Annotated in this window: 110 protein-coding genes, 1 tRNA gene and 2 pseudogenes (1 of these 113 only partly in view); 50 read left to right on the plus strand and 63 right to left on the minus strand. The window is 59.9% G+C overall.

Annotated features, from left to right (window positions below; translation table 11 throughout):
- A protein-coding gene (locus AB4P90_RS22320) for a LysR family transcriptional regulator (RefSeq protein ID WP_019819309.1) crosses the window boundary here: on the plus strand, positions 1-144 show its 3' end. It extends 711 nt beyond the left edge of the window; the window shows 144 of its 855 coding nt (coding positions 712-855); its start codon lies off the left edge, out of view; it ends in the stop codon at positions 142-144.
- Positions 145-253: 109 nt separating this feature from the next.
- Here AB4P90_RS22320 and AB4P90_RS22325 read toward each other — a convergent pair whose 3' ends face one another.
- Genes AB4P90_RS22325 through AB4P90_RS22340 form a run of 4 tightly spaced genes read right to left on the minus strand, consistent with a single transcriptional unit; the run spans position 254 to position 2779 of the window.
- A complete protein-coding gene (locus tag AB4P90_RS22325) occupies positions 254-1465 on the minus strand; it encodes an RNA polymerase sigma factor (RefSeq protein ID WP_014719633.1) in 1212 nt (403 codons plus the stop codon).
- The gene (locus AB4P90_RS22330; RefSeq protein WP_019819312.1) at positions 1462-1938 is read right to left on the minus strand and encodes an SRPBCC family protein; all 477 of its coding nucleotides are present in this window, start codon (positions 1936-1938) and stop codon (positions 1462-1464) included. The genes AB4P90_RS22325 and AB4P90_RS22330 overlap by 4 nt, the downstream gene beginning before the upstream one ends.
- 25 nt (positions 1939-1963) lie before the next feature.
- A complete protein-coding gene (locus AB4P90_RS22335; protein ID WP_014719635.1) occupies positions 1964-2317 on the minus strand; it encodes a YciI family protein in 354 nt (117 codons plus the stop codon).
- 42 nt (positions 2318-2359) lie between these two features.
- Entirely contained in the window at positions 2360-2779 is a 420-nt protein-coding gene (locus AB4P90_RS22340; RefSeq protein ID WP_395605381.1) for a YybH family protein, read from the minus strand.
- Positions 2780-2924: 145 nt separating this feature from the next.
- Here AB4P90_RS22340 and AB4P90_RS22345 point away from each other — a divergent pair, with 145 nt between their 5' ends.
- Positions 2925-3416: an N-acetyltransferase gene (locus tag AB4P90_RS22345; RefSeq protein ID WP_014719637.1), complete on the plus strand. Its 492-nt coding sequence runs from the start codon at positions 2925-2927 to the stop codon at positions 3414-3416.
- A 66-nt stretch (positions 3417-3482) separates the two neighbouring features.
- Here AB4P90_RS22345 and AB4P90_RS22350 read toward each other — a convergent pair whose 3' ends face one another.
- Entirely contained in the window at positions 3483-3965 is a 483-nt protein-coding gene (locus AB4P90_RS22350) for a GyrI-like domain-containing protein (RefSeq protein WP_122300716.1), read from the minus strand.
- A 195-nt stretch (positions 3966-4160) separates the two neighbouring features.
- Here AB4P90_RS22350 and alaC point away from each other — a divergent pair, with 195 nt between their 5' ends.
- Entirely contained in the window at positions 4161-5372 is a 1212-nt protein-coding gene (gene alaC, locus AB4P90_RS22355) for an alanine transaminase (protein WP_032895593.1), read from the plus strand.
- A gap of 153 nt (positions 5373-5525) precedes the next feature.
- Here the strand turns inward: alaC and AB4P90_RS22360 are convergent, their stop codons facing one another.
- Entirely contained in the window at positions 5526-6878 is a 1353-nt protein-coding gene (locus AB4P90_RS22360) for a GntP family permease (RefSeq protein WP_014719640.1), read from the minus strand.
- 84 nt (positions 6879-6962) lie between these two features.
- Positions 6963-7496: a gluconokinase gene (locus AB4P90_RS22365; RefSeq protein ID WP_014719641.1), complete on the minus strand. Its 534-nt coding sequence runs from the start codon at positions 7494-7496 to the stop codon at positions 6963-6965.
- A gap of 225 nt (positions 7497-7721) precedes the next feature.
- Between AB4P90_RS22365 and AB4P90_RS22370 the strand changes: the two genes are divergently transcribed.
- The 6 genes from AB4P90_RS22370 to AB4P90_RS22395 all read left to right on the plus strand — a co-directional run bounded on the left by AB4P90_RS22370 (position 7722) and on the right by AB4P90_RS22395 (position 12961).
- Positions 7722-8753, plus strand: coding sequence for a LacI family DNA-binding transcriptional regulator (locus AB4P90_RS22370; protein WP_161793224.1), 1032 nt, complete (start codon positions 7722-7724; stop codon positions 8751-8753).
- A 391-nt stretch (positions 8754-9144) separates the two neighbouring features.
- The gene (locus AB4P90_RS22375; RefSeq protein WP_014719643.1) at positions 9145-9384 is read left to right on the plus strand and encodes a DUF6124 family protein; all 240 of its coding nucleotides are present in this window, start codon (positions 9145-9147) and stop codon (positions 9382-9384) included.
- A gap of 190 nt (positions 9385-9574) precedes the next feature.
- Complete coding sequence (locus AB4P90_RS22380; RefSeq protein WP_191948889.1) at positions 9575-10207, plus strand: glutathione S-transferase; 633 nt, start codon at positions 9575-9577, stop codon at positions 10205-10207.
- A gap of 155 nt (positions 10208-10362) precedes the next feature.
- Positions 10363-10782 carry a hypothetical protein gene (locus AB4P90_RS22385; protein ID WP_102666861.1) on the plus strand — a complete coding sequence of 140 codons (420 nt, stop codon included), beginning with the start codon at positions 10363-10365 and terminating at the stop codon, positions 10780-10782.
- Between the two features lie 198 nt (positions 10783-10980).
- The gene (locus tag AB4P90_RS22390; protein ID WP_032902779.1) at positions 10981-12396 is read left to right on the plus strand and encodes an MFS transporter; all 1416 of its coding nucleotides are present in this window, start codon (positions 10981-10983) and stop codon (positions 12394-12396) included.
- A 142-nt stretch (positions 12397-12538) separates the two neighbouring features.
- Positions 12539-12961, plus strand: coding sequence for a hypothetical protein (locus tag AB4P90_RS22395; protein WP_019819324.1), 423 nt, complete (start codon positions 12539-12541; stop codon positions 12959-12961).
- Positions 12962-13238: 277 nt separating this feature from the next.
- Here the strand turns inward: AB4P90_RS22395 and AB4P90_RS22400 are convergent, their stop codons facing one another.
- The 6 genes and pseudogenes from AB4P90_RS22400 to AB4P90_RS22425 form a co-directional block, all read right to left on the minus strand.
- The gene (locus AB4P90_RS22400) at positions 13239-13811 is read right to left on the minus strand and encodes a methyl-accepting chemotaxis protein (protein ID WP_370694805.1); all 573 of its coding nucleotides are present in this window, start codon (positions 13809-13811) and stop codon (positions 13239-13241) included.
- Between the two features lie 18 nt (positions 13812-13829).
- A pseudogene (locus AB4P90_RS22405) lies at positions 13830-14603 on the minus strand (PAS domain-containing protein); the annotation flags it as partial.
- A 143-nt stretch (positions 14604-14746) separates the two neighbouring features.
- A complete protein-coding gene (locus tag AB4P90_RS22410) occupies positions 14747-15697 on the minus strand; it encodes an aliphatic sulfonate ABC transporter substrate-binding protein (RefSeq protein WP_019819326.1) in 951 nt (316 codons plus the stop codon).
- Positions 15698-15807: 110 nt separating this feature from the next.
- Positions 15808-16329 (minus strand): sigma-70 family RNA polymerase sigma factor, encoded by a 522-nt coding sequence (locus AB4P90_RS22415; RefSeq protein WP_395605382.1) that lies wholly within the window; start codon positions 16327-16329, stop codon positions 15808-15810.
- 108 nt (positions 16330-16437) lie between these two features.
- Positions 16438-17229 carry a phosphate/phosphite/phosphonate ABC transporter substrate-binding protein gene (locus tag AB4P90_RS22420; protein WP_014719651.1) on the minus strand — a complete coding sequence of 264 codons (792 nt, stop codon included), beginning with the start codon at positions 17227-17229 and terminating at the stop codon, positions 16438-16440.
- Positions 17230-17238: 9 nt separating this feature from the next.
- On the minus strand, positions 17239-18168 hold the full coding sequence (locus AB4P90_RS22425; protein ID WP_014719652.1) for a fatty acid desaturase: 930 nt from the start codon (positions 18166-18168) through the stop codon (positions 17239-17241).
- A gap of 302 nt (positions 18169-18470) precedes the next feature.
- Between AB4P90_RS22425 and AB4P90_RS22430 the strand changes: the two genes are divergently transcribed.
- Positions 18471-18899, plus strand: a complete 429-nt coding sequence (locus AB4P90_RS22430; RefSeq protein WP_019819336.1) for a GNAT family N-acetyltransferase — start codon at positions 18471-18473, stop codon at positions 18897-18899.
- Between the two features lie 20 nt (positions 18900-18919).
- On the opposite strand, the gene def is transcribed toward AB4P90_RS22430, so the two are convergent.
- The 3 genes from def to AB4P90_RS22445 form a co-directional block, all read right to left on the minus strand.
- The gene (def, locus tag AB4P90_RS22435) at positions 18920-19459 is read right to left on the minus strand and encodes a peptide deformylase (protein ID WP_395605383.1); all 540 of its coding nucleotides are present in this window, start codon (positions 19457-19459) and stop codon (positions 18920-18922) included.
- Complete coding sequence (locus tag AB4P90_RS22440; protein WP_014719655.1) at positions 19456-20406, minus strand: YihY/virulence factor BrkB family protein; 951 nt, start codon at positions 20404-20406, stop codon at positions 19456-19458. The genes def and AB4P90_RS22440 overlap by 4 nt, the downstream gene beginning before the upstream one ends.
- Positions 20407-20586: 180 nt before the next feature.
- Positions 20587-20772 carry a CsbD family protein gene (locus AB4P90_RS22445; protein ID WP_003193737.1) on the minus strand — a complete coding sequence of 62 codons (186 nt, stop codon included), beginning with the start codon at positions 20770-20772 and terminating at the stop codon, positions 20587-20589.
- Between the two features lie 201 nt (positions 20773-20973).
- On the opposite strand from AB4P90_RS22445, the gene AB4P90_RS22450 reads away from it, so the two are divergent.
- Positions 20974-21351, plus strand: coding sequence for a hypothetical protein (locus AB4P90_RS22450; protein WP_003193739.1), 378 nt, complete (start codon positions 20974-20976; stop codon positions 21349-21351).
- A gap of 163 nt (positions 21352-21514) precedes the next feature.
- Here AB4P90_RS22450 and fadD1 read toward each other — a convergent pair whose 3' ends face one another.
- Positions 21515-23206, minus strand: a complete 1692-nt coding sequence (gene fadD1 / locus AB4P90_RS22455; RefSeq protein ID WP_014719656.1) for a long-chain-fatty-acid--CoA ligase FadD1 — start codon at positions 23204-23206, stop codon at positions 21515-21517.
- A 382-nt stretch (positions 23207-23588) separates the two neighbouring features.
- Positions 23589-25277: a long-chain-fatty-acid--CoA ligase FadD2 gene (gene fadD2 / locus AB4P90_RS22460; protein WP_395605384.1), complete on the minus strand. Its 1689-nt coding sequence runs from the start codon at positions 25275-25277 to the stop codon at positions 23589-23591.
- A gap of 211 nt (positions 25278-25488) precedes the next feature.
- On the opposite strand from fadD2, the gene AB4P90_RS22465 reads away from it, so the two are divergent.
- Both AB4P90_RS22465 and AB4P90_RS22470 read left to right on the plus strand, forming a co-directional pair.
- Positions 25489-26433, plus strand: a complete 945-nt coding sequence (locus AB4P90_RS22465) for a lysophospholipase (protein WP_395605385.1) — start codon at positions 25489-25491, stop codon at positions 26431-26433.
- Between the two features lie 56 nt (positions 26434-26489).
- Positions 26490-26960 carry a MaoC family dehydratase gene (locus AB4P90_RS22470; protein ID WP_003193747.1) on the plus strand — a complete coding sequence of 157 codons (471 nt, stop codon included), beginning with the start codon at positions 26490-26492 and terminating at the stop codon, positions 26958-26960.
- A gap of 136 nt (positions 26961-27096) precedes the next feature.
- Here the strand turns inward: AB4P90_RS22470 and AB4P90_RS22475 are convergent, their stop codons facing one another.
- Complete coding sequence (locus AB4P90_RS22475) at positions 27097-27564, minus strand: PA2169 family four-helix-bundle protein (protein ID WP_014719659.1); 468 nt, start codon at positions 27562-27564, stop codon at positions 27097-27099.
- Positions 27565-27768: 204 nt separating this feature from the next.
- Here AB4P90_RS22475 and AB4P90_RS22480 point away from each other — a divergent pair, with 204 nt between their 5' ends.
- Positions 27769-28005: a DUF3820 family protein gene (locus AB4P90_RS22480; RefSeq protein ID WP_003193750.1), complete on the plus strand. Its 237-nt coding sequence runs from the start codon at positions 27769-27771 to the stop codon at positions 28003-28005.
- A 10-nt stretch (positions 28006-28015) separates the two neighbouring features.
- Positions 28016-29191: an aminotransferase class V-fold PLP-dependent enzyme gene (locus AB4P90_RS22485; RefSeq protein ID WP_191948886.1), complete on the plus strand. Its 1176-nt coding sequence runs from the start codon at positions 28016-28018 to the stop codon at positions 29189-29191.
- Between the two features lie 205 nt (positions 29192-29396).
- On the opposite strand, the gene AB4P90_RS22490 is transcribed toward AB4P90_RS22485, so the two are convergent.
- From AB4P90_RS22490 to zwf, 3 genes are read right to left on the minus strand one after another with little or no spacing between them, the layout of a single operon-like run.
- On the minus strand, positions 29397-30062 hold the full coding sequence (locus AB4P90_RS22490) for a bifunctional 4-hydroxy-2-oxoglutarate aldolase/2-dehydro-3-deoxy-phosphogluconate aldolase (protein WP_019819350.1): 666 nt from the start codon (positions 30060-30062) through the stop codon (positions 29397-29399).
- 17 nt (positions 30063-30079) lie between these two features.
- Positions 30080-30793 (minus strand): 6-phosphogluconolactonase, encoded by a 714-nt coding sequence (pgl, locus tag AB4P90_RS22495; protein ID WP_019819352.1) that lies wholly within the window; start codon positions 30791-30793, stop codon positions 30080-30082.
- Positions 30780-32246, minus strand: a complete 1467-nt coding sequence (gene zwf, locus AB4P90_RS22500; protein WP_014719663.1) for a glucose-6-phosphate dehydrogenase — start codon at positions 32244-32246, stop codon at positions 30780-30782. Before zwf ends, pgl begins: the two co-directional genes overlap by 14 nt.
- A gap of 220 nt (positions 32247-32466) precedes the next feature.
- On the opposite strand from zwf, the gene AB4P90_RS22505 reads away from it, so the two are divergent.
- Complete coding sequence (locus AB4P90_RS22505; RefSeq protein ID WP_169856377.1) at positions 32467-33327, plus strand: MurR/RpiR family transcriptional regulator; 861 nt, start codon at positions 32467-32469, stop codon at positions 33325-33327.
- A gap of 113 nt (positions 33328-33440) precedes the next feature.
- Here the strand turns inward: AB4P90_RS22505 and AB4P90_RS22510 are convergent, their stop codons facing one another.
- The 10 genes from AB4P90_RS22510 to AB4P90_RS22555 form a co-directional block, all read right to left on the minus strand.
- A complete protein-coding gene (locus AB4P90_RS22510) occupies positions 33441-34286 on the minus strand; it encodes a D-hexose-6-phosphate mutarotase (RefSeq protein ID WP_014719664.1) in 846 nt (281 codons plus the stop codon).
- Between the two features lie 97 nt (positions 34287-34383).
- On the minus strand, positions 34384-35730 hold the full coding sequence (locus tag AB4P90_RS22515) for a carbohydrate porin (RefSeq protein WP_003193760.1): 1347 nt from the start codon (positions 35728-35730) through the stop codon (positions 34384-34386).
- An 85-nt stretch (positions 35731-35815) separates the two neighbouring features.
- Complete coding sequence (locus AB4P90_RS22520; RefSeq protein WP_072435172.1) at positions 35816-36976, minus strand: ABC transporter ATP-binding protein; 1161 nt, start codon at positions 36974-36976, stop codon at positions 35816-35818.
- A 2-nt stretch (positions 36977-36978) separates the two neighbouring features.
- Positions 36979-37824, minus strand: coding sequence for a carbohydrate ABC transporter permease (locus AB4P90_RS22525; protein WP_003193763.1), 846 nt, complete (start codon positions 37822-37824; stop codon positions 36979-36981).
- A complete protein-coding gene (locus tag AB4P90_RS22530; RefSeq protein WP_003193765.1) occupies positions 37817-38725 on the minus strand; it encodes a carbohydrate ABC transporter permease in 909 nt (302 codons plus the stop codon). The genes AB4P90_RS22525 and AB4P90_RS22530 overlap by 8 nt, the downstream gene beginning before the upstream one ends.
- A gap of 181 nt (positions 38726-38906) precedes the next feature.
- Positions 38907-40193: an ABC transporter substrate-binding protein gene (locus AB4P90_RS22535; protein ID WP_003193767.1), complete on the minus strand. Its 1287-nt coding sequence runs from the start codon at positions 40191-40193 to the stop codon at positions 38907-38909.
- Between the two features lie 104 nt (positions 40194-40297).
- Positions 40298-41557 carry an AGE family epimerase/isomerase gene (locus AB4P90_RS22540; RefSeq protein WP_014719667.1) on the minus strand — a complete coding sequence of 420 codons (1260 nt, stop codon included), beginning with the start codon at positions 41555-41557 and terminating at the stop codon, positions 40298-40300.
- Positions 41558-41705: 148 nt separating this feature from the next.
- Positions 41706-42530 carry a hypothetical protein gene (locus AB4P90_RS22545; protein WP_020303134.1) on the minus strand — a complete coding sequence of 275 codons (825 nt, stop codon included), beginning with the start codon at positions 42528-42530 and terminating at the stop codon, positions 41706-41708.
- Positions 42531-42657: 127 nt separating this feature from the next.
- A complete protein-coding gene (locus AB4P90_RS22550; RefSeq protein ID WP_014719669.1) occupies positions 42658-43656 on the minus strand; it encodes an NAD(P)-dependent oxidoreductase in 999 nt (332 codons plus the stop codon).
- Positions 43657-43708: 52 nt separating this feature from the next.
- Positions 43709-44602 (minus strand): LysR family transcriptional regulator ArgP, encoded by an 894-nt coding sequence (locus tag AB4P90_RS22555; RefSeq protein ID WP_003193773.1) that lies wholly within the window; start codon positions 44600-44602, stop codon positions 43709-43711.
- A 97-nt stretch (positions 44603-44699) separates the two neighbouring features.
- Here AB4P90_RS22555 and AB4P90_RS22560 point away from each other — a divergent pair, with 97 nt between their 5' ends.
- From AB4P90_RS22560 to AB4P90_RS22590, 7 genes are all read left to right on the plus strand, one after another.
- Positions 44700-45101: an ACT domain-containing protein gene (locus AB4P90_RS22560; protein ID WP_014719670.1), complete on the plus strand. Its 402-nt coding sequence runs from the start codon at positions 44700-44702 to the stop codon at positions 45099-45101.
- A gap of 5 nt (positions 45102-45106) precedes the next feature.
- A complete protein-coding gene (locus AB4P90_RS22565; RefSeq protein ID WP_014719671.1) occupies positions 45107-45706 on the plus strand; it encodes a LysE/ArgO family amino acid transporter in 600 nt (199 codons plus the stop codon).
- A 178-nt stretch (positions 45707-45884) separates the two neighbouring features.
- Complete coding sequence (locus AB4P90_RS22570) at positions 45885-46481, plus strand: superoxide dismutase (RefSeq protein WP_014719672.1); 597 nt, start codon at positions 45885-45887, stop codon at positions 46479-46481.
- A gap of 152 nt (positions 46482-46633) precedes the next feature.
- Positions 46634-46822 carry a hypothetical protein gene (locus tag AB4P90_RS22575; protein ID WP_020303136.1) on the plus strand — a complete coding sequence of 63 codons (189 nt, stop codon included), beginning with the start codon at positions 46634-46636 and terminating at the stop codon, positions 46820-46822.
- Between the two features lie 185 nt (positions 46823-47007).
- Positions 47008-49059, plus strand: coding sequence for a bifunctional diguanylate cyclase/phosphodiesterase (locus AB4P90_RS22580; RefSeq protein ID WP_014719673.1), 2052 nt, complete (start codon positions 47008-47010; stop codon positions 49057-49059).
- Between the two features lie 126 nt (positions 49060-49185).
- Positions 49186-50523: an imelysin family protein gene (locus tag AB4P90_RS22585; protein WP_395605386.1), complete on the plus strand. Its 1338-nt coding sequence runs from the start codon at positions 49186-49188 to the stop codon at positions 50521-50523.
- A gap of 303 nt (positions 50524-50826) precedes the next feature.
- Positions 50827-52281, plus strand: coding sequence for a TrkH family potassium uptake protein (locus AB4P90_RS22590; protein WP_003193780.1), 1455 nt, complete (start codon positions 50827-50829; stop codon positions 52279-52281).
- On the opposite strand, the gene AB4P90_RS22595 is transcribed toward AB4P90_RS22590, so the two are convergent.
- Complete coding sequence (locus tag AB4P90_RS22595; protein WP_395605387.1) at positions 52238-53296, minus strand: AraC family transcriptional regulator; 1059 nt, start codon at positions 53294-53296, stop codon at positions 52238-52240. The two genes, AB4P90_RS22590 and AB4P90_RS22595, sit on opposite strands and share 44 nt — an antisense overlap.
- 160 nt (positions 53297-53456) lie before the next feature.
- Here AB4P90_RS22595 and AB4P90_RS22600 point away from each other — a divergent pair, with 160 nt between their 5' ends.
- Complete coding sequence (locus tag AB4P90_RS22600) at positions 53457-53768, plus strand: DUF962 domain-containing protein (RefSeq protein WP_014719676.1); 312 nt, start codon at positions 53457-53459, stop codon at positions 53766-53768.
- A 10-nt stretch (positions 53769-53778) separates the two neighbouring features.
- Here the strand turns inward: AB4P90_RS22600 and AB4P90_RS22605 are convergent, their stop codons facing one another.
- Entirely contained in the window at positions 53779-54117 is a 339-nt protein-coding gene (locus tag AB4P90_RS22605; RefSeq protein WP_019819373.1) for a hypothetical protein, read from the minus strand.
- Between the two features lie 14 nt (positions 54118-54131).
- Between AB4P90_RS22605 and AB4P90_RS22610 the strand changes: the two genes are divergently transcribed.
- Together AB4P90_RS22610 and AB4P90_RS22615 are read left to right on the plus strand one after the other, a co-directional pair.
- Positions 54132-54314, plus strand: a complete 183-nt coding sequence (locus AB4P90_RS22610; RefSeq protein WP_014719677.1) for a hypothetical protein — start codon at positions 54132-54134, stop codon at positions 54312-54314.
- 103 nt (positions 54315-54417) lie between these two features.
- Positions 54418-55614 carry an MFS transporter gene (locus tag AB4P90_RS22615; protein WP_014719678.1) on the plus strand — a complete coding sequence of 399 codons (1197 nt, stop codon included), beginning with the start codon at positions 54418-54420 and terminating at the stop codon, positions 55612-55614.
- Here the strand turns inward: AB4P90_RS22615 and arfB are convergent.
- The gene (gene arfB / locus AB4P90_RS22620) at positions 55611-56024 is read right to left on the minus strand and encodes an alternative ribosome rescue aminoacyl-tRNA hydrolase ArfB (RefSeq protein WP_003193787.1); all 414 of its coding nucleotides are present in this window, start codon (positions 56022-56024) and stop codon (positions 55611-55613) included. The two genes, AB4P90_RS22615 and arfB, sit on opposite strands and share 4 nt — an antisense overlap.
- 107 nt (positions 56025-56131) lie before the next feature.
- The gene (locus AB4P90_RS22625) at positions 56132-57550 is read right to left on the minus strand and encodes an amino acid permease (RefSeq protein WP_014719679.1); all 1419 of its coding nucleotides are present in this window, start codon (positions 57548-57550) and stop codon (positions 56132-56134) included.
- Positions 57551-58197: 647 nt separating this feature from the next.
- Between AB4P90_RS22625 and AB4P90_RS22630 the strand changes: the two genes are divergently transcribed.
- Positions 58198-58335, plus strand: coding sequence for a hypothetical protein (locus tag AB4P90_RS22630; protein ID WP_003175756.1), 138 nt, complete (start codon positions 58198-58200; stop codon positions 58333-58335).
- Between the two features lie 73 nt (positions 58336-58408).
- Positions 58409-59368, plus strand: a complete 960-nt coding sequence (locus AB4P90_RS22635) for a hypothetical protein (RefSeq protein ID WP_014719680.1) — start codon at positions 58409-58411, stop codon at positions 59366-59368.
- Between the two features lie 192 nt (positions 59369-59560).
- On the opposite strand, the gene rluB is transcribed toward AB4P90_RS22635, so the two are convergent.
- The 6 genes from rluB to AB4P90_RS22665 form a co-directional block, all read right to left on the minus strand.
- On the minus strand, positions 59561-60769 hold the full coding sequence (rluB, locus tag AB4P90_RS22640; RefSeq protein WP_014719681.1) for a 23S rRNA pseudouridine(2605) synthase RluB: 1209 nt from the start codon (positions 60767-60769) through the stop codon (positions 59561-59563).
- A gap of 144 nt (positions 60770-60913) precedes the next feature.
- The gene (locus AB4P90_RS22645) at positions 60914-61105 is read right to left on the minus strand and encodes a DUF1289 domain-containing protein (protein WP_014719682.1); all 192 of its coding nucleotides are present in this window, start codon (positions 61103-61105) and stop codon (positions 60914-60916) included.
- Positions 61106-61231: 126 nt separating this feature from the next.
- On the minus strand, positions 61232-62152 hold the full coding sequence (gene scpB, locus AB4P90_RS22650) for an SMC-Scp complex subunit ScpB (protein ID WP_014719683.1): 921 nt from the start codon (positions 62150-62152) through the stop codon (positions 61232-61234).
- 12 nt (positions 62153-62164) lie between these two features.
- Positions 62165-62863: a segregation and condensation protein A gene (locus AB4P90_RS22655; RefSeq protein ID WP_395606109.1), complete on the minus strand. Its 699-nt coding sequence runs from the start codon at positions 62861-62863 to the stop codon at positions 62165-62167.
- Positions 62864-62983: 120 nt separating this feature from the next.
- The gene (locus tag AB4P90_RS22660; RefSeq protein ID WP_003193796.1) at positions 62984-63613 is read right to left on the minus strand and encodes an L-threonylcarbamoyladenylate synthase; all 630 of its coding nucleotides are present in this window, start codon (positions 63611-63613) and stop codon (positions 62984-62986) included.
- Between the two features lie 13 nt (positions 63614-63626).
- Positions 63627-64490, minus strand: a complete 864-nt coding sequence (locus AB4P90_RS22665; protein WP_003193798.1) for a PHP domain-containing protein — start codon at positions 64488-64490, stop codon at positions 63627-63629.
- A gap of 87 nt (positions 64491-64577) precedes the next feature.
- Between AB4P90_RS22665 and AB4P90_RS22670 the strand changes: the two genes are divergently transcribed.
- The 6 genes from AB4P90_RS22670 (at position 64578) to AB4P90_RS22695 (ending at position 69761) form a co-directional block, all read left to right on the plus strand.
- Complete coding sequence (locus AB4P90_RS22670; RefSeq protein ID WP_014719685.1) at positions 64578-65174, plus strand: septation protein A; 597 nt, start codon at positions 64578-64580, stop codon at positions 65172-65174.
- Between the two features lies 1 nt (position 65175).
- Entirely contained in the window at positions 65176-65475 is a 300-nt protein-coding gene (locus tag AB4P90_RS22675) for a YciI family protein (protein WP_014719686.1), read from the plus strand.
- Between the two features lie 100 nt (positions 65476-65575).
- Positions 65576-66253, plus strand: coding sequence for a response regulator transcription factor (locus AB4P90_RS22680; protein ID WP_014719687.1), 678 nt, complete (start codon positions 65576-65578; stop codon positions 66251-66253).
- A gap of 251 nt (positions 66254-66504) precedes the next feature.
- Complete coding sequence (locus AB4P90_RS22685; RefSeq protein WP_014719688.1) at positions 66505-66963, plus strand: LTXXQ domain protein; 459 nt, start codon at positions 66505-66507, stop codon at positions 66961-66963.
- 64 nt (positions 66964-67027) lie between these two features.
- A complete protein-coding gene (locus tag AB4P90_RS22690; protein WP_014719689.1) occupies positions 67028-68374 on the plus strand; it encodes a HAMP domain-containing sensor histidine kinase in 1347 nt (448 codons plus the stop codon).
- Between the two features lie 37 nt (positions 68375-68411).
- The gene (locus AB4P90_RS22695) at positions 68412-69761 is read left to right on the plus strand and encodes a CoA transferase (protein WP_073452662.1); all 1350 of its coding nucleotides are present in this window, start codon (positions 68412-68414) and stop codon (positions 69759-69761) included.
- 115 nt (positions 69762-69876) lie between these two features.
- Here the strand turns inward: AB4P90_RS22695 and AB4P90_RS22700 are convergent, their stop codons facing one another.
- Both AB4P90_RS22700 and arcD (AB4P90_RS22705) read right to left on the minus strand, forming a co-directional pair.
- Entirely contained in the window at positions 69877-70740 is an 864-nt protein-coding gene (locus AB4P90_RS22700) for a DNA-3-methyladenine glycosylase (protein ID WP_014719691.1), read from the minus strand.
- Entirely contained in the window at positions 70737-72164 is a 1428-nt protein-coding gene (gene arcD, locus AB4P90_RS22705; RefSeq protein WP_395605388.1) for an arginine-ornithine antiporter, read from the minus strand. Before arcD (AB4P90_RS22705) ends, AB4P90_RS22700 begins: the two co-directional genes overlap by 4 nt.
- A 397-nt stretch (positions 72165-72561) precedes the next feature.
- Between arcD (AB4P90_RS22705) and arcD (AB4P90_RS22710) the strand changes: the two genes are divergently transcribed.
- The 12 genes from arcD (AB4P90_RS22710) to AB4P90_RS22765 all read left to right on the plus strand — a co-directional run bounded on the left by arcD (AB4P90_RS22710) (position 72562) and on the right by AB4P90_RS22765 (position 86959).
- The gene (arcD, locus tag AB4P90_RS22710) at positions 72562-73989 is read left to right on the plus strand and encodes an arginine-ornithine antiporter (protein WP_014719693.1); all 1428 of its coding nucleotides are present in this window, start codon (positions 72562-72564) and stop codon (positions 73987-73989) included.
- Between the two features lie 24 nt (positions 73990-74013).
- Positions 74014-75270 carry an arginine deiminase gene (gene arcA / locus AB4P90_RS22715; RefSeq protein ID WP_014719694.1) on the plus strand — a complete coding sequence of 419 codons (1257 nt, stop codon included), beginning with the start codon at positions 74014-74016 and terminating at the stop codon, positions 75268-75270.
- A gap of 12 nt (positions 75271-75282) precedes the next feature.
- Positions 75283-76293 carry an ornithine carbamoyltransferase gene (locus tag AB4P90_RS22720; protein ID WP_014719695.1) on the plus strand — a complete coding sequence of 337 codons (1011 nt, stop codon included), beginning with the start codon at positions 75283-75285 and terminating at the stop codon, positions 76291-76293.
- 136 nt (positions 76294-76429) lie between these two features.
- Positions 76430-77359 carry a carbamate kinase gene (arcC, locus tag AB4P90_RS22725; RefSeq protein WP_014719696.1) on the plus strand — a complete coding sequence of 310 codons (930 nt, stop codon included), beginning with the start codon at positions 76430-76432 and terminating at the stop codon, positions 77357-77359.
- 18 nt (positions 77360-77377) lie between these two features.
- A complete protein-coding gene (locus AB4P90_RS22730; RefSeq protein ID WP_057710468.1) occupies positions 77378-77740 on the plus strand; it encodes a DUF5064 family protein in 363 nt (120 codons plus the stop codon).
- Positions 77741-77914: 174 nt separating this feature from the next.
- Positions 77915-79423, plus strand: coding sequence for a sigma-54-dependent transcriptional regulator (locus AB4P90_RS22735; protein ID WP_133634417.1), 1509 nt, complete (start codon positions 77915-77917; stop codon positions 79421-79423).
- 406 nt (positions 79424-79829) lie between these two features.
- Complete coding sequence (gene gcvH, locus AB4P90_RS22740) at positions 79830-80213, plus strand: glycine cleavage system protein GcvH (protein WP_014719698.1); 384 nt, start codon at positions 79830-79832, stop codon at positions 80211-80213.
- 10 nt (positions 80214-80223) lie between these two features.
- Positions 80224-83061, plus strand: coding sequence for an aminomethyl-transferring glycine dehydrogenase (gene gcvP, locus AB4P90_RS22745; RefSeq protein WP_060766531.1), 2838 nt, complete (start codon positions 80224-80226; stop codon positions 83059-83061).
- Positions 83062-83221: 160 nt separating this feature from the next.
- Positions 83222-84598, plus strand: a complete 1377-nt coding sequence (locus tag AB4P90_RS22750; RefSeq protein WP_014719700.1) for an L-serine ammonia-lyase — start codon at positions 83222-83224, stop codon at positions 84596-84598.
- A gap of 39 nt (positions 84599-84637) precedes the next feature.
- Positions 84638-85762 (plus strand): glycine cleavage system aminomethyltransferase GcvT, encoded by a 1125-nt coding sequence (gene gcvT, locus AB4P90_RS22755; RefSeq protein ID WP_038451322.1) that lies wholly within the window; start codon positions 84638-84640, stop codon positions 85760-85762.
- 392 nt (positions 85763-86154) lie between these two features.
- Complete coding sequence (locus AB4P90_RS22760) at positions 86155-86376, plus strand: cold-shock protein (RefSeq protein WP_014719702.1); 222 nt, start codon at positions 86155-86157, stop codon at positions 86374-86376.
- Between the two features lie 94 nt (positions 86377-86470).
- Positions 86471-86959: an RDD family protein gene (locus AB4P90_RS22765; protein ID WP_032902749.1), complete on the plus strand. Its 489-nt coding sequence runs from the start codon at positions 86471-86473 to the stop codon at positions 86957-86959.
- A 66-nt stretch (positions 86960-87025) separates the two neighbouring features.
- Here the strand turns inward: AB4P90_RS22765 and nadA are convergent, their stop codons facing one another.
- The gene (gene nadA / locus AB4P90_RS22770; RefSeq protein WP_003193840.1) at positions 87026-88084 is read right to left on the minus strand and encodes a quinolinate synthase NadA; all 1059 of its coding nucleotides are present in this window, start codon (positions 88082-88084) and stop codon (positions 87026-87028) included.
- Positions 88085-88601: 517 nt separating this feature from the next.
- Here nadA and AB4P90_RS22775 point away from each other — a divergent pair.
- The 4 genes and pseudogenes from AB4P90_RS22775 to AB4P90_RS22790 form a co-directional block, all read left to right on the plus strand.
- Positions 88602-90272 (plus strand): ShlB/FhaC/HecB family hemolysin secretion/activation protein, encoded by a 1671-nt coding sequence (locus AB4P90_RS22775; protein ID WP_395606110.1) that lies wholly within the window; start codon positions 88602-88604, stop codon positions 90270-90272.
- Between the two features lie 106 nt (positions 90273-90378).
- The gene (locus AB4P90_RS22780) at positions 90379-95334 is read left to right on the plus strand and encodes a hemagglutinin repeat-containing protein (RefSeq protein WP_395605389.1); all 4956 of its coding nucleotides are present in this window, start codon (positions 90379-90381) and stop codon (positions 95332-95334) included.
- 482 nt (positions 95335-95816) lie between these two features.
- Complete coding sequence (locus AB4P90_RS22785) at positions 95817-98240, plus strand: hypothetical protein (RefSeq protein ID WP_122301450.1); 2424 nt, start codon at positions 95817-95819, stop codon at positions 98238-98240.
- 46 nt (positions 98241-98286) lie between these two features.
- A pseudogene (locus AB4P90_RS22790) lies at positions 98287-98373 on the plus strand (outer membrane lipoprotein carrier protein LolA); the annotation flags it as partial.
- 36 nt (positions 98374-98409) lie between these two features.
- Here the strand turns inward: AB4P90_RS22790 and AB4P90_RS22795 are convergent.
- The 18 genes from AB4P90_RS22795 to ruvC all read right to left on the minus strand — a co-directional run bounded on the left by AB4P90_RS22795 (position 98410) and on the right by ruvC (position 115208).
- Entirely contained in the window at positions 98410-98871 is a 462-nt protein-coding gene (locus tag AB4P90_RS22795; protein WP_038451330.1) for an SRPBCC family protein, read from the minus strand.
- A gap of 86 nt (positions 98872-98957) precedes the next feature.
- Positions 98958-100505 carry an MDR family MFS transporter gene (locus AB4P90_RS22800; RefSeq protein WP_395605390.1) on the minus strand — a complete coding sequence of 516 codons (1548 nt, stop codon included), beginning with the start codon at positions 100503-100505 and terminating at the stop codon, positions 98958-98960.
- Positions 100498-101670: an HlyD family secretion protein gene (locus tag AB4P90_RS22805; protein WP_395605391.1), complete on the minus strand. Its 1173-nt coding sequence runs from the start codon at positions 101668-101670 to the stop codon at positions 100498-100500. The genes AB4P90_RS22800 and AB4P90_RS22805 overlap by 8 nt, the downstream gene beginning before the upstream one ends.
- On the minus strand, positions 101667-103169 hold the full coding sequence (locus AB4P90_RS22810; protein WP_395605392.1) for an efflux transporter outer membrane subunit: 1503 nt from the start codon (positions 103167-103169) through the stop codon (positions 101667-101669). The genes AB4P90_RS22805 and AB4P90_RS22810 overlap by 4 nt, the downstream gene beginning before the upstream one ends.
- A 210-nt stretch (positions 103170-103379) precedes the next feature.
- Positions 103380-104120 (minus strand): helix-turn-helix domain-containing protein, encoded by a 741-nt coding sequence (locus AB4P90_RS22815; protein WP_014719710.1) that lies wholly within the window; start codon positions 104118-104120, stop codon positions 103380-103382.
- A 1-nt stretch (position 104121) separates the two neighbouring features.
- Positions 104122-105816 carry a 2-isopropylmalate synthase gene (gene leuA, locus AB4P90_RS22820; protein WP_038451337.1) on the minus strand — a complete coding sequence of 565 codons (1695 nt, stop codon included), beginning with the start codon at positions 105814-105816 and terminating at the stop codon, positions 104122-104124.
- A 583-nt stretch (positions 105817-106399) separates the two neighbouring features.
- A tRNA-Lys gene (locus tag AB4P90_RS22825) sits at positions 106400-106475 on the minus strand.
- Between the two features lie 123 nt (positions 106476-106598).
- Positions 106599-107246 carry a 7-carboxy-7-deazaguanine synthase QueE gene (queE, locus tag AB4P90_RS22830; protein WP_014719712.1) on the minus strand — a complete coding sequence of 216 codons (648 nt, stop codon included), beginning with the start codon at positions 107244-107246 and terminating at the stop codon, positions 106599-106601.
- A 164-nt stretch (positions 107247-107410) separates the two neighbouring features.
- Positions 107411-108241, minus strand: coding sequence for a tol-pal system protein YbgF (gene ybgF, locus AB4P90_RS22835; RefSeq protein ID WP_014719713.1), 831 nt, complete (start codon positions 108239-108241; stop codon positions 107411-107413).
- A 6-nt stretch (positions 108242-108247) separates the two neighbouring features.
- On the minus strand, positions 108248-108748 hold the full coding sequence (gene pal / locus AB4P90_RS22840) for a peptidoglycan-associated lipoprotein Pal (RefSeq protein ID WP_003193861.1): 501 nt from the start codon (positions 108746-108748) through the stop codon (positions 108248-108250).
- Between the two features lie 55 nt (positions 108749-108803).
- Complete coding sequence (gene tolB / locus AB4P90_RS22845; protein ID WP_032874245.1) at positions 108804-110084, minus strand: Tol-Pal system beta propeller repeat protein TolB; 1281 nt, start codon at positions 110082-110084, stop codon at positions 108804-108806.
- 17 nt (positions 110085-110101) lie between these two features.
- Positions 110102-111175, minus strand: a complete 1074-nt coding sequence (gene tolA, locus AB4P90_RS22850; protein WP_003193863.1) for a cell envelope integrity protein TolA — start codon at positions 111173-111175, stop codon at positions 110102-110104.
- Complete coding sequence (gene tolR, locus AB4P90_RS22855) at positions 111175-111627, minus strand: protein TolR (RefSeq protein ID WP_161793227.1); 453 nt, start codon at positions 111625-111627, stop codon at positions 111175-111177. The genes tolA and tolR overlap by 1 nt, the downstream gene beginning before the upstream one ends.
- 23 nt (positions 111628-111650) lie before the next feature.
- Entirely contained in the window at positions 111651-112346 is a 696-nt protein-coding gene (tolQ, locus tag AB4P90_RS22860) for a protein TolQ (protein WP_003193865.1), read from the minus strand.
- A gap of 1 nt (position 112347) precedes the next feature.
- The gene (gene ybgC / locus AB4P90_RS22865) at positions 112348-112803 is read right to left on the minus strand and encodes a tol-pal system-associated acyl-CoA thioesterase (RefSeq protein ID WP_395605393.1); all 456 of its coding nucleotides are present in this window, start codon (positions 112801-112803) and stop codon (positions 112348-112350) included.
- A 139-nt stretch (positions 112804-112942) separates the two neighbouring features.
- Positions 112943-114001, minus strand: a complete 1059-nt coding sequence (gene ruvB, locus AB4P90_RS22870; RefSeq protein WP_003193867.1) for a Holliday junction branch migration DNA helicase RuvB — start codon at positions 113999-114001, stop codon at positions 112943-112945.
- Positions 114002-114613: a Holliday junction branch migration protein RuvA gene (gene ruvA / locus AB4P90_RS22875; RefSeq protein WP_003193868.1), complete on the minus strand. Its 612-nt coding sequence runs from the start codon at positions 114611-114613 to the stop codon at positions 114002-114004.
- 70 nt (positions 114614-114683) lie between these two features.
- Positions 114684-115208 (minus strand): crossover junction endodeoxyribonuclease RuvC, encoded by a 525-nt coding sequence (gene ruvC, locus AB4P90_RS22880; RefSeq protein ID WP_019821257.1) that lies wholly within the window; start codon positions 115206-115208, stop codon positions 114684-114686.
- Between the last annotated feature and the right edge of the window lie 135 nt (positions 115209-115343).

Raw genomic sequence — 115343 nt, forward strand, 5'->3', positions numbered from 1 at the left:
CTGGTGGAGCGTTTTGGCGGCAACCAGTTGGTTGAACTCAAGGTGCGCAGTTGGCCGCGTTCGGTGGCGGTGGATGCGCTGTGGTCCCGGCACCAGCCGCCGGGGCCTGCGGGGAGCTGGTTGCTGGGCAAGATGCTGGAGTGAACGCAGTGCAATGTAGAGGGGGCCGTTAGAGAGACGTTGGCTGTCAGGCCGTCATCGCAGGCAAGCCAGCGCCCACATTGGATCGCGGGGCGTCATAACATCGTGTTGGCTATTTGAGTTCGGCGAGGCGTCGCGTGATGAAGCGTTTTTCTGGCGCCTGTTGCGTCAGCGACAGCGCTTTTTCGTACGCGCTGCGAGCTTCGTCAAACCGCCCCAACTGCCGGCAAAATTCCCCACGCGCCGAATGCGCCAAGTGATAGTCCTGCAACTCACCGCGCTGCAAAAGGTTGTCTACCAGCGCCAGCCCCGCCAAAGGCCCCTGCTCCATCGCCACCGCTACCGCACGGTTCAACTCGATCACCGGCGACGGCACAGACCTGAGCAATACATCATAGAGCCCGACAATCTGCCGCCAATCGGTTTCCCCTGCGCTGGGCGCCTCGGCGTGCACGGCGGCAATCGCAGCCTGCAAGCAATACGGCCCGAAGCGTGGCGTCATCAGCGCCTGCTCCACCAATGCGCAGCCTTCAGCGATCAAGGCCCTGTCCCAAAGCGTACGATCCTGAGCGTCCAACAGCACCAGTTCGCCGCTGGCAGAAGTGCGGGCAGGCCGACGCGACTCGTGCAGCAACATTAACGCCAGCAAGCCCATGACTTCCGGCTCGGGCAGCAACTCCAGCAGCAAACGCCCCAGGCGAATGGCCTCCAAGGTCAGGTCCTCGCGGGTGAGGTCGGCACCCGCTGAGGCCGAATAGCCCTCGTTGAACACCAGGTAAATCACCCGCAGCACACTGTCCAATCGTTCGGGCAATTCGGCGCGGGACGGCACTTGATAGGGAATTCTCGCCTCACGGATCTTGCCCTTGGCGCGCACGATGCGTTGGGCAATGGTGGTGGGCGTGGCTAGAAAAGCGTGAGCGATGGCCTCGGTGCTCAGGTCGCAGATCTCGCGCAAGGTCAGCGCAACCTGGGCATCGGCTGCCAACGCTGGGTGGCAGCAAGTGAACATCAGGCGCAGGCGGTCGTCTTCCACGTCTTCATCACTCCAAGGCGCGGCCTCCAACGCCTCGGCCTGCTCTTCCAATAACGGGGTAAAACGCGACTGCCGACGCAGGCGGTCGATGGCTTTGAAGCGACCGGTGGACACCAGCCACGCCCGTGGATTATCCGGCACGCCATCCTCGGGCCAGCGCTGCAGGGCGACGAAAAATGCTTCGTGCAGCGCCTCCTCGGCCAAGTCGAAATCCCCCAGCACACGAATCAACGTCGCGAGCACGCGGCGTGATTCGCGGCGGTAAATAGCGTCGATCTGCTGGGTCAATCGACCATGTCCTCGGTCACCAACTTCACCAGGCGGTCCAGGCTCTGGCCCCAGCCGTCATGAAAGCCCATGGCTTCGTGGGCCTGCTTGTCCTCGGCACTCCAGTGCATGGCGCGGGCGGTATAGAGGGTCTTTTCGCCGACCTCCTCAAAGGTGACTTCGGCGCTCATGAACGGCTTGCCCGAAGGCACCCAACCCGGCATGAACGCGTCGGTAAACACCAGGCGGTTGGGCGCGTCGATCTCCAGGAACACGCCTTGGGTCGGGTACTCGCTGCCATCCGGGGCGCGCATCAAGGTGCGGAACAAGCCGCCGACCCACAGGTTCATCTCGCATTCAGGGGTGGTCATGCCGTGGGGGCCCCACCATTGTTGCAGCAGGGTTGGCTCGGTCCAGGCGCGAAACACCCGGCGGCGCGGCGCATCGATCAAGCGGCTGATGGACAGTTCAAATTCGGCGGGTTGAATGTTCACGGGGCAACCTCCTCAAGTCTTTTGATTATTGTGTTGAGAGATTCAGTTGGCGCACGGGGCGCACTTCCACACTGCCGACCCGGGCTGCCGGAATGCCGCCAGCCACCTGGAGCGCTTCATTGAGGTCCTTGGCGTCGATCAGGTAGAACCCGGCGAGCTGCTCCTTGGTTTCGGCAAACGGCCCGTCGGTGATCGACAGCTTGCCGTTGCGCATGCGCACGGTGGTGGCGGTGGTCACTGACTCCAGCGGCTCGGCGGCCAGCATGCGCCCGCTGGCCTGGATGGACTCGGCGTAGGCCAGACATTCCGAGTCGTGGGGGCTGTCGGGCGAGGTGTGCAACGCCTGTTCGTCGCTGTAGATCAAGCACAGGTATTTCATGGCGTTCTCCGTTTTCGGACTACTGACTATAGTTCGCAGTGCTCAAGGTTTCAGGTCGAACAACGCCGTGCCGCTTTGCATATCAAACGGTGCCGACCAGTGCTCGTGCACCACCTTCCATTGGCCATCGATACGCTGGTAGCCGGCAGTCACGCGCATCCAGCAGGCCTTTACCTCGCCGTCCGGCCCGGCGCCGCCGCAGTGGGCCAGCCAGTGGGCAAACGCACTGTCTGGCGCATCGACGACATGCAATTCATGAAACTCGAAGATGCCGGGGCCGGGGCAGTGCTCCATGCACGCCTCCCAATGCGCGCGGTAGGCCGCCTTGCCCTTGATTTGCAGAGCGGTTACGGCGTCGAACGAGACGATATCGTCGGCGTAAAAGCTGACAATTTTGTCGATATCGCGACTGACGACGGCGTCTTTCCATTGCTCGATCAGGCGCTTGATTGCAGTGCTCATGGCGATGACTCCTTGGGGTGGAAAATCACGGAAGACACCCTTAGTCGAATGGCCCGAAGGGAAATCGACATCCCCCTGAAAAATAATTTCCCGTAGCCCAAACCCGATAAACTGCCACTTCTCTTGCAGCCGTTCGGACAGCCCCATGCCAACCCGCCTCGTTGCCTACGAGGCGCTGAATGCTGTGCAACAACAGCAAGTCGGCGCCATCGAAGTTCACCCTGAACAACTGCCGTTTTGCGGTGATATGTATTGCGCCCTCAATACCCTGCTCGCCAACCCGAGCCCTGGGGTCAAGGGCTTTGCGCTGTTGGTCGACGACCTTCCTGTGGCGTTCTTGCTGCTCAAGCGACCACCGTGCCTGCCTCATTGGGCCGATGAACACAGCGCCACACTCCACGCGCTACAGGTAGACCGGCATCAACAGGGGCGTGGATACGGCAAGATGTGTTTGCAGGCGTTGCCCGCCGTGGCGCGCGAGGCCTGGCCGCAGATCAAGGGGTTGGAGTTGTCGGTGGATGCCCACAACCTGGCGGCAATGGGGTTGTATCTGGGGGCAGGATGGGTGGATCGCGGTGAGGCGTACAAGGGTCGCGTAGGGTATGAGCGCCGGTTGAGCTTCAGGTTTAATCCATAGCGGCAATGTCACGTAAACATGACTTCTAAGCGTGCATGTCGTGTTTACGTGACATCGGGTGCAGTGTCAGCCCCGCTCCCCGATCGGCAGCCAGATTTCCACCGTCCCCGTGCCCTTCCTGGCATCGAAGTCCGCGCTATAGCGCTCGAAATCCGCGCCCATGACTTTGTAGCCCGAGTGCGGCAGCCATTCGAACATGATGCGCTCGTAGGTTTGCTCAAGCGCCTGCACCGGCCCGTAGTGGGGGAACACGGCATAGTTGAGTGGCGGAATTTCGATCACCTCGAAATTGCTTGGCACGTCTTTCTTGGCCGGGACTTCAACACCTGCCAGGTAATCGAATTCGCCGTGATGCGGGTTATGGCACACCCCGTAGGTCACACCGCCGACGCGCTTCTTGATGTCCTTGATGCAGGTATCGAACAACTCCCACAGCCGTGGGATATCGCCCACGGTGGCCTTCGAATATCGCCCTTGTACCCCGGCGATCACCAGGGCCTTACCGGCTTCCAGGCGTGACTCCAACGGTTGTTTTGTCTGCTGATCCATACGAACAGTCTCCTTCTTATGAGGGAACAAACCCGCATCGAGTATAGGGGCATATCCGCGTTGTACTCCATGTAGAAAAATTTCCTACGCATCTGGACAACTGGCCATCATCGCCCTTATTGTCTGCCCCGCAGGCCACCGCAGTGGCCGACGTCGCTCGGACGGTTCCGGGCGCTTACGTACCTCGAGGCAACAATGGCAGACCAAGGTTCGCCGCGCCGCTTTGCGCGCATAGATCGACTCCCCCCTTACGTTTTCAATATCACTGCCGAGCTGAAGATGGCTGCGCGTCGGCGCGGCGAAGACATCATCGACTTGAGCATGGGTAACCCTGACGGCGCCACGCCTCCTCATATCGTGGAGAAAATGGTCACCGTCGCCCAGCGTGAAGACACCCACGGCTACTCCACCTCCAAAGGCATTCCGCGCCTGCGCCGGGCGATTTCGCGCTGGTACAAGGACCGTTACGCGGTGGATATCGACCCTGAGTCCGAAGCCATCGTGACCATCGGTTCCAAGGAAGGCCTGGCGCACTTGATGCTGGCCACCCTGGACCAGGGCGATACCGTGCTGGTGCCCAACCCCAGCTACCCGATTCATATCTACGGCGCAGTGATTGCAGGTGCCCAGGTACGTTCGGTGCCGCTGATACCGGGCGTGGATTTCTTCGCTGAGCTGGAGCGCGCGATTCGCGGCTCGATCCCCAAGCCGAAGATGATGATCCTCGGCTTCCCGTCCAACCCGACCGCGCAGTGTGTGGAACTGGACTTCTTCGAACGGGTGATCGCCCTGGCCAAGCAGTACGACGTGCTGGTGGTGCACGACCTGGCCTACGCCGACATCGTCTACGACGGCTGGAAAGCCCCCTCGATCATGCAAGTGCCCGGCGCCAAGGACATTGCGGTGGAGTTTTTCACCCTGTCCAAGAGCTACAACATGGCCGGCTGGCGCATCGGCTTCATGGTAGGCAACCCGGAACTGGTCAACGCCCTGGCACGCATCAAGAGCTACCACGACTACGGCACCTTCACCCCGCTGCAAGTGGCGGCGATTGCAGCGCTGGAAGGCGACCAACAGTGCGTGAAGGACATCGCTGAACAGTACCGCCAGCGTCGCAATGTGCTGGTCAAAGGCCTGCATGAGCTGGGCTGGATGGTGGAGAACCCGAAGGCGTCGATGTACGTCTGGGCCAAGATTCCCGAGCAGTATGCCGCCATGGGCTCGCTGGAGTTTGCCAAGAAACTGTTATTGGAAGCGAAGGTGTGTGTGTCGCCGGGGATCGGTTTTGGTGAGTATGGCGATGATCATGTGCGCTTTGCGCTGATCGAAAACCAGGACCGGATTCGCCAGGCGGTGCGAGGCATTCGGGGGATGTTCAGGGCGGATGGGTTGGTCAGCAAAGCCTGACCTGATTTACCTGAAGAAACCCAATTAATGTGGGAGCTGGCTTGCCTGCGATGCAGACACCTCGGTGTTTCAGATGTACCGAGGTGATGCTATCGCAGGCAAGCCAGCTCCCACATTTTGATCGAGTTGCCGCCACTGCTTTTGTGGTGTGGCTTACACCACCAACGACAGCAACATGATGAAGATCAGCGCCACGATCGACAGAATGGTCTCCATCGCCGTCCAGGTCTTGAACGTCTCGGCCACGGTCATGTTGAAGTACTGCTTGACCAGCCAGAACCCCGCATCGTTGACGTGAGACAGGATCAACGAACCCGCGCCCGTCGCCAGTACCAGCAACTCGCGGTTAACCCCTGGGATCATGCCCACCACCGGCACCACAATGCCCGCGCCGGTAATGGTCGCAACCGTCGCCGAACCGGTGGCAATCCGAATCACCGCCGCCACCAGCCACGCCAGCAGGATCGGGTTGATCTGCGCGTTCACCGCCATATGGCCGATCACGTCGCCCACGCCGCTGGTCACCAGCATCTGCTTGAAGCCACCACCGGCACCGATGATCAGGATGATCGCGGCGGTCGGCGCAAGGCTGGCGTCGAGCAGCTTGAGGATCTGCTTGGAGTGGATGCCCTGACGATGGCCAAAGGTGTACAGCGACAACAGCAACGCCAGCAACAGTGCGGTGATCGGGTGGCCGATCATGTCCATCCAGTTACGCACCACGTTGCCTTCAGCGAACGCGATGTCGGCAAAGGTTTTGAGTAGCATCAGGAACACCGGCAGCAGCACGGTGACCAGGGTGATGCTGAAGCTGGGCAGCGACTTGTTATCGGTCTCGCGGGCCAGTTGGTCCACCAGTTCCTGGGACGGGTTGCCCGGGATGTACTTGGCGATGAACGTACCGAAAATCGGGCCGGCGATGATGGCGGTCGGCAGCGCAACGATCAGACCGTACAGGATGGTCTTGCCGATATCGGCACCGAACACGCCGATGGCCAGCAGCGGGCCCGGGTGCGGTGGCACCAGGCCGTGCACCGCCGACAAACCGGCCAGCAGCGGGATACCGATCTTGATCAGCGACACGCCGGTACGCCGGGCGACAATAAACACCAGCGGGATCAGCAATACAAAGCCGATCTCGAAGAACAGCGGGATGCCCACCAGGAACGCGGCGAACATCATGGCCCACTGGACCTTCTCTTTGCCGAAGGCGCGGATCAAGGTCTGGGCGATCTGATCGGCACCGCCGGACTCGGCCATCATCTTGCCGAGCATCGTGCCCAGCGCGAGGATGATGCCGACAAAGCCGAGCACCCCGCCGAAGCCGTCCTGGAACGCCTTGATGATCTTGTCCACGGGCATACCCGAGGTCAGGCCGAGGAAACCGGCCGCGATGATCAGTGCGATGAACGGGTGCACCTTGAACTTGGTGATCAGTACGATCAACCCGATGATAGTGACTACTGCATCTAGCAGCAGGTAAGACTCGTGGGACATGCCAAACATGGGGGGTCTCTCCTGTTTGTTGTTGTTATTAAAGCGGGTGTTGAACTTCCTGCCGGGGATAGCGCTATCTTTTCCGGCAAAAAATTAATGAGTAGGTTCAAAGCCGTGCTTGCGCCACCAGGTATTGGTCTGCTCGGCCAGCTCCTCGACGCTGTCTTCACTGGCGTTCAAGGCCAGGGTCAGCGGCTCGCCCTTGGGCGATTCAAGGGTGGCGAACTGGCTGTCGATCAGGCTTGCCGGCATGAAATGGCCGGGGCGGTGAGACACGCGGTCGGCGGCGACTTCGCGGGTCAGTTCCAGGAAGACAAAACCCAGGCCCGGCGCGGCTTCGCGCAAGTGGTCACGGTATTTTTTCTTCAGGGCCGAACAGGTCAGTACAGGATGCTCGCCCGCTTTCAACGCGCGGCGCAGTTCATCGCACAGGATGTCGAGCCAGCCGGCGCGGTCGTCGTCGTTGAGGGGGTGGCCGGCGCTCATCTTTTCGATGTTCGCGGCGGGGTGAAAGCTGTCGCCTTCAATGGCAGTGGCGCCGTTAAGGGCGCACAGGGCTTGGCTGACGCTGGACTTGCCACAGCCGGAAACACCCATGATGACCAGGGCGGTAACAGGTTGACTCATGAAACACCTCAGGACGCAGATAGCGCTACCTTTGCATAGCGTAAGGCTAGTGCAAAAACAGGCTTTTCCCGCGCCGACTTGTCATTTTTATGGAGTGACGCGTGCATCCGTTCCAACAGATTGACTTCAAGAGCTGGACAGGATCAGGCAACCCTTTATCCAAGAATTTGCAGCCCTTTGGAGACAGCGCTACCTTAGTGCCTCGATTTTTGTTTGGCAAGCTGCCTGATGACCTCTAAGAACGATAAAAATACCCGCACGACGGGTCGCCCCACCTTGAACGAAGTCGCCCGCCTGGCTGGCGTCAGTCCGATTACCGCCTCCCGTGCTTTGCGCGGTATCAGCACGGTCGCCACGGAGCTGGTAGAAAAGGTGCAACAGGCCGCCGCCGAACTGAGCTACGTGGTCAACCCCGCCGCCCGCGCTCTGGCCTCGGCGCAGAGCCATTCGGTGGTGGTGCTGGTGCCGTCACTGTCCAACCTGCTGTTTATCGAAACCCTGGAAGCTATTCATCAGGTACTGCGGCCCAAGGGCTTTGAAGTACTGATCGGCAACTCCCATTATTCGCGCGATGAAGAAGAAGACCTGCTGCGCAACTACATGGCCTATCAGCCGCGGGGATTGCTGCTGACCGGGTTTGACCGCACCGAAAGCGCGCGACGAATGGTCGAGGCCAGCAATGTGCCCTGTGTGTACATGATGGATCTGGACCCTAATGCCGGGGTGAACTGCGTGGGCTTCTCGCAACTGGCCGCTGGCGAGACCGCGGCGGCGCACTTGCTGTCCCGGGGGCGCAAGCGCCTGGCCTATATCGGCGCGCAGTTGGATCAGCGCACGTTGTTGCGCGGCGAAGGTTTCCGCCGCGCCTTGCAGCAGGCGGGCATGTACGACCCGGCGCTGGAGCTTTTGACACCACGTCCCTCCTCCGTGGGCCTGGGCGGCGAACTGTTCCTGCAATTGCTGGCAGCGCATCCGGATGTGGATGCGATCTTCTTCGGCAACGACGACCTGGCCCAGGGCGCCCTGCTCGAAGCCCTGCGCCATGGCATCAAGGTGCCTGAACGTGTGGCGGTGCTGGGCTTCAACGACCTACCCGCTTCCTCATTCATGGTGCCGCGCCTGAGTAGCATCAGCACGCCACGGGAAGCCATCGGGCGTCGGGCGGCGGAGCATTTGCTGACGATCATGGCGGGCAACAAGGTGGCCAAGCCAGTGGTGGATATGGGGTTTGAGTTGCAGGTGCGCGAGAGCACCTGAACGTCGAGCTGAACGCACACAATGTGGGAGCAGGCAAGCCAGCTCCCACCTTTTTCTACCGTGCCCACTTGATAGGTAGGACAGCCGTAGGAAGCGGCTTACATTGCAGTAAGCGCCTTGCTCCGCTGCCTACGCTTACGTCAGAATCCGCCGGCTTGTGCGCCTCGGTGACGGTCTCTAAGGTTTGCCGGTCGCTGAATTTCTCGGTGATCGGGTTTAGTAGCCCGAGTTTGGTCACTCTAAGTGCATAAGCCTGCCCGCGTTAATGGCGGCTGTGCGTAGGGCACTTTCGGGTGCGCCGGCTTTGAGTGTCCACCGGTCTACTAACCTGCGTACAGCTGCCACCCTCGTTTAGTAGCGATACGGCGGCAGCCCATTCCAGGATGCTCTGATGATCAAAAAAATCGATCCGCCGCTAACCACCCTCTTCACGCTCATCCCAGATGTTTCCACTGAAACCCTGCTGGCCAACAGCTACGAAACCGTCTGCTCCGTCAGCACCTTACTGCTCGACCTGTCCGATGACCTCACCGGCAAACACCGTGATGTGGCCCTGGCCATTCATCAATTGAGCGAGCTGAGCGTATTGCTGGTGGGCAAGGCCATGGACCAGCACACACCACGCTGCTGAGGCAATCCACGATCCCTGTGGGAGCTGGCTTGCCTGCGATAGCGGCGTATCAGGCAGTACCTTCATTGACTGACACAGCGCTATCGCAGGCAAGCCAGCTCCCACATTTTCGACCGTGCCCGCTTCACACCCTCGCCGCTGTGCCCGGCGCCTGCTAGATTGGTCATTCTCCAAATGCCAGGGAAGCACCATGGGCCATTCACTGAAAATTTTGGGTCGCACCTCCTCCATCAACGTGCGCAAAGTACTCTGGACCTGCCAGGAACTGGGCATTGACTACGTGCGTGAGGACTGGGGCATCGGCTTCAAGCCCACCCAGTCCCCCGAGTTCCTCGCTTTGAACCCCAACGCGCAGGTGCCGGTGCTGATCGACGACCATGGCGTGCTGTGGGAGTCCAATACCATCTGTCGCTACCTTGTCGGCCTTTATCAGCGCCATGACTTGCTACCCGTTGAGCCTGCCTTGCGTGCACGGGTTGAACAGTGGATGGACTGGCAGGCCACCGAACTCAATCCTTCATGGGGCTATGCGTTCCACGCACTGGTGCGTAAGAACCCGGACTATCAGGACCCGCAACGCATCCAGGCGGGCGTGCAGGCCTGGAATGACAAGATGGCCTTGCTGGAACAACAGTTGACCAAGACCGGCGCCTACGTCGCGGGCGAAGAGTTCACCCTCGCTGACATCTTGATAGGCCTTTCGGTGCATCGGTGGCAGATGACACCCATTGAGCGGCCACCCTACCCCGCCATCGCGGCGTATTACCAACGCCTCAGCCAGCATGCCGGCTTCAAGACCTTCGCCCTCGACGGCCATGACTAAGCGAGCTATTAGGCCTCAGGCCGATGGTCATCACCATTGGTCTGAAAACCACTACCACCTGTCATATTTGACAGTAGACCTGTTTTTCATCTTCACCTATTCATAAGCCAGAGCAAGGCAACGCCTCGCTCATTCCTGGATATGGAGAAGCGGCCATGAGCAAGAAGATCGGTGAGAACGACAAAATTTTCGGCGTAATCGATGGGTGGAACTTCCCATTTGAAACGTCTTACGTCGCCCATTTGAACGGAGAGTCAAATTTCAATTCGACCGTTGGAATCATGTCCGAATCTGGCTTGATAAAAATAAGCATCGACCAAAATATCAAGGCAGGTGAGACCTACGACATCGATGCAACGGGGAGTGATAAAAAAGTAAGGCTTGAGTTTGACGACACGCGACAAGGCGAGTCCGGCAACTATATGGCAACCAGTGGCAAATTCACCGTATTGAAACTGCAAGGCAATATGCTGTCAGCGTCCCTCCACTTTGAGGCGCAAACCGCGCAAGCCCCTCAAAAGAAGATGAGCTTCACCCAAGGCGCTTATAAGGTTGAGGACTTCAAGCACGTCTAGAACATCCACGCACCAGAAGCTGCCTGCCGATAGCAACCTTCGGCAGGACAGCCTTCGCGCCCTCGCGCGATAAACCTCTGAAACAGAGGCGCCGCGCGCAATTAATCGGCGAATGTACGGGCTACCGTCCGCAACTTAACAAACACCGCTTTCCGTTAGCCAGTTAAGATTCCAGGTGACCGACTATGGAATTTATTCATGTCCACACTCCCCGTCTCAGCTACGGACACCCTCGCCCCCCACCGAGCCGCCCACATCAGCGCCCGCATCGACCGCCTGCCCGCCGTCGCCACTATTTGGCGCCTGGTGGCGTTGCTCTCCATCGGCGGCTTTTTCGAGCTGTATGACTTGTTCCAAACCGCCTATATCAGCCCTGGCCTGATCAGCGACGGGATTTTTCATACCGGCAGCGAAGGTGTTTTCGGCTTCTCGGACCAGGCCGCTTTCGCCTCGGCCACATTCCTGGGCCTGTTCCTCGGCGCCAGCCTGCTCAGCCCCATCGCCGACCGCTTCGGGCGACGCGCGATCTTCACCTTTGCGCTGGTCTGGTACACGGTGGCAACGGTGCTGATGGGCATTCAGACCTCGGCCGTGGGCATTATCTGCATGCGCTTTCTGGTGGGCATTGGCCTTGGCATCGAACTGGTGACCATCGATGCCTATCTCTCGGAACTGGTACCTAAGCGCATGCGCAGTTCGGCGTTTGCCTTTGCATTTTTTATCCAGTTTCTGTCGGTACCGGCTGTGGCCTTGATGTCGTGGTGGCTGGTGCCACAGGCGCCGTTCGGTATCGCGGGCTGGCGCTGGGTGGTGCTCTCAAGTGCAGTGTTTGCGCTGTTTATCTGGCAACTGCGCAAGCGCCTGCCGGAGTCACCGCGCTGGCTTGCACAAAAGGGACGCTTCGAAGAGGCCGACACGATCCTGAACAACCTGGAGGCACGCTGCCAAAAGGATCATGGCAAGCCGCTGGACGAACCGGACCCCGAAGCCATCAGCGTGCAGGGCAATGGCCGTTTCGCCGATATCTGGCAGCCGCCCTACCGGCGACGCGCCTTGATGCTGATCGTGTTCCATGTATTCCAAGCCATCGGCTTCTTCGGCTTTGGCAACTGGCTGCCGGCCTTGCTCTCGGGCCAGGGTGTCAGCGTGACCCACAGCCTGCTCTACGCCTTTATCATCACCCTCGCCTACCCGCTCGGCCCGCTGCTGTTCGTCAAGGTGGCCAACCGCTTTGAGAACAAATGGCAAATTGTCGGCTCGGCCATGGGTGCAGTGATCTTCGGCAGCCTGTTTGCCCTGCAAACCACAGCGTTAGGGCTGATTTTCTGCGGGGTGATGATCACCTTCTGCAATGCCTGGCTGAGCTTCAGTTATCACTCCTATCAGAGCGAATTGTTCCCCACCAATATCCGTGCGCGAGCGGTCGGGTTCTGTTATTCGTTCAGCCGTTTGTCCACGGTGTTCAGTAGCCTGTTGATCGGCTTTATCCTAGAGCACCTTGGCACGCCGGGGGTGTTGGCGTTTATCGCCAGCAGCATGTTGATCGTGATGATTACCATCAGTTGGTTCGGGCCGCGTACGCGTAATCTGGCATTGGAAAATATCGCCCATTGACCACCGTCGGCGCTCGATACCGTCCGTCAGCGGAGTGACTCTACTGTCAACTTTGACAGTAGATCGCAACGCCTCAGGCGGTTCTACTGATAATCAGGCGTTCCCGTGGTGGGCCGCCATTGGAAGGTAACTCGGATTGAACATGGAACAGAGCGAACACGCCTCGGCAGGATGGCTTAAATCCACAGGCTTCGAAGGTGAAATAGATACCAGCAACGTCGTATATCGCGAATCCAGTCCCGGACGCTGGATCACTCTGGATGGACGCCAGCCCAGCCAGGGTGGCGACTTTATCGGCATTCAAATCGACTTTCCCAAGGATCAGCCCCCAGGTCCGATCACCGTGCCTCAACCTTGGCCAAAAGACGTTAACGTCAGCTATTTCCGACAAACAGTCTTCGGCCATCGCACCTCCTACCGTGCAAAAAGCGGCACGCTTGACTTGCGCACCTATGACGGGAATACAGGCTCTGCAGCCGGCACTTTCGAAATCACTGCTGAGGTCGAAGGCACGGACCGTTCGTTCAAAGGCTCGTTTGATATTCGCACCGTAAAAAACAGCTAGCCAGCGGCAACGATTGGTCTCTATACGGTCATCGCTTGCCGCCTGAAGCGCCCGCCTACCCGCCGCTACATTGACGAGGCCTTTGCCAAGGAAGTATCCGAGCGCCTCCAGCAGCAGCAACAGCAGCAGGTAGCGGCGAAGACGGCTGACCCACAGGCGCAGGCCGTGAAAGAAACCCTGGCTGCGATCTAGTCGCGCAGGGAATCCAAATGTGGGAGGGGGCAAGCCCCCTCCCACATTTGAATATTCTTTCGCAGGGTATCAGCGCAGGTTTCAATTACTGCAGTTGCAGCGTGGAATTGAACTGACTGATCGCATCCACCACATGCCGCGAGCCTTCCTGGATCTCCAGGATCACCTGCCCCGCTTCATTCGCCAGTTCCACCCCGAGCCCCGTACGGCTCAGGCTCGACTGCATGCTCGACACCGCGCACAGCGACAGGTCGTGATTCTTGCGCACCACATCCACGATCTCCACCGTGGCCTGGCTGGTGCGTGCCGCGAGACTGCGCACTTCATCGGCCACCACCGCGAACCCACGTCCATGCTCACCGGCCCGCGCCGCCTCAATCGCCGCATTGAGTGCCAGCATATTGGTTTGCTCGGCGATGCTGCGGATGGTCTGCACAATGGCGCCGATGATGTCCGATTGCTTGTTCACCGCATCGATACTCTCGGCAGCCTGGTTGAGGTCACTGGAGATCGCCTCGATGATCTCTACCGTTTGCTGCACCACCTGCGAGCCCTTGCGTGCGCAGGCGTCATTTTGCACCGAGGTGGCGTGGGCCGAATCGGCGGCAGTACGCAGGGTAGTGACCTGGCTGGTAATGTCGCTGGCGAACTTCACCACTTTGTACAGGCGCCTATTCGTGTCGAAGATCGGGTTGTAGGACGCCTCCAGAAACAAGGTCTTACCGTATTTGTTTTTACGCTCGAAGCGATGGGAGTGATATTCGCCGCGATTGAGTGAGGCCCAGAATGCCTTGTAGGCCGGCGACTCCACTTCACTGCGATGACAGAACATGCTGTGGTGCTGGCCGATGATTTCCTCCCGCGTGTACTGCACGGTGCGCAGGAAATTGTCGTTGGCATTCAGGATTTGGCCCTGGGGCGTGAACTCGATTACCGCCATGGAACGGCCAATGGCGTCGATGAGGCTCTGGTTTTCGTGTTCATGGTGCACCCGTGCAGAAATATCCGACGCTACTTTGATCACACTGCGTACCTGGTTGTCGCTGTCCAGCACCGGCATGTAACTGGCTTCGAGCCACACCTCCTCGCCATGCTTGTTCAAGCGCATAAAGGTGCCACTGAGCGCCTCGCCTCGCGCCAGATCGCGCCACAACTGGTGGTAGGCATCGGTGTGGGTATACGCCTCCTCGCAAAACAGGCGGTGATGTTTGCCACGGATCTGCTCGATGCTGTAGCCCATGGTTTGGCAAAAACGCTCGTTGGCATTCAGGATCACTCCCGTGCGGTCGAACTCGATCATCGCCATGGAGCGGCTGATGGCGGCAAGCTTGGCGTTGGCTTCGGTAAGGGCACAGGAAAAACGCTGGATCTCTTGCAGGTCGGATTTGTGCTGGCGGTTGAACATGGTCAGATCACCCTGGATTCCCGGCGCCTGGAGGGCGCATTCCATTCATACGTTGGATATTTCTGGTACACCTGCATGGGGAAATAACCATTGGAAACGCTTTATCGGCCAAGCGTCGTTAACGGTTCTGGGTGAGCATAGACAGGCCTTGGCACTCTGCAAGGCCACTAATCCGCCAGCATCACTACTCAGGGATGATCAAGGGGCTTGAAGACAGCCTGCTGCACGTCGACTTTTTTCGGGATCAGGCCGTTGGCAAAAAACAGGTCGGCGGTGCGTTGCTGGTTGGCAATGTCGATGGCCGCCAAGGGGCGGATCGGCTCAGGCGAGCGATGTTCGAAGTAGCTTTTGACCACCGCCGGTTGCAGGCCCAGGGTACCGGCCATCAGCGTGATGCTCGCGGCAGGCTCATCAAGCGACAGGCGCTGCGCCTTGCCAAGCGTCTGGATAATCGTGGCGATGGCCTCTGGGTGCTGCTTGGCAAACGGGTGGTTGACCACGAAGAAACTGCCCGCAGGGTTCAACCCTTGCCCGTCCCGCAGCACACGTGCCGAGCCGTCGATCACGGCGGCCGAGTAGTACGGGTCCCACACCACCCATGCGTCCACCTTGCCTTGTTCGAACGCGGCGCGGCCGTCGGAAGGCGACAGGTACACCACATTCACATCCTTCCACTGCAACCCGGCGTGCAGCAGGCTTTTGAGGAACAGGTTGTGTGCACTGGAGCCCTTGAGCAATGCCACGCGCTTGCCCTTGAGTTCGGCCACGTTCTGCACGGTGCTGGCCTTGGGCACCAGCACTGCTTCGGCCTTGCCCTCGTTGGGCTCGACGGCAAAATACTGCAAGTCGATCCCGGCCGCCTGGGCAAAGATCGGCGGGATATCACCAATATTGCCGATGTCCAGGCTGCCTGCGTTGAGCGCTTCGATCAGCGGCGGGCCACCGAGGAATTCGGTCCACTGCACCTGTGTACCGGGCAGTGCGGCTTCGAAGAGCTTGTGCTCACGGGCGAGCACCATGCTGACCGAGCTTTTCTGGTAGCCGATGCGCAGCGTGGAAGGTTCGGCCGCCGAGGTGGGTTGCGCCAGTACCGCCAATGCCAGCAGCGAACTGCCCAGCAGGTGTTTGATTGCTTTCATAAGTTGCCTCTTGGTGGTTCGATCAGATTCAAAGTGAGCACAGGAAGTGTGGGAGCTGGCTTGCCTGCGATGGCGGCCTGTCATGGCCAGAGGTGTTGGCTGGCTCACCGCTATCGCAGGCAAGCCAGCTCCCACATTTGATCGGGGCGGGATTCAAGTCCGGTAACAGCGCGGGCCATGTAGTCACTGACCGAGCGCTGGGAAATCCCCAATTCGGCGGCGATCTGGGGGTACGTCAGGCCGTTGACGCGGGACAGCAGGAACGTCGCCTTGACCTTGGCCGGCAAGCGGTCGAGCGTCTGCTCGACGGCCTGCAGCGCTTCGAGCACTCGGGCCCTGCCCTCCGCGCAGGCCGCATCGTTATCCAGCGCAGCGAGGTAGGCACGCTCCAGGTCACGTCGACGCCACACCTGGTACACCAGGCGCTGGGCAATGGTGGTAAGCAATGCGCGGGGCTGTCGTATCGGCGCTACCTGAGGTGCACTCAAGAGCTGGACAAACGCGTCGACGGCGATGTCTTCGGCGTGGGCACGGGAGTTGAGGTAGCGGTGCAAACGGCTGCACAGCCAAGGGTAATGAATGCGAAACAGGGAGCCCACATAGTCGCTGTGAGCACGATCGGCGCCGGACATAGGGGCTCCTTCTGAGTAGGTTGCGCGGTATGTCCGGTGTTCCGGTGAAGCAATCCTAGCAAGGCTCCTTATGCTTTAATAATACTTAAAACGCATTCTTATATAACCTTATTGAAGTACCGAATAGCCGATGCTGGCGGCTTTGCGCTGGTAATCCAACACCACCTGATAGTCATCTTCGCTGGCAGGAAGCACAGCTCGCACACCGAGGGTTTGCGCCACCTGCGGCAGGTCCTGCAACGCCAGGTTCATCGCCTCACGAATCTGCGCCACCTGCCCATCGCTCAAGCCCAGCGCGCCTATGTAAGGCAAAGTCGGGCTCGGCGCGCTGCGGGTGATAACGCGCAGGCCCGCGACCTCTTCGGGGGCGAATCGGGCGAGGTAGTCGTAGGTGACGCTATCGATGGCGGCGAGGTCGGCGCGGCCTTCACGCAGCCAGCGCAAGCTCTCGCGGTGGGCGCCGCTGATGCCGACGCTGGCGAAGAACCGCCCGTCGCGCTGCAACGGCGCCAGACAGTGACGCAGCAGGTTCATGCCGCTGTTGGAGTCGTGGCCGTTGATCACGCCGCGGCTCTGGTAGAACTGCGTCAGGCGGGTACGCGGGTTGTCCGCGCGGGTCAACAGCAGGCTGCAATGTTCGCCGTGGCTGCTGTGGGCCAACTCGTAACGGGGGCGCCCAATGATGCGCACCTGGCCGCGCAGTTGGGTCATCAGCGGGTAGCCGCAGGTTTGGCTGACGAGCAATTGTGGCGCCAGCCACAGGCCGCGCAAGTCGAGGTGGTCGGCGTTAAGACGATGCAGCTTCAAGCGCTCAAGGATGCGCGCCAGCCAGTGTTGATTGGCCTGCTGGATGGGTTCGGGCGCAACGTACATGCGCAGGTCGGCGTAGTACTCACTCATGGTCGCCTCTCAGGCAAACGGGTGCCGGGGACTGTCGATGGCCTTGAGGCCGTGACGGCTGATCAACTGGCCGTAGCCTTGCACCAGGAAGCCACCGCTGCGCACCAGCCACTGCTCGCGCCGGGCACGGTACACCCTGGGCAGCAGGTACCACGGCAACTTTGGCAGATCGTGGTGCACCAGGTGCAGATTGTTGTTGAGAAACAGCCAGGCCCAGGGCCAGGACGCTTCGTTGAGCACTGTGCGGTGTTCCGGCCGGAGATGGGGGCGGTGCTCATAGTAGGAACGGATCGAAGCCAGGGACAACGCTGGCACGCTGACCAGCAGCAGGTAATGCCACACCGCAAGCGCGCTGTAGGAGGCAATGAAACTCAGCATCAGCACAGTAACGGCGCCGTGAGCCAGCCACATCGGCCATACCTGGGGCAGGCGTTGAAACTCGTGACGGGCCAACCGGCCAATGGCCAACGGCGCAGCCAGCAGGAAGCGGCCAAGCACGGTCTTGGTCAGCCAATGCACGCCACGTTCGAACAGCGAGCTGTCGTCCCATTGCTGCTGATTGAGGTAGCGGCTTTCCGGGTCGATGCCCGGTAGGGTCAGGTTGTCGTCGTTGTGGTGCAACAGGTGGCTGTCGCGGTACAGCGTATAGGGATACCACACCGCGAAAGGCGCATAGCCGAGGAGTTTATTGAGCAACAACGAACGGGTCGGGTGGCCGTGGAGCAATTCGTGCTGCACCGATAGCCACAGGGTCACCAGCGGAATCAGCAGCAACATGCTCAGCCACAGGCCCAGCCACCGGCTGCCAAGGATCACCGCGAACCAGCCGGCATATACGCCGATCAACAGTAGCCAGGTCGGCCATTCGGTTCTTGCCACGAAGGTTGTCGCCAGGGCTTCGATTTCCCGGCGTTGGGTCGGATCAAGGTAATTGGCCATCGGCAGCTCAGAGCAGGTGTTTCCTGCTCTGTGCAATGAGGCGGGAAAATCTTGCAGATCGTTTGGTTCTAAGCGTGTAACTCAGTGACCGAACAGGCCTGCTTCGGATTTTTTGGTCTTCTTGTCCGCGCGTTTTTCATCGGCGGTCTTTGCCGGTTTTTTCTTGGCGGCTTTCTTTGAATCCATACCTTTGGCCATGATGCATGCTCCACTAACAGGGGATGTAGCACTGGGTATACCACCTATTGCCCGGCAGAAGGCGCTTATAATCCCCGGCCCTGGATAATGCTTGTCTGAACCCCATGCCCCCATTGCACATCGAACCGCTGGCAGAGCCTCTGTGGCCACTGCTGAACAAGTTTTATCGCAACCACAATTCGTCGATGAAGGCACTCAAGGGCGGCCGCTTGTGGGTGGCGCGCGATAGCGACATCGTGGCGGGCTTGTGCTTGAGCCCGGTGGTGGGTGGGCAGTGGCTGACGGGGGTGTTTGTGGCGCCGACTTATCGTGGCCAGGGGCTCGCGGCGCGACTGGTTGAAGAGGCCGTGGCGGGTTGTGAGGGGACGGTCTGGTTGCTGTGCCATCCGGACCTGGAAGGGTTGTATCGGGGCATGGGGTTCAGCCAGGACACGGTTTTGCCGCAATCGCTGAGTGAACGGCTGGTGCGTTACAAGCGCAATAAGCCGATGATTGCGATGGGGCTCAATGCCCCAGTCCTGAATAAACACTGATCCCACAGTTGAACTGTGGGCTATTCGTCAGCCGTTGGGTCCAGCTCCGGGAACATCACTTCAATAAACCCGAATTTGCTGAAATCGGTAATCCGCGATGGGTACAACCGGCCGATCAAATGGTCGCACTCATGCTGCACCACCCGCGCATGGAAGCCGTCGGCAAAACGCACAATCGGCTCCCCCTTGGGGTCGAAACCTTCGTAGCGGATCTGCTGGTAACGGTTCACGCCGCCGCGCAGGCCGGGTACTGACAGGCAACCTTCAAAGCCCTCTTCCAGTACCGGGCTAAGCGGTGTGATCAGCGGGTTGATCAGAATGGTCTGGGGTACCGGCGGCGCCTCCGGGTAGCGTTCGCTGGCCTCGAAACCAAAGATCACCAGTTGCAGGTCGACACCAATCTGCGGTGCAGCCAAGCCAACACCGCCTACGTGTTCCATGGTCTGGAACATATCGTCGATCAGTTGCCACAACTCGGGGCTGTCGAACATCTCCGGCGGTACCGGCGGGGCGATACGCAGCAGGCGCTCGTCGCCCATTTTCAGGATTTCACGGATCATTGTTCAGGCTCGGTAATGGGCTTGGAGTGGTCCCGGCCTAAGCCAGAGACGTGCTGTTTTTCAGTCGGGGCCGGTTCGCCGATTTCCTTCTGCCCGGGGTCCTTGCCTTCGGCAGACATGTGTTCGATCACGGCATTCATCTCCGCGCCGAGCAACAGCACGGCAGCGGAGATATAGAAATACAGGAGCAGGACAATAATCGCACCGATACTGCCATACATGGCGTTGTAGTCGGCGAAGGTTTTGACGTAGTAGCCAAAGCCGAGGGAGGCGACGATCCACACCACCACCGCCAATACCGAACCTGGGGTGATAAAGCGAAACTCCTGCTCGACATCCGGCATCACGTAATACATGAGTGCCACGGCGAACATCAGCAGGATCACGATCAATGGCCAGCGCAGGATAGTCCACAGGGTGACGACGAATTCCTGCATGCCGATCTGCCCGGCCAGCCACTCCATGACCTGCGGGCCGAGCACCATCAGCGCGGCAGCAGCCAGCAGCATGCCGGCGATGCCGACGGTGTAGAAAATCGACAGTGGAAAACGCTTCCAGATCGGCCGGCCCTCAACCACGTCGTAGGCGGCGTTCATGGCGCTCATCATAAGGCGCACGCCCGCGGAGGCCGTCCACAAGGCAATCACGATACCGACCGAGAGCAGCCCCCCCTTGGACTGCTGCAGTTGGTCGATCACCGGGTTGACTTGCTCTAGCGCCTGGGGCGGCAACACCAGTTCCGACTGCAGGCGCAGCCAGGTGAAGAAGTCAGGCAGGTGCAGGAAACCGATCAGGGCGATCAGGAAGAGCAGAAAGGGGAACAACGAGAACAGCATCTGGTAGGCCAGTGCCGAGGCGTAAGTCGGCATCTCGTCATCGAGAAATTCAGTGACGGTGCGCATCAGCACCTTGTGCAGCTTGAGACCATCGAGTACCGGAAAAATCATAGCGTCTCCTTTCGCCGCAAAGAGATTGAGTTCATGGGCGACTCAGGGGCCGTTTTCTACATCAAAGTAGCCCATTTGGCGACTTTGAAACAATTTCGAAAGTTTAGTTGCAACACCGGATACAAAAACGGCCATCCGTGGATGGCCGTCGGGCTGCTGGGGGCTGCCCGCCAGGACGTGTTACTCAGTGGCTTTTTTCACTGCGTCCTTGGTCTTGCCCACTGCTTGCTGAGCTTCGCCTTTTTTCTCTTGGATCACGCCTTCAGCACGCAGTTTGTCATTGTCTGTGACTTTACCGACGCCTTGCTTGATGTTACCGACAGCTTCGTTCGCCAAGCCCTTTACCTTATCGGAAGTGCTGCTCATGGTATTACTCCTGATAACAATCAAATGGTTTTTGGTCACTACGTAGCGGTTGACCTGAAGCGCAACGGCAGAGTTTCAATTATTTTTGTACGAGCATTTCATCGAAAGCGGCAGGTTTGGCTTTATGTTTTATGTCCAACCCACGAGAATGCCCGGCACATTCAGGCTGCAACGCTGAATAACAGATCCCGTAGGAAGGTTATGAAACTCAATAAAGCACAGGCCATTGCCCGCAGAAACCAGGAACTGGGCGGTGCCGTACTCGGCGTCAACAACTGCCACTTCACCGACCTGGACCGCAAACGCAACATCTGGTGGTTCGACCTGCCGGTGGGGCGTATTGCCGTGGGCCAGTACGAGTGGATCCATCTGTTGATGCACAACGCCGACACCGACCAGTTGCTGCACCTTAAGGTGCCGACCGTGTTCCTGCGTGAAAAACTCGAGGGGCTGGTGGTGCGCAATGCGGGCAAGCGCAAGCCGGAGATTACCCTGGAGCTAAGCGCGGATAAGGACTCGTTCTTGAAGGACGTACGCCCCGCCGGTGCGGGTGTGAGCTTCGCGCAGTTCGCGCTGTAAGCCCGGTAACCCTGTGGGAGCGGGCTTGCCCGCGATGGCAGTGAGTCAGGCGATACAGCAGTGGCTGGTGTAGCGCTGTCGCAGGCAAGCCCGCTCCCACAGGAGGTAAGTGTTTGGCCAGCGCCCTCATAAAAAACCCCGCATCAGCGGGGTTTTTTATGGGTTACTTTTTAAGACCGAGTTTCTTCAGTTCTTCATCACGCAATTCACGCCGCAGGATCTTGCCCACGTTGGTGGTCGGCAACGCATCACGGAACTCCACGGCCTTGGGCACCTTGTAGCCGGTGACGTTGGCGCGCATGTGTTCCATCACCTGGTCCTTGGTCAGGGTGGCCCCTGGCTTGACCACGATGAACAACTTGATGTGCTCGCCGGATTTTTCATCCGGTACGCCGATGGCCGCACACTGCAGCACGCCCGGCAGGCCCGCCAGCACGTCTTCGAGCTCGTTGGGGTAGACGTTGAAGCCGGAGACCAGAATCATGTCCTTCTTGCGGTCGACGATACGCATGTAGCCGTCTGGCTGGATGATCGCGATGTCGCCGGTCTTCAGCCAGCCCTCGCTGTCGAGCATCTCGTCGGTGGCATCCTGGCGCTGCCAGTAGCCCTTCATCACTTGCGGACCTTTTACACACAGCTCGCCGGTTTCGCCCAGCGCCAGCTCGGTACCGTCGTCGGCGATGACTTTACACGCGGTGGAAGGCACCGGAATGCCAATGGTGCCGATCTGGATGTTCTGGATCGGGTTGACCGTGGCCACCGGGCTGGTTTCAGTCATGCCGTAGCCTTCGCAGATCGCGCAGCCGGTCACGGCCTTCCAACGCTCCGCCGCAGCCAGTTGCAACGCCATGCCGCCCGATAGGGTGACCTTCAGCGCAGAGAAGTCCAGCTTGCGGAAACCTTCGTTGTTGCACAGTGCCACGAACAGGGTGTTGAGGCCGACGAAGCCGCTGAACTTCCACTTCGACAGTTCCTTGACCATCGCCGGCAGGTCGCGCGGGTTGCTGATCAGGATGTTGTGGTTGCCGATCAGCATCATCGCCATGCAATGAAAGGTGAAGGCATAGATGTGGTAGAGCGGCAGCGGTGTGATCAGGATCTCGCAGCCTTCATTGAGGTTGGAGCCCATCAGCGCCTTGCATTGCAACATGTTGGCGACGAGGTTGCGGTGGGTCAGCATCGCGCCCTTGGCCACGCCGGTGGTACCGCCGGTGTATTGCAACACGGCCACATCGCCGCTGGCCGGGCTGGCATCGTTGACCGGCTGGCCATGGCCCTTGGCGAGTACGTCGTTGAACTTGATGGCCTGGGGCAGATGATAGGCCGGGACCATTTTCTTCACGTACTTGATCACGCTGTTGATCAGCACGCGCTTGAACGGCGAGAGCAGGTCGGCAACTTCGGTGACGATCACGTGCTTGACGGCGGTCTTGGGCACGACTTTTTCAGCCAGGTGCGCCATGTTGGCCAGGCAAACCAGGGCCTTGGCCCCCGAATCATTGAATTGGTGTTCCATCTCCCGCGCGGTGTACAGCGGGTTGGTGTTGACCACGATCAGGCCGGCGCGGATGGCACCGAATACAGCGACGGGGTATTGCAGAACGTTGGGCAGTTGCACAGCGATTCGATCGCCAGGCTTCAAGTCGGTATGCTGTTGCAGATACGCGGCGAATGCGCCGGACAATTCGTACAGTTCACCGTAGGTGATTGTCTTGCCCAGGTTGCTGAAAGCCGGTTTGTTGGCGAAGCGCTGGCAGGACTGCTTCAGTACCGCCTGAATATTCGGATACTCGTCTGGATTGATCTGTGCAGCAATCCCGGCGGGGTACTTATCCTTCCAAAAGTCTTCATTCATGGAAGCCCACTCCTCAGCGACGCGAATTCATCATCGCATTTGATGCGATTATTATTGGTGTATGTTTTTAGGTGAGTCTGGCGCTTTCAAGCAGGCCTAGAAGTCACAAAGCGCGCCGAGAGTAGCAGCTTTGCCAAGGGCCGCCTAGAGCCAAAAGAGGGCCCTACAGTCATAAACATGACTCAAGAATATCCAATGGTCACTTTTAGAGCAAAAATTCTATAACGCCAAAAATGGCTCTAGAACAGGCTTTCAAGGGCGAAAAATACAGTGTGGGAGCTGGCTTGCTTGCGATAGCGGTGGATCAGTCAGTTCAACAGGTGACTGAAACACTGCTATCGCAGGCAAGCCCGCTCCCACATTTTTTGTACTCTATTTCAATTCAAGCGATGTCGCGCAGCTCCCGGCGCAAGATCTTGCCCACCGGTGTCATCGGCAACGACTCTCTCAGCACAATATGCTTAGGCACCTTGTACCCCGTGAAGTTGGCCTTGCAGTACGTCTTCAGTTCCTCGAGGCTCACCCCCTGGGCCCGTGCCACCACGAACAGCTTCACCGCCTCCCCCGTGCGCTCGTCCGGTACGCCGATCACGGCGCAGTTGGCCACGGCCGGATGGGCCATGATCACGTCTTCGATTTCGTTGGGATAGACATTGAAGCCGGAGACGATAATCAGGTCTTTCTTGCGATCAACAATACTGATATAGCCGTCGGTATCGATCACAGCAATGTCACCGGTTTTGAGCCAGCCTTCAGCGTCCAGCGTATCGGCAGTGGCCTGCGGGTGCTGCCAGTAGCCTTTCATTACCTGCGGACCCTGGATGCACAACTCGCCGCGCTCGCCCAACGGCAGTTCGTGCCCTTGATCATCAATCACTTTCATGGCTGTGCCCGGCACCGGGATGCCCACGGTACCCAGGCGCGACAGACCGCCGTATGGGTTGGTGCTGGCCACCGGCGAGGTTTCGGTGAGGCCGTAGCCTTCGCCGATGGCGCAACCGGTCAGCGCCTTCCAGCGTTCCGCCGTGGCCTTGACCAGAGCGGTGCCACCGGAGTTGGTGATCTTGAGGTGGGAGAAGTCCAGGCTCTTGAAATCCGGGTGGTCCAGCAGCGCCACAAACAGGGTGTTGAGCCCCAGCAGCGCAGTGAAGCGCCACTGTTTCAATTCCTTGATAAACCCGCCGATGTCGCGTGGATTGGTGATCAATACGTTGTGGTTGCCGGACACCATCATGCACATGCAGTTGGCCGTGAATGCATAGATATGGTACAGCGGCAACGGCGCGATCATGACCTCCTGCCCTTCCTTGATCAGCGGGTGGCCGTCTTCACCCAGTTGCGACATGCACGCCCGCACCTGCTGCATGTTCGCTACCAGATTGCCATGGGTGAGCATCGCGCCCTTGGCCAGGCCGGTGGTGCCGCCGGTGTATTGCAGCACGGCGATGTCGTCCAGGGTTACCGGATGGCGCGTCACCCCAAGGCCCGCGCCCATGCGCAGGGCGCGCTTGAACGATACCGCCCGCGGCAGGTGATAGGCGGGGACCATCTTCTTCACCTTGTCGACCACGGTGTTGACCAGCCAGCCTTTGGCGGCGGGCATGAAGTCGCCCATCCTGGCTTCGATCAAGTAGTCGATCTCGGTGTCGGTGCACACCTCCTGCACCCGCGAACCGAACAGGTTGAGGTACACCAGCGCCCGCACGCCTGCGTCCTTGAACTGGTGGCGCATCTCGCGAGGGGTGTACAGCGGGTTGGTATTGACCACGATCAGCCCGGCGCGCAGTGCGCCGAATACGGCAACTGGATAATGCAGCACATTAGGCATTTGCACCGCAATGCGCTCACCGGGCTTGAGGTCGGTGTGCTGTTGCAGGTAACCGGCGAACGCCGCACTCTGGCGTTCCAGCTCGGCGTAGGTCAGGGTAATGCCCATGTTGCTGAACGCCGGACGGTCAGCGAAGGTCTTGCAGGAACGCTCGAAGACCTCGATCACTGACTTATAGGTCGTGAGGTCGATGGCATTGGGGACGCCCGCCGCCCGTTTGTCATTCCAGAAATCAGGTTGCATTATTCTTGCCCTCTTACCTGAGTGTGTCCGGCCGCTTTAAGCATTGATAAAAAGCGGAGATTTGAGGGACGTTAGCAGCTATGACCAAACAGGCAAATAAGATAAATCCTGTCATTGATTGCGTGAATCTTGCGTCTAACGTGCAGGTAGATGCCGCGCAATTCTGGCGATGAGCTATACACTGCAACGACCCTGAGCAAAGGAAGCCGCCATGAACCACAGCACCTTCTGGCTGACCGCGAACGACCACAGCCGCCTGTCTGTCAACCAATGGCTGCCAGACAGCCCGCCGAGGGCGGTGGTCATGCTCTCCCATGGCATGGCCGAGCACAGTGGTCGTTATGCTCGCCTGGCCGACGCCTTGTGCCGCGCCGGCTACGGCGTGTATGCCTTGGACCAGCGCGGCCATGGCCGTACCGCCGACGAGGGCATCCTGGGGCTGTACGCTGAAAAGGATGGCTGGAACAAAGTAGTCGGCGACCTGGCCAGCCTCAACCAGCATATTGGCCAGCAGCAACCGGACCTGCCGATTATTTTGCTCGGCCATAGCATGGGCAGCTACATCGCCCAGGGCTATTTGCTGCACCACAGCGCCAGCCTGCATGGCGCGATTCTCAGCGGTTCGAATTTCCAGCCGGTGGTGTTATATAGCGCGGCCCGGCTGATCGCACGTATCGAACGCTTGCGCCAAGGGTTGCGCGGCCGTAGTGCGTTGATCGAGTTCCTCTCATTTGGCTCGTTCAACAAAGCGTTCAAGCCCAACCGCACCGCCTTCGACTGGCTGAGCCGCGACCCGGACGAAGTCGACAAGTACATCAATGACCCGCTCTGCGGTTTTCGTTGCACCAACCAGTTGTGGATCGACCTGCTGGGCGGCTTGCAGCAAATCAGCAAAGCGTCCAATCTCGCGCAGATCGACCCGGGCTTGCCGATCCTGGTGATGGGCGGCGAATGTGATCCGGTGAGCGAAGGCAAGCGTCTCAAGGACCTGGCCCACGCACTGCGTGAGGCCGGCTGCCAGAACGTGCAATTGAACCTCTACCCGCAGGCGCGGCATGAAGTGTTCAACGAAACCAACCGTGATGAAGTCACCGCCGACCTGCTGAGCTGGCTGGAACAGGCGCTGGCGTTGCGCAGGCCCACCCGCTGCGAATAGTTTTTGCTTTAAAATCAGCCGATTAATTATCGATAAGCCACAGGATGCACCTTTAGATGACCCAGGTAACCAACACCCCGTACGAAGCGCTCGAAGTAGGCCAGACCGCCAGCTTCAGCAAAACCGTCGAAGAGCGTGATATCCAGTTGTTCGCCGCCATGTCCGGCGACCACAACCCGGTGCACCTGGATGCTGAATACGCCAAGGCAACCATGTTCAAGGAGCGGATTGCCCACGGCATGTTCAGCGGTGCGCTGATCAGCGCGGCGGTGGCTTGTGAGTTGCCTGGGCCGGGCACGATTTACATCGGCCAGCAGATGACCTTCCAGAAGCCGGTAAAGATCGGCGACACATTGACCGTGCGCTTGGAAATCCTCGAGAAACTGCCGAAGTTTCGCGTGCGCATTGCCACTCGGGTGTTCAACCAGCGTGATGAGTTGGTCGTCGATGGCGAGGCGGAAATTCTGGCGCCACGTAAGCAGCAAGTGGTGACCTTGACCGAGCTACCGCCGATCAGTATTGGCTGATCTACATTCCAGCCTTTGCGTAAAACAAATGTGGGAGCGGGCTTGCCCGCGAATGCGGTGTGTCAGTCAATACAACCGTGACTGATCCACCGCTTTCGCGGGCAAGCCCGCTCCCACACTAAGCCCAGCGTAGGTCTTACGACTGAGCGCGGGCCTGGTTACGCAGGGCTTTTACCTGGTCGTGATTGCGCTGTACACCGTGGTACTGACGCTCAACCAAGTCACGAATGCCCACCAGGTTGTGTTTGTTGATCTTCTCGATCGCTTCACGGTAAGCCTTCAATGCGTGGTCTTCACCGCGCTCGGCTTCGTTCAATACGGCCTCTTCGTCCTTGCCAGTGACCATCGACTTCACGTCGACCCAGCCACGGTGCAGGGCGCCGGCCATGCTGCCGGAATCTTCAGGATCGCCACCCAAGGCACGCACAGCAGTTTTCAGTTCAGCAGCGGCTGTCGCGCAATCAGCGGAGCGTTTGGCAAACAGGGCCTTGAGTTCTGGATGCTTGATGTCTTCAGCGCATTCCTTGAAACCCTTTTGGCCGTCGATGCTGGTCTCGATCAGGTCGTTCAGTACGGAGATCGATTCTTTGTTGATATCAGTCATTTTTCAATTCCTTGTACGGGTTAGAAGGTTGCCTTGGTTATTGCAGCGCCCGTGCCAGGTTTTCAAAAATTATTTTTATGTTTGATTTCAATAAGTTACGAATTATTGAACCATCTGTATCTTGGTTATTTGCATGATCTGTCATTTGGCCTTCATGCAGAATGCCTGTATTTTCGAAAGCCTGGCCTGAACCCTGCGACGCTCATGAATCCCGAAAAACTCGAACTGCTCATCACCCGCCAAATGCCCTTCGGCAAATACAAAGGCCGGATCATTGCCGACTTGCCTGGGCCCTACCTGAATTGGTTCGCCCGCGAAGGTTTCCCCCACGGGGAGCTGGGCGGTTTGCTGGCCTTGATGCAGGAAATCGACCACAACGGTCTGTCCGAATTGCTTGAGCCACTGCGCGCCAAACACGGCAGACCCGCCCCCCGCCACTAGGAGACCCACCATGCCAAGGAATGCCGATAACGAAGCGCACTGGCAGGCCATCGCTCAGCGTTACGAGTGCGAGCCCGGCCCGATCAACCTGGAAAACGGCTACTTCGGGCGCATGAGCCGGGCGGTGCAGGCCCAATACCTTGAGCACATCAGCTTTATCAACCGCAGCAACGCTGTGCATGTGCGCCAGCGTTTTGAACAGGGTGAAAACAACGAGATACGCCGCCAGTTGGCCGGGTTGATTGCTGTCGACCCCGAGTCGGTCGCTTTCACCCGTAACGCCACCGAAGCCTTGCAGTCGCTGATCCGCAACTACAACCGCCTGCAACCGGGCGACCAGGTGCTGATCACTGATCTGGAATACGACACAGTCAAAGGCGCCATGCGCTGGCTGGCAGCGACTCGCGGCGTGGAAGTCATAGAGGTGGCCCACACCCACCCGGCCCGTTTCGACAGCTTGGTGCAGACTTATCACGATGCGTTTGTGCAGTACCCGCGCCTGAAATTAATGGCCTTGACCCATGTGACCCACCGTACGGGCCTGGTCATGCCGGTTGCGGCCATTGCCAAGGCAGCGCGCGAACGAGGAATCGACGTGATCCTCGACGGCGCCCACGCCTTGGGCCAGATCGAATTCAACCTGGCCGAACTGGGCATTCAGTTCGCAGGCTTCAACCTGCACAAGTGGATCGGCGCGCCGTTGACCCTGGGCTTTTTGTACATCGCACCGGAGCGCCTGGCCGATATCGACCCGGATATGGGCGAGTTCCATTACCCAGCCACCGATGTGCGAGCGCGTACGTCCTACAGCACACCGAACTTTCCGGCGCTGATGACCTTGCCTCTGGTGTTTGAAGAGCATCGACAATTGGGGGGCGCTGCAGCCAAGGGCGCACGCGTCAATTACCTGCGCAACCTGTGGGTGAACCAGGTGCGGCCGTTGGCGGGGATCGAAGTGCTGACTTCGGATGACCCGCGACTGTATTGCGGGATCACCGCCTTCAAGTTCATCGGGCGCGATCAGCAGGCGATGGTGGACAGGTTGCTCAAGGAGCACGGCCTGTTCACCACTACGCGCACGGGGGCAGCGTTTGGCACCTGTATCCGGGTGACGCCGGGGCTGGTGACGTCGGCGGCGGACATCAATGCGCTAGTCCACGCGATCACCAAACTAAACACCGATTAAAATTGTGGGAGCGGGCTTGCCTGCGATAACGGTGTATCAGCCAAAGATGGGCTAACTGATAAATGGCTATCGCAGGCAAGCCAGCTCCCACCTTCAGAGCGGCGATGTGCTTGAGGTTTTTCTACAGGCAAAAAAAAGCGGCACACCGACCAAGTGCGCCGCAAAAATGCCGTTAAGCACAGCAACAACGATTCGATAAATCCGTTCAGTCCAGCAGCGCCAGCGCCTGGGCAGTGACTTCCTGGATACGCGCCCAGTCGCCGTTCTTGACCCACTCCGGATCCAGCATCCAGCTGCCCCCCACGCACATCACGTTTTTCAACGCCATGTAGCTCTTGATGTTGGCTGGGCCAACACCGCCAGTCGGGCAGAATTTGACTTCGCCGAACGGGCCGCCGAGCGCCTTGATGGCAGCAACACCACCGCTGACTTCAGCCGGGAACAGTTTGAAGCGGCGATAACCCAGGCCGTAGCCTTCCATGATGCCGGAGGCGTTGCTGATGCCCGGCAGCAGCGGGATCGGGCTGTGCACCGAGGCTTCCAGCAGGTCGCGGGTGATGCCAGGGGTGACGATAAATTGCGAGCCCGCCACTTCGGCCGCTTCGAGCATGTGACGATCGAGCACGGTACCGGCACCGGTGCACAGCTCAGGACGTTGCTCGCGCAAGACCTGAATGGCCTTGAGGCCGAACTCGGAACGCAGGGTCACTTCCAGCGCGGTCAAACCGCCAGCGGCCAGGGCGTCGGCCAACGGCAGGATGTCCTGTTCGCGGGCGATGGTGATCACCGGCAGGATCCGCGCCTTGGCGCAGAGGCTGTCGATCAAGGCAACTTTATCCGCCATGGACACGGTCGATTGGGGGCTTTTCATAGCGGCTGATCCTTGGCTCATGGGCACCAGTAAATCTCTAGAGTAGGTTGCAAAAACGCGCGAATCGGCATGGCAGCAACATCGTTGCTGGCCAGGGCGGCGCTCAAGGTGGTCAATTTCGAACTGCCGGAAATCGACAGCACGGTGTAGTTGGCCGTCGCCAACAGCGCGCGACTCATGGTCAGGCGCTGGTGCGGCACGGTCGGTGCCAGCATCGGCCAGCAACGGCGGGTACCGTCGGGCTTCAGGGCTTCAGCCAGGTTGGGACTGTTGGGGAACAGCGAGGCAGTGTGACCGTCATCGCCCATGCCCAGCACCAGCACATCAATGGCAGGCAGCTCGGCCAGCAGGCGATCGGCCTGCTCGGCAGCGTCTTCAAGGTTGGCGGCAGGGCTGTACAGGCTCAAGAACTTCGCCTTGGCCGCCGGGCCTTGCAGCAAGTGTTGCTTCAACAGGCCGGCATTGCTGTCGGCGTGTTCGACCGGCACCCAGCGCTCATCGGCCAGGGTGATGGTGACCTTGGACCAGTCCAGGCCCTGCTTGGCCAGGTTCTGGAAAAACGCCACGGGGCTGCGGCCACCGGACACCACCAACGTCGCCTCGCCACGGGCACTGATGGCCGCGCGCAGTTGTTCGGCCACGTCATTGGCCAGGCCATCGGCCAGCAGCGCAGGCGTACGGTACTCATGGGCAGTGACGCCCTGAGGCAGTTTCAATTCAGATATCGCCATACCACGACCTCCCATCTCGCGTAATCAGTGCAATGGAGCTCATCGGCCCCCAGGACCCCGCCGCATACGGCTTGGGCGCATCACCGGATTTTTTCCACCCGGCGATCAACTGGTCACACCACTTCCACGCGGCTTCGATTTCATCTTTGCGAACAAACAGGTTCTGATTGCCGCGCATCACTTCCAGCAACAATCGCTCGTAGGCATCGGGGATGCGTGCGCTGCGATAGGTGTCGGAAAAATTCAATTGCAGTGGCCCGCTGCGCAGTTGCATGCCTTTGTCCAGGCCCTGTTCCTTGGTCATCACACGCAAGGAAATACCTTCGTCCGGCTGCAGGCGGATGATCAGCTTGTTGCTGATCTGCAAGCGCTGCTCGGGGGCGAAGATATAGTGGGACGGTTCCTTGAAATGGATGACGATCTGCGACAGCTTTTGCGGCATGCGCTTGCCGGTACGCAGGTAGAACGGCACCCCGGCCCAACGCCAGTTGCGGATATCGGCACGCAGGGCGACGAAGGTTTCGGTGTCGCTCTGGGTGTTGGAATTGTCTTCTTCCAGGTAACCCGGCACGGCTTTACCAGCGCTGTAGCCGGCGATGTACTGGCCACGGACTACTTGGGTGGTCAGGCCTTCGGGGCTGATCGGCGCCAGGGCCTTGAGCACCTTGACCTTCTCGTCACGGATGCTGTCGGCGGACAGGTCGGCCGGCGGGTCCATGGCAATCAGGCACAGCAGCTGCAACAGGTGGTTCTGGATCATGTCGCGCAGCTGGCCGGCCTTGTCGAAGTAACCCCAACGGCCTTCGATGCCGACCTGCTCGGCCACGGTGATTTCCACGTGGGAGATGTAGTTCTGGTTCCACTGGGTTTCGAACAGGCTGTTGGCGAAACGCAGGGCAATCAGGTTCTGCACCGTCTCTTTGCCCAGGTAGTGGTCGATGCGGTAGGTGCGGTTTTCCGGGAAAAACTGCGCCACGGCGTCGTTGACCTTGCGCGATGACTCCAGGTCCGAACCGATGGGTTTTTCCAGCACTACGCGGGTATTTTCCGCCAGGCCAACCTTGGACAGGTTTTCGCAGATCGCGCCGTACACCGCCGCCGGGGTGGCGAAGTAGGCAATCAGGCGTTGATCGCTGCCGGCTTTTTCGGCCAGGGCAACGTAGTCGTCAGCCTTCATGAAGTCGACATGCACATACGAAAGGCGCGCGAGGAAACGCTGGGCCACGGCCTCGTCGAGTTCCTTGCCGACGTATTTACGCAATTCTTTTTCGATATGGGCCAGGTGTTGCTGCTCGGAGCCGGCTTCACGGGCCAGGGCCAGGATGCGTGTGTCGTCGTGCAGCAACCCGGCGCCATCGAGTTGATAAAGGGCAGGAAATAACTTGCGCAGCGCCAGATCACCCAAGGCGCCAAACAGGGCAAAGGTGCAGGGTTCCACGGTTATCGAAGGCATGATGTTTGTTCTTTTATCAAGTTAAGCTACAAATACCTTTTTTCAAGGCATCACTCAAGGAAAAATGTAGTAATAACCACAACATTTTCCCGAAATACGCATTGCGAGTGGTGGTGTTCAGCTACCCTCAGTAGGATAGGCCACCGCGAAAAGCCACTCATCGATTGGTTGCCGCCTTTTTATTTGCATCGTCGCCCGAAGGAAAGACTGAATGGACCGCGTGCGAAATCTTCTGGAACAGATCCGGAACCGCCTCGAAGAATTGAACAAGGCCGAGCGCAAAGTCGCTGAAGTGATCCTGCTCAACCCGCAGCAGGCCACACGCTTCTCGATCGCCGCCCTCGCCCAGGCCGCCTCGGTCAGTGAACCGACGGTCAACCGCTTCTGCCGTTCGTTCGGTGTCAGCGGTTACCCTGAACTCAAATTGCAGTTGGCGCAAAGCCTGGCCAGTGGCGCCGCGTATGTCAGCCGCGCCGTGGAGGCCGATGATAACCCCGAGGCCTACACCCAGAAGATCTTTGGCAGCGCCATTGCCTCCTTGGACAGTGCCTGCCAGGCCCTGGACCCGGCGCTGATCAGCAAGGCCGTGGACTTGTTGATCCAGGCACGGCAGATCCACTTCTTTGGCCTCGGCGCTTCAGCCCCGGTGGCCATGGATGCGTTGCACAAGTTCTTCCGCTTCAACCTGGCAGTGACCGCCCACGCCGACGTGCTGATGCAACGCATGATCGCCTCGGTGGCGCACACCGGTGAGTTGTTCGTGATCATTTCCTACACCGGCCGTACCCGCGAACTGGTGGAAGTGGCGCGTATCGCTCGGGAAAACGGTGCGTCGGTGCTGGGCGTGACCGCCGAAAACTCGCCGCTGGCCAAAGCCAGTACGGTGAGCCTGAACATCCCGCTGCCGGAAGACACGGATATCTACATGCCGATGACTTCTCGGATTATCCAATTGACGGTATTGGACGTGTTGGCAACGGGTATGACCCTGCGTCGCGGAGTGGATTTCCAGCCGCATTTGCGCAAGATCAAAGAGAGCTTGAATGACAGCCGGTATCCGGTGGGGGATGAGTTCAACTAGCAGGCAGCTCTACCAGCAGTACCGGCGCTATCGCAGGCAAGCCAGCTCCCACATTTGGAATGCATTCCCCTGTGGGAGCTGGCTTGCCTGCGATAGCGCCATCAGCCACACCGCTAAACCCCTGCCCTGGCCTGCAAACTCAAATGCGCCCTCTCCCCCGGCGCCAGGCTCGCCGCCGCCATCGCCGCCTCCACACACACAAACCCCGACGCTTCGTTAAAGCTCACGCCCAACAGCGGCCGGCTGCCCGGGTGCCACACCACCGTGTCGGCGCTGTCGCCGGTGTCGATGCACAGTTCACGCTGCCAGGCGTGGTCCTTGAGCTGCAATTCGCCCTCATGCTGGAACACCCGCTGGCATCCGCCATCGACCCGCAATTCACCTTCCTGCTGGCAAACCTGGCGATTGAGCTGGTCATAACCCTGCGCCCCTTCGAGCCCAGACAGCGCTACCTCGTCAACGTGACCAATACGCCAGTAAGCGTGCAATGCATGGCTCAACTGGCACGGCAGCTCGTCGTGATGCTCGGTGCTCAGGCGCAGTTCCAGGGTTTCGCCCAAGTGTGCGTGCAAGTCCACCTGCCAGTCGCACAGTTGCAATTGCCAGTGCAGGCGCACGCCGTCATCGTCAGTGCTGCTGTCGAGCAGTTTCCAGTCGATCAAGCGGGCCCAACCGTGGGAAGGCCAGGCATTTTCGCTGGGGTGACGGCCATACCACGGCCAGCACACCGGTACGCCACCACGGATAGCCCCGACTTGCGGCCATTTGGCGGCACACCACAGCCACGGCTTTTGGCCGGTGGGTTGAAAGTGCAGCAATTGCGCACCCTGGCGACTGAACACCGCCTGGCACAGCGGATGGTCGATCACCAACACATCGCGCATCTGAAAGCGCTCCCAGGCGAACACCGGACGCTCGCGCAGGGATTTAAAAAAGCGTTGCAGCGGTTGCTCGTGCATGTGCCAGGTCCCGAATATCACAGTGCCACGCAAAAAAAAGCGGATAGCCATGGCTACCCGCAAATGCGCACAGAGAGAGGAGCTTATCGCAACAGCGTTAGAACGTAGACTGAATTTTCAGGCCCGCTACCAGCGCGTTGTCGACTTTATCCACGCCGCCAGGCTGGACAACGTACTGCAGGTTCGGACGCACAGTCAGCCAGTTGGTGACGTGGAAACCGTAGTTGAGTTCGACGTTGTACTCAGTCTCACGAATCGGCGTGTACAGCGGATTGTCGTAGTCGCTCACGCCCCTGGCGTCGTTGAGCAGCTCCGAGTTTTTCTTCACATCATTGTTGACATGCAGGCGAGCGACGCCAATGCCGACGTCATCTTTTGGACGCGCGTCGAATGGGCCTTTGTACACGAGCATCAACGACTGGTAGTTGTCGACCAGGTTGGTTTCCTTGTCATGGAAGGTCGCGTTGGCGGCAATGTTCAAACCACGGGAAGCGTCGCCGTTATGGGTGGTGAGTTGCTGTTGCGCAACGAACCAGTAGCCTTTCTTGCTGCTGCGGGTACGGAAGTCGGCGCCGCTGAGGACCGCATCGTTACCGTTGACGTCTTCACGTACATCCGGAGCATCGGCCGCACTTTTATAGAAACCCACACGGTATTCGCCCGGCAGGTTATTAACCTTCGGCGACCAGACCAATTCCACCGGAATCACGGTGCCCTTGGTACCACTGCCGCTGAGTTTGAAGCCGTTGCCGTGCTCCAGCTGCGACGGGTTCTGGTTGTAGGCACCGATTTGCGCATACAGCTCAGGCGTGATGTTGTATTTCACGCGGATAGCGGCCTGGGCGACCGGCCAGTTGTACCAGGTATTGACGTAGTTACCGACCTGGGAGCCGCAGAACGACAGGTTCTGGAAGTCGCAAGGGAAGGTGTTGAAGTCTTCGCCTTCGCCGAAGTAACCGAGCTTCACGTCCAGCTTGTTGTCGAACATCTGGTGCTGAATCCAGAACTGGGTCAAACGCACCATGTGGCCACGGCCATACACTTCTTGCGAGGAACTCAAGGTGCCGGCACGCGGGTCGCCAATGCGGTCATTGGAGATGTTCTGGCCATTACGGTTGGTCAACTGGATCTTGGCCTGGGTGTTATCCCAGCCCCACAGTTTTTGCAGGTCCAGTGCCACGCCCAGACCGAACTGGTCGGAGTAACGACCGGTCTTGTCGTCGTTGTAGCCGCCGTGGGCGTTGTAGCCCATCTCGCCCACGTAGTCGGCCTTGATGTCGATACCTTGCTCGATCAGCTTGGTACGCTCGCCGCCCCAATCGCCGGTCATCCACTTGGAATCAGCGCTGAATGCATCGGCCGCCATCGCATTGGCGGACAATACAAGGGCTGCTGCCGCTGACAGTTGGCAGATCAGCCGGGTGTTGTTGTGTTGCTTTTTCATCCCTACATCCTCGTCTTTATTGTTATTAAACTGTTTTTATCTAACGCGGGTTACATTTTTTAATTAAAACAATCACTTATCTTGCTTAACGGCCCTTGAACTGGGTCACATTGTCGGCATGCCCCTGTGCCGGCAATGAAGCCACTGTGCCCAACCGCTCACCGGTCTTGGCGTCAAACAGCAATACCTTGGCCGGGTCGAACTGCAAGGTCAGGGTCTCGCCCACTTGCGGTGCCACGTCCGGCGCCAAACGGCAGCAGACCTTGGTGTCGTTGAGCTGCACAAACACCAGGGTGTCCGGGCCGGTCGGCTCGGTGACCTGGACTTCGGCACGAATGCTCGACGAGCCATTACCCTCGCCCGCTGCCAGCACGATCTGCTCCGGGCGCAGGCCCAGGATCACATCGCGGTCTTCCAGCCCGGCGTCATTCATGCCCAACGCCAACTCGCAACGGGCCTGGCCGCTGTCGAGCACCGCCACCAGATCACCGTTCTGGCGTTTTAGGCGCATGGGAACGAAGTTCATCGGTGGTGAACCGATAAAGCTTGCCACAAACAGGTTGGCAGGGTCGTTGTAAATTTCTTTTGGCGTGCCGAATTGCTGGATGATCCCGTCCTTCATCACCGCCACTTTGTCGCCCAGGGTCATCGCTTCGATCTGGTCGTGGGTCACGTAGACGGTGGTGGTTTTCAGACGCTGGTGCATCAGCTTCATTTCGGTACGCATCTCGACGCGCAGCTTGGCGTCGAGGTTGGACAGCGGTTCGTCGAACAGGTAGATCTTCGGCCGGCGCGCCAGGGCACGGCCCATGGCCACGCGCTGTTGCTGGCCACCGGACAACTGGCCCGGCTTGCGGTTGAGCAGGTGTTCGATCTGCAGCAACTTGGCCACGCGCGCCACTTCGGCGTCGATGTCGGCTTGCGGCATCTTGCGGATCTTGAGGCCGAACTCGATGTTCTCGCGCACGCTCATGGTCGGGTACAGCGCGTAGGACTGGAACACCATGGCGATGTCACGGTCCTTGGGGCTCATGCCGCTCACGTCTTGATCACCGATCATGATCGCGCCGCCGGTGATGGTCTCAAGGCCAGCGATGCAGTTCATCAGCGTGGATTTACCACAGCCCGACGGGCCGACCAGGATGAGGAACTCGCCTTCCTTGATCGACAGTTCGATGTTCTTCAAGGTGTCGGGCAGGCCGGCGCCATAAGTCTTGTTTACATTGCGAAGTTCAAGCGTAGCCATGATTACCCCTTGACCGCGCCAGCCGTAAGGCCGCGCACGAAATACTTGCCTGCGATCACATAGACCAGCAGGGTCGGCAGCCCGGCGATCATCGCCGCCGCCATATCCACGTTATATTCCTTGGCCCCGGTACTGGTGTTGACCAGGTTGTTCAGCGCCACCGTGATGGGCTGGGAGTCGCCACTGGAGAACACCACGCCGAACAGGAAGTCGTTCCAGATCTGGGTGAACTGCCAGATCAGGCAGACCATGATGATCGGCGTCGACATCGGCAGGATGATCCGGCGGAAGATGGTGAAGAACCCCGCTCCGTCCAGGCGTGCTGCCTTGATCAGCGCATCCGGGATGCTCACGTAGTAGTTACGGAAGAACAGCGTGGTGAACGCCAGGCCGTAGACCACGTGGATAAACACCAGGCCGGTGGTGGTGCTGGCCAGGCCCATCTTGCCGAGGGTGAACGACGCGGGCAGCAACACGGTCTGGAACGGCAGGAAGCAGCCGAACAGCAACAGGCCAAAGAACAGCTGCGAACCGCGGAAGCGCCAGAACGACAGCACGTAGCCGTTCAAGGCGCCGATAGCGGTAGAGATCAGCACAGCAGGAACGGTGATCTTGATCGAGTTCCAGAAGTAGCCATCCACGGTGGCCCAGGCTTTCACCCAGCCGATGCCGCTGACCACGGTGGGCCAGCTCAGCAGGTTACCGGTGCTGATGTCTTCCGGGGTCTTGAAGCTGGTGAGCAGCATCACCACCAGCGGCACCAGGTACAGCAGCACCGCCAGGATCAGCACCGCGTAGATCGCGATGCGGCTCAGGCTGATGGCAGGTTTGGCGGCGAGACTAGTCATTACGCTTGGTCCTCAGCTCGGAATACAGGTACGGCACGATGATCGCGAGGATCGCACCGAGCATCAGGATTGCACTGGCCGAGCCCATGCCCATCTGGCCGCGACTGAAGGTGAACGAGTACATGAACATCGCCGGCAGGTCGGACGAGTAGCCCGGGCCGCCTGCGGTCATTGCCGCCACCAGGTCGAAGCTCTTGATCGCAATGTGCGCCAGGATCATCACCGCACTGAAGAACACCGGACGCAGGCTGGGCAGCACCACGCTCCAGTAGATACGCGGCAGGCTCGCGCCGTCGATCTGCGCAGCGCGGATGATCGACTGATCAACACCGCGCAGGCCAGCGAGGAACATCGCCATGATAAAGCCGGAGGCTTGCCACACAGCGGCAATCACCAGGCAGTAGACCACGCGGTCCGGGTCGATCAGCCAATCGAGACGGAAGCCTTCCCAGCCCCAGTCCCGCAGGAGTTTGTCCAGGCCCATGCCCGGGTTGAGCAACCATTTCCAGGCGGTACCGGTGACGATCATGGAGAGCGCCATCGGGTACAGGTAAATGGTGCGGATAAAGCCTTCGCGGCGGATTTTCTGGTCGAGGAAAATCGCCAGCAGCACGCCGATCACCAGGGTGATACCGATGAACATGCCACCGAACACGGCCAGGTTCTTGCTCGCCACCCACCAGCGGTCGTTGTCGAACAGCCGCTGATACTGCGCCAGGCCCGCCCATTTGTAGCTGGGCAGGAAGGTCGAGGTGGTGAACGACAGCACGAACGTCCACAGGATGTAGCCATAAAAGCCCACCAGCACGATGAACATGCTCGGCGCCAGCACCAGTTTAGGGAGCCAGCGCTGCAGCACATCGAATGGCGAGGCCTTGCTGAACACAGCAACAGAACTCATGGGAAAATCCAGTACAGGGAAAAAGGACTACAAGGTGAGTCTCTTGTCGAACGCGGTTTGTGTGGGAGCTGGCTTGTCGAATCGTCGCACCGCTGCGATGGCATCACCTCGGTGTAACCGGCACACCGAGTTGCCTGCATCACGGGCAAGCCCGGCTCCCACAAAAATCCGCTACCAAGTCTTACTTGGCTGACTTGATCGCAGCACCCAGCTTCTTGGCGGTATCGGCCGGGTCGGCTTTCGGGTCGTTGATGAAGTTGGTCACGACATCAAAGAACGCACCCTGTACCGCCAGGGTCGTGGCCATGTTGTGCGCCATGCTTGGCTGCAGGCCGCCAGTCTTTGCGTCGGCCAGGAAGTCTTTGGCGGCGGTCTGGGCGCAGGAATCAAAGCCGTAGGATTCCATCTTGGTCAGCATGTCGTTACGCACAGGGATCGAGCCCTTGTTGATGCTGAACACCTTCTGGAAGTTTTCACCCAGCACCACTTTGGCGATGTCCTGCTGGCCCGCGGCAGTGCCTTTGTCTTTCTGCTTGAACACCGCCAGGGAGTCGATGTTGTAGGTGAAGGCTTTATCAGTGCCCGGGAACGCTACGCACTCATAATCCTTGCCGGCGACTTTCTTGGCCGCAGTCCATTCGGACTTGGCCCAGTCACCCATGATCTGCATGCCGGCCTTGCCGTTGATGACCTTGCCAGCCTCCAGGTTCCAGTCCTGGCCCTTGCCGTCGACGTCCATGTAGGTCGCGACTTTCTTCAGTTCAGTGAGGGCCTTGACCATTTCCGGGCCGGTCAATGCGCCGTTATCCAGGTCGACCAGGGCTTTCTTGTAGCCATCGGCGCCCATCACCGAGAGCACCACCGCTTCGAACACGGTGCTGTCCTGCCAAGGCTGGCCGCCGTGGGCGAGCGCAATGAAGCCTGCAGCCTTGAGCTTGTCGCCCGCTGCATAGAATTCTTCGAGGGTGGTTGGGTTCTTGGTGATGCCGGCTTTCTTGAAGACTTCCGGGTTGATCCACAGCCAGTTCACGCGGTGGATATTCACCGGCACTGCCACGTAGTCACCGTCGTATTTCACGGTGTCGGAGACTTTCTTGTCGAGCAGCGAATCCCATTTTTCTTCTTTGGCGACGTCTTTGAGTACGTCGGTGTCGAGCAGGCCAGTCGACGCCCATTCCTGGATGTCGGGGCCTTTGATCTGGGCAACGCCTGGCGGGTTACCAGCAACCGCGCGGCTTTTGAGCACGGTCATGGCAGTGGCGCCACCGCCGCCTGCTACAGCACCGTCTTTCCAGGTAAAGCCGTCTTTCTCAACTTGGGCCTTCAGGACATCCACAGCCGCTTTTTCACCGCCGGAGGTCCACCAATGCACCACTTCCACCGTACCTTTGGAGTCGGCGGCAAATGCACTGAGGGGGAACAACGAGGCAATGGAAATAGCGACGGCGAGGCGATTAATCGCGTTCATCTGAGTACCTTTTCTTGTTGTTATGCATGCAAGTCTAGAGCTTGCGCTGCACGGAGTTTAAACATGGATTTTCAGGGCGCAGGTAACAAAGGGACGCACAAATGTCACCACTTGGTGACATAGCATCCGCCGCCCAATGCACTGGCCAAGCTGGGTGCCAAGGGCAGTGCAGGCAGCACTACCGCTTGCCAGGCATGGTACAGGTCAGGTTTACCGCCCCAGATATTACTGCTGGGTTGGTTGTGCGGGCTGAGTTCGTGGTGCCAACTGCCCTGGAGCCGGTCGATGAAGTGGGTTTCGCAAAACTCCCAGAAACGTCGGTACCAGGTTTCGTAATGCAGCTCACCGGTACGTTTGAGCAGCGCCTGAGCAGCGGCGCTGGCTTCGGCATGGGTCCAGTGCAGGCGCTCGCGTACTACCGGGCGTTGGTTCCAATCCAAAGTGTAGACAAGGCCCGGCGCACCATCCACCGCCCAGGCGTACTCGCAGGCACTGGCGAACAGGCCTTTGGCGTCGCTCACCAGCCAGTCCGGCGTGGCCAGCTTGGCCTCAAGGCGCGCAGCTTCCAGGTGCAGCAGCAACCGCGCCCATTCAAAACCATGGCCTGGGGTGATGCCGTAAGGGCGAAAGCCATCGGAAGGGTTGTCTTGGTTGTAACCGAGCAACGGCTTCCAGTGCGTATCGAAATGTTCGATGACCATGAACTGGTTGCCAGCGGCATGAGTATGGATCACCCGTTCAACGATGCGCAGCGCACGGTCCAGCCAACGTGTATCACCACTGACATCGGCCAATGCCAGGAAAGCTTCGGTGGCGTGCATGTTGCTGTTGGCGCCACGGTAGGCTTCGACGCCGCTCCAGTCTCGGGCAAAGGATTCGAGCATGACGCCCTCCTCTTCGCTCCAGAAGAACTGGTCGATGATATGGACGGCGTCGTTCATTAATGTGCGCGCACCCGGCGCGCCGGCCACTACGGCAGAGCTGGCGGCAAGGGCCACGAAGGCGTGCAGGTAGGCGGCCTTGCCGGTGTTGCCATCAGCCGCCTGGGGCGCGGCGAACCAGCCACCGTGCTCACTGTCACGCAGCGGGCCGCTGAGCGCTGCCACACCGTGCGCCACCAGCTCGGCATAACCCGGCAACCCCATGGCATGGGCCATGGCAAAGCTGTGTGTCATGCGCGCGGTGTTCATGGTTTCGGCGCGGGCAGTGGCCGGCAACTGGCCTTTATCGTCGAGGTTGCCGAAACCGTCCGGCAGGCGCGATGCCTTGGCGAACGCCAACAGGCGCTGGCCTTCTGCGGCGAGCCAAGCGTGATGGGCAGGTGCATTCAGCCAACTGCTGGCAGGCAGTGGATGGGTGGTCATGGGTGGCCCTTATTGTTTTTTTGGGATGACCGGAGTCTAAACAAGGGCGCGGGATGGGCAAGTAACGAAGGGGAGAAGAAATGTCACCGAGCGGTGACAATCCATGTAGGAGCGAGCTTGTTCGCTCCTACAGAGGACGATTTCGCGTTCATTGACCCAGTGGTGTGGCCGCAGCAGGCGCATTGAGACGCTGATTCAAGTTCTGCACCTGGCTCTGCAAGGTGGTGATATTGCGCGTGGTCTGGATGCGGAACACGTCGAATTCCTTGTTGGTCGGCGCGTCGATATTGGCCGGCTGGTTTTCCTGAGCGCTCTTGAGCACCAGCAAGTCCTGCTCGAGACGGGCGATGGCCGCGCTAGGGTTGCCTTGTTTCTTCAAGGCCGCCACATCGGTGACCAGACCCTTGGTCTCGGCCTGTGCTGCCGTGAGACTGGCGACAGCGTCAGTAAGGGCCTGCACCTGGCCTTGCAGCTTGGTATTGGCCGCTGTCAGTTCGGCGGTGCTGGCACTCATCTGGGCCAGGCGGCTGTCCAGTTCGGTGGCTTGACCCGCGACGCCCAACTGTTGCTTGCCCTGTTCCTGCAACTGGGCTTCGAGTTGCTTGATCTGCAGCTTCAACGCTTCGCTGCCGTTGTTCACATTGGCTTCGCTGGCCACGACCTTGCCGGAAATCGCCTGCAGGCGCCCCGCCGCTTCCTCGCTGATGCGGGCAAAGCTTTCCTGGGTGGCAACCAACTGCTGGCCCATCAGGGAGATCTGCTGGAAGCTCCACCAGGCCAGGCCTGCAAACGCAATCAACAGCGCGCCGACCAGTGCCCACAACGGGCCAGTGCTGGCGCTCTTGACCTTGACCACAGGCGTCGTTCGCGAACGCACCGACGTCGCAGGGGTCGGCACGAAATCATCGTCATCCCCAAGGTCGGCCCGCAGGCTGGGAACGTTGTCGAAGTCGTCTTTAGCATCGTTACGCATGAATCTACCCTGAATCAATGAGATGGCTGGCTGCAAAGCCGAGCGGCAGGAGTATAAACCGCACTCCCGGCGCATGGATCGACTCGGAACCTGGAATTGGGTTCCCGAAGTGTTGCTGCTTATGAGCTTATTGGCGGCCCGGGTCCTGGGCTTTCCACCAGCTGCAGAACTCGTCGAGCGCGGCCCACAGGCTGATTTTGGGCTCGTAGTCGAGATAATGCCTGGCGCGGCTGATGTCGAGGGTGAAATCTTTGTTCATCACCTGCATGCCCAGGCGCGACAACGCCGGTTCCGGCCGCCCCGGCCACATCGCGCAGAAGGCTTCATTCAGGGCCGCCACGCTGTAGGCCACACCGTAGGAGCGGTAACGGGTCACCTGGGGCAGCTCCATTTGCCGCATCACGTAGTTCACCACATCCCAGATCGGCACCGGTGCGCCGTTGCTGATGTTGTAGGCTTTTCCCAGGGCCGAGCCAGTGGCGAGCAAACTGCTGAGCAGCGCCTCGTTAAGGTTATGCACGCTGGTGAAGTCGACTTTGTTCAAGCCGTCGCCGACGATCGCCAGGCGGTTCTTGCGCTGCATTTTCAGCAGGCGCGGGAAGATGCTCATATCGCCGGCCCCGGTAACAAATCGTGGGCGCAGGGCTATCACTTCCAGGCCGAACTCTTGGGCGCCAAAGACCTTCTGCTCAGCCAGGTATTTGGTGGCGGCATAGGGATGCTTGAAACGCTTGGGCACTTGTTCTTCGGTGAGCCCCAGATGGTCGCGACCGTCAAAGTAGATCGACGGCGACGACAGGTGCACCAGGCGCCCGACGCGCTGTTTCAGGCAGGCCTCGACGACGTTTTCGGTGACCAGCACATTGTTCTGGTGGAAGTCCTGATACTTGCCCCACAGCCCGACGGCGCCGGCGCAATGCACCACGGCTTCAACATCGCGGCACAGGTCGCGCACCAGGTCGGCATCATTCAAGTCACCCTGGATAAACTCGGCACCGCGCCGTACCAGGTGCTCCACACCCTCGGCGCGCCGCCCGTTGACCCGCACGTCCAGGCCTTGTTCAAGGGCGAAGCGCGCAAAGCGCCCGCCAATGAAGCCGCTTGCGCCGGTGACCAGAATTTTCATGTCGTACTCCGTGTTCTTTCGTTTTTCATCGCTCTTGCCTTGACGCGCGCCATCACTCCAACGGCACCAACCAATGACCACACACATCGGCCAGATGGTCGGTCAGCAAGCCCAACAGTTGCCCGCCACTGCGCCAATGATGCCAGTACAGCGGCACATCGATGGGCTTATCTGGCAATAACTCGACCAGCACGCCGGTTTCCAACTGGTCACGCACCTGTAATTCAGGCACCAAGCCCCAGCCCAGGCCGGCTTCTGTCAGGCGGATAAAGCCTTCGGATGACGGGCATAGATGGTGTTCGAAACCACCGTCCACTCCTAGGGACGCCAGGTAGCGGTGCTGCAGGAAATCATCCGGGCCGAACACCAGCGCAGGCGTGCGCGCCAATTGGTCAGCCCGCACGCCCCCAGGAAAATGCCGCGCCAGAAAGGCCGGGCTGGCCAGGGCCCGATAACGCATGGCGCCCAGCAACAGGCTGCGGGCACCGGCCACGGGACGCTCGCTGGCGCAAATGCAGGCCGCCACTTCACCGGCGCGCATGCGCTTGAGGCCCACGGTCTGGTCTTCGACCACCAGGTCCAGCAGCAAATGCTGTTCGGCGCAGAAGTCGCTGACCGCCTCGGCCCACCAAGTGGCGAGGCTGTCGGCATTCAGGGCAATGCGCAGACGCTCGGGCATGCCCTCCTCGTCCAGGGCCGGCACCTGGCTTTGCAGGTCACGCTCCAGCAAGCGCACCTGTTGCACATGGTTGAGCAAGCGCCGGCCGATATCGGTGGGCGTCGGCGGCGAGGCGCGTATCAACACCGGCTGGCCAATACGCGCTTCCAATAGCTTGATGCGTTGAGAGATGGCTGACTGCGACAGCCCCAGCACCTGGGCACCGCGCTCAAAGCCGGCTTGTTCCACCACCGCCGCCAGGGCAGAAAGCAATTTATAGTCGAACATCAGTTTCTCTAATGAGCGATCAGCAATATTGGTTTTTCTTATACAGGCTCTCCCGTGAAAATGACCAGCATTGCTTCCCCACTTAAGGAAACCTCACATGGCTGGCGAAACCGCCCTGACCACTTTATTGCGCAGCATGAGCCCGCAGTTGAATGACGGCGACTATGTGTTCTGCACCCTTCCCGACAACCGTATCCCTGCGGGCTGCGAGGTCATCGGCAGTTTTCGTGAACAGGAAGGGCTGACGGTGATTGTCGAACGACAACAGGCCGAACAGGCTGGGTTGAGCTTCGACTATCTCGCCGCCTGGATCACCCTGAATGTGCATTCCGCCCTTGAAGCCGTGGGCCTGACCGCCGCCTTCGCCAGCGCGCTGGGCCAAGCCGGTATCAGTTGCAACGTGATCGCCGGCTACTACCACGACCACCTGTTCGTCGGCCGCGCCGATGCCCAGCGGGCCATGGACGTATTGCGGCAATTGGCAGCGAACGCGGAGTAAACCCTATGTGGCAAAGCTATGTGAACGGATTGCTGGTCGCTCTCGGCCTGATCATGGCGATCGGCACCCAAAATGCCTTTGTATTGGCACAAAGCCTGCGCCGCGAACATCATTTACCGGTGGCGGCGCTGTGCATCGTGTGCGATGCGATTTTAGTAGCCGCCGGGGTATTCGGGCTGGCCACCGTGCTGGCGCAAAGCCCGATACTGCTGGCGGTGGCACGCTGGGGCGGCGCAGCGTTCTTGCTCTGGTACGGCGCATGCGCGCTACGCAGGGCCTGCTCGAAACAGAGCCTGGACCAAAGCGACAGCCTCAAGACACGCTCAATGCGCGCCGTGCTGCTGAGCGCCTTGGCGGTCACCTTGCTCAACCCCCATGTCTACCTGGACACCGTCCTGCTGATCGGCTCCCTGGGCGCGCAACAAACCGAACCGGGTGCTTATGTAGCCGGAGCAGCCAGTGCCTCGTTCCTGTGGTTCTCCACCCTGGCGCTGGGCGCGGCATGGCTGGCACCCTGGTTGGCACGCCCGGCCACCTGGCGCCTGCTGGACCTGCTGGTCGCGGTAATGATGTTCTGGGTGGCCTATCAACTGATCAGCGCCTGAGCAATATTCCAAAACGCTCTGGAACCTCTATCCCACACAGTTGTTGCGTGGTTATGCCGCACCCCCGGTGCTATGATCGGACCCCTGCGCCGCAAAGAGTACAAACTCCCCGGCGCATGTTTGGCCGCCCGTGATCGGCCTTGCGCTCACCGCAACTGACCTGATTAGGAGAATCATCATGGCTTTCGAATTGCCGCCGCTGCCCTACGCACACGATGCCCTGCAGCCGCACATCTCCAAGGAAACCTTGGAGTACCACCACGACAAGCACCACAACACCTATGTCGTGAACCTGAACAACCTGGTGCCTGGCACCGAGTTCGAAGGCAAGACCCTGGAAGAGATCGTCAAGTCTTCCTCGGGCGGTATCTTCAACAACGCCGCTCAGGTCTGGAACCACACCTTCTACTGGAACTGCCTGGCGCCAAACGCCGGCGGTCAACCAACCGGCGCGCTGGCTGAAGCCATCAACGCTGCGTTCGGTTCGTTCGACAAGTTCAAAGAAGAGTTCACCAAGACTTCGGTTGGCACCTTCGGTTCCGGTTGGGGCTGGCTGGTGAAAAAGGCTGACGGTTCCCTGGCCCTGGCCAGCACCATCGGCGCCGGCAACCCGCTGACCAACGGCGACACCCCGCTGCTGACCTGCGACGTGTGGGAACACGCCTACTACATCGACTACCGCAACGTGCGTCCAAAGTATGTGGAAGCGTTCTGGAACCTGGTCAACTGGAAGTTCGTGGCTGAGCAGTTCGAAGGCAAGGCCTTCACTGCCTAAGCGATGCTTGCAGTAGGAAAAGCCCGGCGATTGCCGGGCTTTTTTTTGGGCGACGAGTGTGGATCGGCCGAAAAAATGGAACTCATTGAGACGAACCGGCCACGTAGTCGAAGAGAGGAATACACCTCTCGTCCAACGCAGGAGAGTCAACTATGGAACCAGTTTCGATGATGGCCGCCGCCGGCGCCGCCGCCTCGGTGGCACTGCCCATTGCAGGAAAAGCGGCCGAGATGGGAATGGATCTACTCAAGGACGTGATTGACCGTGTCACGGACGGAGCCCAAGGCGGCCAACTGGGCGCGGATCCACAGTCATCTGCCCCACCACAGATTAATTTTTAATCAAGCAACCACTTGCCCCCCCGCAAGGCAACATTCACGGCGGATTCCATCCGCCGTTTTCCTGCCCACCGTCGCTGCAAAGCGCCACCCCCCTTCCCACAGTAATGTCCCTTTGACTGCCCTCCCCAGATTGCCAATACTCATGGCATATTGACGGCCACCCGCATGAGACAAGGAATGCCCCTTTGAAGCTGGAACTCAAGAACAGCTTGTCGGTGAAGTTGCTACGGGTTGTGCTGCTGTCGGCCTTGATCGTGGGTGTGGCGCTGAGCGTGGCGCAGATCGTTTTTGATGCCTACAAGACACGCCAGGCCGTGGCGGGCGATGCCCAGCGCATCCTCGACATGTTTCGCGACCCCTCGACCCAGGCCGTGTACAGCCTGGATCGCGAGATGGGCATGCAGGTGATCGAAGGTCTGTTCCAGGACGATGCTGTGCGCATGGCCTCTATCGGCCATCCCAACGAGACCATGTTGGCGGAAAAAAGCCGCCCTTTACAGAGGTCCCCCAGCCGCTGGCTGACCGACCTGATTCTTGGCCAGGAACGATCCTTTACTACCGCGTTAGTCGGCAAGGGCCCCTACAGCGAATATTACGGCGACCTGAGCATCACCCTCGACACCGCCACCTATGGCCGAAGTTTCCTGGTCAGCTCGGTCATCATCTTTATCTCGGGCGTATTGCGCGCCCTGGTCATGGGGCTGGTGCTGTACCTGGTGTATCACTGGATGCTGACCAAACCGCTGTCGCGGATGCTCCAACACCTGACCTCGATCAACCCGGACCGCCCCAGCGAGCACAAGATCCCTCAGCTCAAGGGTCATGAACGCAACGAACTGGGACAGTGGATAAACACCGCCAACCAATTGCTCGAATCCATTGAGCGCAATACCCACCTGCGGCACGAGGCCGAGTCCAGCCTGTTGCGCATGGCCCAGTACGACTTCCTGACCGGCCTGCCGAACCGCCAGAAGTTGCAGGCGCAACTGGACAAGATCCTAACGGACGCTGGACGCCGGCAACGCCGTGTGGCGGTGTTATGCGTGGGGCTGGATGACTTCAAGAGCGTCAACGAGCAATTCACCTACCAGGCCGGCGACAAACTCTTGCTGGCCCTGGCCGACCGCCTGCGCGCCCATAGTGGCCGCCTGGGCACGCTCGCCCGCCTGGGCGGCGACCAGTTCGCCTTGGTGCAAGCCGATATCGACCAGCCCTACGAGGCCGCCGAACTGGCACAAAGCATCCTCGATGACCTGGAGGCTGAATTCGCCCTCGACCACGACCTGATCCGCCTGCGCGCCACCATCGGCATCACGCTGTTTCCGGAAGATGGCGACAGCACCGAGAAGTTGCTGCAAAAAGCCGAGCAGACCATGACCCTGGCCAAGAGCCGCTCGCGCAACCGCTATCAGTTTTATATCGCCAGCGTCGACAGCGAAATGCGCCGGCGCCGTGAACTGGAGAAAGACCTGCGCGATGCCCTGAGCCGCGAGCAGTTCCACCTGGTGTACCAACCGCAAATCAGCTATCGCGACCATCAGGTGGTCGGCGTGGAGGCCCTGCTGCGCTGGCAACACCCGGAACATGGGCTGGTACCGCCGGACTTGTTTATCCCGCTGGCGGAACAGAACGGCACCATCATTCCCATTGGCGAATGGGTGCTGGACCAAGCGTGCCGGCAATTGCGCGAATGGCATGACCAGGGTTTCACGGCGCTGCGCATGGCCGTCAACCTGTCCACGGTGCAACTGCACCACACCGAGTTGCCGAGGGTGGTCAACAACCTGATGCAGATCTATCGCCTACCGCCACGCAGCCTGGAGCTGGAAGTCACCGAGACCGGCCTGATGGAAGACATTAGCACCGCCGCCCAGCATCTGCTGAGCCTGCGTCGCTCCGGGGCGCTGATCGCCATTGATGACTTCGGCACCGGCTATTCCTCCCTGAGTTACCTCAAAAGCCTTCCACTGGACAAGATCAAGATCGACAAGAGCTTCGTCCAGGACCTGCAGGACGACGACGATGACGCAACCATCGTGCGCGCCATTATCCAATTGGGTAAAAGCCTGGGCATGCAGGTGATTGCCGAAGGGGTGGAGACCGCCGAACAGGAGGCCTACATCATCTCCGAGGGGTGCCATGAAGGGCAGGGTTATCACTACAGCAAACCGCTGCAGGCCCGGGAGTTGACGGCTTATCTGAAGCAGTCCGAACGTAATAACGCCGTGAGTCTTTGAATTTACACTTCGATACTCAATATTTCCCGCGTATAAGCCTTTACACAAAATGCAAATCTTTCGCATTATGTCGCAGCGTTTGCGCTCCCCGCGCGCCCTTTCAACAACCGAAGCAGGATGTTCGCCATGATTCGTATGCCCCTGGCCACCGCCAGTCTGCTGGCCATTGCCATTTCTCTCGCCGGTTGCGGCGAAGGTAAAGACAAGGCCGCCGCGCCCCAGGCACCCGCTGCCGCCAGCACTACCGCACCGGCGGCTGCCCCGGCAGGCCAGGTCGACGAAGCAGCCGCCAAGGCCGTGGTCGCGCACTACGCAGACATGGTGTTTGCGGTGTACAGCGATGCCGAATCCACCGCAAAAACCCTGCAGACCGCAATCGATACTTTCCTCGCCAACCCGAACGACGAAACCCTGAAAGCGGCCCGTACCGCCTGGATCGCCGCACGCGTACCCTACCTGCAGAGCGAAGTATTCCGCTTCGGCAACACCATCATCGACGACTGGGAAGGCCAAGTGAACGCCTGGCCCCTGGACGAAGGCCTGATCGACTACGTCGACAAGTCCTACGAGCACGCGCTGGGCAACCCAGGTGCCAACGCCAATATCATCGCCAACAACGAGATTCAGGTGGGCGAAGACAAGGTCGACGTCAAGGAGATCACCCCGGAAAAACTCGCCAGCCTCAATGAGCTGGGCGGTTCCGAAGCGAACGTCGCCACCGGCTACCACGCCATCGAATTCCTGCTGTGGGGCCAGGACCTCAACGGCACCGGCCCAGGCGCGGGCAACCGCCCGGCGTCGGACTACATGACCGGTGACGGTGCAACCGGCGGTCACAACGAGCGTCGCCGCACTTACCTGCGTGCTGTCACCCAACTGCTGGTCAGCGACCTGCAGGAAATGGTCGACAACTGGAAGCCCAACGTCGAAGACAACTACCGCGCCACCCTGGAGTCGGAACCGGGCACCGACGGTTTGCGTAAAATGCTGTTCGGCATGGGCAGCCTGTCCCTGGGCGAACTCGCCGGGGAGCGCATGAAAGTGTCCCTGGAAGCCAACTCGCCGGAAGACGAGCAGGACTGCTTCAGCGACAACACCCATTACTCGCATTTCTACGACGCCAAGGGCATCCGTAACGTCTACCTGGGCGAATACACCCGTGTTGACGGCACCAAGCTGACCGGCGCCAGCCTGTCGTCTCTGGTGGCCAAGGTCGACCCGGCAGCCGACGCAGCCCTCAAGGCTGACCTGGCAGCCACCGAAGCGAAGATCCAGATGATGGTTGACCACGCCAACAACGGCGAGCACTACGACCAGTTGATCGCCGCTGACAATGAAAAGGGCAACCAGATCGTGCGTGACTCGATTGCCGCCCTGGTCAAGCAGACCGGTTCGATCGAAGCCGCTGCTGGCAAGCTGGGTATCAGTGACCTGAACCCGGACAGCGCTGATCACGAGTTCTGATCAAGCACAGTTAAAAGAGGCGACCTGCGGGTCGCCTTTTTCATGCGCGCAATAACTGCCGCGTCTATCCCTGTAGGCGCTGGCTTGCCTGCGATGGCGGTGGTTCAGTCGACTAATCTGTAACTGACACACCGCCATCGCAGGCAAGCCAGCTCCCACATTGGATTGCGGGGCGTCAGGTGAATATACGCCGGCTGGCAGGCCAGCTCCCACAGGGGTTCTCCATCAACCCGCAGCCCTCGGTTTACAAGACCTGCACCGCGGGTAGAATGGCGCCTCTGCCCAATCACCCGAGCGAACTTCATGGCGTTGCCGACCCTGCGCATCATCGGTTTCATCATCGGCATCTTCCTGATCACCCTTGCGGTCGCCATGGTAATCCCGATGGCGACCCTGGTGATCTTCGAACGCACCAGCGACCTGCCCTCGTTCCTGTGGGCCAGCCTGATCACCTTTATCGCCGGGTTGGCGTTGGTCATTCCTGGCCGCCCCGAGCACGTGCACCTGCGCCCCAGGGACATGTACCTGCTGACGGTCAGCAGTTGGGTGGTGGTGTGCATCTTCGCCGCCCTGCCCTTTTTGCTGACCCAGCACATCAGCTACACCGACTCGTTCTTTGAAAGCATGTCCGGCATCACCGCCACCGGCTCCACCGTGTTGAGCGGCCTGGACAGCATGTCGCCGGGCATTTTGATGTGGCGTTCGTTGCTGCACTGGCTTGGCGGTATCGGCTTTATCGGCATGGCGGTGGCGATCCTCCCGCTGCTGCGCATTGGTGGCATGCGCCTGTTCCAGACCGAATCCTCGGATCGCTCGGAAAAGGTCATGCCTCGTTCACACATGGTGGCGCGCCTGATCGTGGCGGCGTATGTGGGCATCACCATCTTCGGCAGCCTGGCCTTCTGGTGGGCCGGAATGGGCGTGTTCGATGCGATCAACCATGCGATGTCGGCGATTTCCACGGGTGGGTTTTCCACCTCGGACGAGTCCCTGGCCCATTGGAAACAACCGGCGGTGCACTGGGTCGCGGTGGTGGTAATGATCCTTGGCAGCTTGCCGTTCGCCCTGTACGTGGCCACTTTGCGCGGTAACCGTCGAGCGCTGATCAAGGACCAGCAGGTGCAAGGCTTGCTCGGCCTGTTGCTGGTGACCTGGCTGGTACTCGGCACCTGGTACTGGTGGACCACCAACCTGCATTGGCTCGATGCCTTGCGCCATGTGGCGCTGAACGTGACGTCTGTGGTGACCACCACCGGCTTTGCACTGGGGGACTACAGCTTGTGGGGCAACTTCTCACTGATGCTGTTCTTCTACCTGGGCTTTATCGGCGGCTGCTCAGGCTCCACCGCAGGCGGTATCAAGATCTTCCGTTTCCAGGTGGCCTACATCCTGCTCAAGGCCAACTTGAACCAGTTGATCCATCCCCGCGCGGTGATCAAGCAGAAGTACAACGGCCATCGCCTCGATGAGGAGATCGTGCGCTCGATTCTGACTTTTTCGTTTTTCTTCGCCATCACCATCTGCATGATCGCCCTGGCGCTGTCACTGCTGGGCGTGGACTGGATGACCGCGTTGACCGGCGCCGCCAGTACCGTTTCCGGCGTCGGCCCCGGCCTGGGCGAAACCATCGGCCCGGCCGGCAACTTCGCCACCCTGCCGGATGCCGCCAAGTGGATCCTGTCCCTGGGCATGTTGCTGGGGCGCCTGGAGATCATCACCGTGTTTGTGTTGTGCATTCCGGCGTTCTGGCGTCACTGACCGACGACATTTGCTGCAAGCGCGCCCGGTATTCGCCGGGCGTGGCATCGAACCAGCGGCGAAACGCGCGGAAAAAGTTGCTCGGGTCGGCAAACCCCAGCAGGTAGGCGATTTCCAGCAAGGTCATATTGGGTTGTGCCAGGTACTGCTCGGCCAGTTCGCGCCGGGTGTCATCAAGCAAGGCCTGGAAACTGGTGCCCTCCTCCTGCAAACGCCGCTGCAAGGTGCGCTGGGACAGGTGCAGCGTCTGGGCCACCGCTTCGCGCTTGGGCTCGCCCTGAGGCAACAGGCGGCACAGCACCTGACGCGCCTTATGGGTCACCCGGCTTTCGGAAAAACGTGCCAGGTATTCACCGGCAAAGCGATCATGCAACAGCGCCATGGCTTCGTTGGCCGTGGGCAGCGGCGCCTCCATGTCAGCCTGCTCGAAAATCAGCGCGTCATAGGGTGCATTGAATTGCAAAGGCGCATGAAAGGCCTGTTGGTAGGGCGCCAGGTCCGCTGGCTGCTCGCCTTGCAGCAGCACTTTGCGGGGCTGCAGGGTGCGCCCGGTGAGCCAGCCACACAGGGCCAGGGCGCTGGCCAGCGAGGCTTCGGCGCTTTGACGGGTGGGCGGCAGGTGATCGCCATGCACCGTCAGAATCAACGCATAGCCTTCGGTTAACAGTCGAAAACTCAAATCAGCGCTTTCGGCGATGATGCGCTGGTAGCGCACCAATCGCGTAAAACCTTCGGCCAGGGTGTTGCTGGACATCAACGCATAACCGGCAACGTGAAACGAGGCCGGGCGCACCAACTTGCCCATGTTCAGGCCAATCGCCGGGTTACCCGACACCTCTACCGCGCGTTGCCACAGGCGGGTCATGGCGTCTTGCGGGAAGCGCGCATCGGGATCACTGAGGGCCGCATAATCCAGGCCCAGTTGCTTGAACAAGGCACGGCAATCCAGGCCATCCATTTCCAGCGCCTTGACGATGCCCATCGCCCAGCTTGCAGAAGTTGTTCGTTCGCTCATGGCGTCTTCTTGTTGAAAGCAGGCTTAAACGGCAGCCAGGAAGCCAAGGATACTAAAGTGGCATCTATTGTCACTGGCTGTTACCACTGATCACTCTAGACTCAAATAAGCTCCCCGCCGCACACCCGTTGGCGGCACAACAACCAGAGGGCCGGTGACCGTGGAAAACATCAAGAAATACAACAGTTTTGCCGAGTTCTACCCGTACTACTTGGCCGAGCATGGCAACAGTACCTGCCGACGCCTGCACTTTATCGGCACCACCCTGGTGATCGGCATTCTTGCGTACGCCATCGGCAGAGGTTCATGGGTCCTGCTGCTGGCCTTGCCGCTCGCGGGCTACAGCTTTGCCTGGATTGGTCACTTCTTCTTCGAAAAGAACCGTCCCGCCACCTTTCAACACCCGTTCTACAGCTTGCTGGGAGATTTTGTGATGTACCGCGACATGATTCTGGGCAAGGTGCCGTTCTAGAGGTGTGACCTCATGTCACTTGCGTCTGAACCATTAAAAATTGTGCATACGTCGAGATAAAAGTCTTTTTGTCATTTACGGTGCTGTATCCTGCCAAGGCTTTTTGAGAGCGCGGAATCACCTGCGATTGAAAAAACAGACCTTGCGAGGAGCGACCACGATGCACGAGATACCTAATCTCCCCTTCCCAAGCCTGCACCCAACTGAGCAGCCAACACCGCAGCAGGCCAGCGACAAGCAGCCTGAGGCCAAAGAAGCAAAACCAGTCGAGCGCGAAAGCCGGGACTGACGCCGTACCAGACCGTGTGGAAAGCGCGCCTTTGAGCGCTTTCCACACTGCCTGAATCATCCGAGACCTTCACTATGACCACCTCCCCTTCCGACACGCCGGACGCCGCTGTACTCGACGCTGCCTTGCAGATGGTCGAAGTCTGGAACCGCCTCAGTGCCGACAAGCAAGCAGCACTGCTCAAGCGCTTTGGCACCCAGGAAAACGCTTTGGCTGCCCTGGTGACCACTCAATTGCTGGCCCCCACCCAAGCTTGATCGGCTTTAGAGCTGACGTTTTACATTTTTGCCGCCCTGCCCGGCCTGCGCGCCGGTATCATTAGCAGCCTATCTTTACCTGCTGCGACAGTGGATCTCTCCCATGCCAGATACCCAGCGCCCCATGGCGGTCACGCTGCAAGTTGTTTCCATCGTGCTGTTTACCTTCATCGGCTATTTGAATATCGGCATCCCCCTGGCCGTATTGCCGGGCTATGTCCATAGCCAGCTGGGCTATGGCGCCGTCATTGCCGGGCTGGTGATCAGCGTGCAATACCTGGCAACCCTGCTGAGCCGCCCCTATGCCGGCAAGATCATCGACAACCTGGGCAGCAAGCGCGCCGTGGTGATCGGCCTGGTGGGCTGCGGCTTGAGTGGCGTGTTCATGTTGTTTGCGGCGTGGTTTTCCAGCCTGCCGGCTCTGAGCCTCGGCTGCCTGCTGGTCGGTCGGCTAGTGCTGGGCAGCGCTGAAAGCCTGGTGGGTTCGGGGGCGATTGGCTGGGGCATTGGCCGTGTCGGCGCCGCGAACACGGCCAAGGTTATTTCCTGGAACGGCATCGCCAGCTACGGCGCGCTGGCGGTCGGCGCGCCGTTGGGGGTGCTGCTGGTCAGCCAGTTGGGGCTGTGGAGCATGGGCGTCAGCATCATTCTGTTGGCCGTACTGGGTGTGGTGTTGGCCTGGAAAAAACAAGCCGCGCCGATTGTGCCCGGCATCCGTTTGCCGTTCATGAATGTACTGGGCCGCGTGCTCCCCCATGGTTGCGCGCTGGCATTGGGCTCTATCGGCTTTGGCACCATCGCCACCTTTATCACGTTGTATTACAGCACCCAGCACTGGGATAACGCGGTGTGGGCCTTGAGCCTGTTCGGTGCCAGTTTTATCGGCGCGCGCTTGCTGTTTGGCAATTTGATCAACCGCATTGGTGGTTTTCGCGTCGCAATCGCCTGCCTGTCGGTGGAAGTACTGGGCCTGCTGTTGCTGTGGCTGGCGCCGGATGCCCAACTGGCGTTGGCGGGTGCGGCGTTGAGCGGTTTCGGTTTTTCCCTGGTGTTCCCGGCGTTGGGAGTGGAGGCCGTCAACCTGGTGCCGGCCTCCAGCCGTGGCTCGGCGGTGGGCGCCTATTCGCTGTTTATCGACTTGTCCCTGGGCATCACCGGGCCGCTGGCGGGCGCCGTGGCGGCCGGGTTTGGCTTTGCCTCGATCTTCCTGTTCGCCGCCCTCGCCGCTTTCGCCGGTTTGCTGCTGAGCGTCTACCTGTACCGCCAGGCGCCCAAGGCCCGCGAAACACGCGACGCCTAGAAGTCGACCTTGCCGCGCCCGGCCTTGATGCTGCCGCGCTTGGTCTTGGACTCCAGGCGGCGTTTCTTCGAGCCCAGGGTAGGCTTGGTCGGACGGCGTTTTTTCTCGACCTTGGTGGCGCTCTGGATCAACTCCACCAGGCGCTCCAGCGCATCGGCGCGGTTCTGCTCCTGGGTGCGATATTGCTGGGCCTTGAGCACCAGCACGCCTTCGCTGGTGATCCGGCTGTCACGCAGTGCCAGCAAGCGTTCCTTGTAGAACTCCGGCAACGAAGACGCCGGAATATCAAACCGCAGGTGCACCGCACTCGACACTTTATTGACGTTCTGCCCACCGGCACCCTGGGCGCGAATGGCGGTCAGCTCAATCTCGGCATCGGGCAGCTGTACGTTGTTGGAAATCACCAGCATGTAACACGGTCCTCCGGAAGAAGCCCTAGGATACGCGAATGCACCTTGGCCATCCCCTCAAACAACAAACCCGGCACAAGGCCGGGTCTGCTTAACAACATTGACGCTTACTTCACCGCGGGGACCGCCATATCCATGGACTGCTGCGCCCGCTTGTTCTTGACCCAGTAACAAACACCCATGAACGCCACCCACACCGGGATCGCGTACACCGAGCGGTCAATGCCCGGAATCATCAGCATGGTGCCCAGAATAAACACCACAAAGGCCACGCAGATGATGTTGCCATACGGGTACCACAACGCCTTGAACAGCGGCACCTGGCCAATGCGGTTCATGTGCTGGCGGAACTTGAAGTGGGAGAAGCTGATCATCGCCCAGTTGATCACCAACGTGGCCACCACCAGCGACATCAGCAGTTCCAGCGCGTCATGGGGCATCAGGTAGTTCATCAGCACCGCCACCAGAGTGATCGCCGCCGAGGCCAGGATCGAACGCACCGGCACGCCGCGCTTGTCGATTTTCGCCAGGGCCTTGGGCGCGTCGCCCTGCTCGGCCATACCCAAGAGCATGCGGCTGTTGCAGTAGGTGCCGCTGTTGTACACCGACAGCGCGGCCGTCAGCACCACAAAGTTGAGGATATGCGCGGCGGTGTTACTGCCCAGCATCGAGAACACCTGCACGAACGGGCTGCCGCTGTAGGCATCGCCGGAGGCGTTGAGGGTCGCCAGCAGGCTGTCCCACGGGGTGAGCGACAGCAGCACCACCAGGGCACCGATGTAGAAAATCAGGATGCGGTAGATCACCTGATTGATCGCCTTGGGGATCACGGTGCGTGGTTGATCGGCTTCAGCGGCGGTAAAACCGAGCATTTCCAAGCCGCCGAAGGAGAACATGATGATCGCCATGGCCATCACCAAACCGCCGACGCCATGGGGGAAGAAACCACCATGCTCCCACAGGTTGCTGACCGAGGCTTGCGGGCCGCCGCTGCCGCTGACCAGCAGGTAGCTGCCCAGGGCAATCATGCCGACGATCGCCACCACCTTGATGATGGCGAACCAGAACTCGGCTTCACCGAAGACTTTGACGTTGGCCAGGTTAATCGCGTTGATCAGCACGAAAAACGCCGCAGCAGAGACCCAGGTCGGGATCTCCGGCCACCAGTAGTGCACGTACTTGCCGACGGCCGTCAACTCCGACATACCCACCAGAATGTACAGAATCCAGCAGTTCCAGCCCGAGAGGAAGCCGGCGAAACCGCCCCAGTACTTGTGGGCAAAGTGGCTGAAGGAGCCGGCGACCGGCTCCTCGACAATCATTTCGCCAAGCTGGCGCATGATCATGAAGGCGATAAAGCCGCAGATGGCATAGCCCAGGATCATCGAAGGGCCGGCGGATTTGAGCACCCCGGCCGAGCCCAGGAACAGGCCGGTGCCGATGGCGCCACCGAGGGCGATCAACTGGATATGCCGGTTTTTCAGGCCGCGTTTCAGCTCGCCTGAAGAAGAATGGGGTCCACTCATGAAAAGGGTCTCACGCAAGGTTTGAAGAGTTGAATGCAGGTTGCTGCCTTGAATTACCGACTCAAGCAGCGCCGCTCAAACCCCAGCGCAGGCACCAGGAGTACAGCGTCTTTCTAATGGTCATGCGTCACCTGTTTGTTTTTATCTGTGACGAAATCGAACCCGTCCGGCTCGTGGCCAGGCGGAGTGATCAGGGGGATCAAACCCTGAGGTCTTGGCCTTTTGCGTGGGTACGCAAGGGGGGTCACAGTAAAACGCGGCGCATTGTACACCGCTCGACAGCTTCGGCACGCACCGGGAAAGTGCACGGGCGATTCTGTCAGCTAATGCTTACATCGGCGCGCCCCCCAACAAAGCCAGGGCAGTTGCGTAAATCTATCGTTACACCCCGGAAAATCCGCGTTACAGCCAGACTTTGGCAACCCTCAACGGAATTCTGTCGGTAAGCAATGCCTGAAGAATCGCTTCAGCCAATTCACTGTTTTGCCTGAATAAAAAAATCTGCTGAAAAACAGAAGAAAAAATCCAAATGAAACCGTGTCAATAAATTTTTTGCATTTCGAAACACTCTCTTCTAGGTTCTTTGCACTTGCCCGCGAAGCCCGTGGGCAAGCCGTTCTCAAACAACGTCCTCTAGGAGATACACCATGCAAGCACTGGAAAACGACCTGGAAACCGAACTGCAACTCGACGATTGGTTTGAAGCGCCGACCCATGAGGCCGCCGTTGAAATGATGCAAGCCGATGCCGTTGTGCCTTTTGGCACCGCGATGTGGCCTTTCTAATACCCGGCAGGCATCCGGCAGGCGCTGTGCACGGCGCCTGCCCCCTTACCCAAGGCACAGAAGGACACCCGTCATGGACAAGGCCCGCGCCGTCGAACATTTTCTCTACTACCTGGCACACCACCCCGCCCTCAACGGCCTGAACCGCCCCACCGTGTTGCTGGGCCACACCGAGCGCTATGACGCCATCGCCCAGGCGATTACCCACGGCAGCGCCGCCCGCTTCAACTTTCAACTGCAACGCCTGGACCTGGCGCCCAGCGACACCCTGTCCCAGGCCATTCAAAGCTGCGACCTGTACCTGTTTCTCTATGATTCCTCCACGCTGCCCAACCCACGCGCCGAAGGCCCGGACTTTATCCGTGCCCTGCAAGGCGTGATGGCCGAGCACTGGAAAAAATCCCTGCTGTTCAAGGATTACGGCGACTATTTCTACGACACCTTCAGCGTCGAGCCCCAACGCATCGCCGACCTCAACGCCACACTGATCCGGCGCATGGCCCAGGCCAACGTGCTGAGCTTTACCGACAAACACGGTTCGCGCCTGGAAGCGCCGATGAGCAGCATCAAGAAGTGGACCAATATCAACGGCGTCGGCAACCACGACCTGGCGCCCGGCGAAATCGCCACCCACAGCGAAGCCATCAACGGCCAGGTGCGGTTTGTCGGCACCTTCCTCAGTACCATCCCCTTTGCACGCAAATACGGCGTGCTGCAATTGCCGCTGGAGCTATGGATCGAGAACTCCACCGTTTGCAGCGTGGCCAGCGAAGTGCCAGGGCTGGCAGATGACTTCAACAAGTACCTGAATGCCAACCCGTCCAACCGTCGTGTGGAGGAGTTGGGGATTGGCACCAATGAAGGGGTCAAGGACCTGTATGCGCGCAATGCCGGGTTTGAAGAGCGTCACTGCGGGTTGCACTTGGGCTTGGGTGGCGGGCAGAAAGGCAGTCATCACCTGGACCTGATCTTTGCCAGTGGGGTGCTGGCGCTGGATGACAAGCCGGTGTTTGATGGCGCCTTTGCCTTTTAAAGATCATAGACGTGTAGAGATCCCGGTGGGAGCTGGCTTGCCTGCGATAGCGGTGTGTCAGTCACCTTTTTACTCACTGACCCACCGCTATCGCGGGCAAGCCCGGCTCCCACAGTTGATTGCATTTCAAATGTAGATCGCAAAAAAAAACGCCAACCCTAGGGTTGGCGTTTTTATGCAGCGCTTAACGCATCACTGCGGCTTCTTGCGACCAAAACCAGGACGCTGGCCGGAACCGGCCGGTGCGCCACGGCGCTTGCCCGAAGGCTCGTCCGCGACCAGTTTCGGGCCAGGGCGCTTGTTCGCCGCTGGCTTGGCTGGACGCTTGGTGCTGGCGTTGTCGGCCGGGCGATCCGCTTCACCACGGTTGCTACGACCACCCGCCGGAGCAGGACGCGGCGTACGTGGCGCACGCTCGCCTTCCTGACGCGATGGCGTGGTGGGGCGGCGTTCACCTTCAATGTGCGGCTGACGCGAGATACGACCGCCGGTGGCCGGTGCATCCAGCGCAGGGCGCAGGGTGCGGGCAACACGTTCGGTACGTGGCACTGGGCGCGACGATTTGCGCTGCATACGCTCAAGCTTGTCTTTGCTCTTGGCGTTCATCTGCGGCATGGCAACCGGCGTCAGGCCCACTTCGGCGCTGAGGATATCGACCTCGTACTGGCTCATTTCGCGCCAGCGGCCCATCGGCAGGTCGGAGTTCAGGAACACCGGACCGAAACGCACACGCTTGAGGCGGCTGACCACCAGGCCCTGGGACTCCCACAGGCGACGCACTTCACGGTTACGGCCTTCCATCACCACGCAGTGGTACCAGTGGTTGAAACCTTCGCCACCCGGCGCCTGCTTGATGTCGGTGAACTTGGCCGGGCCGTCTTCAAGCACCACGCCCGCCTTGAGGCGTTCGATCATCTCGTCATCGACTTCACCACGTACACGCACGGCGTATTCACGGTCCATCTCGTAGGACGGGTGCATCAGGCGGTTGGCCAACTCACCGTCAGTGGTGAACATCAGCAAGCCAGTGGTGTTGATGTCCAGGCGGCCGATGTTGATCCAGCGGCCTTCTTTAGGCTTGGGCATCTTGTCGAACACGGTCGGACGGCCTTCCGGGTCGTCACGGGTGCAGATCTCGCCGTCGGGCTTGTTGTACATGATCACGCGGCGCACCGATTCGGCGGCCTCTTCACGCTTGATGACCTTGCCATCAATGGTGATTGCATCGTGCAGGTCGACGCGCTGGCCGAGGGTAGCCTCGACGCCGTTGACCTTGATGCGCTTCTGGGTGATCCAGGCTTCGACGTCGCGGCGAGAGCCCACGCCGATACGCGCCAGCACTTTTTGCAGCTTTTCGCCTGCTGGGCCGATTTCCTGGTCTTTCTGGTCTTGGTCATTCATCGTAAGCACCTCCCGGTGGGTCGATTCAGGCGTGGCCTGAGGGGTATTGAAAGCGGGGCCTAGGCCGAATAGGTCGGCAAGGGGTCGCGAATCATACGCGCATGGCGCGTGTTGCGCATCACAGACTAGCCGATAACGCCCAAGTCATTTGCTTTTCCGCCGACCGGTGGCGCCCAGGGCCAGCAAACGCAGCTGGGCTTCGGCCAATACCGTGCGCTTGTCGGCTTTATCGAGTTTCTTCCAGGCACGGATTTCACGCTTGCTGCGGCCACAGCCGACGCAGATGTCGTCGCTGAATTTGCAGATGCTGATGCACGGGTCTTTCAGGGCACTCATGGTCGATCCTCTGTGGGAGCTGGCTTGCCTGCGATGGCATCACCTCCTTGCATCTGAGAGACCGAGGCGTCTGCATCGCAGGCAAGCCAGCTCCCACATGGGTTGCACGGTGAGAGTCAGAACGGGTCAGTCTTCGAGTTGGCGGCGCTCGTTTTCGATGGCCTCGGCCAGCGCCCGGGCTTCGTCTTCTTCGTCACTCAGGGGCGGCTGTTCGAGGGCGGCGACGGCGGCCAGGAGCTTTTCCCGGGCCTGGGCCACGCCAAGCACATCGTCTTGGGCTTCGACCTCAGGCTCGGATTCAACGTTCACCTGGGTTTCTGGCTCCGCCGCACCATCACGCAGCAAATCGTCGAAGTCGGTCTTGATCCCCTGCTCCATGTCGTCCAGCTCCAGCAACAACGTATGGAAACTGGTTTCGTCCTTGGGCTCCTCCGGCTCGGCGCTGGCATCGGCCAGTTCCTGCAGGCTTTGCGGCACCGGCGCGTCGTCGAAATCGAGCACTGGCTCGGCCTCCATTTCGCGCAGTTCGGCCAGCGGCGGCAGGTCGTCGAGGTTCTTCAGGTTGAAATGATCGAGGAACACCTTGGTGGTGGCGAACATCGCCGGTTTGCCGGGCACGTCACGGTAGCCAACGATGCGAATCCACTCGCGCTCCAGCAGGGTCTTGACGATATGGCTGTTGACCGCCACACCACGCACGTCTTCGATCTCGCCCCGAGTGATGGGCTGGCGATAGGCGATCAGCGCCATGGTCTCCAGCATCGCCCTCGAGTAGCGCTGCGGGCGCTCTTCCCACAAACGCCCGACCCACGGTGAAAACTTCTCACGGATCTGCAGGCGATAACCCGACGCCACTTCGCGCAACTCAAAGGCACGGCCCTCACAGGACTTGCGCAGGATCTCCAAGGCTTTCTTGAACACCGGCGGCTCCGGGCGTTCGGCTTCTTCAAAGAGTTCGAACAGGCGCTCCAAAGATTGCGGTTTGCCCGAGGCCAGGAGAAAGGCCTCCAGCAAAGGGGCCAGTTCGCGGGGTTCAGTCAGATTCATCGATTCAGCTCGTTATTCGGCTCGCGCCCGCACGTGGATAGCCGCAAAAGGCTCATTCTGCACCAGCTCGACCAAGGATTCCTTGATCAGCTCAAGGATCGCCATAAAGGTCACCACCACGCCCAGTCGGCCCTCTTCGGCGGTGAACAACTCGACAAAGGGCACAAACCCACCGCCCTTGAGACGTTCCAGCACATCGCTCATGCGCTCGCGGGTGGACAGCGCTTCACGGCTGACCTGGTGGCTCTCGAACATATCGCCACGGCGCAGTACTTCGGCCATGGACATCAGCAATTCTTCCAGACTCACGTCCGGCAGCAACTTGCGCGCGCGCGCCTCGGGAGCGTCGAGCTTGGGCACCACCACATCACGGCCCACACGGCTCAGGCCGTCGATGCCTTCGGCGGCGGCCTTGAAGCGTTCGTACTCCTGCAGGCGGCGGATCAGCTCGGCGCGCGGGTCATCCTCTTCGGCTTCTACCGTCTCCGAGCGCGGCAACAGCATGCGCGACTTGATCTCGGCGAGCATGGCGGCCATCACCAGGTACTCGGCGGCCAATTCCAGGCGCACCGACTGCATCAGCTCGACATAGCCCATGTACTGGCGGGTGATTTCTGCCACCGGAATATCGAGGATGTTGATGTTCTGCTTGCGGATCAGGTAAAGCAGCAAGTCCAGGGGGCCTTCGAAGGCTTCAAGGAACACCTCCAGGGCGTCCGGCGGGATGTACAGGTCCAGGGGCATTTCCATGACCGCCTGGCCATACACCATGGCAAACGGCAGTTCTTGCTGGGCGCCAGCCTGGGGATCAGCGGCTTCCACGGCTGACATTCAGGCCTCGACCATGAACGGAGCCGGGTCGCCACAACCCACACGCACCACTTCTGGTTCGCCATCGGCCAGGTTGATCACCGTGGAGGCCTTGTTGCCGCCGTAGCCGCCGTCGATGATCAGGTCGACGTGCTTTTCCAGCAAACGGCGCATTTCGTAAGGGTCGTACAACGGCTCGGTTTCGCCGGGCAGGATCAACGACACGCTCATCAGCGGTTCGCCCAACTCGGCCAGCAGCGCCAGGGCAATCGGGTGTTCCGGCACGCGCAGGCCGATGGTGCGTTTTTTCGGGTGCAATAACAGGCGCGGCACTTCGCGAGTGGCGTTGAGAATGAACGTGTAAGGCCCCGGCGTGTGGGCCTTGAGCAGGCGGAAGGTACCGGTGTCGACCTTGGCGAACAGGCCGAGCTGGGACAAGTCGCTGCAGATCAGCGCAAAGTTGTGCTTGTCGTCCAGCTGGCGCAAGCGTCTTACCCGCTCGACCGCGCCCTTGTCGCCGATCTGGCAGCCAATGGCGTAGGACGAATCAGTCGGGTAGATCACCACGCCACCGGCGCGGATGATCTCTACGGCCTGCTTGATCAGGCGCGCCTGAGGGTTTTCCGGATGAATCTGGAAGAATTGACTCACGTGCTCTACCTGTTCAGACGGTGGCAATAATGGGGTCATGCTTGAATCGCCCCCACAACAGCGGCAGATCTTCCGGGACCTGACGATACTCGCCAATCTCGGACCAGCCGCCTGGGCCATGAAAATCACTGCCGGCACTGACCAGCAGACCAAATTCGCGGGCAAGGATCGCCAGGCTGCCGACCTGTTCTGCCGGTTGATGCCCGTTGACCACCTCGATGGCGTGGCCACCCGCACCAATATAGTCGCTGATCAGCTTGCGGCGCTTGCTGCGGGTGAAATCGTAATGCCAGGGATGCGCCAGGCTGACCCAGGCCCCGGAGGCCCGCAGGGTCTGGACGGTGTCTTCCAGGGTCGGCCAATGCAGCTTCACATCGCCCAACTTGCCGGCGCCCAGCCATTTGCGAAAGGCCTCGGCGCGATCCTTGACATAGCCTTCGCGCACCATCCAGTCGGCAAAATGCGGACGGGCCGGTGCGTTGCCGCTGTCGCCCAGCTCTTGCTGGATGGCGCGGGCGCCGTCGAGGGCGCCAGGCATACCTTTAAGGCTCAGTTTGCGGCTTATTTCTTCGGACCGCAGCCAGCGGCCATCGTGCAATTGGGCAATCGCCGCCACCAAGGGCGGGGCCTTTTGATCAAAACCGTAGCCCAGCACATGGATGGTGGCGCCGCCCCAGGTGCAGGACAATTCCACGCCGTTGACCAGCTGCATGCCCAGGGAATGCGCGGCCTGGCGGGCTTCATCGAGGCCTTCGAGGGTGTCGTGGTCGGTCAATGCCAAAACTCGCACGCCTTTTTCAAACGCACGCGCAACCAATACCGCGGGCGCCAGGGCGCCGTCGGAGGCCGTGCTGTGGCAGTGCAAATCAACATTCACGGGAGTGTGTAACCTCAAGTCAGCTGGCGCTATCGCAACCAAGGATGTTTGTTATTATGCCGTCACATCCAGCTTCTGGCTCTTACTGTGAAACAATTCATCGACTTCATCCCGCTGTTGCTGTTTTTCATCGTTACCAAACTCGACCCCAGGGTCATCGAAATCGCCGGCCACGAGCTATCGTTCGGAGGCATCTACAGTGCCACTGCCGTACTGATCATCAGCTCCATCGTAGTGTACGGCGCCATCTTCATCTCCCAGCGCAAGTTGGAAAAAAGCCAATGGCTGACCCTTATCGCCTGCCTGGTATTCGGTGGCCTGACCCTGGCCTTCCACAGCGAAACCTTCCTTAAATGGAAAGCCCCTGTGGTGAACTGGCTGTTCGCCCTGGTGTTCATCGGCAGCCACTTCATTGGTGACCGCCTGCTGATCAAGCGAATCATGGGCCATGCGCTGACCTTGCCGGAGCCGGTGTGGGTGCGCCTGAACGTGGCCTGGATCGTGTTTTTCCTGTTCTGCGGTGCCGCCAACCTGTTCGTGGCCTTCACGTTCCAGGACTACTGGGTCGACTTCAAAGTGTTCGGCAGCCTGGGCATGACCGTATTGTTCCTGATCGGCCAGGGCATCTACCTGTCGCGCCACCTGCATGACACCGCGTCTACCACGCCGAAAACCGAGGACTGACATGCTCTACGCCATCATTGCCACCGATATTGCCAACTCCCTGGAAAAACGCTTGAGCGTACGCCCGGCCCACGTCGAGCGCCTTAAACAGCTGCAAGCCGAAGGCCGCATCGTACTGGCCGGCCCGCACCCGGCGGTCGACAGCAATGACCCGGGCGACGCCGGCTTCACCGGCAGCCTGATCGTGGCCGAGTTTGCCTCCCTGGCCGACGCCGAGGCCTGGGCCAAGGCAGACCCTTACGTTGCAGCAGGCGTCTATGCCGATGTGGTGATCAAGCCGTTCAAGCAAGTCCTGCCTTGAACCCGGCTGCGTCGAACCTAATCGTTTCGGCGCACTCCTAATGGCTCACGGCGTCACCGGTGGGGTCGTCGCCGTCGACAATGGCTAAATCGAGTGAGTCATGAGCGAGCTGTTACTGATAGATGATGACCAGGAGCTCTGTGAGCTGCTGACCAGTTGGTTGAGCCAGGAAGGCTTCCAGGTGCGCGCCTGCCACAACGGCCTGAGCGCCCGCAAAGCCTTGGCCGAAGCCGCCCCGGCGGCGGTGGTGCTCGATGTGATGCTGCCCGACGGCAGCGGCCTGGAGTTGCTCAAGCAACTGCGCAACGACCACCCGGAGTTGCCGGTGCTGATGCTCTCGGCGCGGGGCGAGCCTCTGGACCGCATCCTCGGCCTGGAACTGGGCGCCGACGACTACCTGGCCAAACCTTGCGATCCGCGCGAACTGACGGCGCGCCTGCGCGCCGTGTTACGACGCAGCCACCCGGCCGCGGTATCGACCCAGCTGGAACTGGGCGACTTGTGCTTCAGCCCGGTGCGCGGGGTGGTCAGCATTGATGAGCAGGAATTCACCCTGACCGTCTCCGAAAGCCGCCTGCTTGAAGCCTTGCTGCGTCAACCCGGCGAGCCCCTGGACAAACAGGAACTGGCGCAGATCGCCCTGGGCCGCAAGTTGACCCTCTACGATCGCAGCCTGGACATGCACGTCAGCAACCTGCGCAAGAAGATCGGCCCACACCCGGATGGCCGGCCACGCATCGTGGCGCTGCGTAGTCGTGGCTACTACTACAGCCTCTAAACATCCCGCTTAACCCTGTGGGAGCTGGCTTGCCTGCGATAGCGGTGTGTCAGTCCACCGTTATGCTAACTGGCCCACCGCTATCGCAGGCAAGCCAGCTCCCACCATTGATTTCATCACCTTCAAGGGTTTTGTCAGCTCCTGTCAAACCTGTCTTTACCGAAGCTTTACCCTCCCCTGACCGCCGCTGACCTTGCGCTGCGTAACCTACTCACATCCGGACTCACCGGAATAGAGACAGGAGAATCACCATGCGCAAGACCCTTATCGCTTTGATGCTCGCCGCTGCACTGCCTACCGTCGCCATGGCCATGCCTGAAGGCCCGGGCCCGATGGGCGGCCACGAAGGCCACATGATGGGTGGCCCAGGCCACGGTGAACACGGTCCGCGTGGTAAAGGTGGCCCGTTCAGCCAGTTGGACTTGAGCAAGGAACAGCGTGAGCAGATCCGCAAGCTGATGGGTGAGCAATGGCACGCTCGCAAAGACCTGACCCAAAAGTACCTGGACAAACTGCCGGCCGCTGACCAGAAGGCGATGCAGGACGAAATCGCCGCCGGCAAGCAGAAAACCCAGGCCGATATCCGCGCCGTGCTCAAGCCCGACCAACAGAAGAAGTACGACGAGATCGTCAAGAAGCAAGCCGAGCGCCGCGCCGAATGGAAAGAGTTCCAGGCCTGGAAAGCCCAGCAAGCGCAAAAAGCGCAATAATGGCCTAGCTTCACCCCAGCCCAGTGGTTCGCGCCGCTGGGCTTTTCCTGTTTGAGGGTTTCCTGTGCGTTCATTGTTCTGGCGTATCCTGGCGAGTTTCTGGCTGGCCATCGCCCTGGTAGGCGGGTTGTCGATTTTGCTTGGGCATATGCTCAACCAGGACGCCTGGATTCTGAGCCGCCACCCTGGCCTCAACAACCTGGCCCAAGAGTGGACGCAACTCTATGAAGCCCAGGGCGAAGACGCCGCCCAGGACTTGCTGCAACAGCGCAAACGCCAGTACCACATTGATGTGCAAGTGCTGAACGAGAGTGGCGAGCCGGTGGTGCGGGGCACCTTCCCGCGCCGCGCCGCCGCCTTCGAAGCCCGGCAGAACGACAGCCAGGACGGCCACCTGCCGTGGCGACGCCTGACCGCCGAGTACACCAGCGACAAAACCGGCGACACCTACCTGCTGATCTACCGCATTCCCCACCCGGAGCTGGAGGCCTGGCACCGCAGCAGCCTGCTGTGGCCGCTCAGTGCCCTGGCGATTACCCTGGTGGTGCTGACCCTGTTCAGCCTTCTGGTGACGTTGTCCATTACTCGCCCGCTCAGTCGTTTGCGCGGCGCGGTGCATGATCTGGGGCAAACCACCTATCAACAAAACAGCCTGGCGCAACTGGCCAACCGGCGCGACGAATTCGGTGTCTTGGCTAACGACTTCAACCGCATGGGCGCGCGCCTGCAAAGCCTGATCGGCAGCCAGCGCCAGTTGCTGCGCGACGTCTCCCACGAACTGCGCTCGCCGTTGGCGCGCTTGCGTATCGCCCTGGCCCTGGCCGAACGCGCCAGCCCCGAAGAGCGGGAAAAACTCTGGCCGCGCCTGACCCGCGAATGCGATCGCCTGGAAGCCTTGATCAGCGAGATCCTGGTGTTGGCACGGGTCGACGCCGACAACGCCAGCGCCGAAGACATCGACCTCACCCCGTTGCTTAAAACCCTGCAAAAGGACGCCCAACTCAGTGCCCCCGAGCAAGTGGTGCAACTGACGACTGCCAATGATTTGCAGCTTAAAGGCTGGCCGACCATGATCGAACGCGCCGTGGACAACCTGCTGCGCAATGCCCAGCGCTTCAACCCGGTGGGCGAACCGATTGAATTGCAGGCCCAGCATCAAGGCGGGCGCATTCTGATCAGCGTACGCGACCACGGCCCCGGCGTTGAAGCCGAGCACCTGAGCCAATTGGGCGAGCCGTTCTATCGGGCGCCGGGCCAGACCGCCCAAGGTCATGGCCTGGGCCTGGCCATCGCCCGTCGCGCCGCCGAGCGCCATGGCGGCAACCTGATCCTGGCCAACCATCCCGATGGCGGCTTTATCGCCAGCATCGAACTGCCCTTGATCCCTGGGGTTGCCACACCAGTGGGATGATCTTCTATAGTGGCCCTTCTCTTACGGAGGGCCTTTGATGACTGACCTGCTGACTCCCATCCAAGCCGCACTCGCGTTACCGCACGCCCCACTGCCCCAGACCCAGGCCGGTGCCTTGCCCTCGACCTTTGCCGTGACTGACCTGGCGGCCGCCAGCATCGGCGCCGCGGGCCAGGCTATCGCCCAGTTGATTGAGCAACAAACCGGGCGTCTGCCCAGCGTCAGCGTGGATCGGCGCCTGGCCTCGTTGTGGTTCTCTTCGTCGATTCGCCCCGTGGGGTGGCAAGTGCCGCCTTTGTGGGACCCGGTAGCGGGTGATTACGCCAGCGTCGATGGCTGGATCCGCCTGCACACCAACGCGCCCCATCATCGTGCGGCGGCCGAGCGGGTATTGGGGCCTGCCGCTGATTGCGCCGCCATGGCGAGTAGAGTCGCGACCTGGAAAGCCGCCGAACTGGAACAGGCGGTTGTCGATGCGGGCGGTTGTGCCGCGCAAATGCGTAGCTGGCAAGCCTGGCAGCAGCATCCCCAAGGCTTGGCGGTAAACGCCGAAGCGTTGATCCAGCGCCAGGTCTTCGAACCCGGCATCGACAAACCCTGGCTAGGCTCAGCCGCTCGCCCACTGGCCGGCATCAAGGTGCTGGATTTGACCCGGGTGCTGGCCGGCCCGGTGGCCAGTCGTTTCCTCGCAGGCTTAGGCGCCGACGTACTGCGCATCGACTCGCCCACCTGGAACGAACCTGGCGTCGTCCCGGAAATGACCCTGGGTAAACGCTGCGCCCGCCTTGATCTAAAGCGCCACGACGACCGGCAGGTGTTTGAAGCGTTGCTCAAGGACGCCGACATTCTGTTCCACGGTTACCGCGCCGATGCCCTGGAGCAACTCGGTTATACCCTTGGCGAACGTCAGCACATCGCCCCCGGCCTAATCGACGTCAGCCTCAACGCCTACGGCTGGAGCGGCCCATGGCGTAATCGGCGTGGCTTTGACAGCCTGGTGCAGATGAGCAGCGGGATTGCCGAGGCCGGCATGGCCTGGAAACAGACGGATAAACCGCTGCCGCTGCCGGTGCAGGCGCTGGATCACGCCACCGGCTATTTGATGGCCGCCAGCGCGATCCGGGCTTTGGCCGAGCGCCTGGACTCCGGACGCGGCGGTTCGGCGCGCTTGTCGTTGGCGCGCACGGCGAAGTTGCTGGTGGCGGCCGGGCAAGTGCCACAGCAAGCGGCATTGCGCGAGGAAGATATCAATGACCAAGGCCTGGTGGTGGAGCAGACAGCCTGGGGCCAGGCCCACCGGCTACTGGCGCCGCTGAGCATCAGTGGCACGCCGTTGCAGTGGGATTTGCCGGCGGTGGAACTGGGCTCGCATCGGCCACAGTGGTGACTTCTCGTCCGCTTTCGCGAGCAAGCCCGCTCCCACACTTGACCGAGTACATTCTTTGAAATGCGATAAACATGTGGGAGCGGGCTTGCTCGCGAAGAGGGCCTGACAGGCGCCGCTAATCTTTGCGGTTCAACGACGTCCACAAATGCTGCGCCGCATACGCCCTCAACGGCCGCCACGCCTCGGCCCGCGCCAATAACTGCCGCGCCGACACCGGCCCACCTTCCAAGGCTGCCAAAGCATTGATCAGCCCGATATCCCCCGACGCAAATGCATCCACCTCGCGCAACTGGCGCATGGCGATGTACTGCGCGGTCCACTCTCCAATCCCCGGCAACGCAACCAGCCGTGCAACGCCGTCCTGGAGGCTGGCCTTGGGTTCGAAAAGCTGAGGATCATCCAACAGCGCCTGGGCCACACCGGACAACGTACGACCCCGCGCCTTGGGCATGCCCAGGGTGGCCAGGTCTGCCGCCGCCAGCACTTCTGGTGTCGGGAACAGGTGGGTGATACCGGCGTGCGGGGATGCCAGCGCCAGGCCATACTGAGCCACCAGCTTGCTCGCCAGGCGAATCGCCGCCACCACGGTTATCTGCTGGCCCAGCACTGCACGAATCGCCAGTTCCAACCCGTCCCAGGTGCCTGGCAACCGCAGGCCAGGGCGGGCCGCAGCCAGTTGCGCCATTAGGGGATCTTGCGACAATTGCGCGTTGATCACCTCAGGCACCGCATCCAGATCAAACATCCTGCGCAAGCGCCGCTCGATCTCAGGCATCGCTGCAGGCTCGGGAAAGTCGACCGTCACCTCCAGCCAATCCCCCACGCCCGGTTCGACGCTGACCCAGCCATGTCGGCCCGCCACACTGATACTGCGCCGATATACGCCGGCGACCACGGTTTCCAACCCGGTAATCGCCCGCGCCGATAGGAACCCCAGCATCGCCGCCCAGTCGTAGGGCGGTTGATACGCCAATCTCACAGTGACAATACCCCGCTATACAGCCCATACGCGGCTAACCCGGCGCCCGCGATCACGCCGCTGAAAATGCCTTTTTCCACGGCGGTAAACAAGGGTAGGCCCTGCTCGCGCTTGGCCAGGGCAAACAGGATCACACCCGGGGCGTACAGCAACGCCGACAGCAGCAAATACTTCAAGCCCCCCGCATACAGCAGCCAAATCGCGTAGCCGAGGGCAACCAGCCCCACCAGCAGATCTTTCATGCGCCGGCGCTGCCAGCCTGCATAGGTTTCGCCGCGCGCGCTCAACAGCACCGCATAGGCCGCCGACCACAAATAAGGCACCAGGATCATCGAGGACGCCAGGTAGATCAGGGTGGTGTAGGTGCTGGCGGAAAACAGCGTGATCACCAGGAATGCCTGGATCATCACGTTGGTCAGCCATAAGGCATTGACCGGCACCTGATTGGCGTTTTCCTTCTTCAGGAACGCCGGCATGGTCTTGTCCTGGGCGGTGGCATAGAGGATTTCCGCGCACAGCAGCGCCCAGGAGAGCAACGCGCCGAGCAGCGAAACCGCCAGGCCGATACTGATCAATACCGCGCCCCAAGGCCCGACGACATGCTCCAACACACCGGCCAGGGACGGGTTCTGCAATTGCGCCAGCTCCGGCTGGCTCATGATGCCCAGGGACAACACATTCACCAGCACCAGCAAGGCCAGCACGCCCACGAAACCAATCACCGTGGCGCGCCCCACGTCCGAGCGTTTCTGCGCCCGCGCCGAATACACACTGGCGCCTTCGATCCCGATAAATACAAACACCGTGACCAGCATCATGTGGCGCACCTGCTCGACCACGCTGCCCATCTGCGGGTTACCCATTCCCCAGATATCGCGGGTGAAAATATCCGCCTTGAATGCAACGACGGCGATCACGATAAACATCAGCAGCGGCACGATCTTCGCCACCGTCGTCACCTGATTGATGAACGCTGCCTCTTTGATCCCGCGCATCACCAGAAAATGTACGGCCCACAGCAACAGCGACGCGCAGCCGATGGCAAGCGGCGTATTGCCCTGGCCGAACGCCGGAAAAAAGTAGCCGAGGGTGCTGAATAGCAAGACGAAATAACCGACATTGCCCATCCACGCACTGATCCAGTAACCCCAGGCGGATGAAAAGCCCATGTAGTCGCCAAAACCCGCCTTGGCGTAGGCATACACCCCGGAGTCCAGTTCGGGCTTACGGTTCGCCAACGTCTGGAACACAAAGGCCAGGGTCAGCATGCCGATGGCGGTGATCGCCCAGCCGATCAATATGGCGCCCACTTCGGCACGGGCGGCCATGTTCTGCGGCAATGAAAAGATGCCGCCGCCAATCATCGAGCCCACCACCAGGGCGATCAGGGCACTGAGCCGGAGTTTCTGGGCGGGTTGGGTCATGCAGCTTCCTCGAAATAAACGGTTGGGCGACAACTGCGCACATAAGTAATTCAGATTAATGACGTTGTCATAACATAAGGATATGTAAAGGTAGGAAGTTTAGGCTTATTTAGAATTTAAATACGTCAATTATGAAGCGATAGTCAAACAACGTACAAAAAATTTGCACATTCGCAAATACGAACTAGCGTCAACACCCATGCCCTCGACCAAATGATTAACCACAAAGCAAAGAGCGCTCTATCAAGCGCCTTTGCGGGACTTGTTCGTCCGCAAAAACCTCACCCTAAGTCGTTAATTCACAATGGAATGTGCCAATGAAGTGATCTGAGTCAGCTGTTTGATTAGCGCACGGAATTATTCTGTGGTCTCTCTTCTCCTGCATTGGAGTCATGCAATGTCTGAAACTCCCGGAAAACTTCGACTAGGCGCCCTGGTCGCACTTGTCGTCGGCTCGATGATTGGCGGCGGTATCTTTTCATTGCCACAAAACATGGCCGCCAGCGCCGATGTCGGTGCGGTGTTGATCGGCTGGGTGATTACCGCCATCGGCATGTTGACCCTCGCCTTCGTGTTCCAGACCCTCGCCAACCGCAAGCCTGACCTCGACGGCGGGGTCTACGCCTACGCCAAGGCCGGTTTCGGCGACTACATGGGCTTTTCATCCGCCTGGGGCTACTGGATCAGCGCCTGGCTGGGCAACGTCGGCTACTTCGTGTTGCTGTTCAGCACCTTGGGCTATTTCTTCCCGGTCTTTGGCGAGGGCAATACCCCGACGGCGGTGATCGCTGCGTCAGTGCTGTTATGGGCCGTGCATTTCCTGGTGCTGCGCGGGATCAAGGAAGCGGCGTTCATCAACCTGGTGACCACCGTCGCCAAGGTGGTGCCGCTGCTGCTGTTCGTGCTCATCGCCCTGTTCGCGTTCAAGCTGGACATCTTCACCGCTGACATCTGGGGCGTGAAAAACCCGGACCTGGGCAGTGTGATGAACCAGGTGCGCAACATGATGCTGGTCACCGTGTGGGTGTTTATCGGCATCGAAGGCGCGAGCATCTTCTCGTCCCGTGCCGAGAAACGCAGTGACGTGGGCAAGGCCACCGTGATCGGCTTTATCACTGTGCTGCTGTTCCTGATGCTGGTGAACGTGCTGTCCCTGGGGATCATGACCCAGCCGGAACTGGCCAAACTGCAAAACCCGTCGATGGCCGCCGTGCTGGAGCATGTGGTGGGCCACTGGGGCGCGGTGCTGATCAGCGTGGGCTTGATCATCTCCCTGCTCGGCGCGCTGCTGTCCTGGGTGCTGCTGTGTGCGGAGATCATGTTCGCCGCCGCCAAGGACCACACCATGCCGGAGTTCCTGCGCAAGGAAAACGCCAACCATGTGCCGGTCAACGCCCTGTGGCTGACCAACGCAATGGTGCAGATATTTCTGGTGATCACGCTGTTTTCCGCCAGCACCTACCTGTCACTGATCTACCTCGCCACCTCGATGATCCTGGTGCCTTACCTGTGGTCGGCGGCCTACGCCCTGCTGCTGGCGGTGCGCGGCGAGACCTACGAGAACGCCCTCAAAGAGCGCAGAAAGGACCTGTTCATCGGCGCTATCGCCCTGATCTATGCGATCTGGCTGCTCTACGCCGGCGGCACCAAGTACCTGCTGCTCTCCGCCCTGCTCTATGCCCCTGGCGCGATCCTGTTCGCCAAAGCCAAGCGTGAACTGGGCAAACCGATTTTCACCCCCGTCGAGAAGCTGATTTTCGCCGCAGTGGTCATTGGCGCCCTGGTGGCGGCCTATGGGCTCTACGACGGCTTCCTGACCCTGTAATTGTTGTTCACTGGAGGATCTGTAATGACCACGGAAAAAGTGAAGTACGGCGTACATTCCGAAGCCGGCAAACTGCGCAAAGTCATGGTGTGCTCCCCAGGTTTGGCCCACCAGCGGCTGACCCCCAACAACTGCGACGAGCTGCTGTTCGATGACGTGCTGTGGGTGGCCCAGGCCAAGCGCGACCACTTCGACTTCGTGACCAAGATGCGCGAGCGGGACATTGATGTGCTGGAAATGCACAACCTGCTCACCGACATCGTCGCCAACCCCGAAGCGCTGGACTGGATTCTGGAACGCAAGATCACCGCCAACACCGTAGGCCTGGGCCTGGTCGATGAAGTCGGTTCGTGGCTGCGCAGCCTGGAGCCGCGCAAAATCAGCGAGTACCTGATTGGCGGCGTATCGGCCGACGACCTGCCGAGCAGCTTCGGTGGCAAGACCATCGAGATGTTCCGCGATTTTCTCGGCCACGCCAGTTTCATCTTGCCGCCGCTGCCCAATACCCAGTTCACCCGCGACACCACTTGCTGGATCTACGGCGGCGTGACGCTCAACCCGATGTACTGGCCGGCGCGCCGCCAGGAAACCCTGCTGACCAGCGCCATCTATAAATTCCACCCTGAGTTCACCAACGCGGACTTCCAGATCTGGTACGGCGACCCCGACCAGGAACATGGCGCCGCGACGCTGGAAGGCGGCGACGTGATGCCGATTGGCAACGGCGTGGTGTTGATCGGCATGGGTGAGCGTTCGTCCCACCAGGCCATTGGCCAACTGGCGCGCAACCTGTTCCAGAACAAAGCCGTGGAGCGCGTCATCGTGGCCGGCCTGCCTAAATCCCGCGCCGCGATGCACCTGGACACCGTGTTCAGCTTCTGCGACCGCGACCTGGTCACCGTCTTCCCCGAAGTGGTCAACCAGATCGTGCCTTTCACCCTGCGCCCTGACGAGAGCAAGCCCCACGGCATCGACATTCAGCGCGAGAAAACCAACTTCCTCGAAACCGTGGCCGCAGCGCTCAACCTCAAGGCCCTGCGCGTGGTCGAGACCGGCGGCAACAGCTTCGCCGCCGAACGCGAGCAATGGGATGACGGCAACAACGTGGTGGCCGTGGAACCGGGCGTGGTGATTGGCTACGACCGCAACACCTACACCAACACCCTGCTGCGCAAGGCCGGTGTGGAAGTGATCACCATCAGCGCCGGTGAACTCGGCCGAGGCCGTGGCGGCGGCCACTGCATGACCTGCCCGATCATCCGCGACCCTATCGACTATTAAGGAGATTTCATCATGGCTTTCAATATGCGCAACCGCAGCCTGCTGTCGCTGATGCACCACACCACTCGCGAGCTGCATTACCTGCTGGACCTGTCCCGCGACCTCAAACGCGCCAAATACACCGGCACCGAGCGCCCGCACTTGCAGGGCAAGAACATCGCACTGATCTTCGAAAAAACCTCCACCCGCACTCGCTGTGCCTTCGAAGTCGCGGCCCATGACCAGGGCGCCCACGTCACCTATATCGACCCGGTGTCGTCGCAGATCGGCCACAAAGAAAGCATGAAAGACACCGCCCGCGTACTGGGCCGGATGTTCGATGCCATTGAATACCGTGGCTTTGAGCAGGAAATCGTCGAAGAGCTGGCCAAGTTCGCCGGTGTGCCGGTGTTCAACGGCCTCACCGCCGAATTCCACCCGACCCAGATGATCGCCGACACCCTGACCATGCGTGAACACAGCGACAAGCCGCTGCATGACATCAGCTACGCTTACCTCGGGGACGCCCGCTACAACATGGGCAACTCGCTGCTGATGATCGGCGCCAAGCTGGGCATGGACGTGCGCATCGGCGCGCCCAAAGCGCTGTGGCCCCATGAAGATTTCATCAAGCAATGCCAGGCCTTTGCCGAGGAAAGCGGCGCACGCATCACCATCACCGAAGACCCGAAAGAAGCCGTGAAAGGTGTGGATTTCATCCACACCGATATCTGGGTGTCCATGGGCGAACCAGTGGAAGCGTGGGACGAGCGCATCGAGCAACTGCTGCCGTACCAGGTCAACGCCAAGATGATGAAAGCCTCGGGCAACCCTCGGGTGAAATTCATGCATTGCCTGCCGGCGTTCCACAACAGTGAAACCAAGGTCGGCAAGGACATTGCGGCGCGCTATCCGCACTTGGCCAATGGCGTGGAAGTGACCGAAGAGGTGTTCGAGTCGCCGGCCAATATCGCCTTCGAGCAGGCGGAAAACCGCATGCATACCATCAAGGCGATTCTGGTGTCGGCGTTGGCGGATATCTAACCCCACTCTGATCGTTCCCACGCTCCGCGTGGGAATGCAGCCAGTGGCGCTCTGCGCCACAAGAGCGGACGCAGAGCGTCCGGTGAGGCATTCCCACGCAGAGCGTGGGAACGATCATTCTAGAAGGACATTCTGTATGCGCATCGTCGTAGCCCTGGGCGGCAACGCCCTCCTGCGTCGTGGTGAACCCATGACCGCAGACAACCAACGCGCCAACATCCGTATCGCCACCGAACAGATCGCCAAGATCCACCCCGGCAACGAGTTGGTGATCGCCCACGGCAATGGCCCGCAAGTGGGCCTGCTGTCATTGCAGGCAGCGGCCTACACCAGCGTCTCGCCTTACCCGCTGGACGTGCTGGGCGCTGAGACAGAGGGCATGATCGGCTACATCATTGAACAGGAACTGGGCAACCTGCTGGACTTTGAAGTGCCGTTCGCCACCCTGCTCACCCAGGTCGAAGTGGACGCCAAGGACCCGGCCTTCCAGAACCCTACCAAGCCCATCGGCCCGGTGTATGCCAAAGCCGAAGCCGAGAAACTCGCCGCCGAGAAAGGTTGGGCCATCGCGCCCGATGGCGACAAATACCGCCGCGTGGTCGCCAGCCCGCGCCCCAAACGCATCTTTGAAATTCGCCCGATCAAATGGCTGCTGGAGAAAAAAGCCATCGTGATCTGCGCCGGTGGCGGCGGCATCCCGACGATGTATGGCGAAGACGGCAAGCTGCGCGGCATTGAAGCCGTGATCGACAAAGACCTGTGTTCCTCCTTGCTGGCCACGCAACTGGAGGCCGATTTGCTGGTGATCGCCACCGACGTCAACGCCGCCTTTATCGACTTCGGCAAGCCCACCCAGAAGGCCATCGGCCAGGCCCACCCCGACGACATGGAAAAACTCGGCTTCGCCGCCGGCTCCATGGGGCCCAAGGTCCAGGCCGCCTGCGAGTTCGCCCGCCAGACTGGCAAAACTGCGGTGATCGGTTCACTCTCGGACATCGAAGCCATCGTCCAGGGCAGCGCCGGCACGCGCATCAGCACGGCCAAACCTGGCATCACCTACCTGTGAAGTTGAGGAGAAACGCCTATGGCTATCTTTGAACCCGGCCACCTGCATATCGAGCGACACGCGCTTAACAAGGACGATGTCAGCTACGACCTGTGCCTGGACTACGAAGTCGTCACGGATGACCGCGAAGGCAAAGGCATGCAGTTCACCCTGCATGGCAGCATCCAGGGCAAGGACATGAAAGAGACCTTTTTCCTGCCCAAGGACCAGGCCTATAACTTCGCCAGCAATGTGACCAAGATTGTCGAAAAATACGGCATTCCCAAGACCCATAGCAGCGTCGGTTCACAGCACAAGCATTACGATCTGATGTTTGAGGATGTGCGCCACCAGTTGGATATGAAATCCGGCGACCCGGTCAAACCCGAACACCTGGAATAACCTGCCCCCCCAATCGAATGTGGGAGCTGGCTTGCCTGCGATAGCGACGTGTCAGACGATATTTTCGGTAACTGACCCACCGCCATCGCAGGCAAGCCAGCTCCCACATTTTGATCTCCACCGGCTCCAAGGCATACTGGCCACCCTCAGCACTCCAGAATCAAGATCCGCCCCATGCGTATCCACGTCAGCTTCATCGACCGCGTCGGCATCACCCAGGAAGTCCTGGCCTTGCTCGGTGGGCGCAATCTCAATCTGGATGCGGTGGAAATGGTGCCGCCCAATGTCTATATCGATGCGCCGACCCTCAGCGCCGAGGTGCTTGAAGAGCTGCGCGATGCGTTGTTCAGCGTGCACGGCGTGCAGGCGGTAAAGGTCGTCGACATCCTTCCGGGCCAGCGTCGCCACTTGCAACTCGACGCCCTGCTGGCGGCCATGACCGACCCGGTGCTGGCCCTGGACAGTGCAGGCAAGATCCTGCTGGCCAATCCGGCGCTGATCGCCTTGTACGGGCGTGAACCGGCCGGTGAGAGCATCGCCGAGCTGTTCGATGATCCGGCCTTGCTGGAAACCTTGCTGGACCAGGGCTTTCGCTTACCGTTGCGCGAGATCAGCGTCAACGGCCAGACCCTGCTGCTGGGCGCCACGCCGATCACCGACGCTGGCGCCCTGCTTACCCTCTACCAGCCCAACCGCATCGGCGAACAACTGTCGGCGCTGCATCATGACCATGCCGAAGGGTTTGATGCGCTGCTGGGCGAGTCCCCGGCGATCCGCACGCTCAAGGCTCGGGCGCAACGGGTGGCGGCGCTGGATGCACCGCTGCTGATCCAGGGCGAAACCGGCACCGGCAAAGAGCTGGTGGCCCGCGCCTGCCACGCCATCAGCACGCGCCACAGTGCGCCGTTTCTGGCACTGAACTGCGCGGCGTTGCCGGAAAACCTCGCCGAAAGCGAATTGTTTGGCTATGCGCCTGGCGCCTTTACCGGCGCGCAACGCGGTGGCAAACCGGGGCTGATGGAGCTGGCCAACCAGGGCACGGTATTCCTCGATGAGATCGGTGAAATGTCGCCGTACCTGCAAGCCAAACTGCTGCGCTTTCTCAACGACGGCAGCTTTCGCCGCGTGGGTGGCGACCGCGAAGTGAAGGTCAATGTGCGCATCCTCAGCGCCACCCACCGCGACCTGGAAAAGATGGTCAGCGAAGGCACCTTTCGCGAAGATCTGTTTTACCGCCTCAACGTGCTCAACGTCGCCGTGCCGCCTTTGCGTGAACGCGGCCAGGACATCCTGCTGCTGGCGCGCTACTTCATGCAGCAAGCCTGCGCGCAGATCCAGCGCCCGGTCTGCCGCCTGGCCCCGGGTACCTATCCAGCCCTGCTGGGTAACCACTGGCCGGGCAACGTGCGGCAGTTGCAAAACGTGATCTTCCGCGCTGCCGCCATCTGCGAAAGCAGCCTGGTGGACATCGGCGACCTGGACATCGCCGGCACCTCCGTGGCGCGCCAGAGCGATGGTGAAGTCGACAGCCTGGAACAGGCCGTGGAAGATTTCGAGCGCGGCCTGCTGGAAAGCCTCTACAGCCGCTACCCCTCGACCCGCCAACTGGCCAGCCGGCTTCAAACCTCCCACACGGCTATCGCCCATCGCCTGCGCAAATACGGCATTCCCAACAAACCCTGACGGAATAAACGCGGTTCAACTGTAGGAGCTGGCTTGCCTGCGATAGCGTTGGGTCATCCAACGCCTTAGTGACGGGTAGACCGCTATCGCAGGCAAGCCAGCTCCCATAGAGACCGCATTACAGATTTGGTCTGAGAACGACACTCCGTGTACTGAAAGCGCTACAGCGTAACGATATCGCTACAACCCTGTTTTTTGCGCGCCATGCAAGGCTTTGATCCACATAGGCTTTTTTTAACGCACTCGACTGTAGCGAAAACGCTACAGCACATTCCATTACGCCTATGACTGAATATATTAACCCTTTGATCTATAACGATTTAATAACGTTGGCCGCGATATTGCTAAGCAACTCCTCATTATTCCAATCCCGTCCACCAGACGATTCTGGCCCTGAGGAGTTTCCATGAGCGAGTTGCGTTTCACTGAAGATCACGAATGGCTGCGCGCCGAAGCCGATGGCAGCGTCACCGTGGGTATCACCGCTTTTGCGCAGAACGCGCTGGGTGATGTGGTTTTCGTGCAACTGCCAGAGTTGCAGGCTTATACCAAGGGCGCCGAAGCCTCCACCGTGGAGTCGGTCAAGGCCGCCAGTGGTGTGTACATGCCGTTGGACGGTGAAGTCCTCGAAGTCAACGACAAGCTCGATGGCAGCCCGGAACTGGTCAACGAAGACCCGATGGGCGAAGGCTGGTTCTTCCGCTTTAAACCCGCCGATGCCGATGCAGTGGCTAAGCTGTTGGATCAGGATGCGTACGACCGTCTGATCAAAGCCAACGCTGAAGCTTGAGGAGCGCGCCATGACCGTTAATCTGACCACCGCCAACGAATTCATCGCCCGCCACATCGGCCCGCGCCAGGAAGACGAGCAGCAAATGCTCGCCAGCCTGGGGTTTGATTCCCTCGAAGCCCTGAGCGCCAGCGTGATCCCCGAAAGCATCAAGGGCACCAGCGTGCTCGGCCTGGAAGACGGCCTGAGCGAAGCCCAGGCCCTGGCCAAGATCAAGGCCATCGCCAGCCAGAACCAACTGTTCAAGACCTACATCGGCCAGGGCTATTACAACTGCCACACGCCGTCGCCGATCCTGCGCAACCTGCTGGAAAACCCGGCCTGGTACACCGCCTACACGCCGTATCAACCCGAGATTTCCCAAGGCCGCCTGGAAGCGCTGCTGAATTTCCAGACCCTGATCAGCGACCTCACCGGCCTGCCGATTGCCAACGCCTCCCTGCTTGACGAAGCCACCGCCGCTGCTGAAGCCATGACCTTCTGCAAGCGCCTGAGCAAGAACAAAGGCAGCCACGCGTTCTTCGCGTCGGTGCACAGCCACCCGCAAACCCTCGACGTATTGCGCACCCGTGCTGAACCTTTGGGCATCGATGTGGTGGTCGGCGATGAGCGTGAACTGACCGACGTCAGCGCGTTCTTCGGTGCCCTGCTGCAATACCCGGCCAGTAACGGCGATGTATTCGATTACCGCGAGCTGACCGAGCGCTTCCACGCCGCCAACGCCCTGGTCGCCGTAGCCGCCGACCTGATGGCCCTGACCCTGCTGACGCCGCCGGGTGAATTCGGCGCCGACGTCGCCATTGGCAGCGCACAGCGCTTTGGCGTGCCACTGGGCTTCGGTGGCCCGCACGCGGCGTACTTCTCCACCAAGGATGCGTTCAAGCGCGACATGCCAGGCCGTCTGGTCGGTGTTTCCGTCGACCGCTTCGGCAAGCCGGCCCTGCGCCTGGCCATGCAGACCCGCGAGCAACATATCCGCCGCGAGAAAGCCACCAGCAACATCTGCACTGCCCAAGTGCTGCTGGCCAACATCGCCAGCATGTACGCCGTGTACCACGGCCCCAAAGGCCTGACCCAGATCGCCCAGCGCATTCACCAGCTGACCGCGATCCTGGCCAAGGGCTTGACGGCCCTGGGCCAGAACGTCGAGCAGGCACACTTCTTCGACACCCTGACCCTCAATACCGGCGCCCACACCGCCGCCCTGCACGACAAGGCCCGCGCCCAGCGCATCAACCTGCGCGTGGTGGATGGCGAGCGCGTTGGCCTGTCGGTCGACGAAACCACCACCCAGGCCGATATCGAGGCCTTGTGGGCCCTCTTCGCGGACGGCAAAACCCTGCCGGCCTTTGCTGCCACCGACAGCACCCTGCCGAGCGCGTTGCTGCGCCAGTCGCCGATCCTCAGCCACCCGGTCTTCAACCGTTACCACTCGGAAACCGAGCTGATGCGCTACCTGCGCAAGCTGGCCGACAAAGACCTGGCCCTGGACCGCACCATGATCCCGCTGGGTTCGTGCACCATGAAGCTCAACGCCGCCAGCGAAATGATCCCGGTGACCTGGGCCGAATTCGGTGCCCTGCACCCGTTCGCCCCCGCCGCGCAAAGCGCCGGCTACCAGCAACTGACCAGCGAACTGGAAGCCATGCTCTGCGCGGCCACCGGTTACGACGCGATCTCCCTGCAACCCAACGCCGGTTCCCAGGGTGAGTACGCCGGCCTCTTGGCCATCCGTGCCTATCACCAGAGCCGTGGCGAAGCACGTCGCGACATCTGCCTGATCCCGTCGTCAGCCCACGGCACCAACCCTGCCACCGCCAACATGGCCGGCATGCGCGTGGTGGTCACCGCTTGCGACGCGCGCGGCAACGTCGACATCGAAGACCTGCGCGCCAAGGCCATCGAGCACCGCGAGCACCTCGCTGCGCTGATGATCACTTATCCGTCCACCCACGGCGTGTTCGAGGAAGGTATCCGCGAAATTTGCGGGATCATTCACGACAACGGCGGCCAGGTGTACATCGACGGCGCCAACATGAACGCGATGGTTGGCCTGTGCGCACCGGGCAAGTTCGGCGGCGACGTGTCCCACCTGAACCTGCACAAGACCTTCTGCATTCCCCACGGCGGTGGCGGCCCGGGCGTTGGCCCGATTGGCGTCAAGTCGCACCTCACGCCATTCCTGCCCGGCCACGCGGCCATGGAGCGCAAAGAGGGCGCGGTGTGCGCCGCGCCGTTCGGCAGCGCGAGCATTTTGCCGATTACCTGGATGTACATCAGCATGATGGGCGGCGCCGGCCTCAAGCGCGCGTCGCAGTTGGCGATCCTGAATGCCAACTACATTTCCCGCCGCTTGGAAGAGCACTACCCCGTGCTGTACACCGGCAGCAATGGCCTGGTGGCCCACGAATGCATCCTGGACCTGCGCCCGTTGAAAGACAGCAGCGGCATCAGCGTGGACGACGTGGCCAAGCGCCTGATCGACTTTGGTTTCCATGCACCGACCATGTCGTTCCCGGTGGCCGGCACCTTGATGATCGAGCCGACCGAAAGTGAATCCAAGGAAGAGCTGGACCGCTTCTGCGACGCCATGATCGCCATCCGCGAAGAAATTCGCGCGGTGGAAAACGGCACATTGGACAAAGACGACAACCCACTCAAAAACGCGCCGCACACCGCCGCTGAACTGGTGGGCGAATGGAGCCACCCATACAGCCGTGAACAAGCGGTGTACCCGGTGGCTTCATTGATCGAAGGCAAGTACTGGCCGCCGGTTGGCCGGGTTGACAACGTGTTTGGCGATCGCAACCTGGTGTGTGCGTGCCCTTCTATCGAGAGCTACGCCTGATCTGACGGGAGATACGCGGCCAGTGTGGGAGCTGGCTTGCCTGCGATAGCGGTGTATCAGCCGACAGTGATGTTGTCTGCCCCACCGCTATCGCGGGCAAGCCCGGCTCCCACATTGACCGAGTCCTCCTCAGAAAATAATAAGAAACCGGAGAACAACCATGTCCCTTAGCGTGTTCGACCTGTTCAAAATTGGCATTGGCCCCTCCAGTTCCCACACCGTAGGCCCGATGCGTGCCGCCGCTCGATTTGTCGAGGGGCTCAAGCGTGACAACCTGCTGAGCACCACCACCGGCATCAAGGTGGAACTTTATGGATCGCTGGGCGCCACCGGCAAAGGCCACGGCAGCGACAAGGCTGTGTTGCTGGGCCTGGAAGGCGAACATCCGGACACCGTGAATACCGAAACCGTGGCTGCACGCCTGGCGCAGATGCGCAGTGACGGGCGCCTCAACCTGCTCGGCGAACACAGCATTGCGTTCAACGAGAAAGAACACCTGGCGATGATTCGCAAGCCCCTTGCCTATCACCCCAACGGCATGATCTTTCGTGCCTTTGACGCCGCCGGCATTCAGACCCGTAGCCGCGAGTACTACTCGGTCGGTGGCGGTTTCGTGGTGGATGAAGACGCGGCGGGCGCCGACCGTATCGTCGAAGACGCCACACCCCTGACCTTCCCGTTCAAACACGCCAAGGACTTGCTCGGCCATTGCGCCACCTATGGCCTGTCTATCAGCCAGGTGATGCTGACCAATGAAAGTGCCTGGCGCCCGGAAGCCGAAACCCGCAGCGGGTTGTTGAAGATCTGGCAAGTCATGCAGGACTGCGTCGATGCCGGCTGTCGCAACGAAGGTATCTTGCCCGGAGGCTTGAAGGTCAAGCGCCGGGCGGCGGCCTTGCATCGGCAGTTGTGCAAGAACCCGGAGTCGGCGCTGCGCGACCCGCTGTCGGTGCTCGATTGGGTCAACCTGTATGCGCTGGCAGTCAACGAAGAAAACGCCAATGGCGGGCGCGTGGTCACTGCGCCCACCAATGGCGCGGCTGGGATCATTCCCGCCGTGCTGCACTACTACATGCGCTTCATCCCCGGCGCGAACGAAGACGGTGTGGTGCGCTTTTTGCTCACCGCGGCCGCCATCGGCATTTTGTACAAGGAAAATGCTTCGATCTCAGGCGCCGAAGTCGGTTGCCAGGGCGAAGTCGGCGTGGCCTGTTCCATGGCCGCAGGCGCACTCTGTGAAGTGCTGGGCGGCAGCGTGTCCCAAGTGGAAAACGCCGCCGAGATCGGCATGGAACACAACCTCGGCCTGACCTGCGACCCCATTGGCGGGCTGGTGCAGGTGCCGTGCATCGAGCGCAATGCCATGGGCTCGGTGAAGGCGATCAATGCGGTGCGCATGGCCCTGCGTGGCGACGGCCAGCACTTTGTGTCCCTCGACAAGGTCATCCGCACCATGCGCCAGACCGGCGCCGACATGAAAAGCAAATACAAGGAAACCGCCCGTGGCGGTTTGGCGGTCAACATTATCGAGTGCTGACGCCCACAAGCGCGTCGGCACGTTTTTCAGGAGCTGAATATGTCCACCGAAACCCTGTTGAAAACTCCTCTGCACGCCTTGCATCTCGAACTCGGCGCACGCATGGTGCCCTTCGCCGGCTACGACATGCCGGTGCAGTATCCATTGGGCGTGATGAAGGAACACCTGCATACCCGTGAACAGGCCGGGTTGTTCGATGTTTCCCACATGGGCCAGATTCGTCTCACTGGCGCGAATGCCGCCAAGGCTCTGGAGACCCTGGTGCCCGTCGATATCATCGACCTGCCAGTGGGTATGCAGCGCTATGCGATGTTCACCAACGAGCAAGGCGGCATCCTCGACGACCTGATGGTCGCCAACCTGGGCAACGATGAACTGTTCCTGGTGGTCAACGCCGCCTGCAAGGACCAGGACCTGGCGCACCTGCGCACACATATCGGCGACCAATGCACCATCGAACCGCTGTTCGAAGAACGCGCCCTGCTGGCCCTGCAAGGCCCTGCGGCAGTGAAAGTATTGGCGCGCCTGGCCCCTGAAGTCACCCAGATGACCTTCATGCAATTTGCCACCCTGCGTTTGCTGGGCGTGGAGTGCTACGTCAGCCGCTCCGGCTACACCGGTGAAGACGGCTTTGAAATCTCCGTGCCGGCGGCCAATGCCGAGAGCCTGGCCCGCAGCCTGCTGGCCGAAACCGAAGTGCAGGCCATCGGCCTGGGCGCCCGTGATTCGCTACGCCTGGAAGCCGGCCTGTGCCTGTACGGTCACGACATGAATACCGACACCACGCCAATCGAAGCCAGCCTGTTGTGGGCGATTTCCAAGGCTCGGCGTGCCGACGGCGCACGGGCCGGCGGCTTCCCTGGCGCCGACCGCATCTTCACCCAACAGCAAACCGGTGTGGCGCGCAAACGCGTAGGCCTGCTGCCGCAGGAGCGTACCCCGGTGCGTGAAGGCGCTGAAATTGTCGATGCACAGGGTACGGTTATCGGCAGCGTGTGCAGCGGAGGCTTTGGCCCAACCTTGGGCGGCCCGCTGGCGATGGGTTACCTGGACAGCGCATTTGTCGCATTGGATACCGAAGTTAGCGCAATGGTACGTGGGAAAAAGGTGCCACTGCGTGTAAGTAAAATGCCATTCGTTCCGCAACGTTACTACCGTGGCTGATTGACTGTTTCTATAAGTAACGCGGTTGCGTTAATGCGCACTGAACTGTAACGCAACCGCCATAAAACAGTGCATTCACGATAGGCTTTTTATAGCTGACGCCCTATAACAAGTGAATAACTCTATCGAATAAGCCGGTATCAGAACATTCAACAAAGTGTCATGAGACCCAATAAAACAAGGGCCTGCACAAGGGCTTGTTTTTTTCATATTAGTTGGCGTAGAGTTTGCCCACTGTGTTTGCATGGGTCGCTTGGAACCTGGACCTGGGCAGTAGCTCAAGTAGTTTGCTACAACCCGTTCGACGTCTCTTACTTTCCTGCAACCCAGCCCAGTACTCTTTCGTGTGAAAGGGGCTGTCATTAATTTTTAGCGTCAAAGGAAAGAAGAAAATGTCGGATAAAGGTGGACGTCAGAGCGGTACCGTCAAGTGGTTCAACGACGAGAAAGGGTTTGGTTTTATCACTCCTGAAAGCGGCCCGGATCTGTTCGTGCATTTCCGCGCTATCCAGGGCAACGGTTTCAAGAGCCTGAAGGAAGGCCAGAAGGTCACCTTCGTTTCAGTACAAGGCCAAAAAGGCCTGCAGGCTGACGAAGTACAAGCAGAAGGCTGATCCTTGCTGCGACAAAAAGCCCCTGATATGACATCAGGGGCTTTTTTATGGGCGCCATTGCGTAAACTGCGTGCTTTCTCCAGAGAGCCCTGCCATGTCCAAACCCCTGTTGAGCCCCCAGGGCGAATTCCCCGCCGTTGGCCTGGGCCGTCGCCTGGCAGCGATGTTCTACGATTTCCTGCTGTGCACTGCCCTGCTGATCGTCACCGCGTTTATCTACAAGCTGGTGTGGATCGCCTTCGTGGGCGAAGCGAAGATGCGCACGCTCACCGAGTCCGGCGCGCTGGACGGTGACCCGTTGCTGTCGACTCTGCTGCTGTTCGTGCTGTTCGGGTTCTTCGCCAAGTTCTGGACCCATTCGGGGCAAACCCTGGGCATGCAGGTGTGGGGCGTGCGCGTGCAGAACGCTGACGGGTCGCGGATCAGCCTGTGGCAGGCACTGTTGCGTTTTGTGGTGTCGATTGCGTCATGGCTGTGCGTGGGGTTGGGGTTTATCTGGTCGTTGTTCGATAAACACAAACGCAGCTGGCATGACATCTATTCGGATACGCAGTTGGTGCGAATCCCGAAGCAAAAGAAGTAACTCAAGCGCATCACAGATCAACTGTGGGAGCTGGCTCCCACATTTTGATTTGTCTCAGCCTGAGGATCAGGCGTTGCCGGCCAGTTTCAACCGTGCTGCCTGGGTAAAGTCGAGCATGCGCTTGAGCGGCCGTACCGCCTGCGGAATCACCGCCGGTTCCACGAAGATCTCATTACTGCCCTCGCGCAGGCATTGCAACGTGCGCTCCAGCGTATTCATCGCCATCCACGGGCAGTGCGCGCAACTGCGGCAGGCTGCACCGTTACCGGCGGTAGGCGCTTCGACGAAGACTTTGTCCGGGCACAGCTGCTGCATCTTGTAGAAGATGCCGCGGTCGGTGGCGACGATAAAGGTTTTGTTCGGCAAGCGTTGCGCTGCGGCGATCAACTGGCTGGTGGAGCCCACCGCGTCCGCCAGTTCGATCACCGAAGTCGGTGACTCCGGGTGCACCAGGATCGCTGCATCCGGGTAGAGCGCCTTCATGTCTTCGAGCTGCTTGGACTTGAACTCTTCGTGGACGATGCAGGCACCGTCCCACAGCAGCATGTCGGCACCGGTCTGGCGCTGGATGTAGGTGCCCAGGTGTTTGTCCGGGCCCCAGATAATGGTCTCGCCGTTGTCCATCAGGCTTTCGACGATTTCCAGCGCGCAGCTGGAGGTCACCACCCAATCCGCCCGGGCTTTGACCGCCGCCGAGGTGTTGGCGTACACCACCACGGTGCGCTCGGGGTGTTGATCGCAGAACGCGGAAAACTCATCCACCGGGCAACCCAGGTCCAGGGAGCAGGTGGCTTCCAGGGTCGGCATCAGGATGCGTTTTTCAGGCGTGAGGATCTTGGCGGTCTCCCCCATGAAACGCACGCCAGCCACCAGTACGGTCTTGGCAGGGTGGGCGGCACCGAAGCGCGCCATTTCCAGGGAGTCGGAAACACAGCCACCGGTTTCTTCGGCCAGGGCCTGAATCACCGGGTCGCAATAAAAGTGGGCAACCAACACCGCGTCCTGAGCCTTGAGCTCGGCGGCAATGGCGGTTCGCAGGCTCGCCTCTTCAGCAGCGCTGAGCACCTTGGGCTGCTTGGCGTCGAGGTGGGCTTGAACCAGTAGGCGTTCGGAAATGTGCGTCATGTTCGCAAGACCTGCAGGCGCAGTAGCGCGAAAGTCGAGTGTACCACCGGCTCCGGAGCCCTTCGGGCGCCGCCGGACGAAGTGTTTTTGTTCATCAAGCACGGGTAAAGCTTAAAGCTGCGCAAGGCTACAGAATATCCAATGGATTCAAAAGCCTAATCTGGTGACCCGGCCAAGTGCCCGATCCCTGGCCGCGACACGCCGATTAGGCGATGCCTGCACAACAATCAAAACCGCCCCTTTCCCTCCCACACGCCTGAAAAATCAGGAATATCAGGCCCCCACACCCTGGCGCGCCCTAATTTTGTGCATTTAAGCACTGAATTACGCGATTTTTCTTACGTCTTGTGTAATAAATCCTACAGCGATGTAACAAACCGTCGACCACTCACTCAAGTAGGGCAACTACCGCTGAGTTCAACGCTGGCTCAGACGGTATGGATCGTGTGTATTTCTACGTTAAGGATGTCGAGTGCCAAATCAGCTCTCAACCGGACACTTGTGTTGTATCCGTAATCTGGGCATCGCCCTGCTCTGCCTGTGGGCGCTGCCCGTGGCTGGCGCCGAGGTGCCGCAGCCAGGCCAGGAAGCCCTGCGCTTGCAGCAACAACAGCAACGCGACCTGCAGCAATTACACCTGGAGCAGCGCCAACGCCAGATGCAACGCGGCAGCTTCGGTACACCAGCGGCCATACCCGCCTTGCCCACGGACATCGCCAGGGATGAACACTGCTGGCCCTTGAGCGGTACGCGCCTGGCCGGGGTCACGCTGTTCAGCCGTGCCGAGTTGGACAAACACATCGAGCCCCACGTGGCGCCTTGCATGGGCGTCACCCAGATCAACCGCCTGCTGGCCGAGATCACCCGGCTGTATGTCGAGGCCGGTTATATCGCCAGCCGCCCCTACCTGATCAGTGCACCCACCGCCGGGCAGCCGCTGGATATTCACGTCGAAGAAGGCTACCTGGAGACCATCGAGCTGGCCGACCAGAGCCTGCCGGTGTCATTGGGCGGGGCATTCCCCGGCATGCTCGGCAAACCACTGAACCTGCGAGACCTGGAACAGGGCCTGGACCAGCTCAACCGCCTACGCTCGGTCGACCTCACCGCCGACATCGCCCCAGGCAGCACAGCGGGCGCCTCGCGCATCATCCTGCGCACGCGCAGCAGCGCCTCGCGCTGGGCCCTGGGCCTGGGGGTGGATAACCTCGGCAGCGCCGGCACCGGGCGGGATCGCAATGCAATCAACTTGAGCCTGGACAGCCCGCTGCAAATCAACGACTCGCTCAACCTGAGCTTCAGCGACACGCTCAACCATGGGCCGCGCTACAGCCGCAGCCACAGCCTGTTCTACTCGATCCCCTACGGTTACTGGACCTACAGCCTGTTCGCCAGCCATGCCGAATACCGCTCGCCGTTCAAGCTCAGCCGTGCCACGTTCTACAACAGTGGCCGCACCGATCAAGTCAGCCTGCGCAGCGACCGTGTGCTGTGGCGCGACCAGGGCCACCAACTGAGCGCCAACCTGCAACTGGCCTACAAAGACGTCGACAGCTACCTGCAAAAGGTACACCTGGACATCCAGAGCCCGACGCTGACCGTGGCCGAAGCGGGCCTGAACCTGTTCTGGCTCAACAGTGCGGTGTGGAACCTGGACGTCAACTACGCCCAGGGCCTGACCTGGTTCGGCGCCGATCGCGATGCCAGCCAAGTGCAGAAAAACCAGCCCAAGGCGCAGTTTCAAAAGTACCGCGCCAACCTCACCCAATGGCGCAACGGCCAATGGGCAGCGCAGCCGTGGCAGTGGCAAAGCCAGTTATCGGTGCAGTACAGCCCGGATGCATTGCCCGCCATCGAACAACTGCTGATCACCGACGACTCGGCCGTGCGCGGCTACCGCGAAAACAGTACTTCCGGTGCCATTGGCACGGTATGGCGCAACACTTTGCGCCTGCCGCTCAATACTGACTTGCCGGTGAAGCTCACCCCGCGCCTGGGCCTGGACAACGGCTGGGTCAAGCACGAACACGGTGCCCGGAGCCAACGCCTGAGCGGCGCCAGCGCGGGGCTCAACCTGAGCTGGAAGAACGTGCAGCTCGACGTCGACTACCAACGCAACCTCAACACCCCTACAGGTTTTCGCCAGGAGCCGGAGGTCTGGCTGACGCGCCTTAGCGTGCAGATATGAGCTCACACCCGTTTTTTGCCTGAGTCACCGCCGTACCTGGCCACTCCAGCAGCGTTGCAACGAACAACGCGCGTCGTGGATCAGCCAACACAGAGCGAGATTATTTATGCCGACTACTCCACACAGCTTCCACCTTTCACCCCAGGGCAAACTGCGCTGGGCCATCGCCAGCCTGTTCCTGCTGCCGCAACTCGCGCTCGCCGCAGGCTTGACCGTCGTCGAAGGCCCTGGCGGCACGCCGCAACTGCAAAACCAGGGCGGTGTACCCATCGTCAACATCGTCGCGCCGAACGCCGGTGGCCTGTCCCATAACCAGTTTTTGGACTACAACGTCGACCGCCAGGGCCTGGTGTTGAACAACGCCTTGCAGGCTGGCCAGTCCCAACTCGCCGGGCAGTTGGCAGCCAACCCGCAGTTCCAGGGCCAGGCGGCGAGCGTGATCCTCAATGAAGTGATCAGCCGCAACGCCTCGACCCTCAATGGCGCCCAGGAGATTTTTGGCCAGGCAGCCGATTACGTGCTGGCCAACCCTAACGGCATTTCGGTGAATGGCGGCAGTTTCATCAACACGCCCAATGCCAACCTGGTGGTCGGCCGCCCTGAACTCAACGACGGCAAGCTGCAAGCCTTGAGCACCCGCGATGCCAACGGCCAACTGACAGTGCAAGGCCAGGGCCTGCACAACCGCGAGGGCTCTATCAACCTGATCGCGCCGCGCATCGACAGCGAAGGTCGCCTCAGCGCCCGCGATCAATTGAACCTCACGGTGGGCCGTAATCAGGTCGATTTCGCCAGCGGGCAAGTGCGCCAGGTCGACCCGGCCAGCAAGACCCAGGACCAACGCATCGACGCACGCCTGTTCGGCGCCATGCAGGCCGGGCGCATCAACATCATCAGCACCGCCGAGGGCGCCGGTGTGCGTGTGGGCGGTGTGCAGGTGCAAGGCACTGACGGGGTGAAGATCAGTTCGGCCGGCGACCTCGACATCAGCGGCCAAGTGTATGCCGACAGCCTCGACGCCACCCGCGCTGGCGTGCACAGCCGTCAGGGCGATGTCGATTTGCACAGTGCCAAGGACTTGAACCTGGCCGCCACCGACGTCAGCGGGCGCAACGTCAAACTCGACGCCAGCCGCAACCTGACCCTCAGCAGCCTGGAAAGCCGCAAGCTCCAGGAAAAGCGTGAGCAGTGGAACAACAGCAACTTCTTGTTCACCTACGAAACCTACGACCGCACCACCACCGATAAAGACTCGCGCCAGCACGGCAACAAGGTCGTGGCGCAACAGGACGCGGCGCTGTCTTCCGGCGCCAACACCGAGATCAAAGCCAGCCATGTGGAAGCGGGCAACACTCTGCGCGTCGACAGCGGTGCCGACCTGCACGTTAACGCCGCCACCGAAACCCATGAAAGCCGCGACCAGGGCAACCATCGCAAACACCTGTGGAAAGCCAACTGGGATAAATCCAGCAGCGAACAACGCAGTATCACCAGCAGCCTCAAGGCCGGAAAGACACTGGAGCTGACCAGCCAACAGAAGCTGCAAGTGCAAGGCGCCGAGCTGAAAACCCCCGGCGATATTCAACTGGCCGCCCGGCACGTGGAAATCACCAGCGCCAGCCGTACCCAGAGCAGCCGCGACAACGCCTACTCCGGCGACCTCACCGGTGGCAGCTTCTTCGGCAAGCAAGGCGACGGTGACCAGGGCAAGACGTCGAACACCGGCAGCAAGGTCAACGCCGACGGCAAGCTGATCGTCAAGGCCGACGACGTGCGCATCAGCGGTAGCCAGGCCCGTGGCGGCAAGCAGGCCAATGTCATCAGCGACAAAGGTTCGCTGGTGATCGACGGCGTCCAGGACAGCTCCCACGACAACCGCTACAACAATGACAGCAAATTCTTCGGCCTCTCCAAGGATGAAAGCCGCAAGAACCTCAAGGACAGCACCGTGGTTGCCAGCGACCTGCGCTCGGACAGCAACCTCAAGCTGCAAAGTGCCAAGGACATCACCGTCAGTGGCTCCCAGGTATCCGCCGCGGGTGAACTGCAAGCGGATGCCAAGGGCGATATCAAGGTCGTTGCCGCCGAGAACACCACCCACGACACCACTCGCACCCATAGCCGCGGCTTCGATGGCTACGCCAAGGAAACCGAGGGCGTCAGCCGCCAGTACCGTGCGGGGTTGAGCTATGAAGACCAGCAGCAAACCCGCAAGACCGACACCACCCAGCAGCAGGGTTCCAGCCTCAAGGGCGGCAGTGTCGTAGTAAAGGCCGGTGGCGATGTGAGCATCCAGGGCTCGGACCTCAAGGCAACCGCAGGCGATGCCACCTTGAGCGGCAACAACGTCGAGCTGTTGGCCGCCCACGACAAGCGCACCGAAGCCGTCGACACCACCACCACCGGCGGCAGTTTCTACTACACCGGCGGCATTGATCGGGCGGGCAGTGGCGCTCAGTTCAGCCACCAAAGCAGCCAAGACACCACTGAAAAAACCACCGCGCAAACCAGCACCGTGGCCGCGACCGGCAAGCTGACCATCAACGCTGGCAACACCTTCACCAGCGAGGGTGCACAGGCCAAGGCCGGCGCCGAACTGCAGGTCAACGCGGGTCAGATCGACAACCAGGCTGCCCATTCCACCGAGACCAGCACCCACAAGGAAAACGGCTGGACCGCCGATGTTGGCGCCAATGTGGAATACAAAGGCATTACCCGCCCGATCGAAAAAGCCGTCGAGGGCGTGGCCCAGGCCAAGTTCCATCAGCCCGGTTTGCTGGACGCGTTCGAGCAACCCAATGTCGGCCTGGATGTGGAAGTCGGGCACACGAACAAAACCGGCACAACGCAAGACAGCACCGCCGTGGTCAGCCAGTTCAGTGGCGCCGCGGTGCAGGTCAATGCAGCCGGCACGTTGCAGGACGAGGGCACCCAGTACCGCGCCACCGAGGGCGGGCTGAACATCAAGGCCGGCGAGCACCTGGCCACGGCAGCGGCCAACACCCACAGCAGCAGCGAGCAAAGCGTGGACGCCAAGGCTGGCGTGCGGGTCTATACCACCACCGGCGAAGACGTGAATGTGCGCGGCAGCGGCCTGGGCGGCAGCAGCGATGTGCGCGAATCCACCAGCACGGCGGTGCTCGGCAGCTATGTGGCCAGCCAAGGCGTGAGCATCGAGGCCAAGGGCGATGCCCGTTATGAAGGCAGCCAGTTCGACGGCGGCCAGGCCGGGGTTAACCTCAAGACCGGCGGTGAGCTGGCGCTCAACCAGGCCACCAACACCCAGAGCAAAAACAGCAGCACGCTGCGCGGCAACGGCTCACTGACGGTGGGCACCGCGCCCGGTGCGAATGGCAGCAACATCAACCTCGGTGCCGGCGTGCAGTTGGATAACAAGCGCCTGGACATCCAGAACAGCCAGGCACAGGTCGCGACCATTCAAGGCAGCGGCCCCGTTCAGTTCAGCAGCGGCGCAGACATGACCCTGCAAGGCACGCAGATCGGCAGCACGGGCGCAAAGGCTGGCGATATCAGCCTCAATGCCGGCGGCAAGCTGGACCTGCAAGCCGCCACCGACAGCCACGTCAGCAACGGCAGCAACCTGGGCGGCGGTCTGACCCTCGGTGCCGGCAAGACCAGCAGCGCCGAAAGCAGCAGCAAGACCGGCAGCCTCAGCGCCAATTTCAATATTGGTAAAGTGGCGGAGAACGACAAGAGCGCGGTCGTCGGGCAATTGCACAGCAGCGGCAAGGTCAGCCTCGCCAGTGCCGCTGAGGCAACCGATGCCATCCACTTGCAGGGCACTCAGGTCAGCGCAGCCAGCGTTAGCCTGGATGCGCAAAACGGCGGCATCCTGCAAGAGTCCGCACAATCGACCCAGGCCCATAACAGCTGGGGCGTGACCCTGGGCGCAGGCGCCAGCATCGGCAAAACCACCTTGGCCGACGCCGGTGAACATGAGACACCCAAGACCCAGCGCGGCATCAATGCGCGGGCCAAGGTCGATGTGGATCACTTGCAAGGCACCACGCAGCACAACAGCGTGATCACGGCGGGTGACGTCACCCTCAACAGTGGCGGCGATACCCATCTGGCCGGAGCGCGTATCGACGCCGACAAGGTGCACGGCACGGTGGGCGGCGACCTCGTCGTCGAAAGCCGCAAGGACCACGTCAACAGCACCCAGGTGAATGTTGACGCCAGGCTGGATGTCGAGAAGAACCAGCCGGGGGTGGTGGATAAGCTGGCCAAAACCAGCGGCCCCCTGAAGGACAAGGTACAAGCCAAGGCTGAAGGTGCGTTCGACAAGCATCGCGACAAGCTGGAGAACGTCGTCGACAAAGGCACCGGGCACCTGGCTTCGGCCAAGGACAGCGTGGTCAACAGCGTGGTCAATGCCAAGGAACGCCTGGGCGAAAAACTTACCCGCAGTGGCAGCTACGACGTGAACCCGCAACCCCGTGGCGCCTTCGGTACTCGCGTGGACAAGGCCAAGGCTTACCTGGCAGACAAGACCGACGCCCTGGGCACACGCCTGTCTGGCTTCAAGGATAAGGTCTGGCCAAAAACCAGCGACAGCTACACCGTCAGTGGCAAAGACACCACCGGCAGCAAGGTGGCCAACACCGCCGAAAGCGTGTTGTTCGGCGACAAGAGCGGCAACACCAGCTACACCCCGACCCTGTATCTGGATGTCAGCCATGTGGTCAAGGACAGCGTCACCCAGGCGTCAGGCATTCGCGCAGGCCACGGCGTCAACCTGCTGGTGAAGGGTGATACCCAGCTCACGGGCGCGCGGATCAGTGCGCCCAATGGCAAGGTTGAGCTGGGTGGCTCCAAGGTGACTGCAACCACACTGGCCGGCAGCGACTACCGTGCCGACGTCGGGCTGAACGTTTCGAAGTCACCGGTCAACCTGGCCCTGGGCGCCAAGGACGAACTGACCCAGAAACACGACGACGCCACGCGCAAGGACCAAGCCTTAAATCTGGGCCCGCTGCGAGCGGGTGGGCACAGTGAGAGCCAGGCCTTGCAGGCGGGGATTGATCAGGCCATCAACTAAAGGGTAAAGCCACCCCACTGTAGGAGCGAGCTTGCTCGCGAAGAACGTTAACGATGACGCTGGCATGCTTGGAGTACACGGCGCCCTCAGGTTTTTCGCGAGCAAGCTCGCTCCACAGGCACATTCTCAGCGTGCCAGCCGGCGCGCTCAGTTGTACGCTTTTTCTCGGGTCGCTGTAGGTTGGTCCTTATGATCGCGTTCTTACAAACAAAGCACACCCAGAAAGTGGAACCTTTCACAGACCTCAACCACCCAACAAAAAACTAACCTCATGCGGATATTTTCAAACAAGAGAAAATAAGCTCGACAGACGGACGCACCAGAAAATTCAGCGCTTCCCTTTGGCGTCTATAACCATAAACAGAGGTTAAACAGTGAGCCCGTTAAAAGGGTATGGCATGTTAGTGCAGTGCACACACGCCCGCCGAACGACTGCGTTTAAAGCTATATCGTTGATCTCATATAAATAAAGTGACCCAGCAATGAATATATTCTCGCCCGTGCCACAGCCACTCAGCAACTATCCCCATACAACAAATGCTGAACACCGTCGCTCCACTCGGGCAATTGACGATGCACCGCCAGTCAAAAATACACTTCCGGACGCGCCGAGCGCCTCGGAAGATAAAAAGCTGGGGCTGGGACAAAAACCGATCCCTGCGCCCGCCCCCGACCATGAGTTAGATTTCGCCAAGGGAGTCATTTATGGCTCTGTCAGCGTTTCCCCTCCCACAGCAAGTTATACGCACCAGGAACAGCTACAGAGGATTGACGCTTACGCCGACCGTGTTGTCACGCAAATCAAGAAAATAGAAGAAAGCGGTGAAGAAAACGAAAGTAATATCAGGTTCCAGAAAACTCGCCCGTTCCTGGAGCCTGCCGGTTATTTCAGCGGCGGGTTATTGGCTGCCGGGTTCGACCCGCATGAAAAAATCACTGTAACCTTCAAAAGTTACGTTGGAAAATGGAAGCCGGAAGTCGAGACCAACACCGATACACGCACCTATTTTGCATGGGAAATTGCAGCCGGTGCTCTTAAGCACGATAAACCACCGGGAGGTGGCCTGCTCAACTTCCAGACCATGGAAATCAAGCCGCAAGACCGGAGCAAGATCAACGATCTGGAAGCGCTGGGTGCGAAGCTACAAAATCATTGGCAAGATGATGTCGCCTCCACCATGAGCGACGAGACGGGCGAATTGGCGAAGCACTCGGGAAAAGCCGATGCTTATGTTGTGCTGGGAACTTTGCAAGGCCTGCGTAACGACAAAGATGCGTATAAAATGCTATCGCCTGAAGGCCGATCAGCCGTTGAACGCACGCTAGACAATAAGGGAAATGTCGTCATACCCAACATATACGGTTATCCACTGGCCGGGTATGCGTTTATTCCTTATGTCAACTATCACGGCAATTATGACACCCGCCCCAATCAAGGCCTGATGCTCGACTTGAAGAACGGCACAGTCAGCGAAATACGCGGAGACGATGATTTTGCTCGTTGGGCCAAAGACAACCGTGATGCCTTAAAAGCCAGCTTTAACGCCGAAGACAGACAAGGCGGAAAGGATGCTCATTGGCCATCAGCGAGCAGTGTGCTCGAAAATTTGATTGAGGGTAATCATGCGCACTATCCGGGACGCAAAAATCTACTCAGCGACAAACAGATTCCGGTTAGAGAGTTATTTAATTACACTCAATCGCGAAAGAAAACCTACCATTTAAAATTTGGAGATCTGAACTCTGGTATTGCCAGCAATTATCAAAAGATCAACGCCAACAATGCCGTGTGGGCCGATCAAACAGAGGTATTTGGTTCCTCGAAGCAAACGTGGAAGGAAGCCAAAGAATTATGGGGGCGCACCTTCGGCTATGTGCCCATCCTTGGAAACGCGGGCAATATTGTCTTCGGTACCCATGATTCCATTTATGGTATGACCGCCGACGATCGTGTTGGCGGCACAGCGGCTGCAGTGATATCGGGCTTGCAGCTGGCGCACGAACTCACACCATTTGGAGCTGAGGCTGGGTTGGGCGAAGCACCCTCCGCATCGACTATCGCTGGCAGCGAACATTACGGCTGGAAATACAATGAGCAAAGCAACCGTTTTGATTTCGTGAGGAAAGTAAACGCCGCGAATGACAGCGACGTGTCCTCCGTCGCCAATACCGCACCAAGCGAACCGGATACACCACACGTCAGTGAAGGTGTCCCTCCGACAATCGAAATACCAAACAGTAAGCGCTCACTTCTGACATCCGTAGAGAACTTACCGACCGGCGAAGCGCTTTTTTCCACTGTGGATAAAAACGTAGTACTAAGTGGAGAGCTTAACGAGCTAAATTCCCTTGACGAAAAACTTTATACATTTACCGACTTCAACAAAAACGGCCGTCAAGAACGACTCAACATCCTGGTGCACGGAAGCGTCGACCCGGCTACTGGCATCTCGAAAGTTTCATACAACGGAAAACTCAATACGCCACAAGAGTTACTTCAGACACTTCATGACTCGGGCATTTACCCGGAAACGTTTGACAACGTAAGACTACTGTCATGTGACTCTGCAAGTGGTGGAGATGCGTCCTTCGCGGCGGAGTTTCAGAAGCTCATAGGGCGCCCTGTCAAGGGCTATAGCGGCACCCTCACCGCCAACCTAGTACCGGAAGATATAAATGCTGCGATTGTAAAAGTAGAAAATATCTATCTGGACACCCTGAAAAAAAATCAGAACACTCCACTGACTGACGCTGATAAGGCATTGGCCAGATCCGAAGCGGAAAAATACGTCTCCCGAGAAATGGCAAAAAACAGAAACTTCAAACCGGCAAAGAAAAACCCCCATTGGAATCCGTTTAAATGGTGGGCTTTTACTTATAAACCCGAGACCTTTCCAAAACCATAAACGGTGGGCACTGTCGGGGAAGGCCCACCCCACTGTAGGAGCGAGCTTGCTCGCGAAAGACGTTAACGATGACGCTGGCATGTTGAGAGTACGCGGCGCCCTCAGGTTTTTCGCGAGCAAGCTCGCTCCTACCTAGGCACATTCTCAGCGTGCCACCCTGCGCGTCATGTCAGTTGAAGAGTGCCTGTACGTTCTTCATCGCGTCATCGGCAAAGCCTTGCAGGAAGGCTTCGAACGCCGGTACGTCTTCCTTGCCGCCCGTGTAGGGCTGACCAATGATGGTCCAGGTCGCCAGGCTCTGGTTCGGGCCTTGTGGCACCACCTCCATCAGCGCCCACAGGTTGCCGATGTTCAGCGAGGTGTAAATCAGCGACCAGGTCATGGTCATGGCTTGGTCGTCATGGCTGTTGAGTTGCTCGATCACCACATTGCCGTCCTTGAACAGCTTTTTGCGTACCGAACGCACGCCCTCGCCCGTCATCTCGATATGGGACAAGGCCGGAATAAACTTCGCGAAACCGGCGAAATCTCCGACGACATTCCACACACTGCGAGCATCGCCCTTCACGCTGACGCTGGCGACGACAGGGTTGCCCACCGGGTTGCGAACCAGGGTATCGGGTTGTTGCATGAGAGAGCTCCTTTTTTCCGAAAGGCGGATAGTGGGCGCCTACCAAATGCAGTGGGCTGTACAAGTTCAACACCTGCTTGGCGTGGTTATCCGCTCTTGGCTGACTGCCGTAATGCCAAGGCTGCTACCCCGCACACGATCAACGCAATACAGGACACATAAAACGCATCGCTGTAGGCCATCAGGTACGCCTCACGACGCACGGTGTGGATCAAGCCCTCAAGGACCTGCTGTTGAGCGGGTAATAGCTGGTTGAAGATAAAAGCCTCGCTGTCAGCCATGCTGGCGCGCAGGCGCTCCTGAAAGGACGGGGAAAACAGCGTGATCGACTCCCCTACCCGCTCAGAGTGAAAGCGCTCGCGCATGGCCACGATCTGCGTCAAGCCCGCGGTACCCACGGCACCACCCAGGTTGCGCAGCATGGAGAACAAGGCCGAGGCGGAGCCGGCTTCATCTTTGGCCAGGCCAGACACCGCGAGCACGGAAAGCGCCACCATGATCAGCGGCTGCCCGATGCCCCGTACCACGGTGGACGGAATAATCACGTTGGCGGCGCTGTCCACGTCCAGGTGCGCGCCGAGGTAGCACCCCAGGGCCATAATGAAAAAGCCACTGGCGACCATCAGTTTCGGGTTGAGCCACTTCATCAGGCGCGGCATGAACGGCGCCAGTACCAGCTGCACCATGCCGTAGGCGATCAGGCTGATGCCAATCTCCCGGGCGTTGTAGCCCTGCAGTTGGGACAGGTAATTGGGCACCAGGAACACCAGGCCGAAAGTCGCCCCGCCAAAGATGAACATCGCTGCGCTGGCCACGCCGAAGTTGTAGCTCTTGAGCAGGCGCAGGTTGATGAAGGAGCGACTGCCATACAACTGCGACAGCACGAAGTACACCAGGGCCACGCCGGCCACCAGTGACATCCACACAATGAAATCGGAGCCAAACCAGTCCTTGCGGCCACCTTCTTCCAGCACAATCTGCAAGCCACCCAGGCCGACGATCATGGCGATGATCCCGCCCCAATCGCCGCGTTTGAGCAGGCTCAACTGCATGGGCTTGGCATCGATCGACCATGCCACCGCCAACAGCAAGAGAATGCCGGGGGCCAGTTGCAGGTAAAAGATCCAGCGCCAGGAATAGGCATCGGTCAGCCAGCCACCAATGGCCGGCCCGGCGGCCTGGGCGACGCTGTTGGACAGCGCGAACAAGGCCATGCCCATCGCGATCTTGCTGGGCGGCAGTTCAGTGATGATCAGCTGGAATGACAAGGGAATCAGCACTGCGCCGGCGGCGCCCTGGATCACCCGAATGATGATCATCACTTCCAGGTTGGGCGCCCAGGAGCAGGCAATGGACGCCACCAAAAACACAAACGAGCCCACGAGCATCACACGCCGCAGAGAGAACACCTGCACCAACCAGGCGGTCAGCGGGATCATCACGATTTCCGCGACCAGGTAGGCGGTGGAAATCCACGAGCCTTCTTCGAACGTCGCCCCCAGGGAGCCTTCGATCTCCGGCAGCGCGGCGCTGGTCACGTGCACGTTCATGCCGGCCATGAAACAACCGAACAGCCCACCGATCACGGCCACCCAGGCGCGAAAGGAGACGCTCTTTTCAGCCGCTTCAGTCATGTGCAGCGCCCTGCTTATCTGGGCGGGTGTCCACCGTGGTGATGACCGACATGCCCGGCAGGATAGGTCCGCCTTCGTCATGCTCATCAATGACGATTTTCACTGGAAAGCGTTGCACGATCTTGGTGAAGTTGCCGGTGGCGTTATCCGACGGCAACAGTGCGAACACCGCCCCAGAGCCTGGCGAGAAGCTCACCACATGGCCTTTGAGCTTGCGTCCCGAATAACTGTCGACGCTGATATCCACCGGTTGGCCGGCACGCATATCGCGCAATTGGGTTTCTTTGTAGTTGGCCACGACGTAAGCCTGTTGCAAGGGCACCACCGCCAGCAGCGGCAACCCTGGCGCGACGTATTGGCGGGTACGCACTTTGCGCTGCCCCACCACACCGTCAATGGGTGAGCGGATCAAGGTGTCTTCCAGGGCATGCGTCGCCAGGTTCAACTGCGCCTCAGCCTGGCTGCGCCGGGCTATCTGTTGCTGGAGCGAGGCCTGGGCCCATTGACGGCGGGTGACGGCCACGGTCAAGCGGGTTTCCTGCTGGCGTTGCATGGCCTTGGCCATTTCCACTGCGGCACTGGCCTGGGTGTAACTGGCGGCGGCCGTTTCCAAGCGCTGGGCGCTGGCGGCGTGTTCGCGCACCAAGCCTTCATAGCGGCGCTGGTCCAGGCTTGCGCGGCGCAATTCGGCGGCCACGCTGCGGGCGTGGGCCTCGGCCTGGGCAACGCCGGCCTTTTGCTGGGCGATCAGGCTGTCGGTGACGTGCAGGTTGGCCTCTTGCGCCGCCACCGAGGCTTGGCTTTCGGCCAGTTGTGCGCGGGCCTGTGCCAAGCGGGCCTGGTAGTCACGGGCCTCGATGCGCACCAGCACGTCCCCTGCCTTGACCGGCTGATCATCCTCTACCATGACCTCGGCCACATAGCCTGAGACCTTCGGGCTGATGGGAATCCAGTCGGCCCGCACATAGGCATCATCGGTCTGCTCCAGGTAGCGGCCGACGGTCATACAATACACGCCGAACACCACCGCCGCGATCAACAGCGCGGCGCCGCCCAGCAGGATCAGGTTCCTTTTTCGCCGTTGCTTACGCGCATGCATGAGTTGCTCGAGCACATTCTCCTGCTCGTCCTGGACTGCAGTTTTTTCATCAACGGCGATATTCATGGCTGGGTACCGGAAGAAGGGATGGACGCATGGGTGGGCGCAGCGGCCGGGGTTTCGACGGCGCCGGACTGCCAACCGCCCCCAAGGGCACGGAACAGGCCGATCTGGCGTTGCAGTAACTGGCCATCGGCGTCGGCGCGCGTGGCCTGCAAGCGGATCAGTTCTCGCTCACTGTCCAGCACGTCGAGAAAGTCGATAGAACCTGCGTCATAGTTGAATTGGGCCAACTTGTAGGCTTGGCGGCTGCTGTCCAGCGCCCGGCTCAAGGCCGCGTGGCGTTGCCGCTCGCCGTCGTACAACGCCAGGGCCTGGCGCACCTCCTTGAGGGCCTTGAGGACGCTGGCCTCGAACTGTGCGACCTCCACCTGCTCGAGTGCCCGTGCCTGCTTGACTAGCGCGCGGTTGGCCTGCCAATTAGGGAACTGCCAGGTAATCAGCGGGCCGATGCCGAACATCACCGCACGGCTGTCCCCCAGCTCATGAGGTTTGTTGGCCGAGGAGGACACTGAAGCACCGAACGTCACCTTGGGGTACAGGTCGGCCTGGACAATATCCACTTGCAGCGTGGCCGCCTGCAACGCGCGCTCGGCCTGCCGGACGTCAGGGCGGCGTGCCAATAATTGCCAGCCATCGCCCACCGGTAACTCGGCATTGAGTTGTGGCACCACTTCACACGTTGCGGCGCCAGAGCCTTGTTCAAGATCAGCGACGCCCGTCAGCATGGCCAATTCGTAGAGCGCGGCTTGTCGACGCGCCTCCAACATCGGCAGCAGCGCCTGGGTTTCGCCTTGCAGGGCTTGCATGCGGCTGTATTCAAGGTCTGTCACCACACCGGCCTGGCGCTGGCGATCGGTCAACGCCAGGCTATGCGCGACCACGTCCAACGAATGGCGCTGGACCTTGGCACGCGCGCCCAGGGCGCAGGCGTTCACATAGGCGCGAGTGGTTTGCGCCACGACCGTGATGCGCAGCAAGTCCTCGGCAGCCTGCGCCGCTGCGGCTTGCACCTGGGCTCGTTCAATGGTGCGCTGAACCTGGCCCCACACATCCACTTGATAAGCCAGCTCGAAGCCTGGGTTGAATGCCCACTCTGACGGCGCATGGCTACCGGTGGCCTTGGCCAGGGTCTGGTCATCGGCGGTCTTGCCGTAAGCGGCGCCCAGTGACGCCTGGGTGGACGGCCAGCGCTCGGCATCGGCCTGCTGGATCCCGGCCAGCATCGCCTGCACATGGGCCTGGGCCGCCGCGAGGTCGCGGTTGTGCAGCAGGGCCTTTTGCACCAGCGCGTCGAGTTGCGGATCGTTGTACAACTGCCACCAGCGCTCAGGTAACGCTTGGGCCGAGACACCTCGGGGCAGGTGACTCAGGGCATTGATGCGTTCCGGATGTGGCTGTGCCGGTGTATGGGCGACCCAGGACGAACAACCCGCCAATAACGCCACCGCCATGCCAAGCAGCGAAAGACGGCAATGCCGTGGGAAAAGAGAAGGCGAACCCATCGAAGAAATCCAGAATGCCAAGTAGAGACGCAGGGTAAGAGAGCAACCGGTTGCGCATCTCCCGAGTTCCAGACAACCATCGTTTCGATTGGGACAATGTGCCGGCGCGCCCTCTGCGCCGCAGGCTCCATACACCAGGCACAGGTAAACATGGCCCTGCCTGGAGGCGGGGCCATGTTCAAAAGGAGGTGGTGCTATCGCCAGGTAGATTCAGACCAAGCGACAGTTACTCGGGGTGTAGCCCATGGTGCGTTTGAACATCGCGGTAAATGCACTCGGACTCTGGTAACCGTGCTCCAATGCCACTTCCAGGATGGAAGCGCCACTGGCAAGCCGCTGCATGCTGAGCAGCAGCCGCGTGCGCTTGCGCCACTCGCCGTAACTCATGCCCAACTCTTTCTGGAACAGCCGAGCCAGGGTGCGTGAACTCATATTGAGCTGCACCGCCCAACTCTCCAGTTTCGACTCCTGAGAAGGGTTGTCGATAAAGTCCGCACACAGTGACTTGAGCCTCGGCTCGTCCGGTATCGGCACGTGAGCCAGCACCCTTTGCGCACGGTCAAGTTCCGAGAAAATCAGCTCCACAATCTGCACATGACGCAACGACGCCGCCTGGCTGTCAGGCTCATCGCCCGCAGCCACAATCAGCTCGCGCAACAAGGGTGAAACCCTGATGACCTCGCATTCCTCCGTCAAACGACGGTGCGCTCCCGGCGAGATCAACAAAGTGCGCATGCGCACTTCGCCGGTCATGCGGATCTGATGCTCCAAACCTGAAGGCACCCACAGCGCATGCCCGGAAGGTACCACCCAGGTGGTCTCCTCCACCGACACAAGCATCACACCGTTGATGGCGTAGACCAGTTGGCCTTCGTCATGTCGATGCGAGGCCACGATGTCACCGTGGCCATAATTACCGGCAAGTGCCGCCAATGCGGTATGCGCGTTCATCTCAGGACGGCACCGCAGCATTCACCAGGCTGAGCAAGCCCAGGCGCGATGCACGATTGACCGCACTGGTGACCGCTTTGAGGGAAGCGAGCAGGCTACTGCCATCACGAGCGGCGCCGAACAGCAACTGGTTGCCCACGCGAATTTCCACATAGGCCAACGCCTCAGCCTGGGCACCGTCACGGGTGGCATGTTCGTGGTAATCGGCGATATCAAAATGAATGCCACGTTGGGCAAACGCATCGACCAGCGCCGCAAGCGGGCCGTTGCCCTCGCCACTCAAGTCGATGCGCTGTGTGCCTTGTTCAAGGGTGGCCTCCAGGTAAGTCACATCGCCCTCGCTCACCAGTTTGGGGGCTCGTAACGCGTAAGGCTTGCCCTGCTCCAGGTAATGCCGGGTGAAGCAGGCAAGGATCATCTCGCCACTGATTTCCTGGCCGGAGCCATCCGCTTCCTGTTGTACCAGGCTGCTGAACTCCATCTGCAAGCGACGCGGCATCACAATGCCGTGCTGCTCCAACAGATAGGCCACGCCCCCCTTGCCCGACTGGCTGTTTACGCGAATTACCGCTTCATAGCTACGGCCCATATCGGCAGGATCGATAGGCAGGTACGGTACTTCCCACATGCCCTGTGGATTGGCCTGGCGCGCCGCAAAGCCTTTCTTGATCGCGTCCTGGTGCGAGCCGGAGAATGCGGTAAACACCAACTCACCGGCGTAAGGGTGACGAGGATGGGTCGGCAACTGATTGCAGAATTCCACCTCACGCTGGACGTGCAGGATGTCGGAGAAATCCAACTGCGGATCGATGCCGCTGGTGTAGAGGTTCATCGCCAACGTGAGGATATCTACGTTGCCAGTGCGCTCACCGTTACCGAACAACGTGCCCTCGACACGCTCGGCACCAGCCAGGCACGCCTGCTCCGCGGTGGAGACCCCAGTGCCCCGATCATTGTGCGGATGCACGCTGATGACCACACTGTCCCGGCGACTGAAGTGCCGGCAGAACCATTCGATCTGGTCGGCGAAGACATTGGCGGTAGACACCTCCACAGTGGTAGGCAGATTCAGGATCATCTTGTTACTCGGGGTCGGGCCGAACGTATCTGTCACCGCTTCACACACCTGCAGTGCAAAATCCAGCTCGGTGAAGCAAAAGGTTTCCGGGGAATACTGGAACGTCCACTGCGTATCGGGGTTTGCGTCCATGTGCTGCTTGATCTCCCGAGTTGCCTGGGTAGCAATCTCGATGCAGCCCGCCTTGTCCACATTGAAGACAACGTCCCGGAACACCGGCGCCGTCGCATTGTAAACATGCACGATGGCGCGAGGCGCGCCCTTCAACGCCTCAAACGTGCGCTCGATGAGGTGGCTGCGCGCCTGGGTCATGACCTGAATCGTCACATCATCAGGAATCGCACCGCTTTCAATCAGCTCACGGACATAGTCAAAGTCGGTCTGCGAAGCGGCAGGAAAGCCCACCTCGATCTGCTTGAAACCGACCTTCACCAGCAAATCGAAGAAACGCCGCTTGCGCTCGGCATTCATCGGCTCGATCAACGCCTGGTTGCCATCGCGCATATCCACACTGCACCAGGTAGGAGCGGCAACCTGGACAGTACTGGGCCATGTGCGATCCGGCAGGTTGACCGTGGTGAAGTGGCGATATTTGCGGGAAGGGTCCTTGAGCATCATGGCGTTTCTCCTTTTTCAGCAGTTTGTTTGTGTCAGACACACCGTCGGCGATGCCGACTGATTGGATCCAATACTAAACGAACATAGTTTGATACAAATTGCGTTGTTGAGTTTGTGGAATAAGAAAAACCAAAAAAAACCCAAGCAGACTGAAAAAACCAAAAAAAATTGCGCAAAGGCATGAAAGTCAACAATCGAAGACTTAAAAGCACGAGTTACCGGCAAGGAGCCAGGGAAAACATTTCTGCCGGCAAAAAAAAACCGAGAGCCTTACTGGTGTGAGGCTCTCGGGATTTCTAAACACACGTGATTTGATACCTGTGGGTTACGCACAGGACGGGACAGGTCACCGTGAATCAAGGTCGGTCCTTTTTATTTTTCTTTATTCATATCAGCCGATTAGCTGAGCCCTTTTCTATAGTTCGCTCTTTCAAAGTACTGACAGGACTTTTTTTTTGGACGAGAGCGGGAATCTGAGCAAGGGACGGCTCACCGTCCAGTCGGTGATGCCAAATAACAGGCAAAAAAAAACCCGGAAATCCTCACTTGCGTGGGCCTTCCGGATTTTCTAAACCGCCAAAAATGGTGGGTCGTGTGGGATTCGAACCTACGACCAATTGGTTAAAAGCCAACTGCTCTACCAACTGAGCTAACGACCCGCTGTGTGGTGGCGCGTATAATACTGATTTCTAAGGATTATTCAACACCTTATTTTAAATAAATCAGAAAAAACGCATTTGAACGGTAATTCGGTGGGTAGAACGCCTCTCGCAGCCGCCTGATCAGCGCCCTGGCTCGTCGTTCCACAGGTACTTGTGCAGCTGCAATTGCAGGCGCACCGGCAAATTGTCCGCCACTACCCAGTCGGCCAGGTCGCGGGCGTTCAGGTCGTGATGGCTGGGCGAGAACAGCACCTCGCCCGCACGACGCTCCAGGCCATACTGGATCAGCTTGGAGGTGGCCCAGTCGTAATCGTCGCGAGAACAGATGACGAACTTGACCTGATCGTTGGCCGTCAGCAAGTCGATGTTCTCGTAGCGGTTGCGGTGGGCTTCCTTGGAGTCCGGGGTCTTGAGGTCGACTACTCGGCTGACACGCGGGTCGACCGCAGAGATGTCCAGGGCGCCGCTGGTTTCCAGTGAGACCTCGTAGCCGGCGTCACACAGCCGCTTGAGCAATGGGATGGCATTGGGTTGCGCCAATGGCTCACCGCCCGTCACGCAGACGTAGCGCGGCCGGTAGCCGGCAACCTGTTCCAGGATGTCGTCGAGGGTGCGTACGGTACCGCCGCTGAAGGCGTAGGCGCTGTCGCAGTATTGGCAGCGCAATGGGCAGCCCGTCAACCGTACAAAGACAGTGGGCAGGCCAGCAGTGCGCGTTTCACCCTGCAACGAGTAAAAGACTTCGGTAATACGTAATGTGTCTTGCATAGTCGCCACGGGCGTAACAGCTAAACAGGCTGTCCGCCTCCGTCAGGCACTTCAAGGGATTGCGCCAACGCGTCAACACCAGGAAGCGTGTTTCATAAAAGGGCGTGGATTCTAACGAAAAAACCCGCGACAAGCGCGGGTTTCTTCTAAACGGGCTGCACTGCTTACAAGCGTTGCAGGTCCCGTTGGGCCAACTGAGCCGCGGAGGTACCCGGGTACTGGGCAACCACCTGCTGCAGAATGCCTTTGACCTTGTCGGTATGACCCAGGCGGCGTTCTACATCAGCGAGTTTGTACAGCGAATCCGGCACCTTGGCGTGCTTGGGGTACAGCTGGCTGACCTTGGCAAAAGCCTGGCCCGCGCCCTGCAAATCACCCTTTGCCAGGTTGACCTCACCCAACCAGTACTGGGCATTGCCCGCGTACTGGCTGTTGGGGTACTTGCGCAGGAAAGCGGTGAAGGCCTGACTGGCCTTATCGAAATCCTTGGCCTTGATCAGGTCGAAGGCTGCATCGTAATACAGTTTTTCCTTCGCCGGATCACCCGGTTCACTGCTGGCGGCAGGGGCAGCCGCGGCGGCCCCTGCTGCTGCGCCACCGGCAGCGGCGCTTGGCGCGCCACCGGCAGCAGAATTATCAGGAGTAGCGGCAGGTGCAACACCGGCTCCAATACGACGATCAAGATCCTGGTAACGCTCCAGGCCTTCTTGCTTGAGCTGGTTCACCTGGTTCTGCAGCACTTCAATGGCGCCTTGTTGCTGGGCCAATTGATCCTGCATGCGTTGCAGCTGGTTGAACAGCTCGCCCTGTGCCGAGGGAGCGGACGTAGCCGCTCCCCCCGCATAGGCGCCGTTCGTGCCATAACCTGCTGGCGGATAACTGCTCCCGCTATTGTTATAGCCTGAGTTGCTATCCGTTACAGGAACCGCAGCCCACACCGCAAGCGGTGCGAAGCTGAGAGCCAATACAGTCAGAGCACGACGGCACGTTCGCATGACGAATTACTTACGCAGTTCGACGCGACGGTTCTGAGCCCACGACTGTTCGTCGTTGCCAGTTGCAACTGGACGCTCTTTACCGTAGGAAACCAGTTCCAGTTGGCCTGGAGCAACACCTTGCAGTACCAGGTAGCGCTGAACGGCTTTCGCACGACGCTCGCCCAGTGCCATGTTGTACTCACGAGTACCACGGGCGTCAGTGTTACCTTCCAGAACAACGCGAGCGCCGTTAGCTTTCAGGTCCTTGGCGTGAACGTCCAGAGCGCGCATGGCTTCTGGCTTCAGGTCCGAACTGTCGTATTCGAAGTAGAAAGTGGTGATTGCGCGCAGAGCAGCTTCTTCGCTCAGGGAGCCGTCGACCGCACCAGTGTTGGCGCCGTAACCAGCGTTTGGATCAACAGCTGCGCCTTCACCGGCATTGTCGCCGCCTTTAGAGGAGCAACCAACGGCTACGGACAGAGCCAGAGCCAGAGCAGCAAACTTACCAAACTTCAGCATTTCCATCGTGAAACTCCTAATGAACCCCAGTGTGTTAAGTACTTCTTTTTGTAGCGCCGCGTCAGTTCAGGTAAGGGGACCAGGATGGTTCTCTGACTTCGCCTTGTGCGGTAGGAAGTGGGAGCCTTACGCGTCCATTGATGGACACGAGCATCAAGACTCCCCGGCCCTGCTGGCGGGTGGCGTAGATTACCATGGTGCCGTTGGGCGCAACAGTGGCTGACTCATCAAGGTTGGTATCTGTAAGGATTTTTACGGTTCCGCGCTGCAAATCCTGGGCCGCAACCCGGAAATTAGTGAAACCATCCTGACGGTGAATCATCACCAACGTCTTTTCATCGGCCGAAAGCTTGGGGTTGGCGTTGTAGTTACCAATAAAGGTCACACGTTCCGCACCGCCGCCGTTCACATTTGCCTTGTAGACCTGAGGCTTGCCGCCACGGTCGGAGGTGAAGTAGATGGTCGAACCATCCTTACCCCAGAACGGTTCGGTGTTGATGCCCGGGCCGCTGGTCACACGCGAGAGTTGACGCGAGGCCATGTTCATCACGTAGATATCCGGGTTACCGTCCTTGGACAGCACGAAAGCCAGGCGCGAACCATCCGGCGACCAGGCTGGCGCACCGTTGAGGCCTTCGAAGTTGGTGATCTGCTCACGACGGCCAGTATCGATGTGCTGCACAAAGATGCGCGGACGACGCTGTTCGAACGATACGTAGGCAATACGCTTGCCATCCGGCGCGAAGCGCGGCGACAGGATTGGCTCACGGGACTGCAGCAAGGTCACTGCACGTGCACCGTCGTAGTCCGAGCGCTGCAGGGTGTAGCGGGTGTTGTCTACCGAGAAGCGCTCAGCGGTGACGTACAACAGGCGCGTCGAGAACGCCCCTTTGATACCGGTGAGTTTCTCAAACGACTGGTCCGAGATGTAGTGGGCCATGTCGCGCAGTTGCTCGGCGGTACCCGATACGCTGCCGGTCAACACCTGCTGCTCGGTGGCCACGTTGAACAACGTGTACTGGATCTGCAGGCGACCGCCGGCCGGCGTGATGCTGCCGACCATCAGGTACTGGGCACCGACGGCCTTCCAGTCACGGAAGATGACTTCGCTGGCCTGGGTTGGCTGGCTGATCATGTTGCCTTTTGGAATTGGCGCGTAGTAACCGGAGTTACGCAGGTCGTCGCTGACGATCTGGGCCATGTCGTCCGGCAGCACGCTGCCGCCCTGCCAACCGAACGGAACTACCGCAATCGGTGTGGCCCGATCACTGCCGCTGGTAACCAGGATGTTCTTTTCATCCGCCGCCGCTATCCCTGCCATACAGCAAATAACGACAAGCATTCCTCGAAGAAGGTTTCTCACAAGGCTAGATCCTCAGGTGTGAATGTCATCTTGAATGAACGATAGGGAGCGAAGTCACTTGGTTTCATTCCCTGCATCTCGGTCAACCGGCCAATATTCTTGACCGCGGCAACCGCCGAACTGTCGAACGAACCGTCACCACTGGACTTGGCCACGCTGACCGAAGTCACCGTACCGTCCGGCAACATGCCGATCTGCAGCACTACTGTCATGCCTTTACGTGCCGAAGGTGGACGTGTCCAGCCTTCCGCTGCCCGCGCCCGAATCAGGTCGTCGAAACTGCCCGCGACTTCATCGCCACGCTCATCGGCCAAGGCTTGCTGACGCTGCGGCGTGTCGGAAAGCAAATCTGCCAGGGCCTGGGCCTTTTTCTCTTCGGCGGATTTGCGTGCTGCTTCCTGGGCCTTCTTCTTGGAGGCGTCGGCGGCAGCTTTCTTCTTCGCTTCGTCGGCGACTTTCTTCTTCGCCTCGTCTGCTTCAGCTTTTTTCTTGGCGTCTTCGGCGGCTTTCTTCTTCGCGTCTTCGACTATCTTTTTCTTGGCTTCTTCAGCGGCCTTTTTCTTGGCCTCTTCTTCGGCAGCCTTTTTGGCTTCTTCTTCCGATTTCTTCTTGGCTATATCAGCCAATTGTTTCTCTTCGGCCTTTTTGGCTTCGGCAGCTTTCTCGGCTTTCTTGGCTTCATCAGCCTTTTTCGCCTCGTCGGCTTTCTTGGCTTCGTCAGCCTTTTTCGATTCCTCGGCCTTTTGAGCCGCCTCTTCTTTCTTTTGTTCCGCAGCAGCCTTCACCGCTTCCTGCTCGACCTTCTTCTGTTCCATCTGCTCGACTTCAGTCTGGCGCGCAGCCGACTTCTGGGCCTCACCCGCAATCTTCTGATTGGTCTGGGTGGTGGCCTGACTTTTCGATTTCAGCTGATACAGGGTCGCCTGCACGATCGGCTTGGCTGGCGGCAGGTCCGGGGTCATGGCAAAGCTGACAAACAGCATGCCGAACACCAGGACGTGCAGGGCTATTGCCCACACGCCAGGCCAGAAGTAGCTTTCCGAGGCGGACGGCTCTCGCTGTTGCTGCATCAGGGCGCCTCGGTAATCAAGCCAACGTTACCGACGCCGGCCTTCTGCAGCCCGCCCATGGCGCCCATGACGGAGCCGTAGTCGACCGATTTGTCACCCCGGATAAACACCTGGGTGTGCTTGCCGCCTTCGTTGCCGGAGCGAATGATCTTGGTCACAGCATCGGTCATGGCCGGCAACGTCAGGGCCTTGTCCTGCTGCTTTTGCGTGTCGACTTCGCTGCCAAGGTTCCAGTAATAGGTCTTGTCAGCCTTGATCGAAATGGTCAGGACCTGAGTGTTGTTGTCCTGCGGCAAGGCTTCACTGGAAACCTTGGGCAGATCAACCTTCACGCCCTGGTTGAGCATCGGCGCGGTCACCATGAAGATCACCAGCAGCACCAGCATCACGTCGATGTAAGGCACTACGTTCATCTCGGCGACCGGCTTGCGCTTTTTGCGAGCTCGAGCGATTAAAGCCATTGGGAATTACCTGCTTATTCTTCGCTGGTGTGCACTTTACGGTGCAGGATCGCCTGGAATTCATCGGCGAAGGTGTAGTAACGGCCGATCAAGGTTTCGCTGGTTGCGGCGAAACGGTTGTAGGCGATTACTGCGGGGATAGCGGCGAACAGGCCGATCGCGGTGGCGATCAGGGCTTCGGCAATACCCGGGGCCACGGTGGCCAGTGTGGCTTGCTGCGCCTGGGCCAGGCCGCGGAAGGAGTTCATGATCCCCCATACGGTACCGAACAGGCCGATATACGGGCTGACGGAACCCACGGTGGCGAGGAACGGCAGGCCCTGCTCAAGCTTCTCTTCTTCGCGGGAGATGGCCACGCGCATGGCACGGGCCACACCTTCCATCACCGCTTCAGGATCGACACCCGGCTGCTGGCGCAGGCGCGAGAACTCCTTGAAGCCGGCACGAAAGATCTGCTCGACGCCCGAATCCGGGTCCGGGTTGCTGCCGGCCTGGCGGTACAGTTTGGACAGGTCGATACCCGACCAGAAGCGCTCTTCAAAGCTCTCCAGGGCACGTCGACCGGCGCGCAACATGTTGCTGCGCTGAAAAATCATGACCCAAGAGGTAACCGATGCGGCTACCAGGGTCAGCATGACCAGTTGAACCACGACACTGGCATTGCTGACCAGGCTCCACATGGAGGAATGGTCGACGACGGTAGGTTCCACGCTAAATCTCCTGCTTTGATTGTTGACCCGCGCCGCTCACGGCGGCAAAGGCCGCGCGTAGAGTTTCGGGAATGGCCCGAGGTTTCAAGCTGTTGGTGCGCACACACGCCACCAGGAACTGCCCCTCACAGAGCAGCGTTGCATCCGTGGCCCGCCTGACCTGCTGTTTGAAACGCAGGCTGGCACGGTTCAATTCGATGACTTCAGCGCTGACCAGCAACTCATCGTCCAGTCGCGCCGGCGCGAAATACCGCGCCTCGCTGGAATGCACGACGAATAACAGGTCCTCGCCTACAAGCTCGGATTGGGCAAAACCCAACTCCCGCAGCCGCTCGGTTCGAGCCCGTTCCATGAATTTCAGGTAATTGACGTAATAAACGATGCCGCCGGCATCGGTGTCCTCGTAATAAACGCGACAGCGATGTGCGAACGACTGATCCCCGTTTTGCGCGCGCATACTCTAGTGCTTACTCCTCAGGTTGCCAATTGGCTGGGCAACTGTTTTTTCATTCCTGAACGCTTTTGCAGTGAATCAAATGACGACGCCAGACACTGGGACAGCACAAAGCTCAGATAAATCGTCCGGCGTAAGCTTTTTAATCGTCTACCGCATCGAGGAATTCGTCTACCACGGGCATCTCTCCCAATCGTGACGGAATGTTTAGCCCAAAGTGCAGGTAAGCATGACGCGTCACCACCCTGCCCCGCGGGGTTCGCATGATGTAGCCCTGCTGAATCAGGTACGGTTCCAGCACATCCTCAATGGTATGGCGCTCTTCACTGATGGCTGCGGCTAGGCTGTCCACGCCGACCGGGCCACCGTCGAACTTCTCGATCATGGTCAAAAGTAGGCGTCGATCCTGGTGATCAAAACCATGTTCGTCCACATCCAGCAGGTTCAAGGCAAGGTCCGCCACGGCCTTGGTGATGTGGCCCTTGGCACGCACCTCGGCAAAGTCTCGCACGCGGCGCAGCAAACGGTTGGCAATTCGTGGCGTACCGCGAGCGCGTCGAGCGATTTCAAAGGCGCCTTCCGGGTCCAGGGGCAAGCCGAGGATACTCGCCGACCGGCTGACAATAGTCGCCAGATCGGCGGTGCTATAGAACTCTAGACGTTGAACAATGCCGAAACGGTCTCGCAGCGGGTTGGTCAGCATGCCCGCACGAGTGGTCGCGCCCACCAGGGTGAATGGCGGCAGGTCGAGCTTGATCGAGCGGGCCGCAGGGCCTTCGCCAATCATGATGTCGAGCTGAAAGTCCTCCATGGCCGGGTACAGCACTTCCTCGACAATCGGTGATAACCGATGGATCTCGTCGATAAACAGTACGTCATGGGGTTCAAGATTGGTCAGCAGCGCCGCCAGGTCTCCAGGACGCTCCAGCACGGGGCCGGAGGTGGACTTGATCGACACGCCCATTTCCTGGGCGATGATATTGGCCAGGGTGGTCTTGCCCAACCCGGGCGGGCCGAAGATCAAGGTGTGGTCCAGGGACTCACTGCGCCCGCGCGCGGCCTGGATAAACAACTCCATCTGTTCGCGCACGGTGGGCTGGCCGATGTATTCGGCCAGGCTCAACGGGCGGATGGCCCGGTCCTGGACTTCTTCACGGTCACGCGGGCCGGTGGCCGCGATCAGACGATCGGCTTCAATCACTTAAATCATTCCCTTCAGGGCACGGCGGATCATGTCTTCAGCGCTCAGGTTCTTGTCCTTGATGGCCGATACGGCCTTGCTGGCTTCCTGAGGCTTGTAGCCCAGGGAGATCAGCGCATTGACCGCATCGCTTTCGGCGCTGGCGACCTGGGCCGCCGGCATATCCGGCTGGTTCGGTACCAGGGCGAACATGCTCGGTACCACCTCCCAGGCTTTGAAGCGGTCCTTGAGCTCGACCAGCAAGCGCTCGGCAGTTTTCTTGCCGACGCCCGGCACCTTGGTCAGGGCCGAGGTATCCTGGGCCGATACAGCACGCACCAACTCATCCACTTCCAGGCTCGACATCAAGGCCAGGGCCAATTTGGGCCCCACGCCATTGAGACGAATCAGCTCGCGGAAGAAATCGCGGTCGCGCTTGCCGATGAAACCATAGAGTAGTTGCGCGTCTTCGCGCACCACTAAATGAGTGTGCAAGGTTATCGGCTCGCCGACCGACGGCAGGCGATACAAGGTGGTCATGGGCACTTCCAGCTCATAACCCAACCCATTCACATCCAGAATCAGGTGCGGCGGCTGTTTCTCAGCCAGGGTGCCGCGCAAGCGTCCAATCACGGTTCAGATCCTTAAAGCTGGGGGGTCAGATCGGAGCCTGACCGCAAAAATAACGATTGCGCTGATGCTATCAGAGACGCAGGCGCCCGCCACGACTACGTGCTGCGCCCAAGCCGTGAGGCAACAGGCTGGAGCGGGTATGGGCATGGCAAATGGCGATGGCCAAGGCATCCGAGGCGTCGATCTGTGGCTTTGACGTGAGCTTGAGCATGTGCATGACCATCATCTGCACCTGCTCCTTGTTGGCACCACCGGTACCGACCACGGCCTGCTTGACCTGGGTCGCGGTGTATTCAGCGATCTCCATGCCCTCCTCGGCACCCGCCACGATGGCGGCGCCACGGGCTTGGCCAAGCTTCAACGCCGAGTCGGCATTCTTGGCCATGAAGACTTTTTCGATGCCCATGGTGACCGGGCCGTAGGTCTGGATGACTTCACGAACGCCGCGATAGACGATCTGCAGCCGCTCGGCCAATTCCCCTGCGCCAGTGCGGATGCAGCCCGAGGCGACGTACACACAGCCGCGTGGGGTCTGCTGCACCACGCCAAATCCGGTGATGCGCGAACCGGGGTCGATACCTAGGATTAAAGTCATAACGCCTGCGGGTTGGATTTACAACGGTATGTGCCAGGCACACATTTGTGTAACAGCATAGAACCCCTGTGGGAGCTGGCTTGCCTGCGATGCGGGCACCTCGGTGCTTCTGTCAAGTCGAGGTGATGCTATCGC

Source organism: Pseudomonas sp. B16120, from assembly GCF_044218845.1.
Lineage (GTDB): Bacteria > Pseudomonadota > Gammaproteobacteria > Pseudomonadales > Pseudomonadaceae > Aquipseudomonas > Aquipseudomonas paracarnis.

Excerpts from the sequence above, each read along its gene's own strand:
- AB4P90_RS22335 (WP_014719635.1), bottom strand. The coding sequence starts at position 2,317 with ATGAAATACCTGTGCTTGATCTACAGCGACGAACAGGCGTTGCACACC.
- AB4P90_RS22340 (WP_395605381.1), bottom strand. The coding sequence starts at position 2,779 with ATGAGCACTGCAATCAAGCGCCTGATCGAGCAATGGAAAGACGCCGTC.
- AB4P90_RS22345 (WP_014719637.1), top strand. The coding sequence starts at position 2,925 with ATGCCAACCCGCCTCGTTGCCTACGAGGCGCTGAATGCTGTGCAACAA.
- AB4P90_RS22350 (WP_122300716.1), bottom strand. The coding sequence starts at position 3,965 with ATGGATCAGCAGACAAAACAACCGTTGGAGTCACGCCTGGAAGCCGGT.
- alaC (WP_032895593.1), top strand. The coding sequence starts at position 4,161 with ATGGCAGACCAAGGTTCGCCGCGCCGCTTTGCGCGCATAGATCGACTC.
- AB4P90_RS22360 (WP_014719640.1), bottom strand. The coding sequence starts at position 6,878 with ATGTTTGGCATGTCCCACGAGTCTTACCTGCTGCTAGATGCAGTAGTC.
- AB4P90_RS22365 (WP_014719641.1), bottom strand. The coding sequence starts at position 7,496 with ATGAGTCAACCTGTTACCGCCCTGGTCATCATGGGTGTTTCCGGCTGT.
- AB4P90_RS22375 (WP_014719643.1), top strand. The coding sequence starts at position 9,145 with ATGATCAAAAAAATCGATCCGCCGCTAACCACCCTCTTCACGCTCATC.
- AB4P90_RS22380 (WP_191948889.1), top strand. The coding sequence starts at position 9,575 with ATGGGCCATTCACTGAAAATTTTGGGTCGCACCTCCTCCATCAACGTG.
- AB4P90_RS22385 (WP_102666861.1), top strand. The coding sequence starts at position 10,363 with ATGAGCAAGAAGATCGGTGAGAACGACAAAATTTTCGGCGTAATCGAT.
- AB4P90_RS22390 (WP_032902779.1), top strand. The coding sequence starts at position 10,981 with ATGTCCACACTCCCCGTCTCAGCTACGGACACCCTCGCCCCCCACCGA.
- AB4P90_RS22395 (WP_019819324.1), top strand. The coding sequence starts at position 12,539 with ATGGAACAGAGCGAACACGCCTCGGCAGGATGGCTTAAATCCACAGGC.
- AB4P90_RS22410 (WP_019819326.1), bottom strand. The coding sequence starts at position 15,697 with ATGAAAGCAATCAAACACCTGCTGGGCAGTTCGCTGCTGGCATTGGCG.
- AB4P90_RS22415 (WP_395605382.1), bottom strand. The coding sequence starts at position 16,329 with ATGTCCGGCGCCGATCGTGCTCACAGCGACTATGTGGGCTCCCTGTTT.
- AB4P90_RS22420 (WP_014719651.1), bottom strand. The coding sequence starts at position 17,229 with ATGAGTGAGTACTACGCCGACCTGCGCATGTACGTTGCGCCCGAACCC.
- AB4P90_RS22425 (WP_014719652.1), bottom strand. The coding sequence starts at position 18,168 with ATGGCCAATTACCTTGATCCGACCCAACGCCGGGAAATCGAAGCCCTG.
- AB4P90_RS22430 (WP_019819336.1), top strand. The coding sequence starts at position 18,471 with ATGCCCCCATTGCACATCGAACCGCTGGCAGAGCCTCTGTGGCCACTG.
- def (WP_395605383.1), bottom strand. The coding sequence starts at position 19,459 with ATGATCCGTGAAATCCTGAAAATGGGCGACGAGCGCCTGCTGCGTATC.
- AB4P90_RS22440 (WP_014719655.1), bottom strand. The coding sequence starts at position 20,406 with ATGATTTTTCCGGTACTCGATGGTCTCAAGCTGCACAAGGTGCTGATG.
- AB4P90_RS22445 (WP_003193737.1), bottom strand. The coding sequence starts at position 20,772 with ATGAGCAGCACTTCCGATAAGGTAAAGGGCTTGGCGAACGAAGCTGTC.
- AB4P90_RS22450 (WP_003193739.1), top strand. The coding sequence starts at position 20,974 with ATGAAACTCAATAAAGCACAGGCCATTGCCCGCAGAAACCAGGAACTG.
- fadD1 (WP_014719656.1), bottom strand. The coding sequence starts at position 23,206 with ATGAATGAAGACTTTTGGAAGGATAAGTACCCCGCCGGGATTGCTGCA.
- fadD2 (WP_395605384.1), bottom strand. The coding sequence starts at position 25,277 with ATGCAACCTGATTTCTGGAATGACAAACGGGCGGCGGGCGTCCCCAAT.
- AB4P90_RS22465 (WP_395605385.1), top strand. The coding sequence starts at position 25,489 with ATGAACCACAGCACCTTCTGGCTGACCGCGAACGACCACAGCCGCCTG.
- AB4P90_RS22470 (WP_003193747.1), top strand. The coding sequence starts at position 26,490 with ATGACCCAGGTAACCAACACCCCGTACGAAGCGCTCGAAGTAGGCCAG.
- AB4P90_RS22475 (WP_014719659.1), bottom strand. The coding sequence starts at position 27,564 with ATGACTGATATCAACAAAGAATCGATCTCCGTACTGAACGACCTGATC.
- AB4P90_RS22480 (WP_003193750.1), top strand. The coding sequence starts at position 27,769 with ATGAATCCCGAAAAACTCGAACTGCTCATCACCCGCCAAATGCCCTTC.
- AB4P90_RS22485 (WP_191948886.1), top strand. The coding sequence starts at position 28,016 with ATGCCAAGGAATGCCGATAACGAAGCGCACTGGCAGGCCATCGCTCAG.
- AB4P90_RS22490 (WP_019819350.1), bottom strand. The coding sequence starts at position 30,062 with ATGAAAAGCCCCCAATCGACCGTGTCCATGGCGGATAAAGTTGCCTTG.
- pgl (WP_019819352.1), bottom strand. The coding sequence starts at position 30,793 with ATGGCGATATCTGAATTGAAACTGCCTCAGGGCGTCACTGCCCATGAG.
- zwf (WP_014719663.1), bottom strand. The coding sequence starts at position 32,246 with ATGCCTTCGATAACCGTGGAACCCTGCACCTTTGCCCTGTTTGGCGCC.
- AB4P90_RS22510 (WP_014719664.1), bottom strand. The coding sequence starts at position 34,286 with ATGCACGAGCAACCGCTGCAACGCTTTTTTAAATCCCTGCGCGAGCGT.
- AB4P90_RS22515 (WP_003193760.1), bottom strand. The coding sequence starts at position 35,730 with ATGAAAAAGCAACACAACAACACCCGGCTGATCTGCCAACTGTCAGCG.
- AB4P90_RS22520 (WP_072435172.1), bottom strand. The coding sequence starts at position 36,976 with ATGGCTACGCTTGAACTTCGCAATGTAAACAAGACTTATGGCGCCGGC.
- AB4P90_RS22525 (WP_003193763.1), bottom strand. The coding sequence starts at position 37,824 with ATGACTAGTCTCGCCGCCAAACCTGCCATCAGCCTGAGCCGCATCGCG.
- AB4P90_RS22530 (WP_003193765.1), bottom strand. The coding sequence starts at position 38,725 with ATGAGTTCTGTTGCTGTGTTCAGCAAGGCCTCGCCATTCGATGTGCTG.
- AB4P90_RS22535 (WP_003193767.1), bottom strand. The coding sequence starts at position 40,193 with ATGAACGCGATTAATCGCCTCGCCGTCGCTATTTCCATTGCCTCGTTG.
- AB4P90_RS22540 (WP_014719667.1), bottom strand. The coding sequence starts at position 41,557 with ATGACCACCCATCCACTGCCTGCCAGCAGTTGGCTGAATGCACCTGCC.
- AB4P90_RS22545 (WP_020303134.1), bottom strand. The coding sequence starts at position 42,530 with ATGCGTAACGATGCTAAAGACGACTTCGACAACGTTCCCAGCCTGCGG.
- AB4P90_RS22550 (WP_014719669.1), bottom strand. The coding sequence starts at position 43,656 with ATGAAAATTCTGGTCACCGGCGCAAGCGGCTTCATTGGCGGGCGCTTT.
- AB4P90_RS22555 (WP_003193773.1), bottom strand. The coding sequence starts at position 44,602 with ATGTTCGACTATAAATTGCTTTCTGCCCTGGCGGCGGTGGTGGAACAA.
- AB4P90_RS22560 (WP_014719670.1), top strand. The coding sequence starts at position 44,700 with ATGGCTGGCGAAACCGCCCTGACCACTTTATTGCGCAGCATGAGCCCG.
- AB4P90_RS22565 (WP_014719671.1), top strand. The coding sequence starts at position 45,107 with ATGTGGCAAAGCTATGTGAACGGATTGCTGGTCGCTCTCGGCCTGATC.
- AB4P90_RS22570 (WP_014719672.1), top strand. The coding sequence starts at position 45,885 with ATGGCTTTCGAATTGCCGCCGCTGCCCTACGCACACGATGCCCTGCAG.
- AB4P90_RS22575 (WP_020303136.1), top strand. The coding sequence starts at position 46,634 with ATGGAACCAGTTTCGATGATGGCCGCCGCCGGCGCCGCCGCCTCGGTG.
- AB4P90_RS22585 (WP_395605386.1), top strand. The coding sequence starts at position 49,186 with ATGATTCGTATGCCCCTGGCCACCGCCAGTCTGCTGGCCATTGCCATT.
- AB4P90_RS22590 (WP_003193780.1), top strand. The coding sequence starts at position 50,827 with ATGGCGTTGCCGACCCTGCGCATCATCGGTTTCATCATCGGCATCTTC.
- AB4P90_RS22595 (WP_395605387.1), bottom strand. The coding sequence starts at position 53,296 with ATGAGCGAACGAACAACTTCTGCAAGCTGGGCGATGGGCATCGTCAAG.
- AB4P90_RS22605 (WP_019819373.1), bottom strand. The coding sequence starts at position 54,117 with ATGATTCAGGCAGTGTGGAAAGCGCTCAAAGGCGCGCTTTCCACACGG.
- AB4P90_RS22610 (WP_014719677.1), top strand. The coding sequence starts at position 54,132 with ATGACCACCTCCCCTTCCGACACGCCGGACGCCGCTGTACTCGACGCT.
- AB4P90_RS22615 (WP_014719678.1), top strand. The coding sequence starts at position 54,418 with ATGCCAGATACCCAGCGCCCCATGGCGGTCACGCTGCAAGTTGTTTCC.
- arfB (WP_003193787.1), bottom strand. The coding sequence starts at position 56,024 with ATGCTGGTGATTTCCAACAACGTACAGCTGCCCGATGCCGAGATTGAG.
- AB4P90_RS22625 (WP_014719679.1), bottom strand. The coding sequence starts at position 57,550 with ATGAGTGGACCCCATTCTTCTTCAGGCGAGCTGAAACGCGGCCTGAAA.
- AB4P90_RS22630 (WP_003175756.1), top strand. The coding sequence starts at position 58,198 with ATGCAAGCACTGGAAAACGACCTGGAAACCGAACTGCAACTCGACGAT.
- AB4P90_RS22635 (WP_014719680.1), top strand. The coding sequence starts at position 58,409 with ATGGACAAGGCCCGCGCCGTCGAACATTTTCTCTACTACCTGGCACAC.
- rluB (WP_014719681.1), bottom strand. The coding sequence starts at position 60,769 with ATGAATGACCAAGACCAGAAAGACCAGGAAATCGGCCCAGCAGGCGAA.
- AB4P90_RS22645 (WP_014719682.1), bottom strand. The coding sequence starts at position 61,105 with ATGAGTGCCCTGAAAGACCCGTGCATCAGCATCTGCAAATTCAGCGAC.
- scpB (WP_014719683.1), bottom strand. The coding sequence starts at position 62,152 with ATGAATCTGACTGAACCCCGCGAACTGGCCCCTTTGCTGGAGGCCTTT.
- AB4P90_RS22675 (WP_014719686.1), top strand. The coding sequence starts at position 65,176 with ATGCTCTACGCCATCATTGCCACCGATATTGCCAACTCCCTGGAAAAA.
- AB4P90_RS22680 (WP_014719687.1), top strand. The coding sequence starts at position 65,576 with ATGAGCGAGCTGTTACTGATAGATGATGACCAGGAGCTCTGTGAGCTG.
- AB4P90_RS22685 (WP_014719688.1), top strand. The coding sequence starts at position 66,505 with ATGCGCAAGACCCTTATCGCTTTGATGCTCGCCGCTGCACTGCCTACC.
- AB4P90_RS22695 (WP_073452662.1), top strand. The coding sequence starts at position 68,412 with ATGACTGACCTGCTGACTCCCATCCAAGCCGCACTCGCGTTACCGCAC.
- arcD (WP_395605388.1), bottom strand. The coding sequence starts at position 72,164 with ATGACCCAACCCGCCCAGAAACTCCGGCTCAGTGCCCTGATCGCCCTG.
- arcD (WP_014719693.1), top strand. The coding sequence starts at position 72,562 with ATGTCTGAAACTCCCGGAAAACTTCGACTAGGCGCCCTGGTCGCACTT.
- arcA (WP_014719694.1), top strand. The coding sequence starts at position 74,014 with ATGACCACGGAAAAAGTGAAGTACGGCGTACATTCCGAAGCCGGCAAA.
- AB4P90_RS22720 (WP_014719695.1), top strand. The coding sequence starts at position 75,283 with ATGGCTTTCAATATGCGCAACCGCAGCCTGCTGTCGCTGATGCACCAC.
- arcC (WP_014719696.1), top strand. The coding sequence starts at position 76,430 with ATGCGCATCGTCGTAGCCCTGGGCGGCAACGCCCTCCTGCGTCGTGGT.
- AB4P90_RS22730 (WP_057710468.1), top strand. The coding sequence starts at position 77,378 with ATGGCTATCTTTGAACCCGGCCACCTGCATATCGAGCGACACGCGCTT.
- AB4P90_RS22735 (WP_133634417.1), top strand. The coding sequence starts at position 77,915 with ATGCGTATCCACGTCAGCTTCATCGACCGCGTCGGCATCACCCAGGAA.
- gcvH (WP_014719698.1), top strand. The coding sequence starts at position 79,830 with ATGAGCGAGTTGCGTTTCACTGAAGATCACGAATGGCTGCGCGCCGAA.
- gcvP (WP_060766531.1), top strand. The coding sequence starts at position 80,224 with ATGACCGTTAATCTGACCACCGCCAACGAATTCATCGCCCGCCACATC.
- AB4P90_RS22750 (WP_014719700.1), top strand. The coding sequence starts at position 83,222 with ATGTCCCTTAGCGTGTTCGACCTGTTCAAAATTGGCATTGGCCCCTCC.
- gcvT (WP_038451322.1), top strand. The coding sequence starts at position 84,638 with ATGTCCACCGAAACCCTGTTGAAAACTCCTCTGCACGCCTTGCATCTC.
- AB4P90_RS22760 (WP_014719702.1), top strand. The coding sequence starts at position 86,155 with ATGTCGGATAAAGGTGGACGTCAGAGCGGTACCGTCAAGTGGTTCAAC.
- AB4P90_RS22765 (WP_032902749.1), top strand. The coding sequence starts at position 86,471 with ATGTCCAAACCCCTGTTGAGCCCCCAGGGCGAATTCCCCGCCGTTGGC.
- nadA (WP_003193840.1), bottom strand. The coding sequence starts at position 88,084 with ATGACGCACATTTCCGAACGCCTACTGGTTCAAGCCCACCTCGACGCC.
- AB4P90_RS22780 (WP_395605389.1), top strand. The coding sequence starts at position 90,379 with ATGCCGACTACTCCACACAGCTTCCACCTTTCACCCCAGGGCAAACTG.
- AB4P90_RS22785 (WP_122301450.1), top strand. The coding sequence starts at position 95,817 with ATGAATATATTCTCGCCCGTGCCACAGCCACTCAGCAACTATCCCCAT.
- AB4P90_RS22795 (WP_038451330.1), bottom strand. The coding sequence starts at position 98,871 with ATGCAACAACCCGATACCCTGGTTCGCAACCCGGTGGGCAACCCTGTC.
- AB4P90_RS22800 (WP_395605390.1), bottom strand. The coding sequence starts at position 100,505 with ATGACTGAAGCGGCTGAAAAGAGCGTCTCCTTTCGCGCCTGGGTGGCC.
- AB4P90_RS22805 (WP_395605391.1), bottom strand. The coding sequence starts at position 101,670 with ATGAATATCGCCGTTGATGAAAAAACTGCAGTCCAGGACGAGCAGGAG.
- AB4P90_RS22810 (WP_395605392.1), bottom strand. The coding sequence starts at position 103,169 with ATGGGTTCGCCTTCTCTTTTCCCACGGCATTGCCGTCTTTCGCTGCTT.
- AB4P90_RS22815 (WP_014719710.1), bottom strand. The coding sequence starts at position 104,120 with ATGAACGCGCATACCGCATTGGCGGCACTTGCCGGTAATTATGGCCAC.
- leuA (WP_038451337.1), bottom strand. The coding sequence starts at position 105,816 with ATGATGCTCAAGGACCCTTCCCGCAAATATCGCCACTTCACCACGGTC.
- queE (WP_014719712.1), bottom strand. The coding sequence starts at position 107,246 with ATGCAAGACACATTACGTATTACCGAAGTCTTTTACTCGTTGCAGGGT.
- ybgF (WP_014719713.1), bottom strand. The coding sequence starts at position 108,241 with ATGCGAACGTGCCGTCGTGCTCTGACTGTATTGGCTCTCAGCTTCGCA.
- pal (WP_003193861.1), bottom strand. The coding sequence starts at position 108,748 with ATGGAAATGCTGAAGTTTGGTAAGTTTGCTGCTCTGGCTCTGGCTCTG.
- tolB (WP_032874245.1), bottom strand. The coding sequence starts at position 110,084 with ATGCTTGTCGTTATTTGCTGTATGGCAGGGATAGCGGCGGCGGATGAA.
- tolA (WP_003193863.1), bottom strand. The coding sequence starts at position 111,175 with ATGCAGCAACAGCGAGAGCCGTCCGCCTCGGAAAGCTACTTCTGGCCT.
- ybgC (WP_395605393.1), bottom strand. The coding sequence starts at position 112,803 with ATGCGCGCGCAAAACGGGGATCAGTCGTTCGCACATCGCTGTCGCGTT.
- ruvC (WP_019821257.1), bottom strand. The coding sequence starts at position 115,208 with ATGACTTTAATCCTAGGTATCGACCCCGGTTCGCGCATCACCGGATTT.